Raw genomic sequence first — 115,343 nt, 5'->3', positions numbered from 1 at the left:
TAGACCGCCGAGGCGCCAAAACCGATCAGCACGGCGAAGTGATGCGGGTCACGGGCGGTCGCGGTTTCAACGAGGATGTTGGAATCGCAACGCAAGCCTTTTTCGGTCAGACGGTGGTGCACTGCACCGGTCGCCAGCGAGGCGTGGATCGGCAGTTTGCCCGGAGCGATATGGCGGTCACTCAGGACGATCTGGGTACGCCCGGCGCGCACGGCCTCTTCAGCCTGATCGGCAACGTTGCGGATCGCCGCTTCGAGTCCGAGGCTTTCGTCGTAGTTGAGGTCGATGATCGCCCGTTCGAAACCCGGACGGTCGAGGTTCATCAGCGAGCGCCACTTGGCCGGCGAGATCACTGGCGAGCTGAGGATCACGCGCGAGGCGTGTTCCGGCGACTCCTGGAAAATGTTGCGCTCGGCACCGAGGCAGATTTCCAGCGACATCACGATCGCTTCACGCAGCGGGTCGATCGGCGGGTTGGTCACCTGCGCGAACTGCTGGCGGAAATAGTCGTAAGGCGTGCGTACACGCTGGGACAGCACGGCCATCGGCGTGTCGTCGCCCATCGAGCCCACGGCTTCGTAACCTTGCTCGCCAAGCGGGCGCAGCACCTGATCACGCTCTTCGAACGTGACCTGATACATCTTCATGTACTGCTTGAGCTGGTCGACGTCGTAGAAAGCCGAACCGTGGTCGTTGTCTTCCATGGTCGCCTGAATGCGCAGGGCATTCTTGCGCAGCCATTGCTTGTACGGATGACGGGATTTCAGCCGGTTGTCGATCGCATCGGTGTCGAGGATCTGCCCGGTTTCGGTGTCCACGGCGAAGATCTGGCCCGGGCCGACGCGCCCCTTGGCGAGCACGTCTTCAGGCTGGTAGTTCCACACGCCGATTTCCGAGGCGAGAGTGATGAAACCGTTCTTGGTGGTGACCCAGCGCGCCGGGCGCAGACCGTTACGGTCGAGCAGGCACACCGCGTAGCGACCGTCGGTCATGACCACGCCGGCCGGGCCGTCCCACGGCTCCATGTGCATCGAGTTGTACTCGTAGAACGCACGCAGATCCGGGTCCATGGTTTCGACGTTCTGCCACGCAGGCGGAATGATCATCCGCACGCCACGGAACAGGTCGATGCCGCCGGTGACCATCAGTTCGAGCATGTTGTCCATGCTCGAGGAGTCGGAACCGACACGGTTGACCAGCGGGCCGAGTTCTTCCAGATCCATCAGATCGTTGGTGAACTTGGTCCGACGGGCCTGCGCCCAGTTGCGGTTACCGGTGATGGTGTTGATCTCGCCGTTGTGGGCGAGGAAGCGGAACGGCTGCGCCAGCGGCCATTTCGGCAGGGTGTTGGTGGAAAAACGCTGGTGGAACACGCAGATCGCAGTTTGCAGGCGCTCGTCACTCAGGTCCGGATAGAACGCGGCCAGGTCGGCCGGCATCATCAGGCCTTTATAGATGATGGTCTTGTGCGAAAAGCTGCAGATGTAGTGGTCAGTGTCAGCGGCGTTGGCCACCGACGAACGGCGACGGGCGCTGAACAGCTTCACCGCCATGTCCTGGTCGCTCAGGCCTTCTCCGCCGATGTAGACCTGCTCGATCTGCGGCAGGCGCTCAAGGGCCAGGCGGCCGAGGACGCTGGTGTCGATCGGCACTTTGCGCCAGCCGATCAGTTGCAGACCTTCGGCGAGGATCTCGCGGTTCATGTTCTCGCGAGCGGCTTCGGCCTTGGCCGGATCCTGATTGAAGAACACCATGCCCACTGCATATTGCTTGGGCATTTCGACACCGAAGCTCTCCTGGGCAATGGCTCGCAGGAAGGCGTCGGGTTTTTGAATCAGCAGACCGCAACCGTCACCGGTCTTGCCGTCGGCATTAATCCCACCGCGGTGGGTCATGCAGGTCAGGGCCTCGATGGCCGTTTGCAAAAGGGTATGACTGGGCTCGCCCTGCATATGAGCTATCAGGCCGAAACCGCAGTTATCCTTGAATTCATCTGGTTGGTACAGACCTGCTTTCATAGACACTTTCTCACCAGGCTGCCTCTGTTCGAGGCAAATTTCTTTTCAATTCAACCACTTGCGTTCCGCGCCGAACGTACGCCGGCTTAGCGGGGGCAAAAGGGTGGTCATTGTACACAGCGACACAGAGGCTCACAAATTTGACGACGAACTGTCGCAAATTCATGTCGCATTTGTGAAAGGTTTAAAGCGATCTGCTGTGCTAGTCAAAACTTTTTTAAATTCTGACCGCAACGACTCAAAAACTACTGTGACGCAGACACCACAAGGCACGCGACCTTTTCAGGAAGCGCGCACTCGTGGAGATTTTGAGGTGCCGGGAGAGGCGGCCTGGGTAAGGCCGCCGAATCTTCAGCGAGTTGTTGCCAGTTCCTGTTGGACGCTGGCGACAGTGCGAGGCCAAGGTTTACCAGCCTGAACCTTCGCTGGCAAGGCCTTGATGGCAGAAACGGCCGCATCACGATTGGCAAAGTTGCCATAGGTGATCACGTAAAGCGGCTTGCCGTTGAGGACTTTCTTGAAATAACGGTACTCGCCGCCCTGCTCCTTGACGAAGTTCTGCGCAGCGGTTTCCGAGCTGGTGCCGAGGATCTGCACGACATAGTTGCTGGTCGGCTGACCGGCGTACCAACTGCCACCGGCGGCTTTGGCAACCGTGACCGGCTTGTCGGCAGGCTTGGCCGGAGCAGGGGTCGGTTTCGCGGCGGGCGCTGGCGTGGCCGGAGCGGGCTTGACCGTGGCGATCTGCGTCGGTGCCGGGGTTGGTGCCGGTTTGGCGGCAGGGGTCGGAACCGGTGTCGGCGCAGGACCGGCCGGAACACCCGCAGGCGGTGCAGAGGTGGTTACGGTCGGCGGGGTATCGCTGGAGCCTTCCAGTGGCACGCCGTCGTCGCCTTCGGTGATGCCACCGGCGGCTTCAGCGAGCGGGCCGCGCATGACCGGCTGCGAGTTGCCGACCAGCGGCAGCGGCATCGGCTGGGTGTTGCCAGCGAACTCGACGGACGGGTTGGCGCCATTCGCGGCGCCCTGACCCAATGGCAGTTGCGCCTGTTCATTGGCCGGAGCACCGGTGGTCGGTGCCTTGCTGCGACCCGGCATCAGCCAGGCGGCGGCAACCGCGACCACAACGACGGCGGAAATCGCCAATACGTGTTTCTTCGGCATGTTGAACCCCATACTTGGACGCTTGACCGCGGAGCGGCTGGCAATCATGACTTCGATCAGCGCATCGCGAGCGACCTGGTTGATGTTGCCCGGCCAGCCCTCGGAGCTTTCGTGAATATCAGAGATCTGATCTGCGGTGAAAAGTTCGACACCCCGGCCCGCGCCTTCCAGCCGCTGGTCGAGATATTCGCGGGTCTCTTCTTCGGTGTACGGCTGCAATTCGATGACGTGGAAACACTCTTCTTCGAGCTGCAAAGCCTCGAGCTGAGCGATCAGCGACGACTCGCCGAACAGGAACACATGCGGGCGACCTTCCGGCGTGCCGGCACCCAGCGCCATCAACGCTTCCAGCGCAGATTCGTCGAGCTGCTCGGCATCGTCCACCAGCAGATAGACTTCCTGCCCGGTCAGACCCAGTTGCACCACCTGCTCGAGAATCGCGCCGACTTCGGCCTGAGCGACATCCAGCGCCTGCGCCACCTGGCGCAGCACGCCGGCCGCATCACCGGCGCCACGGGCGGAAACCACCACGCTTTGCACTGATTGTTTATTGGTGCTGGCCACCAGTGCCTGACGCAGCAGGGTCTTGCCGCTGCCCTGCGGACCGGTGACCACCAGCAGCAACTGGCTGTAACGCGCCAGATGATGCAGTTGACCCAGCACCGGTTTGCGCTGGGCCGGGAAGAATTTGAAGCCCGGTACCCGTGGCGCGAACGGGTCGTGACTTAACTGGAAATGGCCGAGAAACGCCTCGTCGGCATGCAAACTAGTCATCGGAATCGTTTTAACCTTTAAGCTGAGCCAGGGCGCGGTAATCCGCGCCCAGCGTGGCCTGTAGAACCTCTTTCGGATAATCGTCGGTCACTACCGCTTCGCCCATCCGGCGCAGCAGCACCAGGCGCAGACGACCGTCGATCACTTTTTTATCAATTGCCATGTGTTGGAGAAAATCGGCTTCGGTCATTTCTGTCGGCGGAATCACCGGCAGGCCGGCACGCAGGAACAGTCGAATGCCGCGATCACGCTCCTGCTCGCTGATCCAGCCCAGGCGCGCGGACATTTCCAGCGCCATCACGGTACCCGCCGCCACCGCCTCGCCATGCAGCCAGACACCATAGCCCATGTGGGTTTCGATGGCGTGGCCGAAGGTGTGCCCGAGGTTGAGCGTAGCGCGTACGCCGGTTTCCTTTTCATCGGCACCGACCACGGCAGCCTTGGCCGCGCAGGAACGCTCGATCGCGTAGGTCAGCGCGGTCTGGTCCAGCGCGCGCAGGGCGTCGACGTTTTCTTCCAGCCAGGTCAGGAACGGCTCGTCGCAGATCAGGCCGTACTTGATGACTTCCGCCAGGCCCGCCGACAACTCGCGCTGCGGCAGGGTTTTCAGCGATGCGGTATCGATCAGCACCACGTTCGGCTGATAGAACGCGCCGACCATGTTCTTGCCCAGCGGATGGTTGATGCCGGTCTTGCCGCCTACCGAGGAATCGACCTGCGACAACAGTGTGGTAGGAATCTGGATGAAATCGACACCGCGCTGATAACAGGCGGCAGCGAAACCGGCCATGTCGCCGATCACCCCGCCGCCCAACGCGATCACGGTGGTGCGGCGGTCATGACGGGCGGTCAGCAGGCCATCGAAAATCAGCTGCAGGGTTTCCCAGTTCTTGAAGGCTTCGCCGTCGGGCAACACCACCGAGATCACCGAGAACTGCGCAAGGCTGCGGGTCAGACGTTCGAGATAGAGCGGCGCGACGGTTTCGTTGGAGATGATTGCCACCTGCCGCCCGTGGATATGCGGCGCCAGCAGTTCCGGCTGATCCAACAGACCTTCGCCAATATGAATCGGGTAGCTGCGCTCGCCTAGATCGACCTTGAGTGTCTGCATGTGTCCCCACAGTGAAGATGGAAGCAGGCATCCTGCCCTGAAATTATTGGTGTTCTGCAGCCTGTAGCGGTATGACGCCGCTTGCCCGGCATCCGCCACACTCTCGGCGGGCGCTGACAGGACGCCGAGGATAGCGCATTTCGGCCGACGCTTTAACGGGGTGGCAACTGCGCGAGGCGGTCGAGAATGTCGAGCACCACCATGCGTGGCGGCCGCTCGTCGGTTTCCACTACCAGATCAGCGATTTCCCGATAAAGCGGATCACGGATCTCGAGCAGGTCACGCAGAGTTTTCGCCGGATCGGCGGTGCGCAGCAGCGGCCGATTGCGATCGCGGGAGGTGCGGCCGACCTGCTGTTCGACGGAGGCGTGCAGATACACCACGCGCCCGCCCTCATGCAGGGCCTTGCGATTGGCATCACGCATCACGGCGCCGCCTCCGGTCGCAAGTACCACGCCATCGAACGCGCACAGCTCGGCGATCATCGCCTGCTCACGGTCACGAAAGCCGGGCTCGCCTTCCTTGTCGAAGATCCATGGGATATTGGCACCCGTGCGCAGCTCAATTTCCTTGTCGGAATCCTTGAACGGCAGGCGCAGCTCTTTGGCCAGCAATCGGCCGATGGTGCTTTTGCCGGCACCCATCGGTCCTACAAGTATCAAATTTCGCACAGAATCAACGACTCACAGCAATCGCCTGGTTATTCATGATACGCGGAGTGAGAAATACCAGCAGCTCGGATTTTTTCTCCGAAACCACATCACGCCGGAAAAGGCGGCCAAGATACGGCACATCGCCAAGAAATGGCACCTTATCTACAACCTTGCTCTGAGTATTTGAAAAAACACCGCCGATTACGATGGTCTCGCCGTCATTCACCAGCACTTTGGCGTTGACCTCGTTTTTCTTGATCGGCGGCACATCCTGCACTTTGTTCAGGTAGTCGGGCTCATCCTTGGTGACCTTGACCTCCATGATGATGCGGTTGTCAGGCGTGATCTGCGGAGTGACTTCCAGCGACAGCGAAGCCTCCTTGAACGACACCGAGGTCGCGCCACTGGAACTGGCCTCCTGATACGGGATTTCGGTGCCTTTGAGGATCTTCGCGGTTTCCTTGTCCGAGGTGACCACCTTCGGCTGCGAGACGATCTCGCCGTTGCCGGTCTTTTCCATCGCCGTCAGTTCCAGGTCCAGCAACACGTTGTCGGTGATGAACGCGATACCGATCCCGGAGGTATTGTTGACCGTGCCCATGTCGACGAATGGCGAGTTGGTGCTGGTGCTGCCCGGCGTACCGATGGTGCTCGACGAACCGTTGACCCCGGAGGCGTTCCAGTTGCCCTTGTTCTGCACCGAGCCGCCCCAGCGCACGCCGAGGCTCTTGTCGTAATCGACGTTGGCCTCGACGATGCGCGCCTCGATCATCACCTGGCGCACCGGAATATCCAGCTGCGCGACGATCCGCCGTAGCTCGTCGAGGCGATCCTGGGTCTGGTAGGCAATAATGTTGTTGGTCCGCTCATCGACAGTAATCGAACCGCGCTCATCGACCTTGGCCTCGGCACTGGTCACCGACTGGAACAGTTTGGCAATGTCCGCAGCCTTGGCGTAATTGACTTGCAGCAGTTCGCGACGCAATGGCGCCAGTTCGGCGATCTGCTTCTGCGACTCCAGTTCCTGACGCTCGCGGGCGGCAATTTCATCGGCCGGCGCGACCAGCAGCACATTGCCGATCTTGCGTTTATCCAGACCTTTGGTTTTCAGCACCAGATCCAGCGCCTGATCCCACGGCACGTTCTGCAGGCGCAAGGTGATGCCGCCCTGCACCGTGTCGCTTGCCACGAGGTTGAGGTTGGTGAAGTCGGCGATCAGTTGCAGCACCGAGCGTACGTCGATGTCCTGAAAATTCAGCGACAACTTGTCGCCGACATAGGCCTGACGGTCGGCGTTGCGCTTTTGCAGGTCGTCGACACTCATCGGGCGAACGCTCACGGTGAGCTTGTTGTCGGTCTGGAACGTCGAATAGTCGAAGGTGCCGCTGGGCTCGACGCTGATCACGGTGCGATCGCCGGTGAGCGCTGCGTTGACGAACTGCACCGGTGTGGCGAAGTCTTTGACGTCGAGGCGCACGCGCAGCTTTTCCGGCAATTGCGTGCGAGCGAAGCTGAGGATGATCTTGCCGTCGTGCTCCTGGATATCCGGGGCGATGGTCGGGTCAGAGAGGTCGATGACCACGTTGCCCTCGCCTTCGGTGCCGCGCTGGAAATCAACGCCGCGAATCGCCCGGCCGCGCGGCGCTGCGGATCTGGCGGGCGCCGAAGTCGCCGTCGCAGCACGCGGTGCACCGGCGGCGGGGCGCGGCGCAGTCGTGGAGGCGCCCTGACCGACCACCACGAACAGATTATTGCCTTCGACCCGCGTGCTGTAAGGCGCCAATTGCGTCAGGCTGACGATCAGCCGCGTGCGATCCTTGGCTTCGGCCACCGTCGCCGTGCGCGCATTGCCGCTGCCCAGATCAAGATTCCTGTTGGCCAGCTGGCTGGTCACGCCCGGCAGATCCAGTGCAATACGCGCGGGCGACTCGGTCGTGTAGCCCTTGGGCTGGGGTGGCGGGCCGTCGAACGACAGCTTCAGTTCAACGCGGTCACCGGGCAGCGCGGCAACATCCAGCGCTTTCAGATTGGCCGCCATTACCATCGGTGACACCAGCGCTATCCATAGCGAAAAACCGAGGGTGGAGAAAATCCTGTTCATTGTTCGACTTCCACTATGAGTGCTCTTTCAAAGGAATGGTGCGGGGCCGCTCCAGCCAGGCGCCGGCGCCGTCGGGCACGATCTCGACGACATCGACCTGGGTGGCGCTGATGGCGACGATGCGACCATCGTTGCGGCCCAGGTAGTCGCCGACCTTCAGGCGGTGCACCCCGCCCGCGCCGCGCAGCAGCGCAAACGAGCCCGAGGCATTGGCAATCGTGCCGACCATTTCGAACTGCTCGATATTGAACCCTTCAAGGTATTGCTTGACCCGATTGGGGTCGGGTTTGACGTTGCGCGAGCCGTGCTTCTGCCCGGCGAGATCAACCCGTGCCTGCCGCGAAAACGGGCTGCGCAGGTTGGCGGCGCTGTAAGTGAATGTGGGGTAAGACCGGAATGTCGGCGTTGGTTCAATCCTGCCAGCGGGCCGCAAGCGCACTTCGTTGAGGTAAGCGTCGAGGTCGCTGAAGTCATCGCCGCCACCGCAGCCGCTCAATGCCAGCATCATGAGCAAGACGAAATAACGAATCGGGGTCATTTCTCCAGCCCCTTGTCGTTATAGCGGTACGTCCTGGCAAGAATGCTCATGCGCAGCTTCGTCCCGCCCTCGGGATTGGCCGGCGCCAGTTCGAAGTCGTGCAGGGTGACAATCCGCGGCAGCCCGGCGACGCCGCTGACGAAGGTCGCAAGATCGTGATAGGCGCCGGTCACGGTGATCTGGATCGGCAACTCGATGTAGAACGGCTGGGTCACTTCCGGCAGCAGTTTGATCTCTTCGAATTCCAGACCGCTGCCCAGTCCGGTGCGAGTGATGTCTTCGAGCAGGCCCGGCACTTCGGTGTCGCTGGGTAGCTGCCGCAGCAGCACGCCGAAGGTATTTTCCATCTCCTTCATCTGCTGGGTATAGAGCTCGAGGTTCGCGGACAGCCGCGCCTTGCTGGCGAACTGCTCCTTAAGGGTGGTTTCTTCTTCGCGCTTGAGGTCGAGCTGATTCTCCATGTCGCTGATGAAGAAGTAATAGCCAAGCGCGAGGATCAACACCATCACCAGCGCACCGCACAGGGTTTTCACCGCCGGCGGCCACGAGCCGATATTGCTGGTGTCGAGGTCGTTGAAATCGATATTGCGCAGGCCTTGCAGCCACTCGGAGGCCTTCATTGCTCGTCCTCCGGAACCTTGGGCTGGGTCTGCCGAACGGTCAGCTGGAAGACATTGGCCTGTTCGACCTGATCGGCGCTGGTGGCCTTGACTTCATTCAGGCTTGGCGCGTCGAACCAGTCGGACGCGTCGAGATTGCGCATCAGCTCGGAAACCCGGTTGTTCGACTCCGCCGCGCCACTGATGGACAGGGTCTTGCCGGCCATTTTCACATCGGTGAAATACACACCGTCCGGCAACGTACGCGCCAGTTGATCGAAGACGCGCCCGCTGATCTGCCGGTTGCCCTGCAGGTCCTGGATGATGCGCATGCGCTCGACCAGTTGCTGGCGGCGCGCCTTGAGTTCACTGATCTGCTTGATGCGTTCGTCGACCACGGCGATCTGTTTACCGATGTAATCGTTGCGCGCCATCTGTCGCTCAATGGCCGCGCTGATGATCTGATCGGCAATCAACACCGCACCGATCGAACCGGCCAGCACACCGATCAAGATCAGCAGAAAGCGTTTGCGTCGCTCTTCGCGGCGCTCCTCGCGCCAGGGGAGAAGGTTGATCCGCGCCATCAGTCGAAACTCCTGAGCGCGAGCCCGCAGGCAATCATCAAGGCCGGCGCGTCACTGGCCAGCGCACCGGCATTGACCTTGCTGCCCAGGGCCATGTCGGCAAACGGGTTGGCGACCTGCGTCGGCGTATTGAGGCGCTGTTCGATCAGGCGATCCAGGCCAGACACCGAAGCCGTGCCGCCGGCGAGCAGGATATGGTCGACGGCGTTGTACTGGCCGGAGGCGAAGAAGAACTGCAGCGAGCGCGATACCTGCTGCACCAGCGCCTCGCGAAATGGCTGCAGGACTTCGGTCACGTAATCGTCAGGCAGGCCGCCCTGCTTTTTCGCCAGGCCCGCCTGCTCGACAGTGAGGCCATAGCGGCGCTGGATCTCTTCGGTGAGCTGGCGTCCGCCGAACAATTGCTCGCGGGTATAGATGATCTTGCCGTTGTGCAGGACGCTGAGGGTGGTCATGGTCGCGCCGATGTCGACCACCGCCACCGTCAGAAGCTCCTGCGAAGCCGCCAGATGCGTCGCGAGCAGGCCGAACGAGCGCTCCAGCGCGTAGGCTTCGACATCCACCACCCGTGCAGTCAGGCCGGCGAGCGCCAGCGCCGCTTCACGCACCTCGACGTTTTCCTTGCGACAGGCGGCGAGCAGCACGTTGACCCGTTCCGGGTTGCGCGGCGAGACGCCCTGGACTTCGAAGTCAATGGCGACCTCGTCCAGCGGATAAGGAATGTATTGGTCGGCCTCGATCTTGAGCTGGTTCTCCAGTTCGTCGTCCGACAGCCCGGCGTCCATTTCGATGACCTTGGTGATCACCGCCGACCCGGCCACCGCCACCGCCACGCTCTTGACCCCGGTGCGTGCCTTGACCAGCAACCGGCTCAGCGCCTGGCCGACGCCCTCGAGCTCGGCGATGTTCTTTTCGACCACGGCGTTCGCCGGCAACGGCTCTACCGCGTAGGCCTCGACCCGGTAGCGCTCGCCCTGACGGCTCAGTTCCAGCAGCTTCACCGACGTGGAGCTGATGTCGATCCCCAGTAACGCATTGGTCTTTTTATTGAAGAGTCCCAGCACTACCAATTCCCTATGACTTTCCGTGAGTTACGGACTCTGTAATACGCATTGCGTTCCTTCACCCCGTCTTGACAGAAGCGCCAATGACGCCTCCGACGGAAAAGTGCTTATAATGCCCAGCGATTTTTTCCGCTTTTTTACTGCCCGCGCGGGTGGCTCTGTGTGTAACCGCAGCCCCGTGCCAAATTCATTCTTTGCCCTGGATGTCCAAAAGCCTTGATTCGTCTGCTGAAATTTTTCGGTTGGTCCATCGTCGCCGTTTTCTGCGGACTGCTCTTAGGTCTCAGCGGCGCCTTTCTTTACCTTAGTCCGGGTTTGCCGTCTGTGGAGGCGCTGAGAAGCATTCAGTTGCAGATTCCTCTGCGCGTCTACAGCAGCGACAACAAGTTGATCGCAGAATTTGGCGAAATGCGCCGCACACCGATCCGTTTCGCCGACATTCCGCCCAATTTCATCAATGCGTTACTAAGTGCTGAAGACGACAATTTTGCCAATCACTATGGCGTCGACCCGAGCAGCCTGATGCGCGCGGCGACGCAATTGGTCAAGAGCGGGCACATTCAGTCCGGCGGCAGCACCATCACCATGCAGGTGGCGAAGAACTTCTTCCTCACCAGCGAGCGCAGCTTCTCGCGCAAGACCACGGAAATTCTTCTGGCTCTACAGATCGAGCGACAACTGACCAAGGACGAGATCCTTGAGCTGTACGTCAACAAGATCTATCTGGGCAACCGCGCCTACGGCATCGAGGCGGCAGCGCAGGTGTATTACGGCAAATCGATTCGCGACGTCAGTCTGGCGCAGATGGCGATGATCGCCGGCCTGCCGAAAGCACCGTCGCGCTTCAACCCGCTGGCCAACCCGGCGCGCAGTAAAGAACGCCGCGACTGGATCCTCGGGCGCATGTACAAGCTGGGCAAGATCAGCGAAGCCGACTACACCGCGGCGGTCAACGAGCCGCTGAACGCCAGCTACCACGTGCCGACCCCGGAAGTGAACGCACCGTACATCGCCGAAATGGCCCGTGCCGAAATGGTCGGCCGTTATGGCAGCGACGCCTACACCGAAGGTTTCCGCGTCACCACCACGGTGCCGAGCAACCTGCAGGAAATGGCCAATACCGCGCTGCACGAAGGTTTGATGACCTACGACCAGCGGCACGGCTACCGTGGCCCCGAGTCGCGCCTGCCGGGCAAGACCCGCGAAGCCTGGGCCAGCGAACTGACCAAACAGCGCACCATCAGCAGCCTCGAACCCGCCATCGTCACTCAGGTCGATAAAACCGGCCTGCAAGTCCTGACCCGCACCGGTGAAGAGCACGTTGCCTGGGACACGATGAAATGGGCGCGACCGTTCCTCAATACCAACAGCATGGGCGCCAATCCACGTCAGCCTTCGGATGTCGCCCAGGTCGGTGATCTGATCCGCGTGCAGCGCCAGAAAGACAATTCGCTGAAATTCAGCCAGATACCGCAGGCCCAAGGCGCGCTGGTGTCGCTGGATCCGCAGAACGGCGCCATCCGTTCGCTGGTCGGCGGTTTTGCCTTCGAGCAGAGCAACTACAACCGTGCTCTGCAGGCCAAGCGTCAGCCGGGTTCGAGCTTCAAGCCGTTCGTCTACAGCGCCGCGCTGGATAACGGCTACACCGCCGCGAGCCTGGTCAACGATGCGCCGATCGTGTTCGTCGACGAGTACCTGGACAAGGTCTGGCGACCGAAGAACGACACCAATACCTTCCTCGGCCCGATCCGCCTGCGTGAAGCGCTGTACAAGTCGCGCAACCTGGTGTCGATCCGCCTGTTGCAGGCCATGGGCGTGGGCAAGACCATCGATTACATCACCCGCTTCGGCTTCAACAAGCAGGACCTGCCGCCGAACCTGTCGCTGGCACTCGGCACCGCGACGCTGACGCCGATGGAAATCGCCACTGGCTGGAGCACCTTTGCCAACGGCGGCTACAAGATCACCCCGTACATCATCGACAAGATCGAAAGCCGTAACGGCGACACGCTGTTCGTCGCCAACCCGCCGACGGTGCCACAGGGTGGTTCGGCGACCGACGGTATCGCTGCGCCAGCCACCGAATCGTTCACGGTCAATGCCGCACCGGTTGCCGGTGAAGCCCCGGGCAACCCGGCAGTGCCGCAAGCGCCAGCCGTGGCCGAGCGGATTGTCGATGGGCGTACCACTTACATCCTCAACAGCATGCTTCAGGATGTGATCAAACTCGGTACCGGCCGTCGCGCACTGGCCATGGGTCGCAGCGACATCGCCGGCAAGACCGGTACCACCAACGAATCGAAAGATGCCTGGTTCTCCGGCTACAACGCCGATTACGTGACCACGGTGTGGACCGGTTTCGACCAGCCGGAAAGCCTTGGCCGCCGCGAGTTCGGCGGCACCGTGGCGCTGCCGATCTGGATGAATTACATGTCCGCCGCGCTGAAAGACAAGCCGCCGCATGTCCAGCCTGAGCCGGAAGGCCTGCTCAGCCTGCGGGTGGATCCGGTGAGTGGCCGCGCGGCGACGCCGAGCACGCCGGGCGCCTACTTCGAACTGTTCAAGGCTGAAGACACGCCACCATCGGTGAATGAGCTGGGCAACGGCGCCGTGCCGGGCAGCCCGCTGCCGGCGGATGAACAGGCGCCGATCGATCTGTTCTGATCCAGCACCATTGAAAAGCCCCGCCTTTGTGAGAAGAGCGGGGCTTTTTATTGCCCGAAGATCAAGAGCCCCTCACCCCAGCCCTCTCCCGGAGGTAGAGGGAGCCGACCGAGGTGTCTGGCTTCATGCATCGACCTGCGCAACCGAGTCGATTGTGGATTCACAGCAAGACTTTCACGTCGGCGTCATTCATCAATATCCCCCATTCGGTCCCCTCTCCCTTTGGGAGAGGGCTAGGGTGAGGGCTGCTCCAGATATGGAATACAAAACCCCTAGCCACAAAAAAGCCCCGACTCATAACGAGCCGGGGCTTTCGCTTGAAGCGCTACAACGACTTAGCCGTTGAACACGTCATCCACGCTTTTCAGCGGGTAGTTCTTCGGATACGGCAGGGTAGCAACGCCGGTCTCGATCGCGGCCTTGGCCACGGCGTCGGAGATCAGGGTGATCAGGCGCTTGTCCATTGGCTTCGGAATGATGTACTCACGGCCGAATTCCAGTTTGATGCCGCCGTAGGCGTCGCAGACTTCCTGCGGTACTGGCAGTTTGGCCAGTTCGCGCAGGGCGTTGGCGGCGGCGACTTTCATTTCTTCGTTGATGCGCTTGGCGCGAACGTCCAGGGCACCACGGAAGATGAACGGGAAGCCCAGTACGTTGTTGACCTGGTTCGGGTAGTCCGAACGGCCGGTAGCCATGATCACGTCGCTACGGGTGGCGTGCGCCAGTTCCGGGGAGATTTCCGGATCCGGGTTCGAGCAGGCGAACACGATCGGGTTGGCCGCCATCGACAGCAGGCCTTCGGCGCTCAGCAGGTTCGGACCGGACAGACCGACGAACACGTCAGCGCCTGCCAGTGCGTCAGCCAGGGTGCGCTTCTCGGTAGCGTGGGCGAACACGGCTTTGTACTGGTTCAGGTCATCACGGCCGGAGTGGATCACGCCGGTACGGTCAACCATGAAGATGTTTTCGATGCGAGCGCCCATGCTCACCAGCAGTTTCATGCAGGAGATGGCGGCAGCGCCGGCGCCGAGGCAGACGATTTTCGCGTCCTGCAGGGTTTTGCCAGCGATTTCCAGGGCGTTGATCATGCCGGCAGCGGTAACGATCGCGGTGCCGTGCTGGTCATCGTGGAACACCGGAATATCGCACTGCTCGATCAGAGCACGTTCGATCTCAAAGCACTCAGGCGCCTTGATGTCTTCCAGGTTGATGCCACCGAAGGTGATGGAGATACGCTTGACGGTGTCGATGAAGGCTTGCGGGCTTTCAGAATCGACTTCGATGTCGAACACGTCGATGCCGGCGAAGCGCTTGAACAGCACGCCTTTGCCTTCCATGACTGGCTTGGAGGCCAATGGGCCGAGGTTGCCCAGGCCAAGAATCGCGGTGCCATCGGAAATGACTGCCACCAGGTTGCCCTTGCCGGTGTATTTGTAAGCCAGTTCAGGATCGCGAGCGATCTCGCGCACTGGTTCAGCTACGCCGGGGCTGTAGGCCAGCGACAGGTCGCGGGCGGTAGCAGTGGCCTTGGTGAGCTCGACACTCAGCTTCCCCGGACGAGGATTGGCGTGATATTCGAGAGCGGCAGTTTTCAGATCAGACATTTTGGCATTCCGCTTTTTTACTGTTGGACAGACTGGTCAGCGAGGATACGCGCCTCGCAAAGTCCCCACAAGACTGGGCAGTCACTGCTGTCAAGCGCCCTGCCCTACGACTTTGGGCCAAGAGCCACGGGGCACAAGGGCTGGACTGTTCACAATCAGCCGTAAAAATGTCTACAATTTTTCTTCAGCGCGGCACATTCAGCATCGAAGGATCGGTCAACGGCAGCAGCCAGCGCGGCTGACCTTTTTGCGATCCACCGCGCCGGGATCGGTCTATCACCCACCCGCGCGCCTCGATTTGCTTACTCTTCAGCGCCTGCAAGCGGGCACTGTCGAATTGTTCAAGCAAATTGGGTGCAACCCGCAATACAAGCGCGTCCTGCAACTCGATCCAGATTCCGCCGCTATTGCGCTGCACCTTGCTCACCCGACCGCTGACTATGGCGAAACCGGAACGCTGAATCTGTGGCGCTTTGAGCACCGGCGATTGCCGCCAGACGCCAAGTCCGGCTTGTCGTGCGCTGCGTTCGGCGGCCTGCTGGCAGGCGAGCAGATCGACGTTGGGCGCCACGGCAACCTGAAAGCCCAAGCCATCGGCAAGCATTTGCGCTTCGAGATTGGCACCGCTGACGCTGTAGACATGCGCAAGCGTACGCCCGTAATGGTCTTTGGCCTGCTTGCCGGGCCGCAGACCGACACGGCCGCCGCTGTCATCGACCAGCGCTTGCAGGCGTTTGCGCGCCGCCACGGCGAAGGGTTCGTCGCTGCGGCCCTGCTTGCCCAGCTCCGGCGTGTTGAGGCCGATCATGCGCACGCTGCGGCCGTCGCTCAGGCGCAGGGTGTCGCCATCGACCACCCGCTGCACGCTGACGCTGGTCAGCACCGCGGGGGTCGGACAAAAGGCCTGGGCGGCAGACAGCCAAATCGCAGACACAAAAAAGGCGCCCGCAAGGGACGCCTTTTTCATCAGTCTGGAGAAGTCGGGACGACCTTCCAAAATGATCAGCCTCAGGCTTTTTTGCCGACGCCGAAAGTAGCGAAACGGTCTGCGAACTTCTGCACACGGCCGCCGGTGTCCAGAGTCTTCTGCTTACCGGTGTAGAACGGGTGGCATTCGTTGCAAACGTCGATCGCCAGGGCTTTGCCGTAGGTCGAACGAGTTTCGAACTTGTTACCGCAGCTGCAGGTAACAGCAATTTCCGGGTAGTTCGGATGGATATCGGCTTTCATGGTGTCTTCCTCAGGCTAGCGTGCCGCCACCCAACACTATTGTTGAATACCGCACGTAATTAGGCCGCGGATTCTACCAGACCTTTTCAATCGCGCAAGCTGTCACCGAGACCGACCGTCTGCTAGGCTCCCGACCTTGAACGCATTCCCCTGTGGGAGCGAGCTTGCTCGCGAATGCGTTGTGTCAGTCAATGTTTAAGCGCCTGATACACCGCCTTCGCGAGCAAGCTCGCTCCCGCAATTGATCTGCGTTCAACCCTTCTTTTGCGTTTATAGAGATCCCCCCGCGTGCCCGACGCCATTCTGCGCCTTGCCCTGCCTTCGCCTTTGCGCCGCCTGTTCGATTACCGGGCGCCGGCCGGGGTGCGGCGCGAGCAATTGCAGCCGGGCATGCGCTTGCGGGTGCCATTCGGTCGGCGCGAGATGATCGGGATTCTGGTCGAGGTCACCGACACCAGCGAGGTGCCGGCAGAAAAACTCAAACCGGCGCTGGCCCTCCTCGACTCGACTTCGCCGCTGCCGCCAGCGCTGTTCAAGCTGTGCCTGTGGACGGCGCAGTATTACCAGCACAGCCTTGGCGACACCTTGAACTGGGCTTTGCCGGTGCTGCTGCGTCAGGGCGAGCTGGCCGAGGCTCGCCAGGAACGCTTCTGGTCGGTGGCCCCCGGCGCCAGCGTCGACGATCCTCGGGTTGCCCGTGCGCCACGCCAGCGCGAGGCGCTCACCACGCTGGCCCAGCATCCCCACGGCGTGGCCCATCAGTTGCTGAGCAAACTGATGCTGAGCAAGGACAGCCTCGACCTGCTGCTGGCCAAGGGTCTGGTGCAAGTCGAGATCCGCCGCCACGCCCCGGGCGTGCGCCATGAGCACTGGCTGGCGCAACCGGAGCTGCCGCTCAACAGCGAACAACGCGCAGCGTATGAAGCGATTCGCGCCGGCTTCGACAGCTACCACGCCTTTCTCCTGGCCGGGGTTACCGGCAGCGGCAAGACCGAAGTCTATCTGCAACTGATCCGCGAAACCCTCGAAGCCGGCAAACAGGCCTTGGTGCTGATCCCGGAGATCAACCTCGGCCCGCAGACCCTGGCGCGCTTCGAACAGCGCTTCAACGCGCGCATCGCCCTGCTGCACTCGGCGGTCAACGACCGCGAGCGTCTCGATGCCTGGCTCGCCGCCCGCGATGGCGAGGCCGATATTATTATCGGCACCCGTTCGGCGCTGTTCACGCCGATGAAAAATCCCGGGCTGATCATCATCGACGAAGAGCACGACGGTTCCTATAAACAGCAGGAAGGCCTGCGCTACCACGCCCGCGACCTGGCGCTGGTACGCGCACGGCAGGAAAACATCCCGATCGTGCTCGGTTCCGCCACGCCATCGCTGGAAAGTCTGCACAACGCCTACACCGGTCGCTATGGCCTGTTACGTCTGAACGAGCGCGCCGGTGGCGCAAAACAGCCGCGTTTCCTGCGGCTGGACGTGAAAAGCCGTCCGCTCGACAGCGGCATTTCCGGGCCGATGCAGCAAGCCATTGGCCAGACGCTCGCCAACGGCCAGCAGGTGCTGGTGTTTCTTAACCGGCGCGGCTTTGCCCCGACCCTGCTCTGTCACGATTGCGGCTGGATGTCGGAGTGCTCGCGCTGCGATGCGCGCATGACCGTGCACCAGCGCTACGGCGAGTTGCGCTGTCACCATTGCGGCAACGTCGAGCGCACGCCGCGCCAGTGTCCAAAGTGCAGCAAGGTCGATCTGCGTCCGGTCGGCGCTGGCACCGAACGTGCCGAAGAGCGTTTGGCGATTCTGTTCCCTGATTACCCGGTTTTGCGCGTCGATCGCGACAGCACCTCGCGCAAGGACGCGATGAATCAGCTGTTTGCGACGATTCAAAAGGGTCAGCCGTGCATTCTGGTGGGCACGCAGATGTTGGCCAAGGGGCACCATTTCCCCCGGGTGACGCTGGTGTCGATTCTGGATGCCGACGGCGGCCTGTTCTCCGGCGACTTCCGCGCCAGCGAGCGCATGGCGCAACTGATCGTCCAGGTCGCCGGGCGCGCCGGGCGTGCGGAGGAGCCTGGCAGGGTGATCATCCAGACCCACTTGGCCGACCATCCTTTATTGGTGCAACTGACCGAGCAGGGTTACTTCGCCTTCGCCGAACAAGCCTTGAGCGAACGCCGCGCCGCCGGGTTGCCGCCGTTTGCCCATCTGGCGCTGTTGCGCGCCGAAGCGCACAAGCCGGGGCAGGCGGAAGGCTTTCTCGATGAAGCGTGCAGCGAGGCCGAGCGCTTGCTGGGCGAATTGAATCTGAGCGGCATTGAGTTGCTCGGGCCGGTGCCGGCGCCGATGGAGCGCCGTGCCGGGCGTTATCGCGCGCAGCTGTTGTTGCAGGCGACCGCGCGGGCACCACTGCACCGCTTGCTGGCCAGCTGGATGCTGGTGCTGGAACAGATGCCCAGCGGGCGCGCGGTGCGCTGGTCGCTGGATGTTGATCCGGTGGATTTGTATTGAAGAGCTGAAAGAGCAAAAGATCGCAGCCTTCGGCAGCTCCTACAGATAAATGCCATTGCTGTGTAGGAGCCGCCGAAGGCTGCGATCTTTTGACTTTGATGTCACCACATATCCACATCCTGCCTGCTAAGGTTGGCAAGCCCGTCTTCGCAACGGATAATGCCCAGTTTTTCCACCCGCGCATCGATGCGCCCGCCGCGCTTGCGGTCGAAAGAGAAGACCATGAAAGACACCATTCGCCAGCTGATCCAGCAAGCCCTCACCCAACTCGTCAACGAAGGTGTGTTGCCTGAAGGCCTGACGCCGGCGATCCAGGTGGAGAACGCCCGCGACAAGACCCACGGCGACTTCGCCAGCAACATCGCCATGATGCTGGCCAAACCAGCCGGCATGAAGCCGCGCGACCTGGCGGAAAAAATCATCGCCGCACTGCCCGCCGACGAGAACGTCACCAAGGCCGAAATCGCCGGCCCGGGCTTCATCAATTTCTTCCAGAACACCCAGGCCCTCGCCGCGCGCCTCGACGCCGCACTGGCCGACGCCCATGTCGGCGTGCGCAAGGCAGGCCCGGCGCAGCGCACCGTGGTCGACCTGTCGGCGCCGAACCTGGCCAAAGAGATGCACGTCGGCCACTTGCGCTCGACCATCATCGGTGACGGCGTGGCCCGCGTACTGGAATTTCTCGGCGACGAAGTGATCCGCCAGAACCATGTTGGCGACTGGGGCACCCAGTTCGGCATGCTGATGGCGTACCTGCAGGAAAACCCGATCACCAGCGACGAGCTGTCCGATCTGGAAAACTTCTACCGCGCCGCCAAGCAGCGTTTCGACGAGTCCGAAGAATTCGCCGACCGCGCCCGTGGTCTGGTGGTCAAGTTGCAGGCCGGCGATGCCGAATGCCTGGCGCTGTGGACGAAGTTCAAGGACATCTCGCTGTCGCACTGCCAGAAGATCTACGAACTGCTCAACGTCAAGCTGACCATGGCCGACGTCATGGGCGAAAGCGCTTACAACGACGACCTGATCAATGTGGTCAACGACCTCAAGGCTGCCGGCATGCTGGTCGAGAGCAACGGCGCGCAGTGCGTGTTCCTCGACGAGTTCAAGAACGCCGATGGCGACCCGCTGCCGGTGATCATCGTCAAGGCCGACGGCGGCTACCTGTACGCCACCACTGACCTGGCGGCCGTGCGCTACCGCAGCGGCAAGCTCAAGGCTGATCGCGCGCTGTACTTCGTCGACCAGCGTCAGGCGCTGCACTTCCAGCAAGTGTTCGCCGTGGCGCGCAAGGCCGGTTTCGTCACCCATCCGATGGAAATGGAGCACATGGGTTTCGGCACCATGAACGGCGCCGATGGCCGTCCGTTCAAGACCCGTGACGGCGGCACCGTGAAGCTGATCGACCTGCTGACCGAAGCCCAGGAACGCGCTTACAGCCTGGTGAAAGAGAAGAACCCGACCCTGGCCGAAGACGAGTTGCGCAACATCGCCAAGGTGGTGGGCATCGGCGCGGTGAAATACGCCGACCTGTCCAAGCATCGAACCAGCGACTACAGCTTCAACTTCGACCTGATGCTCAACTTCGAAGGCAACACCGCGCCGTACCTGCTGTACGCCTACACCCGCGTGGCCGGCGTGTTCCGCAAACTGGGCAAGGATTTCAGCGAAGTCGACGGCCAGATCGTCCTTGAGGCGGCGCACGAGCAGGAGCTGGCGGCGAAGCTGGCGCAGTTCGGCGAAGTGCTGAACAACGTGGCTGAGAAAGGCACACCGCACATTCTCTGCACCTACCTGTACGACGTCGCCGGCCTGTTCTCCAGCTTCTACGAGAACTGCCCGATCCTCGCCGCCGACACCCCGGCGCAGATGCAGAGCCGTCTGCGTCTTGCCGCCCTGACCGGTCGCACCCTCAAGCAAGGCCTGGAGCTGTTGGGTCTGGAAACTCTGGAGCGTATGTAAGTTGGCCGCCAAGAAAAAACCTGCACCCAAACGCGGCGCCAGCCGCTATCAGGCCCCTGCGAAACAACCTATCCCGGGCTGGCTGTGGATGGCCATCGGCCTGACCGTCGGTGCGTTCATCGTGTTCCTGATGAAACTGGAACCGGGCAAGGGCAGCGACACGGTCAAGCGCGAGAAGGTCGAGCAACAGCAGAAAGCGTCGAAGATCGCCGAGGCCAACAAGACCCCGCCGAGCCCGACGCAACCGGTGAAGCCGAAGTACGACTTCTACACCCTGCTGCCGGAATCGGAAGTGATCGTGCCGCCGGACGCAGTGCCGGAGAAAACCCTGCCGACGCCGCAAGTGCCGGCGATCCCGACCACGCCGGTGACCCCGGCCGAAGCGGCGAAGATCGACACCGCGCGCGCCCAGGCAGCCCTGGCCGGCATCACACCGCCGCCAGCGCCCCCGGTGAGCAAGGCCGCGCCAGTGACCAAGTTCTTCCTCCAGGCCGGCTCGTTCCGCAAAGAGACAGATGCCGACAAGGTTCGCGCGCAGATCATTCTGCTCGGTCAGGCGGTAGCGGTTGAGTCCGGCACAGTGAAGGATGAAACCTGGTACCGCGTGCTGGTCGGCCCGTTCAGCAACCGCGAACAACTGACCACGGCGCAGAAACAACTGGCCGGCGCCGGCTTCAGCAACCTGTTGTTACAACAACGCCAGAGCCGCTGATTCGCCAGTAATACCGCGTCGTCCAAATTCGCGAGCAAGCTCGCTCCCACAGGAAATGCGCAGTACCTGTGGGAGCGAGCTTGCTCGCGAAGGCCATGTTGGCAACACCACATCTCTCTGATCAGTCCCCGCCGTTCGTCCCTGCGCTCCCTCCCCGGTTGAAATCCCCTCCAGCACCCCCATATGAATGGGCATAAGGCATTTTCGCCCCGCTGCGTGGAGACTCTTCCCTTGACCACCATCGTTTCAGTCCGCCGCCACGGCAAAGTCGTCATGGGCGGCGACGGCCAGGTTTCTCTCGGCAACACCGTGATGAAAGGCAACGCCAAAAAGGTGCGTCGCCTGTACCACGGCCAGGTCATCGCCGGTTTCGCCGGTGCCACTGCCGACGCCTTCACCCTGTTCGAGCGTTTCGAAGGCCAGCTCGAGAAGCATCAGGGCCACTTGGTGCGCGCTGCTGTCGAACTCGCCAAAGAATGGCGCACCGACCGCTCGCTGAGCCGCCTCGAAGCGATGCTCGCGGTCGCTAACAAGGACGCCTCTCTTATCATCACCGGCAACGGTGACGTGGTCGAACCCGAAGATGGCCTGATCGCCATGGGTTCCGGCGGCGCCTACGCGCAGGCCGCAGCCAGCGCCCTGCTGAAAAAGACCGATCTTTCGGCCCGCGAGATCGTCGAAACCGCCCTTGGCATCGCCGGCGACATCTGCGTATTCACCAACCACACCCAGACCATTGAGGAGCAGGATCTCGCTGAATAAGCCTGTTTCGGCCCATGTGCCACGGCTTGTTTCTGCTTGAGGACCGTCAATTATTATGTCCATGACTCCCCGCGAAATCGTCCACGAACTCAACCGCCATATCATCGGCCAGGACGATGCCAAGCGCGCCGTCGCGATTGCCCTGCGCAACCGCTGGCGCCGCATGCAGCTGCCTGAAGAGCTGCGCGTTGAGGTGACCCCGAAAAACATCCTGATGATCGGACCGACCGGTGTCGGTAAAACCGAGATCGCCCGTCGCCTGGCAAAACTGGCCAACGCGCCGTTCATCAAGGTCGAAGCGACCAAATTCACCGAAGTCGGTTATGTCGGCCGTGACGTCGAGTCGATCATTCGTGATCTGGCCGATGCTGCGATCAAGATGCTCCGCGAGCAGGAAATGACCCGCGTGCGCCACCGCGCCGAAGACGCCGCCGAGGATCGCATCCTCGACGCGTTGCTGCCGCCGGCACGCATGGGCTTCAGCAATGAAGAAGCGCCGAGCTCCGATTCCAATACGCGTCAGCTGTTCCGCAAGCGCCTGCGCGAAGGCCAGCTGGACGACAAGGAAATCGAAATCGAAGTCGCCGAAGTCTCCGGCATCGAGATCGCCACGCCGCCGGGCATGGAAGAGATGACCAACCAGCTGCAATCGCTGTTTGCCAACATGGGCAAGGGCAAGAAGAAGTCGCGCAAGCTCAAGGTCAAGGAAGCGCTGAAACTGGTCCGGGATGAAGAAGCCGGGCGCCTGGTCAACGAAGAAGAGCTGAAGGCCAAGGCGCTGGAAGCGGTCGAGCAGCACGGCATCGTCTTCATCGACGAAATCGACAAGGTCGCCAAGCGCGGCAATGTCGGCGGCGCCGATGTCTCCCGCGAGGGCGTACAGCGCGACCTGCTGCCGCTGATCGAAGGCTGCACCGTCAACACCAAACTGGGCATGGTCAAGACCGACCACATCCTGTTCATTGCTTCCGGCGCGTTCCACCTGAGCAAGCCGAGCGATCTGGTGCCGGAGCTGCAAGGTCGTCTGCCGATCCGCGTTGAACTCAAGGCGCTGAGCCCGGAAGACTTCGAGCGCATCCTCAGCGAACCGCACGCATCGCTCACCGAGCAGTACTGCGCGCTGCTGAAAACCGAAGGCCTGAACATCCAGTTCCAGCCAGAAGGCATCAAGCGTCTGGCGGAGATCGCCTGGCAGGTCAACGAGAAGACCGAGAACATCGGTGCCCGTCGTCTGCACACGCTGCTCGAGCGACTGCTCGAAGAGGTGTCGTTCAGCGCCGGCGACCTGGCCAGCGCCCACGATGACAAGGCGATCCTGATCGACGCCGACTACGTCAACAGCCACCTCGGCGAATTGGCGCAGAACGAAGATCTGTCCCGTTATATCCTGTAGGTCACTTCTCCCTGTAGGAGCTGCCGAAGGCTGCGATCTTTTGATCTTGATCCTGAAAAGCAAAATCAAAAGATCGCAGCCTTCGGCAGCTCCTACAGGGCTCATCACAGTCGGATGACCTGCAATGACTAATATTCCCACCGACATCAAACTGCACAAAGCCTCGAAAACCCTGACGCTCACTTATGCGTCCGGCGAGGAATTCACCCTGCCCGCCGAGTTTCTGCGTGTGCACTCGCCCTCCGCCGAGGTCCAGGGCCACGGCAAACCGATCCTGCAATTCGGCAAGCTCAACGTTGGTTTGAGCAAGCTGGAGCCGGCCGGCAACTACGCACTGAAACTGACCTTCGACGACGGTCACGACAGTGGCCTGTTCACCTGGGAATACCTCTACGAACTCGGCAAACGCCAGACTGAACTCTGGGACGATTATCTTGCCGAGCTGCGCGCGGCCGGAAAATCCCGCGATCCGAACGAGTCGTTCGTCAAGCTGATGCTCTAGCCCGTGGCTCTTGCTCTTTAGAGGGCATTTTCTAACTTCATCTGTTTGAATGCTCCGCTCACGCAGCCCAGGATGGGCCGCTTGCGAAAAAAATTAAACTCGGGTAACCAATGGAGCTGGCAAGTTCCCTGCAGTGCTCTACGACTGTAAAGCAGCCATGCAGAATCAACGGTCACCCCGAGCAGTAGTACCCGGCATTGGCTGTGGAAGCGACAGCGTGAAACCGGGTACTCGTCTCAGGACAATGGAGCGTCGTAGATGAGTGACAAGAATAACGATGACCTGAAGTACCAAGCCTCGGAAAACACCCTGGGGCTTAACCCCGTCGTCGGGCTGCGCGGAAAGGATCTGCTGGCCTCTGCTCGGATGGTGCTGAAACAGGCCATCAGACAACCTATTCACAGCGTCAGGCATGTGACCCATTTCGGCCTTGAGCTGAAGAACGTGCTGCTGGGTAAATCTGCGCTGCAACCGGCCGGTGATGACCGCCGTTTTGCCGACCCGGCGTGGAGCCAGAACCCGCTGTACAAGCGCTATCTGCAAACCTACCTGGCCTGGCGCAAGGAACTGCATGCCTGGATCGACGACAGCAGCCTGTCGCCGAAAGACATCGCTCGCGGCCACTTCGTCATCAACCTCATGACCGAAGCCATGGCGCCGACCAACACGGCGGCCAACCCGGCAGCAGTGAAACGCTTCTTCGAAACCGGCGGCAAGAGCCTGCTCGATGGCCTCTCGCATCTGGCCAAGGATCTGGTGCACAACGGCGGCATGCCGAGCCAGGTCAACATGGGCGCGTTCGAGGTCGGCAAGAGCCTCGGTGTCACCGAAGGCGCGGTGGTGTTTCGCAATGACGTGCTGGAGCTGATCCAGTACCGGCCGATCACCGAACAGGTCCACGAGCGTCCGCTGCTGGTAGTGCCGCCGCAGATCAACAAGTTCTACGTCTTCGATTTGAGCCCGGACAAGAGCCTGGCGCGCTTCTGCCTGCGCAACAACGTGCCGACCTTCATCGTCAGTTGGCGCAACCCGACCAAGGCCCAGCGCGAATGGGGTCTGTCGACCTACATCGAAGCGCTGAAAGAAGCCGTCGACGTGGTCACCGCGATCACCGGCAGCAAAGACGTCAACATGCTCGGTGCCTGCTCCGGCGGCATCACCTGCACCGCCCTGCTCGGCCACTACGCCGCGCTTGGCCAGAACAAGGTCAACGCCCTCACCCTGCTGGTCAGCGTGCTCGACACCACCCTGGACAGCGACGTCGCCCTGTTTGTCGATGAGCAGACCCTGGAGACCGCCAAGCGCCACTCCTATCAGGCCGGCGTGCTTGAAGGCAAAGACATGGCCAAGGTCTTCGCCTGGATGCGTCCCAACGACCTGATCTGGAATTACTGGGTCAACAACTATTTGCTCGGCAATGAGCCGCCAGTGTTCGACATCCTGTTCTGGAACAACGACACGACGCGCTTGCCCGCCGCGTTCCACGGCGACCTGATCGAGATGTTCAAAAACAACCCACTGATCCGCCCCAACGCACTGGAAGTGTGCGGCACGCCGATCGACCTCAAGCAGGTAACCGCCGACATTTTCTCGCTGGCCGGGACCAACGACCACATCACCCCGTGGAAGTCCTGCTACAAGTCGGCGCAGCTGTTCGGCGGAAAAGTTGAATTCGTGCTGTCGAGCAGCGGCCATATCCAGAGCATCCTCAACCCGCCGGGCAATCCGAAGTCGCGCTACATGACCGGCGAAGAAATGGCCGCGACCGCCGATGACTGGCAGGAAAACTCGACCAAGCACACCGATTCCTGGTGGCTGTACTGGCAGGCCTGGCTGGCCGAGCGCTCGGGCAACCTGAAAAAGGCCCCGGTAAAACTGGGCAACAAGGCGTATCCCGCGGGCGAGGCTTCGCCGGGCACTTACGTTCACGAACGGTAACTGATACCACCCGGCCGCTGTAGGAGCTGTCGAGTGAAACGAGGCTGCGATCTCTTGATGTCGTCGTCAAAGATCAAAAGATCGCAGCCTCGTTTCACTCGTCAGCTCCTACTGGATACGGGTGGACATGAAATCTACAGGGCCTCACGCATGCCGCAACCGTTCATATTCCGCACCGTCGATCTGGATGGCCAGACCCTTCGCACGGCGGTGCGTCCCGGCAAGCCTCATTTGACGCCTCTGCTGATTTTCAACGGCATCGGCGCCAACCTGGAGCTGGTGTTTCCGTTTGTCGCGGCGCTCGACCCGGATCTGGAAGTGATCGCCTTCGACGTGCCCGGGGTCGGCGGCTCTTCGACGCCGAACCGGCCGTATCGCTTCCCCGGCCTGGCCAGACTGACAGCGCGGATGCTCGATTATCTCGACTACGGCCAGGTCAATGTGATCGGCGTGTCGTGGGGCGGCGCCCTGGCGCAGCAGTTTGCCTACGACTATCCCGAGCGCTGCAAGAAACTGGTGCTGGCGGCCACCGCTGCCGGTGCGGTGATGGTGCCGGGCAAACCGAAAGTGCTGTGGATGATGGCCAGCCCGCGCCGCTACATTCAGCCGTCCCATGTGATTCGCATCGCGCCGATGATCTACGGCGGCTCGTTCCGCCGCGACCCGACGCTGGCTGCCAGCCATGCGGCGAAAGTGCGCTCGGCGGGCAAGCTCGGTTACTACTGGCAGCTGTTCGCCGGCCTCGGCTGGACCAGCATTCACTGGCTGCACAAGATCCATCAGCCGACGCTGGTGCTGGCCGGCGATGACGATCCGCTGATCCCGCTGATCAACATGCGCATGCTTGCCTGGCGCATTCCCAATGCGCAGCTGCACATCATCGATGACGGTCATCTGTTTCTGATCACCCGCGCCGAGGCGGTGGCGCCGATCATCATGAAGTTTCTCCAGGAAGAGCGTCTGCGCGCGGTCATGCACCCGCATCCGACGCCGCTGGGCGGCTGATGGCGGCGGCAGGCTTTATGCAGCACTTTTAAAATGAAGCGCGCGGCAGGACGCCGCGCAGGCAGCAACCGGCAACAGCGTCTATGGTGTTCTGGTTCGGTGAGTGTGTTTTTGCCCTGAAGACGAAGGAGTGTTGAGTCATGCGCGAAAAACCAGCGACGGGCGTGGTGCCCAGCCCCGCCGTGTTTATCAACGCCCAAAGTGCGATCGCCGGTCTGCGTGGCAGGGATCTGCTGTCGACACTGCGCAGCGTCGCCGCCCACGGCTTGCGCAATCCGTTGCACAGCGCCAGGCACGCGTTGACATTGGGCGGACAACTGGGCCGCGTTCTGCTCGGCGAAACCCTGCTTCCGACCAACCCGCAGGACAGCCGCTTCGCCGATCCGGCGTGGAGCCTCAACCCGTTTTACCGGCGCAGCCTGCAGGCGTATCTGGCCTGGCAGAAACAGGTCAAGAGCTGGATCGATGAAGGCGACATGAGCCCTGAAGATCGCGCCCGCGCGCACTTCGCTTTCACCCTGCTCAATGACGCCGTGGCGCCGTCCAACACCCTGCTCAACCCGCTGGCGGTCAAGGAGCTGTTCAACTCCGGCGGGCAGAGTCTGGTGCGCGGTCTCAGCCACCTGTTCGATGATCTGCTGCACAACGACGGCCTGCCGCGGCAAGTGACCAGGCAGGCGTTCGAGGTCGGCAAAACCGTGGCGACCACCACCGGATCGGTGGTGTTTCGCAACGAAATGTTCGAGTTGATCCAGTACAAATCGATGAGCGAAAAGCAGTACGCCAAGCCGTTGCTGGTGGTACCGCCGCAGATCAACAAGTACTACATCTTCGACCTGAGCCCGCAGAACAGCTTCGTCCAGTACGCCCTGAAAAACAGCCTGCAGACTTTCATGATCAGCTGGCGCAACCCCGATGTGCGCCATCGCGAGTGGGGCCTGTCGAGTTATGTCGAAGCGGTCGAAGAAGCGATGAACATCTGCCGGGCGATCACCGGCGCGCGAGAAGTGAACCTGATGGGCGCCTGCGCCGGTGGCCTGACCATCGCTGCCCTGCAAGGCCATCTGCAGGCCAAACGGCAATTGCGCCGGGTCGCCAGTGCGACGTATCTGGTCAGCCTTCTCGACAGCCAGATCGACACCCCGGCCACGCTGTTCGCCGACGAGCAGACACTGGAAGCGGCCAAGCGGCGCTCGTATCAGAGAGGCGTGCTCGACGGTCGCGACATGGCCAGGGTCTTCGCCTGGATGCGCCCCAACGATTTGATCTGGAGCTATTTCGTCAACAACTACCTGCTGGGCAAGGAGCCGCCAGCCTTCGACATCCTCTACTGGAACAACGACAACACGCGCCTGCCGGCGGCGCTGCATGGCGATCTGCTGGACTTCTTCAAGCACAACCCGCTGACCCACGCTGGCGGTCTCGAGGTGTGCGGCACGCCGATCGATCTGCAGAAGGTCAACGTCGACAGCTTCAGCGTCGCCGGCATGAACGACCACATCACGCCATGGGACGCGGTGTACCGCTCGACCCTGCTGCTCGGTGGCGAACGGCGTTTCGTGCTGTCCAACAGCGGCCACGTGCAGAGCATCCTCAACCCGCCGAGCAACCCGAAAGCTGCCTACGTCGAGAACGCCAGACTGAGCAGCGACCCGCGCGCCTGGTACTACGATGCCAAACACGTCGACGGCAGCTGGTGGCCACAGTGGATCGACTGGGTCGCGCAGCGTTCCGGCGCCCTGCACGAAACCCGCACCACCCTTGGCAGCCCGAACTATCCACCGATGGAAGCGGCACCGGGCACCTATGTGCATGTGCGCTGACGCTCAACCGAAATTTTCTAAGAAGACTGGATGAAAACCCGCGACCGGATTCTCGAATGTGCGCTGCAACTGTTCAACGAAAAGGGCGAGCCGAACGTTTCCACCATGGAGGTGGCCAACGAAATGGGGATCAGCCCCGGCAATCTCTACTACCACTTCCACGGCAAGGAACCGCTGATTCTCGGCCTGTTCGAACGCTTCCAGCATGAACTTGCACCCCTGCTCGACCCGCCACCGGAGGTGGAACTGGCGCCGGAGGATTACTGGCTGTTTCTGCACTTGATCGTCGAGCGGCTGGCGCAATACCGGTTCCTGTTCCAGGACCTGTCGAACCTCGCCGGACGCCTGCCGAAACTGGCCAAGGGCATTCGCAACCTGCTTAACGCGTTGAAGAGGACGCTGGCGTCGCTGCTGGCGCGGTTGAAGGCTGCCGGGCAACTGGTCAGCGATACCCAGGCGCTGGGGCAACTGGTGGAGCAGGTGACCATGACGTTGCTGTTCTCGCTCGATTACCAGCGGATCCTCGATCGTGAGGGTGAGGTTCGGTTGGTGGTGTATCAGATCATGATGCTGGTGGCGCCGCATTTGCTGCCGCCGGTGAAGGTGGCGACAGAGCGGATGGCCCTGCAATACCTTCAGGATCACGACTGACCCACAATCAAAAGATCGCAGCCTTCGGCAGCTCCTACAGGGGAACGCATTTCAAATGTAGGAGCTGCCGAAGGCTGCGATCTTTTGATCTTCAAAAAAAACGCCCGACCTTCACAGGCCGGGCGTATTTGATTTGCCCTGAAATCAGGACTGACTGGATGGCGTCGACGGAGTCGATGCTGCAGTCGGGGTAGCTGCTGCCGTGGGTGCCGCAGCGGAATTTGCCGCGTTGGCCGGAGCTGTTGGAGCCGTCGATGGTGCGGCGGCCGGTTTTGGCGCAGCGGCTTTCGGCGCGGCAGGTTTTTTTACTGCAGGCTTTTTCGCCGCAGCCGGCTTGGCCGCAGCCTTCGCAGCGGGTTTGGCGGCAGCGGTTTTCGCTGCTGGCTTGGCCGCTGGTTTCGCTGCAGCTTTAGCCGCAGGTTTTGCTGCTGCTTTGGTTGCCGGTTTCGCAGCGGTCTTGGCGGCAACCGGTTTGGCTGCCGCTTTGGTCGCAGGCTTGGCCGCTGCGGTTTTCGCGGCCGGCTTGGCCGCAGCTTTCGCAGCAGGTTTTGCCGCCGCTTTGGTCAGTGGCTTGGCTGCGGTTTTCGTCGCAGGTTTGGCCGCGGCAGTTTTGGTAGCCGGTTTCGCCGCCGCGGTTTTCGCCGCTACAGGCTGAGCCTTCAGACCGGTGAGTTTTTCGATCTGCCTGGTCAGCGTGTCGACCTTGGCGTTGAGTGCCTTGACCTCATTGCGGCTCGGCACACCCAGGCGCGAAATCGCGCTGTTCAGACGCTTGTCGAACGCGCCTTCGAGCTCGTCCCACTTGCCCAGTGCGCGGTCTTTCACGCCGCTGATGCGCGACTTCGCCGAAGAGGTCGAGTCCTCGACTTTCTTGCCGACCGCTGTCTTGGTGAGCTTCTCGGCTTTCTCGCCGTCTTTGACCAATGCATCGAAGAGTTTGCTGCCGTCAGTGTCGATCTTCGAGTACACGCCTAAACCAGCCAGCCAGATTTTGCGGGAGTAGTCTTCGACTTTCCCGATCCACGAGCTGCCTTCTTTATCGGTGTTCTTTTTGCCAGCCATCCCGTTCTCCTTAAGATTTTCGCGCGACGCGTTCGAGCAATGCCGTCAGCTCATCGAGCTTAGCAGAGAGTGCCTCAACGTCATGTTTAGACGGAATGCCGATCCGATTCAAGGCGCTGGCCACACGGTTGTCGAAGGCCTTCTCGACCTTGTCCAGCTGAACCTCAACGCGGCCCTTGAACGAGCTGACCTGAGTGGCCGCGTCATCGATCTCGGCGTTGGCCGCGAGGAGTTTTTCGCTGACAGCTTTTTTGCCTTTCTTTTCAACAGTTTGACCAGCGGCGACGAGCTCTTGAAAGTACTCGCTGCCCTCCTGGCCGACCTTGGTGTAGGCGCCCAGGCCTGCCAGCCAGATCTTGCGGGCATAGGATTTGACGTCACTCAGAGTGGAAGTCGGAGCGTCGATTTTTTTCTTCAAAATGACTTTGGCCATGGTGCACCTCACGCGCAGAAGGTTTGAGGAACTGCCGGACGAGTGTCGGGCTCAGGCACAAAGTAGGTAGAAAAATTAGAAAGGGCACCCTAACAACTGATGTGAAACGGTGGCGCCTGAATGAAAAGATCGCAGCCTTCGGCAGCTCCTACGGGGGTACGCATTCCCATGTAGGAGCTGCCGAAGGCTGCGATCTTTTGCTGTTCAGGCGAGGGCTTTGTCGAGGGCTTTTTCGATCTCGGCTTTGATCATGCCGCTCATGGCCGACATCATCAGGCCCAGCTCGACGTCGACCCTGATCGAATCGTCCGCCACGTGCACTTCACCTTTCACGCCCGAGCGCTTGAGGTTCAGGGTGTCGCCTGACCACTGCGGCTCCAGGCCATATTGTTCATTGAGTTTTTTGGCCAGCTTGTCGGCCTTCTCGCGGGCAGCTTCCTTGCCCAGGGTGTGGGCGCGCTCAACACTGATTTTGGCCATGGAATGACTCCTGATGATTGAATGGCTGACGTTGAATCTTGACCGCATCTGCGGCAAATCGTCCCTAAGGTTGCCCATCTTACCTTTAGCCATTCCAAGACAAAGCATGGCTTGGGGATTAGAATGTCGCGCATTCTCTTTTGGTGACAGCGATATGACTGATCAGCGCAAAGGCAGCGATGCCGAACCCACCACTCACTTCGGCTTCAAAAACGTTCCGGAAAGCCAGAAAGCGGAAAAAGTCGCTGAGGTTTTCCATTCCGTAGCCGCGAAATACGACCTGATGAACGACCTTCTGTCGGGCGGCATGCACCGCCTGTGGAAGCGTTTCGCGATCGAGCTTTCCGGCGTGCGCAGCGGCAACCGCGTGCTTGACATTGCCGGCGGCACCGGCGACCTGACCCGCAAGTTCTCGCACCTCGTCGGCCCGACCGGCCAAGTGGTGCTGGCCGACATCAACGAATCGATGCTCAAGGTCGGCCGTGATCGCCTGCTCGATCTGGGCGTTGCCGGCAACGTCGAATTCGTCCAGGCCGACGCGGAAAAACTGCCATTCCCGGACAACCACTTCGACTGCGTGACCATCGCCTTCGGCCTGCGCAACGTCACGCACAAAGAGGACGCGTTGCGTTCGATGCTGCGTGTGCTCAAGCCCGGCGGACGCCTGCTGGTGCTGGAATTCTCCAAGCCGACCAACGCGCTGATGTCTAAAGCCTACGACGCCTACTCGTTCGCTTTCATGCCGCTGATGGGCAAGCTGATCACCAATGACTCGGAAAGCTATCGCTACCTGGCCGAATCGATCCGCATGCACCCGAATCAGGAAACCCTGAAGTCGATGATGGTCGAGGCCGGTTTCGACCGCGTGACCTATCACAACATGACCGCAGGCATCGTCGCCCTGCACCGCGGCATCAAACCCTGATGTTGCTCACCGGGCTGCTCGCCAGCGTCGAACTCGGCCTCAACCGGGTGCTGCGTCTCGACAGCACGGCGCTGCCGCGCCTGGCGCATCTGACCGGCAAGGTGATTGCCGTCGATTGCCGCAGCCCGGCACTGCAACTGTTCATACTGCCCAGCGACGAAGGCCTGATGCTGGCTTCACAGTGGGCCGCGGATGTCGATTGCACGCTGCGCGCACCGGCCTCGAGCCTGGTGAAACTGGCTCTGAGCAAAGACAAGACCGCCGTGCTGCACGCACCCGAAGTCGAGCTCGATGGCGACAGCGGCGTGTTGCTGGAGCTGGCCGGCGTGCTGCAAGACCTTGAGCTGGACTGGGAGTACGAACTCTCGCGCTGGCTCGGCCCGGTCGCCACGCAGTTGCTCGGTGGTCATCTGCGCAGCCGCGCGCGCTGGTATCAACAAGGATTTGCCAGCCTCAACCAGAATCTCGCCGAATACCTCGCCGAAGAATCACGCACCCTTGTCGGGCAGCGCGAAGCCGAAGCGCGGTTCAGCGAACTGGACCGGATCAAACTTGATCTGGAACGACTCGAGGCGCGTTTCGAGCGCCTTTCCCGATCCCTCGACCCAAGCGATAACGCATGAAGCTGCTTGCCGTCCGCCGTCTGTTGCGCATCCAGCGCGTCGTGATCCGCTACCGCCTCGATGACCTGCTGTTCGATCTGCCGCTGCCCTGGTTTCTCCTGGCAGTACGCTTTCTGCTGCCGTGGCGCTGGCTACCGCGCAAGCCGCTGGAGCTCAATCGAGGCGCGCGCTTGCGTCTGGCGTTGCAGGATCTGGGGCCGATTTTCATCAAGTTCGGGCAGATTCTTTCGACCCGCCGCGACCTGTTGCCGGAAGACATCGCCGATGAGCTGATGCTGTTGCAGGACCGCGTGCCGCCGTTCGATTCGCAACTGTCAATCAAGCTGATCGAAGAACAGCTGGGCAAGAAAATCAGCGAAGTGTTCAGTCGCTTCGACGTTGAGCCGCTGGCCTCGGCCTCGGTGGCGCAGGTGCATGCGGCGCAGCTCAAAAGCGGCGAAGAAGTGGTGGTCAAGGTCATTCGCCCCGGCCTGAAACCGGTGATCGCGCAGGATCTGGCGTGGCTGTTCATCCTCGCGCGCGCCGCCGAGAAGTTCTCCGCTGACGCGCGCCTGCTGCACCCGGTCGACGTGGTGCAGGATTACGAAAAAACCATTTACGACGAACTCGACCTGTTGCGCGAGGCGGCCAACTCCAGCCAGTTGCGCCGCAACTTCGAGGGCTCGCAGCTGCTGTACGTGCCGCAAGTCTATTGGGACTGGTGCCGGCCGAAAGTGCTGGTCATGGAGCGCATCTACGGGATTCAGGTCACTGACCTGGCGACCCTCGCCGACCAGCGCACTGACATGAAAATGCTCGCCGAGCGCGGCGTGGAGATTTTCTTCACGCAGGTGTTCCGCGACAGTTTCTTCCACGCCGACATGCACCCGGGCAACATCTTCGTCAGCACGGTCAATCCGTGGAGCCCGCAATACATTGCGATCGACTGCGGCATCGTCGGCAGCCTGACCCCGGAAGACCAGGATTATCTGGCGCGCAACCTGTTCGCCTTCTTCAAGCGTGACTACCGCCGTGTCGCGCAGTTGCACATCGATTCGGGCTGGGTGCCGGCGGAAACCAAACTCAACGAATTCGAAGCGGCGATCCGTACGGTGTGCGAACCGATCTTCGAAAAACCGTTAAAAGATATTTCATTTGGCCAGGTGCTGATGCGCCTGTTCCAGACCGCGCGCCGCTTCAACATGGAAGTGCAGCCACAGCTGGTGCTGTTGCAGAAGACCCTGCTGAACATCGAAGGCCTTGGTCGTCAGCTGTATCCGGATCTGGATCTGTGGAACACCGCGCAGCCGTTTCTCGAGCGCTGGATGCGCGAACGCGTCAGCCCGAAAGCCTTGCTGGGCAACGTGCAGAGCCAGCTGGAGCAGATTCCGCACCTGTCGAACATGGCCCGCGATCTGCTCGAACGCATGTCGCAACCTCACGCCAAAGATCCACCGCCGCCGTGGCACAAACGCAAGGACGACTGGTTCCTGCGCCTGCTCGGCTGCGCGCATCTGGCCGGCGGCGCGACCCTCGCCGCCGGTGGCCCGCTGACCGATTGGGCGCACTGGCCCGCCGGAATCATGCTGGCGGTCGGTTTGTATCTGGTCGTTCGCCGATAGCACGATCGAGCTGCAAGTTATAAGCTGCGAGCTGCATGCATGGCGACACAGACACACCGCAACCTGCTTTTACTTGCAGCTTGAAGCTTGAAACTCGAAGCTGCTTTTCAGGAATCGAAGATGAAAAACTGGCTGGACGAGATCAAGTGGGACGCCGACGGCCTGGTGCCGGCGATTGCCCAGGATCACAAGACCGGGCGCGTATTGATGATGGCCTGGATGAACCGCGAAGCGCTGGAACTGACCGCCGCGGAGAATCGTGCAATCTACTGGTCACGTTCCCGTGGCAAGCTGTGGCGCAAGGGCGAGGAGTCCGGCCATGTGCAGACTCTGCATGAAATGCGTCTGGACTGTGACGCCGACGTGATCATCCTGATGGTTGAACAGATCGGCGACATCGCTTGCCACACCGGCCGGCAAAGCTGCTTTTACCGGGCCTTCGAAAACGGCGACTGGAAAACGGTCGACCCGGTTCTGAAAGACCCGCATGCCATCTACTCCGCAGGACACACACATGAGTGACACCCTGACCCGTCTGGCTGAAGTGCTCGAAGAGCGCAAAGGCGCAGCCGCCGACAGTTCGTATGTCGCCAGCCTGTATCACAAGGGGCTGAACAAGATTCTGGAGAAAGTCGGCGAAGAGTCGGTCGAAACCATTATTGCCGCCAAGGACGCCGCCATCAGCGGCGACTGCAGTGATGTGATCTACGAGACCGCCGACCTGTGGTTCCACAGCATGGTCATGCTCGCCCAACTGGGGCAGCATCCGCAGGCCGTGCTGGATGAACTGGACCGTCGCTTCGGCCTGTCCGGACACGTCGAGAAAGCCTCGCGTCCGTCCGCCTGAACAATTTTTAGAGAGGAATCGCCACATGGGCATTTTTGACTGGAAACACTGGGTCGTCATTCTGATTGTCGTGGTGCTGGTGTTCGGTACCAAGAAACTGAAAAACCTCGGCACCGACGTTGGCGAATCGATCAAGGGCTTTCGCAAAGCCATGAATGACGACGAAAAACCGACCGAGCCGAACGTGACCCCGCCAGCGCAGCCAGTGCCACCGGTGCAGCCGCAAACCACCGCTCAGGCCAACCCGCCGCACACCATCGACGTGCAGGCGCAGAAAGTCGAAGAGCCGATCCGCAAAGACGTGTGAGCACTGACTAATGTTTGGTATCAGCTTCTCTGAACTGCTGCTCGTCGGCCTCGTTGCCCTGCTGGTGCTCGGCCCCGAGCGTCTGCCGGGCGCTGCGCGCACCGCCGGTCTGTGGGTCGGCCGCCTGAAGCGCAGCTTCAACGCGATCAAACAGGAAGTTGAACGTGAAATCGGTGCCGACGAGATCCGTCGGCAACTGCACAACGAACATATTCTGTCGCTGGAGCAGGAGGCGCGGAAGATTTTCAATCCGAACCAGCAGGAGCCGACGCCGGTCGAGCATGTGGGCGAGCAGACGATTCACAGCGCTGCCGCTCCGACTGCACCTGCACCTGCACCTGCACCTGCACCGGTTGTAACACCGCCAGCACCGGCGCCGGTTGCCGCGGACACATCGGTTGAACACGTAGCTCCCACCGCCGCGCCGACTACACCTGCGCCTCACGACACCACTTTGCCGCCGCGAGCCCCATGAGCGATCTTCCGGAAAACGACCAGCACATGCCGCTGGTTTCGCACCTCACCGAGTTGCGCACCCGCCTGCTGCGTTGCGTGGCGGCGATCTTCATCATTTTTGCCGGGCTGTTCGCCTTCACCCAGCAGATCTACACCTTCGTCTCGACGCCGTTGCGCCAGTACCTGCCGGTCGGCGCGACAATGATCGCCACCGACGTGTCGTCACCATTCCTGACGCCGCTGAAGCTGACGATGATGGTCTCGCTGTTTCTCGCGATTCCGGTGATCCTGCACCAGATCTGGGGCTTTATCGCGCCAGGCCTGTACAAGCATGAAAAACGCGTCGCGGTACCGCTGCTGATCTCCAGCATCCTGCTGTTCTACATCGGCATGGCGTTCGCCTATTACTTCGTCTTTCCGCTGATCTTCAAGTTCTTCGCCGCCGCCACCCCGGCCGGCGTGGAAATGATGACCGACATCGCCAGCTACCTCGATTTCGTCATGACGCTGTTCTTCGCCTTCGGCGTGGCGTTCGAGATTCCGGTGGCCGTGGTGCTGCTGGTGTGGATCGGCGTGGTCGACGTCAAATACCTGAAGAAGATCCGCCCGTACGTGATCATCGGCTGCTTCGTGGTCGGCATGATCCTGACGCCGCCGGACATCTTCTCGCAGACCCTGCTGGCCGTGCCGATGTGGATGCTGTTCGAGATCGGCATCCTCTTCGGCGCGCTGGTCAGCAAGCGCGAACGCCCGGACGAAACCCCGGCCGACGACCACAACGACCAGCCGCCAGCGACCCAGGCATGAACCTGCTGCTGCTCGAAGAGGTCGATTTCATTGCGGCCGACCGCGTGGTCCTGCGCGATCGCCGCCTGACCCATATGCAGGAAGTCCATCGCTCGGAAGTGGGCGACAGCCTGCGTGTCGGGCGCATCAACGGGCTGATGGGTTCGGCCGAGTTGCTGCGTCTGGAAGCAGGCGAAGCAGAGTTGCGTGTCAGCCTTGATCAGCCACCGCCGGCCAAGTTGCCGCTGACCCTGGTGCTGGCCCTGCCCCGGCCGAAAATGCTTCGCCGCGTGTTCCAGACCGTCGCGACCATGGGCGTGGCCAAGGTGATTCTGGTCAACAGTTACCGCGTGGAGAAAAGCTTCTGGCAAACGCCATTTCTGGATCCGGAAGCGATTCGTGAGCAGTTGATCCTGGGGCTCGAACAGGCTCGCGATACGGTGCTGCCGGAGATCATCATCGAGAAGCGTTTCAAGCCTTTCGTCGAGGATCGACTGCCGGCAATCACCGAGGGCACCCTCGGCCTGGTCGGCCATCCCGGCAACTACCCCCCCTGCCCCCGCGCCCTCAGCGAACCGGTGACGTTGGCCATCGGTCCAGAGGGTGGCTGGGTTCCCTACGAAATCGACCTGCTGGCCAAGTCCGGCCTGCAACCGGTGCAACTGGGCGAGCGCATCCTGCGCGTCGAAACCGCCGTCACCGCCCTGCTCGCGCGCTTGTTCTAATCCCGACACCGATCCCTGTAGGAGCTGCCGAGTGCAACGAGGCTGCGATCTCTTGACCTTGCCTCTAGAAAAACAAGATCAAAGGATCGCAGCCTCGTTGCACTCGTCAGCTCCTACAAGCTCCTACCAGCTCCTACCAGCTCCTACGGGCGGACAAGTGGCGTTACAGATTGCCATCACCCAGCCGATACAGCCCCTATAAGTCCAATTTTAGTGGTCCGAAGGGAGTGGTCGCATGTACCGTTGGTTAGCCGAGAGTCTTGGAAACGTCAGCGTCAAACGCAAGCTGGGCATCGGTTTCGGCCTGGTGCTGTTACTGACGCTGTTGATCACTTTCACCGGTTGGACCGGCATGAGCGGCATCATCAGCCGCGGCGACAAGCTTGGCTTCATCTCAAGCCTCAATGAGCTGACCAAAGACCTGCGCCTGGCGCGCATGGACTACGACATGCGTCGCGGCGAACAAGGCCCGGGCGCGGTCAACGAATTCCTCAACAAGCTCGAAAGCGGTCTGCAATCGGCACGCGGCATGATCGAGCAGCCGTCTGATGTGGCGATGGTCGACCAGCAGTTGGCTGCCGTCGCCGAATACAAACGCGCCTTCGGCGAAATGACCCAGGCCACCGTGCAGCGTGAAGATGCGCGCAGCAAGCTAGGCGCCAACGCCGACAATGCTGTGGCCAGGGTCGGCGAAGTCGAAAGTGCACTGCTGCAGGGCGACAGCGTCGCGCAATACAACGCGGTGATCGAGCTGAGCAAATTGCTCCAGCAGGCTCGCTATCAGGTGCGCGGCTACACCTACAGCGGCAAGGCCGACGCCGAGCAACCGGCGCTGACCGCCATCGACAACGCGCTGAAAAACCTCGAAAGCCTGCCGACTCGCGTGCCGGAGCAGCACATCGCCAACCTGCAGCAGGCCACCGACTCGCTCAAGGCCTACCGCGCCGCCGTCGCCCAGTTCCGTGATTCGCAGGTCAAGAACACCGCCGCACTGGCGAACATGTCGGCTCAGGGCGAGATCCTGATGTCAGTCAGCAAGAAACTCACCGAATCGCAAACCGTGGTGCGCGACACTGACGCTGCCCACGCCAAGAACATGCTGTTGATCGCCACCGTGCTGGCGCTGGTGTTCGGTCTGCTGGCAGCGTGGATCATCACTCGGCAAATCATCATTCCGTTGACCCAGACCCTGAAAGTGGCCGAACGCGTGGCGGCCGGCGACCTGACTCACAATCTGGTCTCCCTGCGTCGCGACGAACTCGGCCAGTTGCAGCGCTCGATGCAAAGCATGACTCAAGGCCTGCGCGAATTGATCGGCGGGATCAGCGACGGCGTCACGCAGATCGCCAGCGCCGCTGAAGAACTCTCGGCTGTGACCGAGCAGACCAGCGCCGGGGTCAACAATCAAAAAGTCGAGACCGATCAGGTCGCCACCGCCATGAATGAAATGGCCGCCACCGTGCAGGAAGTCGCGCGCAACGCTGAAGAAGCTTCGGAAGCCGCTGTCGCTGCTGACCAACAGGCCCGCGAGGGTGACAAAGTGGTCGGCGAGGCCATCGCGCAGATCGAGCGTCTGGCGATCGAGGTCGGGCATTCCACCGAAGCCATGGGCGAGCTCAAGCGAGAAAGCGACAAGATCGGCAGCGTCCTCGACGTGATCAAGTCGGTTGCCCAACAAACCAACCTGTTGGCCCTCAACGCTGCCATCGAAGCGGCCCGTGCCGGTGAGGCCGGGCGTGGTTTTGCGGTGGTCGCCGACGAAGTACGCAGCCTCGCCCAGCGCACGCAGAAGTCCACTGAAGAGATCGAAGAGCTGATCGTCGGTCTGCAAAACGGTACTCAGCAGGTGGCGACCATCATGGACAACAGCCGCAGCCTCACCGACAGCAGCGTCGAACTGACCCGTCGCGCCGGTGGCTCACTGGAAAGCATCACCCGCACCGTCTCGGCGATCCAGGCGATGAACCAGCAGATCGCCGCAGCCGCCGAGCAGCAGAGCGCCGTGGCCGAAGAGATCAACCGCAGCGTGCTAAACGTGCGCGATGTGTCGGATCAGACCTCGGCGGCGAGTGAAGAGACTGCTGCATCCAGCGTTGAACTGGCGCGGCTGGGCACGCATCTGCAGATGCTGGTGGGCCGCTTCAAGGTTTGAGGTGATTCATCCACCTCGGTTCGCTTGAGACCGAGGTGATGCCATTCGCGAGCAGGCTCGCTCCCACATTGGATCGCGTCCGCTTGGACAACTCGGTCAACTGTGGGAGCGAGCCTGCTCGCGAATGCGATAGGTCAGGCGCTGAAATTACAGCACTTGGCGCAAAAAGGCCTGAGCCCGCGGATCCTTCGGTGCATCGAAGAACGCCGCCGGCGCTGCATCTTCGAGCAACTTGCCGTGATCGAAGAACAACACCCGATCCGCTACTTCCCGAGCGAAGCCCATCTCATGGGTAACACAGACCATGGTCATGCCTTCCACGGCCAGGTTCTTCATCACGTCGAGCACTTCGCCGACCATTTCCGGATCGAGCGCCGAGGTCGGCTCATCGAACAACATCACCTTCGGCTCCATCGCCAACGCCCGGGCAATCGCCACGCGCTGTTGCTGACCGCCGGACAGGCGTGACGGAAATTCGTTGGCCTTCTGTGCAATGCCGACCTTTTTCAGCAATTCCATCGCCTTGGCTTCGCGCTCTTTCTTGCCGCGCTTGCGCACGACTTTCTGCGCCAGACAGAGGTTTTCCAGCACCGTCATGTGCGGGAACAGGTTGAAATGCTGGAAAACCATGCCGACTTCGCGGCGGTAGGCGTTGACGTCAGTTTTCGCGTCGGCCAGTTGCAGGCCATCGATGCTCACCGAACCGGAATCAAATTCCTCCAGACCATTGAGGCAGCGCAGGAAGGTCGACTTGCCGGAACCGGACGGGCCGATCACCACCAGTACTTCGCCTTTGGCCACCGAGGTGCTGACGTTATCCACCGCGCGCACAACCTGCCCACGGGTGTCGAAGACTTTTACCAGATCGCGGACTTCAATCACTTTGCGCGAGCCTCCGCTCAAGCCGGCTGGCGATTTTCGACAGCGGCAGGTTGATCAACAGGTACAGGCCGGCAACGCAGAACAGGATCTCGAACGGCGAAAACGAGGTGGTGATGACTTCCCGGCCGCTTTTCAGCAGCTCGGTGATGGCGATCACCGACACCAGCGACGTGTCCTTGACCAGACTGATGAACTGCCCGGCCAGCGGCGGCAGCACGCGCTTGAACGCCTGCGGCAGGACCACGTGGCGCATCGACTGGCCGGCGCTCAGACCGAGCGAGCGCGCGGCTTCGTTCTGGCCACGGGCGATCGATTGCACGCCGGAACGGATGATCTCCGCCACGTAGGCGCCGGTGAACAGCGACAACGCAGCGATCCCGGCGAACTCACGGGACAGGTTCATCACCGTGCCGATGAAAAAGTAGAAAATAAAAATCTGCACCAGCAGCGGTGTGCCACGAACCAGTTCGACGTAGATGGTCGAGAGATCGCGCAGGGTCGGGTTACTCGACAGCCGGCACAGGCCGGTGACCAGACCGATAAGCAAGCCGAGCACGCCAGACACCAGCGACAGCCACAACGTCGTCCACAATCCCCACAACAGCGGTCCTGCCGCCCAATGCCGGGTCACGCCGACGACATCGCCTTCAGCCACATCGTCGCCCTGAGCGAATTGCAGGCTGTTTTCGTCGACGGTCAGCCGCTGCTCGTCACCGGCATCGTTGCGCAGCGTGACCTCGGCACTGCTGCCCTTGCGCACCAGCTCGGTGACGGTGGAAATATCCGCGGCGCGCTGGGTTTCTTCTGCCTGGTAGGCGAAGTACTGCGGCACGCGATTCCAGCGCCATTCGTAGGACATCAGCGACGTCGCGTAATACAACGCGCCCGCCAGGCCGACCAGCACCAGCACGGTGAGGACGTGCCAGGGCCATTGGGCTTTTTTCTGTTTCATTGCAGGTTCCGGATTCTGGGTCGCTCTGGAGGGCCTCTTCGCGAGCAGGCTCGCTCCCACATTGGAACGCATTCCAAAGTGGGAGCGAGCTTGCTCGCGAATGGGGCGACTCGGTCTGGCAGACCGGGCTTATTCCATGTCCTTGAGCCACTCGGTGCTCTTGAACCACTTGTCATGGATGCGATCGTAGGTGCCGTCTTCGTGGATCTGGTGCAGGAAGTTGTTGATGAAGTTGAGGCTGTCGAAGTCGCCCTTCTTCAGGCCAAAGGCCAGCGGCTCGTAGGTGAACGGCTTGTCGAGGAACACCAGTTTGCCGGCGCCGACCTTGTTCAGCGCAACGACGTTGTACGGCGCATCGTAGATGAAGGCGTCAGCCTTGCCGTTGACCACGTCGAGCACGGCTTCCTGCTCGTTGTCGTAGCCGTGGTACTTGGCTTTGGAGATCAGCTTCTTGGCGACCATTTCGCCCGTGGTGCCGAGTTTGGAGGTGATGCGGTAGTCAGCCGTGTTCAGGTCTTTGTAGGACTTTATGGTGCCTTCAAGCTCCTTGCGGATCAGCAGGGTCTGGCCGACGACGATGAACGGATCGCTGAAGTTCAGGCGCAGATTGCGCTCCTGGGTCAGGGTCATACCGCTGCCGATCATGTCGAACTTGTCGGTCATCAGCGCCGGGATGATGCCGTCGTAACCGGTCGAGACCAGCTCGAGCTTGACGCCCATGGCCTTGGTCATGGCTTTGAGGATATCGACTTCGAAACCGATGATTTCGCCGCGTTTGTTGGTCATCTCGAACGGCATGTAGGTCGGGTCCATGCCGACTTTCAGCGAGCCGCGCTTTACCGCTTCATCGATAGCGCCGGCCTGCGCCGCATTGACTGCAACCAGTGCCGTGACGCCGACCAGCAGCATCGACAGATACTTCTTCATCTTCAAGTCCCCAAAACCATTGCGTGTGCGGCGCGAAAACGACAGAGACGGGCAAGAAAGCCCGGGCGCGCCAATTCGGGGACGGATGCTAACGCACTCGTTCATTAGCACAAGGCTTTTTGCCGGCAATTGTTGTGATGGGTCAGGCCGTACAAGCAAAGATCGCAGCCTTCGGCAGCTCCTACACAGGATCGATGTACACCCTGTAGGAGCTGCCGAAGGCTGCGATCTTTAAAAAAAAGCCCCGCATTCGCGGGGCAATTTCATCAGGCCGGTTGAGTCTGCAGACTCACCGGTCGCAACGGCAGCAACGGCGCATGCGGATCGGCTTTCACCGAGGCGCGCCAGGCGTCCAGCCACTCGGCGAGACCTTCGGCCCAGACCTGCTCATGCAGGCGTGCCAGTGCAACAGGGTCGCTGAGCAGTTGCAGGCGATCATGGTTGTTCAGCCCGGACGGGCCGACCTTGATCGCGTGACGCACACGCTCCTGACGCAGCCACTCGATCGGCTCGGCCTGACCGTGACGCGAGGTCGCCAGCGAGCACGCCAGGGCGTTCTGCTGCGGGTCGACCACGGCGCGGACGAAGCCGTCGTTGAGGGCGTGATAACGGTTCTCGTGGGTGTACTGATCGGTTGCCAGCAAGGCCTGCGGCGGATTGTATTCCTCAGGAATGAGGAACAGGCTCTCGTCACGGGACTTCAGGCCCAGACCGACGCGGCTGGAGATCACCGACACCGGGATCGACAGCATCAGCGAACCGACGATCGGCACCAGCCACCAGAGGAAGCTCGGGTTCAGCCAGATCACCAGCAGCGCCCAGAAGAAGCCCAGCAATGTCTGCGGGCCGTGGCGCTTGACCGCTTCGCTCCACGGCGTCGAGTCGTCGTCACGCTGCGGCGAATTCCAGGTCGCGGCCCAGCCGAGGAACGCGGCGAGGACGAAGCGGGTGTGGAAAATCATCCGCACCGGCGCCAGCAGCATGGAGAACAGCATCTCCAAGAGCATCGACAGGGTCACCTTGAACTTGCCGCCGAACTCTTTCGCGCCCTTGGCCCAGATCAGGATGATGCTCAACAGCTTCGGCAGGAATAGCAGCACGATGGTCGTCGAGAACAGCGCGATGGCCTTGTCCGGGTGCCATTGAGGCCACAGCGGATAAAGCTGGCGCGGTTCAAGGAAGTATTGCGGCTCCATCAGCGTGTTCACCGCCAGCAGCGCAGTCGACAACACGAGGAAGAAGAACCACAACGGCGCCGACAGGTAGGACATCACGCCGGTCAGGAACACCGCGCGGTGCACCGGGTGCATGCCCTTGACCAGGAACAGCCGGAAGTTCATCAGGTTGCCGTGGCACCAGCGACGGTCACGCTTGAGTTCATCGAGCAGGTTCGGCGGCAGTTCTTCGTAGCTGCCCGGCAGGTCGTAGGCAATCCACACGCCCCAACCGGCACGGCGCATCAACGCAGCTTCAACGAAGTCGTGAGACAGAATCGCACCGGAGAACGCGCCCTTGCCCGGCAACGGCGCCAGGGCGCAGTGGTCGATGAACGGCTTCATGCGAATGATCGCGTTGTGACCCCAATAGTGGGATTCACCCAACTGCCAGAAGTGCAGGCCGGCAGTGAACAACGGGCCATACACACGGGTAGCGAACTGCTGCATACGCGCATACAGGGTGTCCATGCCCGACGCACGCGGCGCGGTCTGGATGATCCCGGCGTCCGGCGTGGCTTCCATCAGGCGCACCAGACTGGTCAGGCACTCGCCGCTCATCACCGAGTCGGCGTCGAGCACGACCATGTACTTGTAGTCACCGCCCCAACGACGGCAGAAGTCGTCAAGGTTGCCGCTCTTGCGCTTCACACGACGGCGACGGCGGCGATAGAAGATCTTGCCGAAGCCCTTGGCTTCGCGGCAGACGTCAAGCCAGGCCTGCTGCTCGGCGACGCAGATATCGGTGTCGTTACTGTCGCTGAGGACGAAGAAGTCGAAGCGATCCAGATCACCGGTCGCGGCGACCGACTCGAACGTCGCGCGTAGACCGGCGAATACACGCGGCACGTCTTCGTTGCAGATCGGCATCACCAGCGCAGTACGCGCATCTTTCGGAATCGGCTCGTTACCGGCGCTTTTCCCGGAAATACGGTATTTATCGTGACCGGTGAGCAACTCGAGGAAGCCCATCAGCGCGGTCCAGAAACCGGCGGACACCCAGCAGAAGAGAATCCCGAACAGAATCAGGATGCTGGTTTGCAGCGCGTACGGCAGCACTTGCGTGGCGGTTTGCAGCAGCGGTTGATGCAGGACTTCATCGAGATCGACGAACGACCAGCCCTGGTACGGCATGATGCCCTTCATGTACCAGCCGGCGACGATGGTCTGGCCGAGCATCAGCAGCAACAGAATGTAGCGACGGATCGAGCCCACGGTGCGCCAGCGCGCGGCCGGCAGGACATTGGCATCCTTCGGCGGTTGCGGCGGGTTGGTGCGCCCGGTCATACGGCGCCAGCCACGCACCAGAATGTTGGTGCGCCACGGCTCCGGCACGACCTTGGTACGGCGGATCGGCGGGGTCGCCTTGAGGCTGACCCGACCACTGGCGTCGAGCACCAGCATTTCCGCTTCGGCCAGTTCTTCGGCAGTGCTCAGGGTCAGGCGCTTGCCCACCGAAGCCTGGGCGGCTTCGGCAGGGGCGTCGAATGTCGAGGACGACAGGCGTTCATGCAGCTCGCTGAACGACTGGCAACCCGCGAGTTCCGCGCGTTGCTCGTCGGTCATCGGCAGATGCGCCAGATACTCGGACAGAGTCTCTGGCTGTACGTGTGAGTTACTCATCGGCAGGCAACTGATAGCTCCAGGTCTCGGTCAGGACTTCTTCAGTCGGCGCCGATTCCGGTGTGGCTGGGGCCGCGTCGGCAGCGACTGGCTGCTTGGCGTCTTTGTTGGCCTTGTCCTTGGCATCGGCTGCCGGCTTGGCTTCAGCCTGTTTGGCTTCGGCGGCCTTGGCTTCCTTGTCGAGTTTCTCCTGTTGCTTGGCGGCAACCTTGTCAGCCTTGGCGACCGACGAATTGGAGGCCGGTACCGATTTGGCCAGATCCGCGGTGACCACTGGCTGAACCAGTGCGGCGCGCATCTCGGTCGCCTTGCTGGCGTCCTTGATCTTCATCCGCAGGGTCAAGCGCCAGCCCTTGGTTTCCGGGTTGTAGCGCACGCTGTTCTCGACCAGTTCAGCGTTGTCGCCGACGCTGACCTGACTGCGCACGTCGGCGTCCGGCGTCAGGGCCGCCAGCGACGGGCCTTCGAAGTCGACCAGATAGGCAACGCTGCCATCCGGCTGACGGATCAGGTTCGATTGCTTGACGTCACCGGTCGAACGCAGGGTCTGCGCCACCCAGGCGCTGTCCGGCGCGTGGATCGCTGCTTCGTCCATGGTCCAGTGCATGCGATAGGCGAAGTCCAGCGGCTGGCCTGGCTCAGGCATTTTTTCCGGGCTCCAGAACGCAACGATGTTGTCGTTGGTTTCGTCAGCGGTCGGAATCTCTACCAGATCGACGGTGCCCTTGCCCCACTCGCCCTTCGGCTCGATCCAGGCGCTTGGGCGCTTGTCGTAGCGATCGTCGAGGTCTTCGTAGTGGCTGAAGTCGCGGCCACGCTGCAGCAGGCCGAAACCACGCGGGTTCTCGACGCTGAAGTTGCTCACGGCCAGATGTTTAGGGTTGTTCAGCGGACGCCAGATCCACTCGCCGTTGCCGGCATGGATCGACAGACCGCTGGAGTCGTGCAGTTCACGACGGTAGTTGAGGACTTTCGACGGCTGGTTGGCGCCGAACAGGAACATGCTGGTCAGCGGCGCGATGCCCAGTTTGCCGACCTTGTCACGCAGGAACATCTGCGCCTTGACGTCGACGATGGTGTCGCTGCCCGGACGCAGGATCAGACGATAGGCACCGGTGGCACGCGGCGAATCGAGCAGGGCGAAGATCACCAGATGCTTGTCACCGGGCTTGGGCTGCTGAATCCAGAACTCGCGGAAACGCGGGAATTCTTCACCCGACGGCAGCGCGGTATCGATCGCCAGACCACGGGCCGACAGACCATAGGTGTGACCCTTGCCGACGACGCGGAAGTAACTCGCGCCGAGCATGGTCATGATCTCGTCTTGCTTGTCGGCCTTGTTGATCGGGTACAGCACACGGAAACCGGCATAGCCCAGTTGTTCGGTGGCTTTCGGATCGAATTTCAGATCGCCGAAATCGAAGCGGCTCGGATCGTATTTGATCTCCGAGACGGTGTTCGCAGTGATTTCGTTGATTTTCACCGGTGTATCGAAGTGCATACCCTGGTGATAGAAGGAGAGTTTGAACGGCGTCTTCTGATCGGCCCACTCAGCCTTTTCGGTGAGGAAGCGGATCTTCTGGTAGTCCGCGAACTTCATTTCGCGGAATTCGTTCGGCAGGTTGCTGCGCGGGGCTTCGAACTTCTGCCCGGCCAGCTCTTTGGCCTTGGCCGATACGTCGTCAAGATTGAACGCCCAAAGCTGACCGGCGCTGAGCAGGCACAGGAGCGCCGAACCCGCTACCAGAGCACTTCGCATGCGTTTGGCAGACATTTTTGCTGCATTACAGGGACTAACAATCACGAGCAACCCTCGCCGAAAACAGATCAATAAACCAACGGCCAGCTATCTTTATGCCAGGTTGGCGAGCATTGTTCCGACTCCGCCGGGGCAAAATGATTCCCCAATCGGATCCAGACAAGTCTCTACCTAAGTCAAAACGGATCAACGAATGTCGATCCCCGCAGCGCGCGATTATCTAGTAGCCCGGATGACAACGCATCAGGGGTAACAAAGTATTTATCGCGAAAACAGCCTAAAAACAGGCGAAACGTCCGAAAAAGATGTTTCAGGCACCGTCAGGTCTGTAACAAAAAGGTAACCGGGCCATCGTTGACCAGGTGCACCTGCATATCGGCGCCGAATCTACCTGATGCCACAGTGCCATGCACCTGTTTCGCCTGGCTCAATAAATAGTCGAACAATTCCTCACCCAGTGCCGGCGGTGCGGCCGTAGAGAAGCTCGGGCGCAGGCCACTTTTGGTGTCGGCGGCGAGGGTGAACTGCGAGACCAGCAGCAACCCGCCACCCACATCCGCCAAGGACAGATTCATCTTGCCTTCGGCGTCACTGAATACCCGATAGTTAAGCAGCTTATGCAGAAGTTTGTCGGCGCTGGCACGCGTGTCGTCGGGTTCTACCGCCACCAGCACGAGCAAACCCTGATCGACCGCGCCGACCACCTCGCCGGCGACCTCAACCCGCGCACCGCGTACGCGCTGCAACAGCGCCTTCATGCTTCTTCGAGCGGCAGGTCGAGCAGGCGCTGGGCCATTTTGCTCGCAGCGCGCACCAGTGCATCGGTGATACCCGGCTCAGACGCGGCATGACCGGCGTCACGGATCACCTGCAATTCGCTGTTCGGCCAGGCCTGGTGCAACTCCCAGGCATTGTCGAGCGGGCAGATCACGTCATAGCGACCGTGAATGATCACGCCGGGGAGATGGGCGATCTTGCCCATGTCGCGGATCAACTGGTTGGGCTCAAGGAAGGCATTGTTGGTGAAGTAATGGCATTCGATCCGCGCGATCGACAGCGCGCGCTGCGGCTCGGAGAAGCGATCGACCACCAGCGGATTCGGGCGCAGGGTCGCGGTGCGCCCTTCCCAGGTCGACCACGCCTTCGCCGCATGCATCTGGGCGATCTGGTCGTTGCCGATCAGGCGTTTGTGGAAAGCGTTGAGCAGGTCGTCGCGCTCGTCCAGCGGGATCGGCGCGATGTAGTCCTGCCAGTAATCGGGAAACAGACGGCTGGCGCCGGCCTGGTAGAACCATTCGATTTCCTGCGGACGGCAGAGAAAGATCCCGCGCAGAATCAGACCATGCACCCGCTCCGGGTGGGTTTGCGCGTAGGCCAGTGCCAGGGTCGAGCCCCATGAGCCGCCAAACAGCACCCATTTCTCGATGCCCAGATGTTTGCGGATGCGCTCGAGATCCTCGACCAGATCCCAGGTGGTGTTGTTTTCCAGGCTGGCATGCGGCGTGGAGCGACCGCAGCCGCGCTGGTCGAAGGTGACGATGCGATACAGATTCGGATCGAAATAGCGCCGGCTCTGGGCGTCGCAACCGGCGCCGGGGCCACCGTGGATGAACACCACCGGCAAACCCTCCGGCGAGCCGCTTTCATCGACGTACAGCGTATGGGTGTCATCGACAGCCAGATCGTGCCGGGCGTGGGGTTTGATCTGCGGAAACAAAGTCTGCATTGCGCGCTCCGTAAGGGGTCGAGGTCATCCCTGGGGGGACTCGTATTATTCTGCCGTTGGGCATCATAAACCCGATTTGCGTCAATGAGCATGCTCGCTCGTTGACGCAATTTATCTGCTGCATGCAACCCTTGTGGGAGCGAGCTTGCTCGCGAAAACGGCAGACCAGTCGAATTTGATGTCGACTGACACGACGCCTTCGCGAGCAAGCTCGCTCCCACAGGGGATGGTGGTGTTATTTGCAGTAATGTTTTTCACCCCAAGCGAGCAGTCCCTGCAGCAATTCCCGGAGCACCACCCGCGTCGGTTCGGCCAGGTCGGCGCGGTAGCGGAACGGCTCGAACTCTTCCATGTAGGTGGACTGGCACAATTCCAGCTGCACCGCGTGGATGTCCTGCGCCGGGTCGCCGTACTGGCGGGTGATGTGCCCGCCCTTGAAGCGACCGTTGAGCACATGAGTGAACTGCTCGTGCCCGGCGCAGATCGTTTCCAGCTGCGTAGCGAGTTGCGGATCACAACTGGCGCCATTGAACGTGCCGAGGTTGAAGTCCGGCAGCTTGCCGTCGAACAGGTGCGGGATGATCGAGCGGATCGAGTGCGCATCGAACAACAGCGCGTAACCGAATTCGGCTTTCAGTCGCGCCAGTTCCTCCTGCAAGGTGCGGTGATACGGCGTCCAGATCTGCTCCAGATAAGTCGCGCGTTCCTCTTTCGACGGCTCCTGCCCCTCCTCAAACAACGGAATGCCGTCGAACAACGTCGCCGGATACAACCCGGTGGTCGCCCCGGCATACAAAGGCTTGTCGTCGGACGGCCGGTTGAGGTCGATGACGAAACGCGAATACTCGGCAGCCAGGGTGCTGGCGCCCAGTTCCTCGGCAAAATCGTAGAGCTGCGGGATATGCCAGTCGGTGTCCGGCAAACTCTTCGCGGCGGGGATCAACCCGGCTTCGACCGCCGGGGTCAGACGCACGCCGGCGTGGGGCATGCTGATCAGCAGCGGCACGCGGCCTTGTTTGAAATTCAGAACCTTGTCCACAACCGTTCTCCTACAGATTCGATTCGACGCCGTGACGCACGACGCGCTTGTCCAGATCGCCCCCGAGCCAATAGGCCAGATCCGCCGGACGCTCGATTTCCCACGCCACGAAATCAGCGACCTTGCCGACCTCCAGCGAGCCGTGGGTATCGGCCATGCCCAACGCCTGCGCGGCATGAAGGGTCGCCCCGGCCAGGGCTTCTTCCGGAGTCATGCGAAAACAGGTGCAGGCCATGTTCAGCATCAAGCGCAACGACAGCGCTGGCGAGGTGCCGGGGTTGAGGTCACTGGCGATGGCGATCTTCACCTTGTGTTTGCGCAGCGCATCCATTGGCGGTAATTGAGTTTCACGCAGAAAATAGAACGCGCCCGGCAGCAGCACCGCGACAGTGTCGGATGCAGCCATGGCGATGGCATCGTCCTCGTCCATGAATTCCAGATGATCGGCGGACAAGGCTTTGTAGCGCGCGGCGAGGCTTGAGCCGTGCAGCGAGGACAACTGCTCGGCGTGCAGCTTCACCGGCAGTCCGAGTTGTTGCGCGGCGACGAAGACCCGCTCGACCTGCTCCGGCGAGAATGCCAGGTATTCGCAGAACGCATCCACGGCGTCGACCAGACCTTCGGCGGCAAGGGCCGGGAGCATCTGCTCGCACACCAGATCGATGTATTCGTCGGCGCGATCTTTGTACTCCGGCGGCAACGCGTGCGCCGCCAGGCAAGTGCTGCGCACGCTGATCGGCAGCTCTTCGGCCAGGCGCCGGATGACCCGCAGAAGCTTGCGCTCGTTGGCCAGATCGAGGCCGTAGCCGGATTTCATTTCCACCGTGGTCACGCCATCGCGCATCAGGCTTTTCAAGCGCTTGGCGGCGCTGACGAACAGCTCGTCTTCAGTGGCTTCGCGCGTGGCGCGCACGGTGCTGGCGATGCCGCCGCCCTGCGCGGCGATCTCGGCGTAGCTGACGCCTTGCAGACGCTGCTCGAACTCGCCGCTGCGGTTGCCGCCGAACACGGTGTGGGTGTGGCAGTCGATCAGCCCGGGCGTGACCCACGCACCCTGCAAATCATTGACCGCCGGGTATTCACCGGTCGGCAGTTGGGCGCGCGGGCCGATCCACTCGATCAGCGTGCCGGACGTCACGATCGCGGCATCCTCGATGATCGAATAGGCGCCGTTGGCCATGGTTGCGACGTGGCAGTGTTGCCAGAGGGTTTTCACTGTTGGCCTCCGTTTGGGTTGGTATGGTGAGCAGCCTCAAAAGCCCCTCACCCTAGCCCTCTCCCAGAGGGAGAGGGGACTGACCGTGTTGTTCTGTCGAGATATGCCGACCTGAATTTCTCAGCCGAACTCCCGTTGCGAAAACAATGAAGATCGGCTCCCTTCCCCCTCTCCCCCTTGGGGGAGAGGGCTGGGGTGAGGGGGATCGATTTCACTAACAATAAAATCTCCCCGTAAAGCGCTTACAAACTAGGCAACAACTGCCCAGCAACAAGCTCGGTCAAACACCGCGAAGCCAGCAATTCAGTCGCCGCATTGATGTCCGGCGCAAAGAATCGGTCCTTTTCATAAAACGGCACTTCCCTGCGCAGGATCGCCCGCGCCTGTTCCAGCTTCGGCGAGGTCTTCAGACCGTTACGCAGATCCAGGCCCTGCACCGCCGCCAGCCATTCCACGGCGAGAATCCCGCGAGTGTTCTCGGCCATTTCCCACAGGCGTTTGCCGGCAGCTGGGGCCATCGACACGTGGTCTTCCTGGTTGGCCGACGTCGGCAGGCTGTCCACCGAATGCGGATGGGACAACGCCTTGTTTTCACTGGCCAGCGCCGCAGCGGTGACCTGGGCGATCATGAAACCGGAGTTCACCCCGCCATTGGCGACGAGGAACGGCGGCAGTTGCGACATGTGCTTGTCCATCATCAGCGAGATGCGCCGCTCGCTCAGCGAGCCGATTTCGGCGATGGCCAGAGCCAGGTTGTCAGCGGCCATGGCCACCGGTTCGGCGTGAAAGTTACCGCCGGAAATCACATCGCCTTCAGCGGCGAATACCAGCGGATTATCCGACACCGCGTTGGCTTCCACAGCCAGCACTTCAGCGGCCTGCCGGAACTGGGTCAGGCAGGCGCCCATGACTTGCGGCTGGCAGCGCAGCGAATACGGGTCCTGAACCTTGTCGCAGTTCTGATGCGAGGCGGAGACTTCGCTGCGCTCACCGAGCAGATCACGATAAGCCGCCGCAGCGTCGATCTGACCTTTCTGCCCACGTGCGGCGTGAATGCGCGCGTCGAACGGCGAGCGCGAACCGAGCACAGCTTCAACGGTGAGACTGCCCAGCGCCAAGGCACCGGCGAACAGGTCTTCGCCTTCGAACAAACCGCGCAGGGCAAACGCCGTGGAAACCTGGGTACCGTTGAGCAGCGCCAGACCTTCTTTAGCCGCTAACGTCAGCGGCGCCAGGCCGGCGACTTTCAGCGCTTCGGTGGCTTCAAGCCATTCGCCCTTGTAGCGGGCCTTGCCCTCGCCCAGCAGCACCAGCGACATGTGCGCCAACGGCGCCAGATCGCCCGACGCACCGACCGAACCTTTCAGCGGAATGTGCGGATAGACCTCGGCATTGATCAGCGCGATCAGCGCATCGATCACCTGCCGACGGATGCCGGAAAAACCACGGCTGAGACTGTTGACCTTGAGCACCATGATCAGTCGCACAAGGTCATCGCTGATCGGCTGGCCGACGCCGGCCGCGTGCGAGAGCACCAGCGAACGCTGCAGGTTCTCCAGGTCTTCGCTGGCGATGCGCGTCGAGGCCAGCAGGCCGAAACCGGTGTTGATGCCGTAGGCGGTGCGGTTCTCCGCAAGAATTTGTTCGACGCAGGCGACGCTGGCCTCGATCTGCGCGCTGGCGCTGTTGTCGAGGGTCAACGTGACGGGATGCTGGTAGACGTCACGCAGTTGGGCCAGGCTCAGTTGGCCGGGGATCAGGTTCAGCGCAGTCATTAAAATGCTCCTGTTAGGCATTGTTATTAACTACCAGTCGCTCCGGAGCATTCCGTTATCCGTCGCCTCTCGTCTTGTGAACGATCCGCGCCTTGGCACGCTGGTATGGGTAGTGGTCAGTGCAAATCCGGTAGAACGTTCTGCGGCAGATTCGGGTCTTTCAAGACGCTTGCAGCGGCAGCGATGTCCGGCGCCAGCCAGCGATCCTGATCGTAGGCGGGGACCGTTTCGCGCAGCAGTTTCCACGCGCGGTCAGTGCCCACGCCAAAGCGCTGTTCCTTGAGGAATTCAAACGCCTGCGCCGCCAGCAGGTATTCAATCGCGAGGATCTGCGTGCAGTTTTCCAGCGCGCGATGCAGCTTCAGCGCGGCGTTGGTGCCCATGCTCAGGTGATCTTCCTGCAGGCCCGAGGTGATGTAGTTGTCGAGTACCGCCGGTTGCGCCAACTGGCGGTTTTCCGCACACAGCGAGGCGGCGACGTATTGCACGATCATCATCCCCGAGTTGACCCCGGGATTGGCCACCAGAAATGCCGGCAGACCGCTGACGTGCGGATTGACCAAACGGTCCAGACGACGCTCGGCAATCGAGCCGATTTCGGCCATGGCAATCGCCAGCAAATCGGCGGCCATCGCCACCGATTGACCGTGCGGGTTGGCCTGCGACATCACCCGGAAATCGTCTGGGGTGCCGAGCAGCAGCGGATTGTCGGTGCAGCCGTTGAGCTCGGCTTCGACCTGTTTGATTGCGTGCTCCAGTTGATCACGCGCGGCGCCGTGCACCTGCGGGATCGACCGGATGCTCAGCGCGTCCTGAGTGCGAATGCCTTTGCTTGCGGCGATCACTTCGCTGCCATCGAGCAAGGCGCGCAGGTTGTTGCCGACCTGCTGCATGCCCGGATGCGGCTTGAGCGCGATGATCTCGGCATCGAAGGCATCGATCTGGCCGCGCTGGGCTTCGAAACTCATCGCACCGATGACATCGGCCCATTGCAGCAGTCGCGTGGCATCGGCAATCGCCAGACAGCTGAGGCCGGTCATGCACGGCGTGCCGTTGACCAGACACAAACCGTCCTTCGCGCCCAATTGCACAGGCTGCAGGCCCTGTTCGGCCAGCGCCTGTTGCGCCGACATGATCTGCCCGCGATAGCTGACATTACCAACGCCGAGCAGCGCGATACCGACGTGCGCCATGTGCGTCAGATAACCCACCGAACCCTGCGACGGCACTTGCGGAGTGATGCCGCGATTGAGCAGCGCCAGCAGCCCTTCGACCACACGCCGGTGCAGGCCGGACTTGCCGTGGCTGTAGTTGTGGATCGCGGCGCAGATGATCGCGCGAGTCTGCTCATCATTTAGGACCGGGCCGACACCGCAGGCATGGCTGAGCAAGGTGTTGCGCGAGAGCTGGCTGAGCTGTTCGTCTTGCAGCGAAACATTGGACAGACCGCCCAGACCAGTATTGACGCCATAGGCGCGCTCGCCGCTGGCGACGATGCGCTGGACGATCGCCTGAGCGTTGTCGATGCGCGCCCAGGTGTCGCTGGACAGTTCCAGCGGCGCGCCGTGACGGGCAACGGCGACCACGTCCTGCCAACGCAGAGGCGCGCCGGTGATGATGATTTTTTCAGCCTGGGACATCTAAAACCTCAACCGTAATATTGATGCAGCTCTGCCGGCCCCTTCGCGAGCAAGCTCGCTCCCACATTGGAATGCGGTCTCCTGTGGGAGCGAGCTCGCTCGCGAAGGGGCCGGCCGCATCACCGCAAGTTTGTTAAACCACCGCCGCCCGCCGCTGCACAAACCGGTCGACATACTCATCGGCCGGTGAATGCAGGATTTCCCGTGGCGTACCCACCTGAATCAACCGTCCGTCCTTGAGAATCGCGATGCGGTTGCCGATGCGCACGGCTTCGTCGAGGTCGTGTGTGATGAAGACGATGGTCTTGTGCAGGGTCTTTTGCAGCTCCAGCAACTGGTCCTGCATCTCGGCGCGGATCAGCGGATCCAGCGCACTGAACGCTTCGTCCATGAGAATGATGTCAGTGTCCGCCGCCAACGCCCGGGCCAGGCCAACGCGCTGACGCATGCCGCCGGAGAGCTGGTGCGGGTATTTGTTTTCGTAGCCTTTGAGACCGACGGTGTTGATCCAGTGCAGCGCGCGTTCGGCGCAGACCTGCTTGCTTTCACCACGGACTTTCAGGCCATAGGCGACGTTGTCGAGCACGGTCTTGTGCGGCAGCAGGCCGAAGCTCTGGAACACCATGCTGATCTTGTGTCGACGAAATTCGCGCAGGGCGTCCATGTCGTACTGCAGGATGTCCTCGCCATCCACCAGGATCGCGCCGCTGGTGGGGTCGATCAGACGATTGAAGTGGCGCACCAGGGTGGATTTGCCCGAGCCGGACAGGCCCATGATCACAAAAATTTCGCCGGTGCCGATGCTCAGTGACAGGTCGTTCACGCCAACCACGCAACCGGTTTCGCTCAGCACCTGATCCTTGCTCTTGCCCTGGCCGACCATGGCCAGTGCGTCCTTGGCGCGGTTGCCGAAAATCTTGAAGACGTTTTTGACTTCGATCTTGCTCACGCTTGCGTTGCTCATTTGCTCACCTCGTGGCGTGGCCGACCGTACGCTTGAGTGATGCGGTCGATGACCACAGCGAGAATCACGATCGCCAGCCCGGCTTCGAGACCACGACCGACGTTGAGGGTCTGAATGCCCACCAGCACGTCTTCACCGAGGCCACGGGCGCCGATCATCGAAGCGATGACCACCATCGACAGGGCCATCATCGTGGTCTGGTTGATCCCGGCCATGATGCTCGGCAGCGCCAGCGGCAGTTGCACGCCGAACAGTTGCTGCCAGCGGTTGGCGCCGAAGGCATTAATCGCTTCCATCACTTCACCATCGACCTGGCGAATACCCAGGTCGGTCAGGCGAATCAGCGGTGGCGCGGCGTAGATCACCGTGGCGAAAATCGCCGGCACCTTGCCCAGGCCGAAGAGCATCAGCACCGGGATCAGGTACACGAAACTCGGCATGGTCTGCATGATGTCGAGCAGCGGCATCAGCACCGAACGCAGGCGATTGCTGCGCGCCGAGAGAATCCCCAGCGGGATGCCGATCAGCACCGAAATGATGGTCGCGACCATCATCAGCGCGAGGGTCTGCATGAGCTTGTCCCAGAGGCCGACCGCGCCCACCAGAAACAACAAGCCGACAATCACTGCGGTGGTTACCACTTTACGCGTGGCGTGCCAGGCGATTACGCCGACGATCGCCAGCATCAGCCACCACGGCGCAGCACGCAGCAGACCTTCAAGGCTGACGATGGCCCATAGCAGCGTGTCGGAGATGTGGCGGAACACGTCGCCGTAATTGGTCACCAGCGAATCGACCCAACCGTTGACCCAGTCGGCGATGGAAAAAGTAAAGCTTTCGGGAAACATAAGGGACTCTCAATCAAGGGGTTGCGATCAAGCGTCCGGCTGCCGTGGCTGGCAGCCGGGGAAACCTGACCTACAAGGCCGCGTCGATTTTCTTGGCTGCGTCGTCGCTCACCCATGCGTGCCAGACTTCAGGATGTTCCTTGAGGAAGATTTTCGCCAGTTTTGCCGACTCGATACGTTCCTTGGCCATGCGTCCCAGGTTCTGGTTGAGCAGGTCGATCGGCAGGTTGACCTTCTCCAGCACGGCGACCAGTTCCGGGGCTTCGTCGTGGAAGGTTTTCGACAGGCCGACCTTGATGGTCACGCGCTTGTCGACGCCCGGTTTCTCTTCGAGTTTGACCGCATCGATCTGCCCCATCAGCGGCGTCGGCGACCAGTAGTAAAAGAGGATGGGCTCGCCGCGCTTGTAGCTCGACAGCACTGCCGCATCCAGCGCAGGGCCGGTGCCCGGGCGGAAGTTGGTGTAGCTGTTTTCCAGACCGTAGCTCTTGAGCATTTCGCTGTTGTCGAGTTCGCAGGTCCAGCCGGCCGGGCAGTTATAGAAGCGGCCCTTGGACGGCTCTTCGGCGTCCTTGAACACGGCTGCGTATTTACCCAGGTCGGCGATGTTTTTCAGGTCCGGGGCTTTCGGCTCCAGCTTGCGCTTGGCATCGCCTTCGATGACGTAACGCGGCACGTACCAGCCTTCGACCGCGCCCACCACCGGTGCACCGACACCGACGACCTTGCCGGCCTTCTCGGCCTTGTTCCAGACCTCGCTGCGGCCGACCCACTCTTCGGCAAACACTTGAATATCGTTGCTGCTCAGGGCGTTTTCCATGGTGATGGAATTGCCCGGCAGGCTGTCGGTCTTGCAGCCGTAACCTTTCTCCAGCACCACTTGCAGCACGTCGGTCAGGAGCATGCCGCTTTCCCAGTTCAGCCCGGCGAATTTCACCGGTTTGCCCGATTCGCACCAGCCGGCGGCTTGCGTCGCACCGGCACTGGCCAACAGGCCCATGGACAGCAATGTGGTCAGCAGGGTCTTGTTCGATTTCATTGTCGTGACGCTCCTAATCATGAATGGGCTTACGGCAGTTCAAGAGGCATCCAGCCTGGTCCACGTCCAGATCAGGCCTGCGCCGCAGCGCGACCGGTTCCGCTGGTTTTTGCTTGTACGACGCTGTTCTGCTCGACCGGCAGAATCAGCTGATCGGGCACTGCGCTGTGCCATTTTTTCGCGCAGAAGTAATAGACGGCGGCCGGCAGCACCAGGCCGATGATCCAGGAAATGTCCACATCACCCAGGGCCGCCACCAACGGCCCGGTGTAGAACTTGGTCGATATGAACGGCAGCTGTACCAGTACGCCGAACACATAGACGCTGATGCCGAGCAGATTCCAGCGGCCGTAGCGCCCGTTCGGATCGGCCAGCGCCGGCACGTCGTAGCGCTCGCGAGTGATGCAGTAGTAGTCGACCAGATTGATCGCGCTCCACGGGGTGAAGAAGGCGAGCAGAAACAGGATGAACGACTTGAACGCACCGAGGAACGAGTGCTGTCCGAGCAGGGCAATCAGCGTCGCCGCGCCGACGATGAACAGCACGAACACCAGGCGCTGCATACGGGTCACCGTCAGGTGTCCTTTGAAGCCACTGATGATGGTCGCGATGCACATGAAACTGCCGTAGGAGTTCAGCGTCGAAATGGTCACCTTGCCGAACGCGATGCTGAAATACAGCAGCGCGGCGGTGGCGCCGGTACCGCCGAGGCCGACGATGTAGGCAACTTCATGGCCTGCGAATTGACCGTTGGCCGAAGCGGCAGCAAACACGCCGAGGATCATCGCCACCTGCGCGCCGATCACCGAGCCTGCGCCAGCGGCGAAAAAGGTTTTCACCGACGAAGTAGCGCTCGGCAAGTAGCGCGAGTAGTCCGCGACATACGGGCCGAAAGCGATCTGCCAGGACGCGGCCAGCGACACCGCGAGGAGAAAGCTGCTCCAGCTGAAATGACGGATTTGCAGGAGTGCACCGACGTCGGTCTGGCTCATCAGCCGCCAGAACAGAAACACGAAAGCGATCACGCCAATGACACTGGCGACGCGGCCGATCCAGTGAATCACCCGATAGCCGAGCACCGTGACCAGCACGATGACAGTGGCGAAAATCAGGATGCCAACACTGTCGCTGACACCGAACAACTGACCCAGCGCCTGCCCTGAGAGCACCGTCCCGGTGGCGGTGAAGCCGAGGTACATCAGGCACACCAGCACGATCGGAATCGCCGCGCCATAAACGCCGAATTGCACACGACTGGAGATCATCTGCGGCAAGCCCAGTTTGGGCCCTTGCGCGGCATGCAGCGCCATCACGCCACCGCCGAGCAACTGACCGATCAACAGACCGATCAACGACCAGAACACATCACCGCCGAGCACCACGGCCAAGGCCCCGGTGACGATGGCGGTGATCTGCAGGTTGGCGCCCATCCACAGGGTGAACTGGCTGAACAGACGACCGTGTCTTTCCGCTTCCGGGATGTAGTCGATCGAACGCCTTTCGATCAACGGAGTACTGCCTGCACGTTCGTTGTTAACCGCCATGGTTCAACCTCTGTGGATTGTTATGCGTTGCGAGTGGGTTGATCTCTGTAGGAGCTGCCGAAGGCTGCGATCTTTTGCTCTTCGGCGTCGGTGAGGACGCCAAAAGATCGCAGCCTGCGGCAGCTCCTACAGGGGTTCAGCGTTTATTTGCCAGTAATCATCGGCAGATTCAGCCCCTGCTCTTTCGCGCAGTCGATTGCAATCTGGTAACCGGCATCCGCATGGCGCATGACGCCGGTGGCCGGGTCGTTGTGCAGCACGCGGGCGATGCGCTCGGCGGCCTCATCGGTACCGTCGCAGACGATCACCATCCCCGAATGCTGCGAGAAGCCCATGCCGACACCGCCGCCATGGTGCAGGGATACCCAGGTCGCGCCGCTCGCAGTGTTCAGTAGCGCGTTGAGCAGTGGCCAGTCGGAGACGGCGTCGGAACCGTCCTGCATCGATTCGGTTTCGCGGTTGGGACTGGCGACCGAGCCGGAGTCGAGGTGGTCGCGACCGATCACCACCGGTGCCGACAGCTCACCGCTACGGACCATTTCGTTGAAGGCCAGACCGAGCTTGGCGCGCAGGCCCAGGCCGACCCAGCAGATACGCGCCGGCAGACCCTGGAAGCTGATGCGCTCACGGGCCATGTCCAGCCAGTTGTGCAGATGCGCGTCGTCCGGGATCAGCTCTTTGACCTTGGCGTCGGTTTTGTAGATGTCCTGCGGATCACCCGACAGCGCCGCCCACCGGAACGGGCCGATGCCACGGCAGAACAGCGGACGGATGTAGGCCGGCACGAAACCCGGGAAATCGAAGGCATTTTCGACGCCTTCTTCCTGGGCCATCTGACGGATGTTGTTGCCGTAGTCGAAGGTCGGAATGCCTTGCTTCTGGAATTCCAGCATCGCCTTGACGTGCACGGCCATGGATTGTTTGGCGGCTTTGATCACAGCAGCCGGTTCGGTCTTGGCGCGGGCGCGGTATTCGTCCCAGCTCCAGCCGGCCGGCAGGTAACCGTTGAGCGGGTCGTGGGCGCTGGTCTGGTCAGTGACCATGTCCGGGCGCACGCCGCGCTTGACCAGTTCAGGAAGGATTTCTGCGGCGTTACCCAGCAGGGCGATAGAGATCGCTTTGCCTTCTTGGGTGTATTTGTCGATGCGCGCCAGGGCGTCGTCGAGATCCTTGGCTTGCTCGTCGACGTAACGGCTTTTCAGGCGGAAATCGATGCTGACCTGCTGGCATTCGATGTTCAGCGAGCACGCGCCGGCGAGGGTGGCAGCCAGCGGTTGCGCGCCGCCCATGCCACCGAGACCAGCGGTCAACACCCAGCGACCCTTGAGGTCAGCGTTGTAATGCTGGCGACCGGCTTCGACGAAGGTTTCGTAGGTGCCCTGAACGATGCCTTGGCTGCCGATGTAGATCCAGCTGCCGGCAGTCATCTGGCCGTACATGGCCAGGCCTTTGGCGTCGAGTTCGTTGAAGTGTTCCCAGCTCGCCCAGTGCGGCACGAGGTTGGAGTTGGCGATCAGCACGCGCGGCGCGTTGCTATGAGTCTTGAACACGCCGACCGGCTTGCCCGACTGCACCAGCAGGGTTTCGTCGTCGTTCAGGTGGGTCAGGCTCTCGACGATCTTGTCGTAGCACTCCCAGTTCCGCGCGGCGCGGCCGATGCCACCGTAGACCACCAGTTCTTTCGGGTTCTCGGCAACTTCCGGGTCGAGGTTGTTCATCAACATGCGCAGCGGCGCTTCGGTCAGCCAGCTCTTGGCGGTCAGCGTGTTGCCGCGGGCGGCGCGAATCTGCACGTCACGAAACTTGTTGCTGTTCTGGGTATTGTCAGTCACGAAAAAGACTCCTCAGCGATCAATTCAAACCAACCCTGGCATTGGGCAGTAGCCTGCGCGCGTCAATGCACGACAAGCGAATCAGTGGACGCTGCGGAGAGTCTCGGGCGACTCATACGCATACGTCTTTACTTGTACATACAAGCATATGCAATCAAGCGGCCAACTTGCTGTAGACATGTTCAGGGAAAATCGCGCATGAGGCTGGAGGGCGCCTGGAACAAGGGTTCTGGCGTGAATGAAATTTTTCAGAGGTGTATTTGAGGAAGGTGGGTTTGGCTGCGTGAATCGGATTTTGCGCCACGCTGGGGCGATCGGTAACAAGTTGGTGCGAGGTTTGGGAACATCCATAAGCAAAAGATCGCAGCCTTCGGCAGCTCCCACGGGGTGTACTTCAATCCCACCGTAGGAGCTGCCGAAGGCTGCGATCTTTTGGATTTTCGAATCAGCGCGCAGTCAGTTCAATCACACAGCAGTCCGCATCGATGCAGACTTCAATAAGTCCGGAATTACCGTCCAGTTGCAGGCAATCATGTCGCCCCAACTGAGACCCGCTTGCCCCAACCTGCACTTGCAGCAAGTCACTGACACTGAACACCAGCACTGTCGATGCCGAACTGAAGAACCGCTGCTCGCCGGCCAACCACTGCAAACGCGCATTGTAACGTTGCGGCGAGTAAATCAGATTGAAGTCGCGAATCGCACCGCCGAGCAACGTGCAGGACACCTGACTTTCGCCGCTGAAAGCAAACGGGTCCAAGGGTAACAGTGGGCGGGTATCGTCACCGTCGACGCACAGGGTCATGCCATCCCCCTGTAACACGGTGATGACTCGCTGATAGCCAGCGAACGTCGAAAAACCGCCCGACTCGGCGATGTCGGCAATCGACAGACGCCAGCCGAAACCGTCCAGGCCAGCACCCGCATCGCGAGTGATTTCCTCGGTGCTGCCGCCGCCGTTTTTCCACGGCATGCGCGGGTAGCCCTCAGCGCGTAGAACTTTTACCTGGCTCATTTGTGAAAGCGACCCTCCAGACGATGACGCGAACCGGGATGAATCAAACGCGCCGCCGTCACCGGCTGACGCCCCGACCAGGTGCGCCGACGAATCAACAAGCAGGGCTCGCCCTTCTCAATCTGCAGCAACTTGCATTCGGACGGCTCGGCGAGTATCGCTTCGACCACGTGCTCGCCTTCGGTCAGCGGCGCGACCTGGTTGAGATAGGCATAAGGTGTTTGCAGGGTGAAATCCTGCTTGAGGTATTCCGGGGCAACCAGGGCGTTGACGAAACGGTCTTCGATTTGCACCGGAATGTCGTTTTCGTAGTGCACGATCAGCGAGTGGAAGACTTTCTGCCCTTCGCGCATGTCCAGTGCCAGCGCGCGCTCGGAACCGGCGGCCTCTTCTTCGAGGGTGATGACCTGGCAGGTATGGCGATGGCCGCGCGAGGCGATTTCGTCGGCAATGTTGTGCACTTCGAACAGCGCGGACTGGCTCTTCGGTTCGGCGACAAAGGTGCCGACGCCTTGCATGCGCACCAGCAGGCCGTCAGCAGTCATCTCGCGCAGGGCGCGATTGATGGTCATGCGGCTGAAGCCGAGCTGGCTGACCAGCTCGCTTTCGGACGGTACGCGGTAGTGCGGCGGCCAGTTACCGCTGTCGATCTGCTGGGTGATCATCTGTTTGACGCGGGCGTACAAGGGCGCCGGACTGTCGCCCATGTTCGCGGCCAACGGAGAGACTGGAGGCGGAGTCGGCACGGTTGATCCCTGTTCATTGGATGAAAGTGACTAGCTTGCCGGAGTTTACCGGGCAGGCAAACGTCTGTATATGTATATACAAATTACACACAATGGGGTGCCGAACGATGTCCGCCTTCTTTGCCGAACGCGCACTGCTGCCTAACGGATGGGCCAACAATGTACGTCTCGAGGTCAGCGCCGATGGCCTGCTGACCCGAATCCAGGCCGATTCCACCGCAGACGGTGCCGAGCGGCTGAACGGGCCTTTGCTGCCGGGGATGCCCAATCTGCACTCCCATGCCTTCCAGCGTGCGATGGCTGGATTGGCCGAAGTGGCCGGCAATCCTAACGACAGTTTCTGGACCTGGCGCGATCTGATGTATCGCCTCGTCGGAAAAATCAGCCCGGATCAGCTCGGCATCATTGCCCGCCAGCTGTACATCGAAATGCTCAAGTCCGGTTACACCTCGGTCGCCGAATTTCATTACGTGCACCACGACAGCAACGGCCAGCCCTATGCCGATCCGGCCGAACTGGCCTTGCGCATCAGTCAGGCCGCGAGCGAAAGCGGAATCGGTCTGACCCTGCTGCCGGTGCTCTACAGCCATTCCGGATTCGGTGGCCAGATGCCTAACGATGGCCAGCGGCGATTTATCAACAGCACTGAGAACTATTTGAAGCTGCAATCGCGTCTGCAGCCCTTACTGGCACAGCAAAAGGCGCAATCGCTGGGCCTGTGTTTTCACTCGCTGCGTGCGGTCACGCCACAGCAGATCAGCGAAGTATTGGCCGCCAGCGACAAACAATGCCCGGTGCATATCCACATCGCCGAACAGCAGAAAGAAGTCGATGACTGCCTGAGCTGGAGCGGTCGCCGTCCGTTGCAATGGCTGTATGAAAACACCGAGGTCGATCAGCGCTGGTGTCTGGTCCACGCCACCCACGCCAATCCCGAGGAAGTCACGCTGATGGCCAACAGTCGCGCGATCGCCGGGCTGTGTCTGACTACTGAAGCGAATCTGGGCGACGGGATTTTCCCGGCGGTGGATTTTCTCGCTCAGGGCGGGCGCATGGGTATTGGCTCCGACAGCCATGTGTCGCTGAGCGTGGTGGAAGAATTGCGTTGGCTGGAATACGGCCAGCGTCTGCGCGATCAGCGGCGCAACCGCTTGTATGGCGCCGACCAGCCGATGGTCGGTCGCACATTGTATGACGCGGCGCTAGACGGCGGCGCGCAGGCGCTGGGGCAGCCGATCGGCGCGCTGGAGGTGGGCAAGCGTGCGGACTGGGTCGTCCTCGATGGCAACGATCCGTATCTGGCGACAGCGTCGGGGGACGGGATTCTCAATCGCTGGTTGTTCGCCGGCGGCGATCGGCAAGTGCGCGATGTGCTGGTGAATGGTCAGTGGGTGGTGCGCGATGGACGGCATGCCGGCGAAGAGCAAAGCGCGCGAGCGTTCACCCAGGTACTGCGTGATCTTTTAGGGTAAGAAAAGCAAAAGATCGCAGCCTTCGGCAGCTCCTACAAAAACGCATTCTCATGTAGGAGCTGCCGAAGGCTGCGATCTTTTCGCTCTTAATTAGAGGTCTTGGCCATCTGCCGATCCGACGCGCGCCAGATCAGTCGCGTAGTGTCGTAACCCTGCTGACGGGCCTTGCTCAGCAATTCTTCGCGCACTACGCCGTTGACAGTCGGCGTGCGTGACAGCAGCCACAGATACTTGCGACTTGGATCGCCGACAATCGCGGTCTTGTAATCGCCGCTGACGTACAACACCCAATACTCGCCCTTCGCCACACCCGGCACCAGGCGCGAGAACCAGTTATCGAATTCGACCCAGAGCTTATCGGTCTTGCCGGGCACCTGGGGATAAGCCGTGCCCTTGGCTTCTTCCCACTGCCAGTCCGGCGTCAGGCAACGGTTGAGCACGCCGACGTTACCGTCAGGCTTGAGGCTGTAGTGGGCTTCGGATTGCGCGCAATGGCGCTGAAAGTACATCGGCAAGCGTGCCAGTTCATACCAGGTGCCCTGATAACGCTTGAGATTGACGCTGTCGACGGTCTTCGGCGCCAGCGGGTCGACGCCGGAAGTGGCGCAGCCGGCCAGTACCAGGCCAGCAAAAAGGATCAGCAATAACCGCTTCATTTTTTTCTCCGTGGGCGCGAAGCCCCGGTTTACTTCAGGCCTTGGCCGGAAAACATCAGCACTTTGTCACCGGCGTATTGCACGCTGATAAAGCTGTTCTTGTCGCCCCAGGTGCAGCTGGACATACCGAGCGCGCCCGAGCAATCGGTGGGCTTGCCGAGAAGGCTTTCCACTTCGGACTTGGCCATGCCGGCCGAGAGCTTCGAGTAGTTTTCCTGATTGACCTTGCTGCATGCGGCCAACAGCACGCAAAACGACAGCAGGGCGATAGATCGCAGCGACATGGTGAAACTCCTGGAACGAGGGGGGATGGCATGGTGCCAACCAGAAGCTTAGAAGAGCAAAGTGTCATCTGGTTCCGTGACCGGATGCCTATTTATCAGGCCGCCCGTCCGGCTTTTGCCGGTAAATCAAAAACTTTGTGAAGCTGTCGAGCATTTCGTCGACTTTCCCCGCAAGCGCCTAATCTTTGGCGCGCCGCGGTCGAAATAAGAGCAGCGCAACGCTGCCGACTATGGCAAATTGCCGCCCTTTCCTGACCAGCCCCTTCGCGGTAGCTCATTAGATGACCAGAAACATGAAATTCAGCCATAAGATCCTGCTGGCTGCTGCCCTCGTGGTGGCCGTTGCGTTCGCCTGTTTCATCTTCTTCAACGACTATCGCCAGCGTCAGGCATTGAGCAGCAGCACCGAAGCGACCATGCAGGAGCTGGGCAGCCTGACCACCAGCAACATCCAGACCTGGCTGGAAAGCCGCATTCAACTGCTGCAATCGCTGTCACAGCAGGTCGCCGTCGACGGCAACGCGCCCGCCAGCCTCAAGCGCATCATCGACCTGCCCGCCTACACCGGCAATTTCCAGCTCAGCTACTTCGGTGGCGCTGACGGCGTGATGTTTTCCGTGCCCGCCGGCAACCGCGCGCCGGACTATGACCCGCGTGCTCGCGGCTGGTACAAAGCGGCGAACAGCGCGCAACAGACTATCGTCACCGAACCGTACATCGCCGCTTCGTCGGGCAAACTGGTGATCACCGTGGCCACCCCGGTGCAGCGTCAAGGCCAGATGCTTGGCGTCGCCGGTGCCGACATCGACCTGACCAGTGTCAGCGCGATCATCAACTCGCTGAATTTCGGCGGCCACGGGCACGCGTTCATCGTCAGTGCCGAAGGCAAGATCCTGATTCACCCGGACAGCAAACTGGTGCTCAAGTCCCTCGCCGAGGCTTATCCGAACGGTGCACCACAAGTAAGCCCGGGCCTGAAAGAAGTCGAGTTCGACGGCAAGACCCAGTTGATTTCCTTCACCCGCGTCAACGGCGTACCGTCGGCCGACTGGTACGTGGCGCTGGTGCTCGACAAAGCCACCGCGTTCTCGATGCTCAGTGAATTCCGCACCTCGGCACTGATCGCCATGGTCATCGCCGTGCTGATCATCATCGGCCTGCTCGGCATGCTGATTCGCGTGCTGATGCAGCCGCTACTGACCATGGGCCGTGCAATGCACGACATCGCTGAAGGCGAAGGCGACCTGACCAGACGTCTGGTGATCCACGGCAACGATGAATTCGGCGCACTGGGCACTTCGTTCAACCGCTTCGTCGAACGTATCCACACTTCGATCCGCGAAGTGTCTTCGGCCACCGGCCAGGTCAACGAGGTCGCCCTGCGCGTCGTCGCCGCCTCGAACTCGTCGATGTACAACTCCGACCAGCAGGCCAGCCGCACCAACAGCGTCGCCGCCGCGATCAATGAGCTTGGCGCCGCCGCCCAGGAAATCGCCCAGAACGCCGCCCTCGCCTCGCAGCATTCCAGCGATGCGCGCAGCCTCGCGGTCGACGGCCAGCAGGTGGTGGATAAAACCATTCAAGCCATGCAGCAACTGTCGGCGAAAATCAGCGACTCCTGCGGCAACATCGAAACCCTGAACAGCAACACGGTGAACATCGGCCAGATTCTCGAGGTGATCACCAGCATTTCCCAGCAGACCAACCTGCTCGCACTCAACGCCGCCATCGAAGCTGCGCGTGCCGGTGAAGCCGGACGCGGTTTCGCCGTGGTCGCCGACGAGGTGCGTAATCTCGCGCATCGCACTCAGGATTCGGCGCAGCAAGTGCAGAAGATGATCGAAGAACTGCAGGTCGGCGCACGCCAGGCAGTGACCATCATGACCGAGAGCCAGCGCGAGAGCGAAAGCAGCGTCGGCATCGCCAACCAGGCCGGCGAGCGCCTGGGCAGCGTGACCCAGCGTATTGGCGAGATTGACGGGATGAACCAGTCGGTGGCGACCGCGACTGAAGAGCAGACCGCCGTGGTCGAATCGATCAATGTCGATATCAACGAGATCAACACGCTGAATCAGGAAGGCGTGGAGAACTTGCAGGCGACGTTGCGTGCGTGTTCGGATCTTGAGCAGCAGGCGGCACGTCTCAAGCAACTGGTTGGTAGCTTCCGTATATAAAGATCAAAAGATCGCAGCCTTCGGCAGCTCCTACAGAATGAACGCTTTACTCATGTAGGAGCTGCCGAAGGCTGCGATCTTTTCTGCGGTCAGAACCGCGACCCGGGCTTCGAAAGAAATACCAACTCCTCAGCCGTAGACTCCCGCCCCAACACCGCATTGCGGTGCGGAAATCTTCCAAACTGCGCAATCACTTTCCGATGCCGCTCGGCATAATCCAGGTTGTCGGCAAACACCGCCCGCTCCGCCTCCGGCTGTTCAGCCACCAGCGCCATGAAGCGCGATACGGCTTCGTTCTGCACCGCGAGGTTTTCGCAGTGTTCGAACACCAGATAAATGAACACGCGCTGAATCGGCTTCAACTGCCGATCAAAATCTGCCGCAACGCCTTGCGCGACAAGCTTCTGCGCACGTAAATCGCCGGAAAATGCTTTGGGGGTGTCGCGATAGATCATGCGCGGCAGTTGATCGAGCAGCAGCACTACTGCCAGCCAACCTTCGGGACGTTGCGTCCACTCGGTCAATTCGCCGGCCAGGGCCTGATCGACAAAGACCCCGAAACGCGTCTGCGCTTCGAGGTCCTGGCTGTTTCGCTTACCGAACCACAACTTGCCCTTGTCAGCCGATATCTCGTCCGGTGATTCGGCGTGTCCGAACCACCAGTCAAGCAACGGCTGCCAGGGCGCGTGCATGGTTTATTCCTTGTGGTAGGCCGTGGCGCGGGCGACTTCTTCTTTCGAACCGAGGAACACGGCGACGCGCTGGTGCAGGCCTTCCGGCTGGATGTCGAGAATACGCTGGTGACCATCGGTGGACGCGCCGCCGGCTTGTTCGACGAGGAACGACATCGGGTTGGCTTCGTACATCAGGCGCAGCTTGCCCGGCTTGGATGGCTCGCGGCTGTCGCGCGGATACATGAACAGACCGCCACGGGTCAGGATACGGTGCACGTCGGCAACCATCGCCGCGACCCAGCGCATGTTGTAGTTCTTCTTCAACGGGCCTTCTTCACCGGCCAGCAATTCACCGACGTAGCGCTGCACCGGGGCTTCCCAGTGACGCTGGTTGGACATGTTGATGGCGAATTCCTGGGTGGTTTCCGGAATGGTGATGTCTTCGTGAGTCAGGACGAAGCTGCCCATTTCACGATCCAGGGTGAAGCCTTTGACGCCGTCGCCCAAGGTCAGCACCAGCATGGTCTGCGGGCCGTAGATCGCGTAGCCGGCGGCCACTTGCTGGGTGCCTGGCTGCAGGAAAGCTTTTTCGTTCAGCGGCTCGTTCTGGCTGAGGTATTCGTTCGGGCAACGCAATACCGAGAAGATCGTGCCGACCGGGGCATTGATGTCGATGTTCGACGAGCCGTCCAGTGGGTCGAATACCAGCAGATAGGCGCCCTTCGGGTATTTGCCCGGGATCTGGTAGGCATTGTCCATTTCTTCGGACGCCATGCCGGCCAGGTGACCGCCCCATTCGTTGGCTTCAAGGAGGATTTCGTTCGACAGCACGTCGAGCTTCTTCTGCACTTCGCCTTGTACGTTCTCGGTGCCCATGCTGCCCAGAACACCACCCAGGGCGCCTTTGGATACGGCGTGGCTGATCTCCTTGCAGGCACGCGCCACCACTTCGATCAAAAAGCGCAGATCGGCAGGAGTGTTGTTGCTGCGGGTCTGCTCAATCAAATAGCGACTCAAGGTAACGCGGGACATGGACGGCTCCGGTGGAATGGGGGGCTGAAAACCCGCGCAGTTTACAGGGAGTCTGAAAACCTAGCGAGCGAAGACGCCGGCTAACGTGCGCCTGGGTGTATTTGCCTGTATGAGACGTGATTGTCGGTGGAGAGTTCAGGTGTCGGATTGAGCGTAGTTCGGTTCGGCATGAGCGATTGAGATTTTCAGTGTCTGCCCGGACGCTTTCGCGAGCAGGCTCGCTCCCACAATGGAATGCATTTCAACTGTGGGAGCGAGCCTGCTCGCGAATGGCGCGTAGCGCCGCCATGCTCAGGTGCTGGTCGGGGGCTTGCGCAACAGGCTGAACGCCATCGCTGCGAGAAACACCACACTGAGCAACAACACCGCCCACAAGCCGAGCTTCTTCCAGTTGGTCCCGGCCACCGCCGCCGTCGTCGCCGTCGAGGTTTGCGTGGCCAGCGCTTCGCCCTGCACCGTTGCCTTGCCCAGTGTGGCCAGCATCTGTGGTTTGAAATCCGGAATAAGCGTTGCCAGCGGCAGGTTCGCCGCTTTCACATGCGGATTGCCCAGCGCCAGACTGTACGGCCCCTCGCCCCGAGCGAGGAAAATCACCTGCGTGGCGCGCACCGCATATTTCAGGTCCGGCGCCTGCTCACCCAGACCGCCGCCGCGCTCATCCACCGTCAGCTTGAGATGCTGCACGGTCTGCCCGGACAGCGCGATTTCGTTCTGCACCACGTCCTGATTGTTCTGAGTCAGGCGATATAGCAAGCCACTGTTCATTGCTTGCCACGGCAAGTTGCTGTCGCGCCGGCCAGCTAGCGCGACCGGCGCCAGGCTGTTCGGCTGTTTCAGCTCCACCTGCACCCGTTCCACATTCAGCCCCATCGGCAGCTGCCAGATGTATTCCCCGGATTTGCTGCTGGTGCCGGCCACGCTCGGCGACCAGACCAAGGGCAGCGGCAAGTTGCGCGGGTCGCTGCTTTTCAGTTGCGCCGAGGTCAGGATCGGCGCCGAACCCGGCGACTCCCACAGCAGGCGCACATAACGCGCGGTTTGCCCCGGCAAGGTCACTTCGTGCTGTTCGATGCGCTCATCGGAAAAGGTCAGCCGTGCCACTTGGCCTTCGCCCCAGGACTGCCAGTGCTGCAGATCGTCGCTGGCTTCGATGGTGAAACGCTGGAAACCGTCGCGCTCGCTGGTCCAGTCGAGGATCAGTTGCTGCAACGGTGCCTTGATCGCGCTGGCATCGAGAAGCCAGCCGCGCAGGACTTCTTCGCCCGCCTCCAGTTGCGAGGACGGTTGCACCTCGACCAAGGTGCCGTTGGTGGTCGACTGCACGCGCACATTCGGCGCACGCTCGCTGGCGTCGGCGGCGTTGTACAGTGGGAACCACTTCACCTCGTGCAGCTTGCCGTCGTCGCGGGTCTGCGCCGACTCGCGAGCCAAGGCGTAAGCCTGCGCTTCGCCGGCAGCGTTGAATACGCGCAGGTCGCTGAGATCGGTCTGGCGCGCCTGCAATTGCGCGCTCAGCGGCAGGTCGAGGCGATACCACGGGCCGTTGCCGCTCACCGACAATGGCACCTGCGTAGCGAAGTCCGCCGGTTTTTCCTGAGCGCCGGCCAGCATCACCACGCCCAGCGCCAACCACCCCAGATTCAGCATGCGACTCAAGATGCAACTCCTTCGGTTTCCGGCGCGGGTTTGTCCGCCGCCGGTTCAGCCTCGACGCGTTTCGGTGGCAGTGGCGCAAAGTACCCCACCACCAGCAGCAACACGCCGACGCCGATAAACGAGACGATCCGGGCGAGGCCGCCACGGTTGCTCAGTTCGACAAAAATCAGTTTGGCCACCACCAGCGCAATCAGCGCCGCGCCAATCAGCCAGACTTCGCGGCGATGGCGCAGATGTCCGCCGATCATCAGCCCCAGCGCCATCAGCGTCCAGACGATCGACAGACCGGCCTGCACCAGCATCGAAGCGAGCAGTTGATCCAGCTCGAACGGAATGCCGGCCCAGTGATGCGCAGCGCGAGTGACCAGCGCGGTACAGAAAGCGAACAGCGAGACCCCGGCGATCAGTTGCGTGGCGTGGTCCGCGTAATCCTGGCGGACCGACAACTGCGTAACGGCGCTGCGCGACCAGACATAAACCCCGAACAACGCAAACAGCAGACCCAGCTCCAATGGGTTGAGCAGCGGCACGTAAGGCAACGGTTCGGGATTGCCATCGCTGACGCCATTGGCCAGCCAGAACCACGCCAGCATCAGCACGGCCAGCGGTGCCGCCGCATACAAGCGGTACTCGCGGGTGAACGCGGCGACCGGCCACGGCCAGTCGCGCGGTGCCGCCATCAGCAACAGGTAAACGCTCGGCAGAATCGCCCAGCCCAGCCAGCGCCACGCGTTGTAGTGCTCGGACATCAGCAGCAGGCCGTAACGCAACTCCAGCGCCAGCACGCCGATCAGCAGCCAGCAACCGAGAACATGGGCCGCGCTCAACGCGCGCGCCGGCAGCATCGACGCCAAGCGGCGCAGACTGAAGAAATGCACCGCGAACAGCGCTGGCCAGGCCAGCCAGCCGAAGTCGGCGGCCGGGTGATAACGTCCATGCCACGCGCCGAGCAGAATCAGCGCCGCCGCCGGAATCAGCAAGGTGCAGAGCAAACCCAGCGCCGGCCATTTCAGGCGCAATGCCAACAGCGTCCACAGCGCCACACTGATCGCAGCGACTAGCAGCAACAATGTGCCTTGCAAGTCTGGCGAGGCGAAACGCAGGATTTCGCTGACCCACGCCAGCGTCCACCAGCCGGCGCCCCAGACCAGCAGCACTTGCGACAAGCGCTGCAAACTCAAGGCATCAAACGCCGAGGCATGGTCGCCCAGTTGCAAGCGCCACGCGCCGGCCATTGCCGCCAGCCCCAGTACCAACGGCGTCCAGAATCCGCCATGGGCCAACGGTTTCAGCCCTTCGCTGGACAGCGGCCCGAGCAACTCGGGGCCGGCGAGCAAAAACGCGGCGCCACCGATCACCTGCAACAGCAACCCGAAGACGAAACTCAGACGCTGTTGCAGATACAGGCTCAGCCAGATGATCAGCAAACCGCTGGCCGCCCACACCGCACTCGCGGTTTGCCAAGGCAATACGAACAACACCGCCAGATTGATCAGCACCAGCCCGGCCAGCAGCACCACCGACAAGCCACGCAGCAGGCGCACATCGCCGCGCACCATTTCATCCCGCGCCGCCAGCAGCATGCCGCCGATCAAGGCCAGACCGATCAGGGACGCACTGAGCAAACCGCTCCAGCCAGCGCTGAACACTGCCGCCGAATCTTCGCCGGCGCTTTGCAGGCGCAACAGGAACAACGCGCCGCCCAGCAACTGCACGGCGAACGCGGTAAACAGGAATGTGCGCGATTGAATCCGCAGCCCGACAAATAATGTCGCCAACCCGGCCAAGGCCCAACTGATCGCCGTGCCCTGGATGAACAGGAACAACGGTGCCAGCAGATAAAGGAACGTCAGGCCCAGACACGCCAGCAGCGGAAGACCTTGGCGCTCCCACGGCAAACTCTGCTCCGGCGTGGCTTGGCGCAATTGATGGAAGCTGAACAGCAACGCAATCCCGAGCATCAGCGCGCCCAGCGGTGCGCCGTCGAGCAGGCTGCTCTCGCCGGGCTGCAATTGACCGAGAAAGGCCAACGCCGAACCCAGTTGCAGCAACAGCGCAAAAGCCCGAGCGAACGGTCGATGCTGACGCAACCCCAGCCAGAAAATCCCTGCGCCCTCCACGGCCCACGCCGCAGAAGCCCAGCGTGCATCGAGCCCCAGCGGAATCGCCAGGCTGGCAAAAATCACCCCCAGGGCCAGACAGGTTTCACCGAGCAGTATCGCCCGCCCGCCCATCAGCACTCTGGCCAGCGTCATATAGATCATGCCCAGCGCCAACGCGCTGAAGGCCGCGGCAAATTCGAGGTGCTGGACCAGAGCGAACTGCAAACCGAAGCCAATGATCGGCGGACCGAACAGCATCGTGCCGTCGACATAGTCGCCCTTGCGCGCCGACCATTGCAGCAGCGCCCCGCGATCAGCGTCCGCTGGGGCATCCGGCATCTCGCGCAATTTGCGCCGGGCGAACAGCAGGCCGATGGCGAGGTACATGAGGAAAAACAAAATCAGAAACGGCTCGGTGCTCCACAGCAGTTCCGGAGTGTATGAACGCAGGCCCCAGGCGAAACCGATGCCGAAGGTGCCGACAAAGCCGATCAGGTTGAGCAGGCGCCAGGCCTTGAACCAGGCGATGGCGAGAATGCCGGCATTGAGCAAGGCGAAATAACTGAACAGCGCGACGTGATTGCCTTCGCCGGTAGACGTCAGAATCGGCGCGGCGAAACCGCCGAGTGCCGCCGCTGCCGCCAGCCCCAGCGCATCCTGAGTGATCGCCAGAATCGCCGAGAACACCGTCACCGCGACCAGCAGGCCGAGTGCAGCAGACGGATCGAGCAACGGATGCAGACGCATCGCCGCAAACGCCGTCAGGTACAACACCGCGATCCCGGTGCCTTGCAGCATCAACGCATAGTGGCTGTTGCGCCGGCGCAGCCACCAACCCAGCGCCAGCAGGGCCAATGCCGCTGCCGCGACACCGGCGTAACGCAACTCGATCGGCACCACCATGCCTTCGGTGGCGTAACGCAGCAAAAACGCCAGACCGAAAAACAGCAGCACCACACCGACGCGCAGCACGGTGTTGCCGCCGAACAGCCAGTTGCGCGCAGCGCTGATGCCGCGCTCGACCAGGTTAGGGCCACGGGGTTCGGCAGGTTTTCGGGGTGGTGCAACAGGCGCCGGTTCGGCGCGCCAGACATCGGCCGGTAGCGGCTGAGTGGTTTCGCGGGCAGCGGCGGAGATCGGTTCGAGTTCAGGGGGCAGCTCCCAGATCAGCTCAGGGGGCGGGGCGGCCTGCTCAGCCACGTCGAAGGGTTCGGCGACCGGCTCGACTTCAGGTGGCGGTGTTGGCGCATGCGAGGGCGAGCCCTCCAGCACAAACAGCCGCTGAGCCACGCCCTGCAAGGCTTCCCGCACCTGTTCGAGTTGGCGCTGCTGCTCCGCCGCCTGCGCGCCAAGGCGTGCAATGCGTAGCGTCTGGCCGATGACCAGCCCCAGCAGCGCCCCCAACAGCGCGCCACTGAATGACTCGTCAAACAGTCCACCGAGCACCAGCCCGATCAACATGAACATCCATTGCATGGTCGATATCCCTAAGCAGCCCCGAGGCGAGGCGAGTCCGGCGATGGCTTCAGTCTAGGCACAAACCGTGTGGGAGCGAGCCTGCTCGCGAAGGCGGATTGTCAGCCAACATTTCTGTTTAAGTCGACGATCGCTTCGCGAGCAGGCTCGCTCCCACAGGGTACGGCGGTGATTGATGCCTTGTAACCGGCGCTCAGTATATCGATCCGGCCCAACAAACGTCGGGCCCTGCGCAGATTTGTCGGGGAAAGTTACTCCAAAGCTTTCCAGATATCCGTGGCGTATTCGCGAATCGTCCGGTCCGAGGAGAACCAGCCCATCCGCGAGGTGTTGAGCACCGCCGAACGCCACCAGTTCTGCGAGTCATGCCAGTGCGCATCTACACGCTTCTGCGCTTCCCAATAGGAGTCGAAGTCGGCGCAGACCAGGAAGCGGTCATAGTCGATCAACGAGTCGATCAGCCCGGTGTAACGCGAGGTGTCATCCGGCGAGAACACACCGCTGCGAATCGCTTGCAGCACATCGTTCAAACGATGGGACGCGGCGATGTCGGGCACGGCGCTGAACTCGTGGTTCTGCTTGCGCGCTTCAACCTGTTGCGCACTGAGGCCGAAAATGAACATGTGCTCGGCACCGATGCGCTCACACATTTCCACGTTGGCACCGTCGAGGGTGCCGATGGTCAGCGCGCCGTTGAGGCCGAACTTCATGTTACTGGTGCCCGAGGCCTCGAAACCGGCGGTGGAAATCTGCTCGGACAAGTCCGCCGCCGGGATGATGCTCTCGGCGAGGCTGACGTTGTAGTTGGGCAGGAACACCACTTTCAGCAGCCCGCGCACAGTCGGGTCGTTATTCACCACCCGGGCGATATCGTTGGTCAGTTTGATGATCAATTTGGCCTGGTGATAACTCGCCGCCGCTTTACCGGCAAAGATCTTCACTCGTGGCACCCAGTCGACTTCCGGCTCGGCACGAATCGCCTGGTACAACGCCACGGTGTGCAGCAGGTTGAGCAACTGGCGTTTGTATTCGTGGATCCGTTTGACCTGCACATCGAACATGGCCGCCGGATTGACTGCAATCCCCAGGCGTTCGTGAATCAGATAGGCCAGCGCCTTCTTGCTGTGCAAACGCTGCTCGGCGAACGCTTTGCGGAACGCGGTTTTCTCGGCGAACGGTTCAAGTTCGAGCAGGCGCTCTTCGGGATGGTCGAGCACATCCGGGCCGAGAGCGTCGATCAGCATCGAGGTCAGTTCCGGGTTGGCCTGATACAGCCACCGGCGGAAGGTGATGCCGTTGGTTTTGTTGTTGATCCGCTCCGGATAGAGCTTGTGCAGTTCGGCGAATACGGTTTTGCGCATCAGCTGCGTATGCAGACCGGACACGCCGTTGACACTGTGCGAACCAAGGAACGCGAGGTTGCCCATGCGCACCCGGCGGCCATTGTCTTCTTCGATCAGCGACACCGCGCGCAGCACGTCGAAATCGTGGATGCCCTTGGCCCGCAGCGAGTCGATGTGCTGGGCGTTGATCAGATAAATGATCTGCATGTGCCGAGGCAGCATGCGCTCCATCAGCCCGACCGGCCAGGTTTCCAGCGCTTCCGGCAGCAGCGTGTGGTTGGTGTACGACAGCGTGTCGACGGTGACTTGCCATGCTGCGTCCCACGCCACGTCGTAAACGTCGACCAGTTGGCGCATCAGTTCGGCCACCGCGATCGACGGGTGAGTGTCGTTGAGCTGGATCGCCGCGTGGTCACCAAGGGTCAGCACCGAGGTGTGCATGTTGCGGTGACGGCGCAGCAGATCCTGCAGCGAGGCGGCGACGAAGAAATATTCCTGACGCAGACGCAGCTCTTGCCCGGCTTCGGTGCTGTCTGCCGGGTAGAGGACGCGAGAGATACTCTCGGCGCGGGCCACTTCCGCCACGGCGCCCAAGTGGTCACCGGCGTTGAAGCGCTCCAGGTGCAGATCTTCCATGGCGCGGGCACGCCACAGGCGCAGGGTGTTGACGCTCGCCCCGCGCCAGCCGACCACCGGCGTGTCGTAGGCAATCGCGCGCACGGTTTCCGCCGGCGACCAGACCTGACGGGTTTTGCCATTGGCATCGGTGACGGTTTCGACACTGCCGCCGAAGCCGATCGGGTACACCACTTCCGGCCGTTCGAATTCCCACGGGTTGCCGAAATCCAGCCAGTGTTCGGTCTGTTCCTGTTGCCAGCCATCGACAATCGCCTGACGGAACAAGCCGTGTTCATAACGAATACCATAGCCATGGCCGGCGATGCCGAGGGTCGACATGCTCTCCATGAAGCACGCCGCGAGCCGACCGAGGCCGCCGTTGCCGAGCGCCGCGTCGGGCTCCAGCAGGCGGATGCGCTCCAGATCGACGCCCAGTTCGGTCAGCGCTTCACGGGCGACGTCGAGCAGGCCGAGGTTGCTCAGGCTGTCGTAGAGCAAACGGCCGATGAGAAATTCCAGCGAGAGGTAATAAACCCGCTTCTGGCCTTTGCGATAGATCTGTCGGGTGTGGTCCATCCAGTGTTCGACCATGTGATCACGCGCAGCCAGGGCGATGGCTTCGAACCAGTCATGGTCGAAGGCGTGATCGGGGTCTTTGCCCACGGCGTAGGTGAGTTTGGTCAGGACGGCGTCGCGGAACGCGGCCACCTCTGCTTCGCGAACTAGTGGTTCTTGAGTCATCAACAGGACCTCGAGCGAGCGGGAATTTTCTGAGCCTAGACGGTCTGACCGGCGGTAACGGCTCTGGTTCGGCAGTATTTGCGCGGACTGTGCGCTAGTGCGACATAACCTTGGCGGATGGGCCAATGAATGCAGGGGCCGTGCCGTCCTGTCGGGCAAAATGCGGCCGCTGCAAAAATATCCGGCGAAAGGTTGTTCAAAATTCCACCGCTCCCGGTATGATCGCGCGCCCTGATGCATACACGCCTGGTAACTCCCGATGATGAAGCCCAACCTGATCGCCGCCGCCGAGATTGATCGTCTCGATACGTGGGCCAAATATTCGGCACCGATGTGCGGCTCGTGCATGTCCAGCTGCTGCACCCTGCCGGTCGAAGTGAAGATCAAGGATCTGGTGCGCATCGGCGTGGTCGACGAGTTCGAACTGGGCGATCCGCCGAAGAACATCGCCAAGCGCCTGCAAAAGGAAGGTCTGGTCGAACGCTTCAATCAGAAGTCGGGGATCTTCACCCTGCAGCGCATGAGCAACAACGACTGCTATTACCTCGATCGTAAAAGCCGCCTGTGCACCATTTATGACAAGCGCCCGGACACCTGCCGCAACCACCCGAAAATCGGCCCACGGCCGGGGTATTGCGCGTACAAGCCGAAGGAAGTCGAGCGGGTGCAGAATTCCCGAGCGATTGAGAAATTCTGAAGATCAAAAGATCGCAGCCTTCGGCAGCTCCTACATGGCAATGCGTATCCGTGTAGGAGCTGCCGAAGGCTGCGATCTTTTTTTGCCTTGAATCCCGGACAAACAAAAACGCCCCCGGTCTCGCGACCGGGGGCGTTTTCTATTCCAGGGCTGAATTACGCCTTGGCTTTCTTGGCAGCGCGGGTACGCTCGCTTTCGTCGAGGATCTTCTTGCGAAGACGGATCGACTTAGGCGTGACTTCGCACAGCTCGTCTTCCTGGATGTATTCCAGAGCCTGTTCCAGAGTGAAACGAACAGGTGGAACCAGAGCGATGGTTTCGTCTTTACCCGAAGCACGCATGTTGTCGAGCTTCTTGCCTTTGGTCGGGTTTACACCCAGGTCGTTGTCACGGCTGTTCTGACCAACGATCTGACCGTTGTAGATCTCCTGGCCGTGTTCTACGAACAGCTTGCCGCGAGCCTGCAGGGTTTCCAGCGAGTAGGTCAGAGCCTTGCCGGTTTCAACCGAAACCAGAACGCCGTTCTGACGGCCGGACATGTGGCCCGACTTCACTGGAGCGTAACGGTCGAAGATCGAGGTCAGGATGCCAGCACCGTTGGTCAGGGTCAGGAACTGGTTACGGAAACCGATCAGACCGCGAGCAGGGATGTTGTATTCCAGACGAACACGGCCCTTGCCATCCGGCACCATGTTGCTCAGGTCGCCCTTACGCAGACCCATCTCTTCCATGACCTTGCCCTGGGATTCTTCAGGGATGTCGATGGTCACGTTTTCGAACGGTTCCTGCTTCACGCCGTCAACTTCACGGATGATCACTTCAGGGCGGCCCAGGGCCAGCTCGAAGCCTTCGCGACGCATGGTTTCGATCAGTACCGAGAGGTGCAGCTCACCACGGCCGGAAACCTTGAACTTGTCAGCCGAGTCGCCTTCTTCAACGCGCAGTGCAACGTTGTACAGCAGCTCTTTGTCCAGACGATCCTTGATGTTACGGGAAGTCACGAACTTGCCTTCTTTACCGCAGAATGGCGAGTCGTTTACCTGGAAGGTCATGGAAACGGTTGGCTCGTCAACGGTCAGCGGCTTCATCGCCTCGACGGTGTTGATATCGCACAGAGTGTCGGAGATGAACAGCTCGTCGAAGCCGCTGATGCAGACGATGTCGCCAGCTGCTGCTTCGTCAACGTCAATGCGGTGCAGACCGTGGTGACCCATCAGCTTCAGGATACGACCGTTGCGGCGCTTGCCGTCGGCGCTGATAGCGACAACCGGGGTGTTCGGCTTGACGCGACCGCGAGCGATACGGCCAACACCGATAACACCCAGGAAGCTGTTGTAGTCCAGAGCGGAGATCTGCATCTGGAACGGACCGTCACGGTCAACGGCCGGAGGCGGAACGTGGTCGACTACCGCCTGGTACAGCGGAGTCATGTCTTCCGCCATGGCGGTGTGGTCCAGACCGGCAATGCCGTTCAGAGCCGAAGCGTAAACAACCTGGAAGTCCAGTTGTTCTTCGGTAGCACCTAGGTTGTCGAACAGGTCGAAGATCTGGTCCAGAACCCAGTCCGGACGTGCGCCTGGACGGTCAACCTTGTTGATCACCACGATTGGACGCAGGCCGGCTTCGAAAGCCTTCTTGGTCACGAAGCGGGTTTGCGGCATAGGGCCGTCTTGAGCGTCAACCAGCAGCAGAACGGAGTCGACCATCGACATTACGCGTTCAACTTCGCCGCCGAAGTCGGCGTGGCCCGGGGTGTCCACGATGTTGATGTGGTAGCCGTTCCAGTTGATGGCGGTGTTCTTCGCCAGAATGGTAATACCGCGCTCTTTTTCCTGGTCGTTGGAGTCCATCACGCGCTCGTCGTTGAGCTCGTTGCGCTCCAGGGTGCCGGATTGACGCAGGAGTTTGTCTACCAGGGTGGTTTTACCGTGGTCAACGTGGGCGATGATGGCGATGTTGCGTAGATTTTCGATCACTTGTGTATCTCGATCAGAGGATTCGGTTTGCTGACAAGTCATGGCAGCGATTAGCAGTAGTGTCCGGCATGGCCGTTACAGCTTGACGGCGGTGTCGGGGGGCCGGTGACGCAGGCCACAGGCAAACAGCCCCGGGCACTTAGCTCGGTCGATAAACGCGCACATTGGCATGCCCCTCACTGAGCAAATGGTGGGCATGCAGGCGACTCATCACGCCTTTGTCGCAATACAGCAGGTACTGGCGAGTAGGGTCCAGTTCCTTGAAACGTGCGTTCACTGCATAGAACGGCATCGTCTGTACCTCTATGCCGGCGAGTTCCAGCGGGTCATCCTCGGCGGCATCCGGGTGGCGGATGTCGATCACGATCTGACCGGCCAGCGCTTCGCTGACTTCTTCAATCTGCAAATCCTGGCCCAATTCGTCGATCACCCGATCGATCGGCACCAGTTTGGCGTTGGCGAGCGCACGCTCGAGTACCGCCATGTCGAATTCTTTCTCTTCGTGCTCAACCCGGCCACGCTTGGCGGCGGTCTTGGGGTTGACCGAAATCACGCCGCAGTATTCCGGCATGTGCCGGGCGAAATCGGCGGTGCCTATCTCGTTGGCCGTATCGATGATGTCCTGCTTGTGCGCGACGATCAGCGGCCGCAGCACCAGCTTGTCGGTCACGCAGTCGATCACCGACAGGTTCGGCAGCGTCTGGCTCGACACCTGGGAGATCGCTTCACCGGTGACCAACGCATCGATGTGCAAGCGTTCGGCGATCTCGGACGAGGCGCGCAACATCATACGCTTCAAAACCACGCCCATATGACTGTTATCGACTTTGCCGAGAATTTCGCCCAGCACTTCCTCGAACGGCACACTGACAAATAGCACGCGTTGCGAGCTGCCGTACTTCTTCCAGATGAAATGCGCGACTTCCATTACGCCCAATTCGTGGGCACGCCCGCCGAGATTGAAGAAGCAGAAATGCGCCATCAGGCCGCGGCGCATGATCTGGTAAGCCGCCACGGTCGAATCGAAGCCGCCGGACATCAATACCAGCGTCTGCTCCAGCGCACCCAGGGGGTAGCCGCCGATGCCGTTGTGCTGGCTATGAATCACGAACAACCGTTTGTCGCGAACTTCGATACGAACTTCGATTTCCGGCGCTTTCAGGTCGATTCCGGCTGCACCGCACTCACGACGCAGCTTGCTGCCGACGTATTTTTCCACGTCCATCGAGCTGAAGGCATGCTTGCCTGCGCGCTTGCAGCGCACCGAGAAAAACTTCCCGGCCAGCGCATCGCCGTAGTGCTGTTTGCACTTTTCGGTGATGTCGTCGAAGTCGCCCAGCGGGTACTCGTCGATCTGCAGAAAGTGCGCGATGCCCGGCATGCAGGTCAGGCGCTCGCCCATCTCTTTCAAGGCTCTGGCGTCGGTGACGCGGGTTTCCAGCTCGAGGTTGTCCCACACGCCGTTCACCACCACGGCCGGGTCCAGGTCACGGAGCACGGTGCGGATGTTCTTGGCCAACTGGCGGATGAATTTCGTCCGTACAGGTCGGCTTTTGATGGTGATCTCGGGGAAGACTTTTACGATAAGTTTCATGAAAACAGCGCGCGAACGGCCAGCCGAAAAAGGGGGGCGCGGATTATAGCGGAAATTGCTCAAGGTTTAACCAGTTAATGTGCAGAAGGTTTTACACGCACCAAAACAGGTCATTTCTGAATTCAAACGCAACATTACGGGGCGAGATTTCTCGATTCACTACCTCGCGCACCTTAATAAGCGTGAATTTGGGGCAAAAAACCCATGCTGGGGCACTGGCATGCAATTTGCTCCCTTGTGAGGCAGGTTGCCTTGGCAGAGTATTCGCGCCGGCATCACCATTATTAAGGGCATCCACTACCCGCCCTAATTCACCCGGAGGACACTATGTCGAAGTCGGTTCAACTCATCAAAGATCATGACGTCAAGTGGATTGATCTGCGCTTCACGGACACCAAAGGCACTCAGCACCACGTGACCATGCCGGCTCGCGATGCGCTGGATGACGACTTCTTCGAAGTCGGCAAGATGTTCGACGGTTCCTCCATCTCCGGCTGGAAAGGCATCGAAGCCTCCGACATGATCCTGATGCCGGTCGACGAAACGGCCGTACTCGATCCGTTCACCGAAGACCCAACCCTGATTCTGGTGTGCGACATCATCGAGCCTTCGAGCATGCAAGGCTACGACCGCGATCCACGTGCGATCGCCAAGCGTGCCGAAGAGCACCTGAAAGCCACCGGTATCGGTGACACTGTATTCGCCGGTCCAGAGCCAGAATTCTTCATCTTCGACTCGGTTAAATTCAAGTCGGACATCTCCGGCTCGATGTTCAAGATCTACTCCGAGCAAGGTTCGTGGATGTCCGACCAGGACATCGAAGGCGGCAACAAGGGTCACCGTCCAGGCGTGAAAGGCGGCTACTTCCCGGTTCCACCGTTCGACCACGACCACGAAATCCGTACCGCCATGTGCAACGCACTGGAAGAAATGGGTCAGTCGGTTGAAGTTCACCACCACGAAGTGGCAACTGCCGGCCAGAACGAAATCGGCGTCAAGTTCAACACCCTGGTGAAGAAAGCTGACGAAGTTCAGACCCTGAAATACGTTGTGCACAACGTGGCCGACGCTTACGGCCGGACCGCGACCTTCATGCCGAAGCCACTCTACGGCGACAACGGTTCGGGCATGCACGTGCACATGTCGATCTGGAAAGACGGCAAGAACACCTTCGCAGGCGAAGGCTATGCCGGCCTGTCCGATACCGCTCTGTACTTCATCGGCGGCATCATCAAGCACGGTAAGGCCCTGAACGGCTTCACCAACCCGGCGACCAACTCCTACAAGCGTCTGGTGCCAGGCTTCGAAGCTCCGGTAATGCTGGCCTACTCGGCGCGTAACCGTTCCGCTTCGATCCGTATTCCTTACGTGTCGAGCCCGAAAGCCCGCCGTATCGAAGCACGCTTCCCGGATCCGGCTGCCAACCCGTACCTGGCTTTCGCAGCACTGCTGATGGCCGGTCTGGACGGTATCCAGAACAAGATCCACCCAGGCGATGCCGCCGACAAGAACCTGTACGACCTGCCGCCTGAAGAGGCGAAAGAGATTCCACAGGTTTGCGGCAGCCTGAAAGAAGCCTTGGAAGAGCTGGACAAGGGCCGTGCGTTCCTGACCAAGGGCGGCGTGTTCTCCGACGACTTCATCGACGCTTACATCGCGCTGAAATCGGAAGAAGAAATCAAGGTTCGCACCTTCGTACACCCACTGGAATATGAGCTGTACTACAGCTGCTGATCCGGTAGCGCTGCGTAAAGTGGCGTGACAGAAAGAGGCCTCCTTCGGGAGGCCTTTTTTATTGCGCGTAATTTCTGGGGCGACGCATTTCTCCTGTGGGAGCGAGCCTGCTCGCGAAAGCGGTGGGTCATTGAAGATGATGGTGACTGATGCGGCGCCTTCGCGAGCAGGCTCGCTCCCACAGGGGATTTGTGGTGATTGAATAATTTTTGGATGCGTCGCCAGTTGGGCCAACCGCCGCACCTGTCCTATGCTGCTACCCACAGTTTCCAACCCCGGTCGATTTCATGGGTCGCACGTTTCTCTACATTCTGCTGCTGATCGCTCTGCCCGCCGTGGCGCAGATCTACAAGTACACCGATGCGAACGGCAACACCGCGTACAGCAATCAGCCGCCGGACGGCGTGCCGGCGCAACCGGTCGAGTTGCCGCCACTCAATCGAGTCGAGCCGCAACCACCGAGCGCGCCGCAATCATCCAGCGCCGAAGCACCGCAATCGCCGCACAACGCCTATGAAATCCTCGAACTCGCGGGCCTGCCCACTGACGGGGCCCTGCGCGCCAACAACGGCACCTTCACGGTCAATGTCCTGATCAAGCCGCGCCTGCAACCGCCCCATCAACTGAGACTGGTGCTGGACGATGAGCCCTATGGCCAGCCGAGCAACGTGCCGGTTCTGCAACTGGTCAACGTCGATCGCGGCGAGCATCGCCTGGCCGTGCAGGTGATCAACGGTCAGACCGTCATCCAGCAGAGCCCGCCCGCCGTGCTCAACGTGCAACGGGTGCACAAACCATGATTCGCCGCGGGCTGCTGCTGATCCTGGCGCTGATGGCGCTGCCCGCTACGGCTGAGGTCTTCACCTATATCGACGCACAGGGCAACCGCGTCTACACCGACCAGCCGCGCGCCAACGCCAAGCGAGTGCCGATCGCGACGAGCAATCGCATGGCTGTCCCTGCCAACAGCGCCGCGCCGATCACCACGGCGAAAAAATCCGTCGAACCAGCGCCCTTCCGTTACGACATGCTGCGCATCCTGATCCCGGAGCCCGACGCGACCCTGCGCAGCAGCGCCGGCGAGCTGATCGTCAGCGTCACCAGCGAGCCCGGCCTGCAGAGCGGCCATCGTTATCGCCTGTTGCTCGATGGCCAGGCCACTGGCGAGCCCGGCGTCAGTCCGGTATTTGCGCTGAACAATATCGATCGCGGCAGCCACAGCCTTTCCATCGAGATACTCGACGCCGCCGGGCGTACCGTGGAGCGCACCGCCAATCAGCCGTTCCACATGCTGCGCATTTCCCTGGCGCAGAAACGTCAGGTCAAACCCTGTGTCGCCGACGACTATGGCGTACGTCCGGAATGCCCGCTCAAGGACAAACCTGAAGAACCGAAAAATCCGTTTCTGCGCTTCTTCTAGCCCGCGCAAGTCATGCGCACCCTATTGGTGCACTAAACTGCATCTCGCCCACAGTCCAACCCATTTTGGTTCGAAACTTCCCGTTTGAGCTGGCGTCGTGCCATACAAACGCGCGTCAAACGCCTGTTTCAGGGCTTGAACGCTTCTTTTCGGAGCCTTGGTTTGGTTTTTGCATTTTCCCGATATCAGCGCTTTGTTCTTGCGCACGCCTTGCTCCAAAAGGGGTCCAGATGACCATAAGCGACGCTATCCACCGTTTGCTGCTCGACAACCTGACCACGGCGACCATCCTGCTCGACGCCGAACTGCGCCTCGAGTACATGAACCCGGCGGCGGAGATGCTGCTGGCCGTCAGCGGGCAGCGCAGCCATGGCCAGTTCATCAGCGAGCTGTTCACCGAATCCCCCGAGGCGCTCAATTCCCTGCGCCAGGCGGTCGAGCAGGCGCATCCCTTCACCAAACGCGAAGCGATGCTCACCGCCCTCACCGGCCAGACCCTGACTGTGGATTACGCGGTCACACCGATCCTCAGCAACGGCGCGACCCTGCTACTGCTTGAAGTCCACCCGCGCGATCGCCTGCTGCGGATTACCAAGGAAGAGGCGCAGCTGTCCAAACAGGAAACCAGCAAAATGCTGGTGCGCGGCCTCGCCCACGAGATCAAGAATCCCCTCGGTGGCATTCGCGGTGCGGCACAGTTGCTGGCACGCGAGCTGCCGGAAGAAAGCCTGCGCGACTACACCAACGTGATCATCGAAGAGGCCGATCGCCTGCGCAATCTGGTCGATCGCATGCTCGGCTCGAACAAACTGCCGTCGCTGGCGATGTGCAACGTTCACGAAGTCCTCGAACGCGTCTGCCAATTGGTCGAAGCCGAAAGCCAGGGCTGCATCACTCTGGTGCGTGATTACGATCCAAGCATTCCCGACGTGTTGATCGACCGCGAGCAAATGATCCAGGCGGTGTTGAACATCGTGCGCAACGCGATGCAGGCGATCAGTAGCCAGAACGAGCTGCGCCTTGGCCGCATCAGCCTGCGCACCCGCGCCATGCGCCAGTTCACCATCGGCCACATCCGCCATCGTCTGGTGACCAAGATCGAGATCATCGACAACGGCCCGGGCATCCCGGCGGAACTGCAGGAAACCATTTTCTTTCCGATGGTCAGCGGTCGCCCGGACGGTACCGGGCTGGGCCTGGCCATTACCCAGAACATCATCAGTCAGCACCAGGGCCTGATCGAGTGTGAGAGCCATCCAGGCCACACCACGTTCTCGATCTTCCTGCCACTGGAACAAGGAGCCACATCGACATGAGCCGTAGTGAAACCGTGTGGATCGTCGATGACGACCGTTCTATCCGTTGGGTTCTGGAAAAGGCCTTGCAGCAGGAAGGCATGACCACCCAAAGCTTCGACAGCGCCGATGGCGTGATGAGTCGTCTGGCCCGGCAGCAGCCGGACGTGATCATTTCCGACATCCGCATGCCCGGTGCCAGTGGCCTGGATCTGCTGGCGCGGATTCGCGAACAGCACCCACGGCTGCCGGTCATCATCATGACCGCTCACTCCGATCTGGACAGCGCTGTCGCCTCCTATCAGGGCGGCGCATTCGAGTATCTGCCCAAGCCGTTCGACGTCGATGAAGCGGTGTCGCTGGTCAAGCGCGCCAATCAACATGCGCAGGAACAGCAAGGCCTGGAAGTGGTGCCGGCGCTGACCCGCACCCCGGAAATCATCGGCGAAGCGCCGGCGATGCAGGAAGTGTTTCGCGCCATCGGCCGCCTGAGCCACTCCAACATCACCGTACTGATCAACGGCGAATCCGGCACCGGTAAGGAATTGGTTGCCCACGCTCTGCACCGCCACAGCCCGCGCGCGGCCTCGCCGTTCATCGCGTTGAACATGGCGGCGATTCCCAAGGATCTGATGGAATCGGAGCTGTTCGGCCACGAGAAAGGCGCGTTCACCGGCGCGGCAAATTTGCGTCGCGGTCGCTTTGAACAGGCCGACGGCGGCACGCTGTTCCTCGATGAGATCGGCGACATGCCGGCGGACACCCAGACCCGTCTGTTGCGGGTGCTGGCCGATGGCGAGTTCTATCGCGTTGGCGGGCATGTGCCGGTCAAGGTCGATGTACGCATCATCGCCGCCACCCACCAGAATCTGGAAACGCTGGTCCACGCCGGCAAATTCCGTGAAGACTTGTTCCACCGCCTCAACGTGATCCGTATTCACATTCCGCGCCTGTCGGATCGTCGTGAAGACATCCCGACCCTGGCCCGGCACTTCCTCAGCCGCGCCGCGCAGGAACTGGCGGTCGAGCCGAAGGTGCTGAAAAGCGAGACCGAGGAATACCTGAAAAACCTGCCGTGGCCGGGCAACGTCCGCCAGCTGGAGAACACTTGCCGCTGGATCACCGTCATGGCCTCCGGCCGCGAGGTGCACATCAGCGACCTGCCGCCTGAGCTGCTCAACTTACCGCAAGACTCGGCGCCAGTGACTAACTGGGAACAGGCCCTGCGCCAGTGGGCCGATCAGGCTTTGGCTCGAGGCCAATCGAGCCTGCTCGACAGCGCGGTGCCTGCGTTCGAGCGAATCATGATCGAGACGGCGTTGAAGCACACCGCCGGGCGCCGTCGTGATGCTGCCGTTTTGTTGGGTTGGGGGCGTAATACCCTGACGCGCAAGATCAAGGAATTGGGGATGAAGGTTGATGGTGGGGATGATGATGAGGGGGATGAAGGTTAACGCTTAAGGATTGTCGTGTACTCAGGATCGATCCCCCTCTCCCCCAGGGGAGAGGGGGCGGATCTCGGGTGGTTTCGAGGCCTGAGTTCGGCTCGGTATCTCAGGTCGGCGTAACTGACCGGGCAACTCGGTCAGTCCCCTCTCCCTCTGGGAGAGGGCTAGAGTGAGGGCTACCGTGCACCGCATCAATGCACGATGACCTGCGATCGCGCACAGCCGTATCGCCACAATCACTCCTGAAAACACTGAAGAACCCTTTATTCAAAAACGCGAAAGCCCGAAGTACCGGGGCTTTCGCGCCTCTCAGGCGCTTTTTTGTTTCAGCACATTAAAACCTGGCACGGCGCCTGCAATACCTTCTACAGGTGATTCGATTCACCACCCGTTTCGGGGACCTTGGTACAGGCAGGCCGGGGATTCCCCTCTTTACACCGGGCTCATACCGCAACGCGACGAGCCCACCCTTTTGGGATCCTTGGTACAGGCAGGCCGGGGGTTCCCTCTTTACACCGGACCACCGCTCAAGCGAGGTCCACCCCGTTTTGGGAACCCTGATACAGGCAGGTCAGGGATTCCCGCTTTTATTGCTTTGGCCATGCGTTCATTCAAGCTTCGGCCGCTTGGGCAAATGGTGCAGAGGGTCGTTTTGACGGCCCGGATCACTGGCCCGCAATTCCTCCTCCAGCCTTTCCAGCATTCTTCCGGGACTGGTCTCGTTAATCGCAATTGCGTCCAACCGAGCCCGTTCGCTGAGAGCTGCCTTATCGTAACTTTCCAGAAACGCCCAGACTCGACGCTGCAACAGCTGACGCTCGACTTGAAACTCGGGCGTGCGGCTCAGCATACGAATCGGCCGATTCAAAGGCCTGTCCAAAGCTGCGACTTGCCTATCCCAAAGCGCCAGTTTTCCAGGGATCTGCTCTTGCGGCACATTGCGCAACCATAGATAGGCCCGAGGATCGATACTCGCCTCACCCAGCCAGAGATCGCTCCCTGTTTTGCGCCGAGCACGAATCAAGCGCCGCAAGGAAGCGGGATCGGTGATGGGATTTCCGCCAAGATTGAATCCGGCCCTGAGTTCCAGGAACTCGGGGATCGACTCGATACGATTGCCAGCGACATTCAGAACTTCGCCGGGAACAGTCGAAGAGATGCCGTCGGGGAAGCGACTGATGCCTGTGCCGGACAAATCAAGTTGCTGCAACACGCTCATCCCTTCAAGCGAGGGCACATCCGACAATGGATTAGCGCCAAGTCTCAAAACTTGCAGTTGTGGTGTTCCATTGTCAGAACCAAGCCCGACGGGCAGTTGCCTTATGCCGGTATCAGTCAGATCCAGTATCCGCAGTTGCGGCATTCCGCTAATGCGAGGGGCAGCTCTCATAAGAGGGTTCCGATGCAGATCGAGCACTTGCAAGCGTGACAGTCCGGAAACTTCATTCACCAGGGCATTAAAATCTACCGTTCCCTGAACGTTATTGATTTTCAAAACCTGCAACCCTGGCATGCCGAGCAATGAGAAACCAGGCTCGATAATGCAGTCTTGCAGATTCATCTCTCGTAAACGGGGCCGCTTCGCCAGATGCTCAATGATGCCCGGCTCAAGCCTGAATCTTGAATAATGAATGGTCCTGAACAAACCAGAACCGCGACCCAACCGCATCAAGCTGGCCGTTTTGAAAGTCTCGATTTCGGGAAATTGCGAAAGGAATATTTCCGGGTTCATTTGCGCATCGCCTCTCAGGGTTAGAGAGGCAACTGAACTGAATTGCGCGGAAAGAGTTTGGTTGCTCGGCCAAAGTGACAGATCGACATCCAAATTGAAGCCACGGAATCGGCCATCATGATAAACCCGCTCATCAGCTGTACCCTGCCATTTGAACAATCGGCGCAGCTCAGCCGCCATTGCTCCTCGTCCAGATATTGTTTCGACATCGGAACCTTTCGAAGCATCTGCCCAGGCAAGGAGTTCGCGCTCCAGTTGAGGGTATCCAAGCTCTATCCGCTTGAGCTCCGCCTCGGCTGCTTCGCTGTCAGCGAAGCGGGAGATAAAGTCATCTGCGTGTTGATCAGTCGCATCGGGCAGGTATTTTCTGACCTGCTCTCGACTGGTTGAGACTGAAACCTCGCGCAGGCGCCACAGACCGCTGCCTGTATCGCGCAGCAGCACCGGGCCAGATGGTGACAACTCACTGGGCAATCTGGCCCGGAAGAGTCTCGTTTCCGAATCGATTGCCACAAGCACGATGCGACCATCGGACAGCTCGGCATAGGTGCGTTGCCTGAATACGCGCAGACCTGCGCTGTTGGCTTGTGGAAGTGACGCCACCGCACTGACGTAATGGTCTAACGACGGTAGAGACTTCGGCGACCGAGCATCTACCTGAGCCGCATGCACCACGACGGCTGGCGAGGGGTGCGGAGCGTCCACCACGGCGGCACGCAACGGAGGATTACCCGGAGCGCTACTTGAATCGAAGCCTGTTTGTCGCAATGGGCCGGGAAGCGAAGTATCCACATCTGTCGAGCGAGTCGGGCTGATCGGTAAATCCACGTGGGTACCGCCACGGCGCGGTGGTTTTACTGGCATGGTTTTTCATCCTTGAAGAATTCGCCCCCGCATGTGTGCAAAGGAGCTTGTGTACGGCATCCTGCCGTTTGAGCGTAAGCGCAGACGATAGCGCAGGATTGCCGTGGACTGGATCGGAAAGGTCGACGGCAGCAGTGGGAAATGCGACAAAGGAACGTGGGAGGGAACGAGACGTTGAGGTCACGGCTCTTGTAACCGAACCTCCAACCGCCAGCGGTCATCGACTTCGCTGCCGGCCCAATCGCCCTGCAACGGCCGCGCAGCGAGCACGGTCAGCAACAACCCGCCGTCACTCTTGCGCGTGCGCCAGTTCACGTCCCTGCCGTTGAGCTTGAGCTGACCTTTCTGCGGCCGACCTTCGGCCTGAAACAGCAGCGCGATGGTGCCGTCGATGATCTCGCCGTGCAGCTTCGGCTCGTTGTTGAACCACACCACCAGGCCACCATCAGTGACCTCGACCCGCTCCAGCACGCTCGGGTCCGGCGTGGTCAGACGGCCGATCATCAAGCCGATCATCAAGCCGACGATCGCCAGCGAACCGATGACTCGCGGGAATAGTTTCGAACGGTTGTCCACAGGCGGCGTAGAATGCCGCTCATCTTTACCTTCGGAGCCGTGCATGTTTCACGTCATCCTTTTTCAACCAGAAATTCCGCCGAATACCGGCAACGTTATCAGGCTGTGCGCCAACAGTGGCTGCCACCTGCATTTGATCGAGCCGCTGGGGTTCGAGATGGACGACAAGCGCCTGCGCCGCGCCGGTCTCGACTACCACGAATATGCCACGTTGCAGCGTCACGCTGACCTGGCCAGCTGCCTGGAAAGTCTGGGCAACCCGCGCGTATTCGCCTTCACCACCAAGGGTTCGCGGCCGTTCCATGATGCCGCGTTCGTGCCCGGCGATGCGTTTCTGTTCGGCCCGGAAAGCCGTGGTCTGCCGGCGGACGTGCTCGACGCCCTGCCCGCCGAACAGCGTCTGCGCCTGCCGATGCGTGAAGGCTGTCGCAGCCTGAACCTGTCCAACACCGTGGCGGTCGCCGTGTACGAAGCGTGGCGGCAGAACGACTTCAAGTAACGCAACAAAACAAATGTGGGAGCGAGCCTGCTCGCGATTACGGAGTGTCAGTCAACATTGAAGTGTCTGACAGACCGCTTTCGCGAGCAGGCTCGCTCCCACATGGGGTGTTGCTCAACCGTCTTACTGAACGGTCGGGGTCTCGCCACTTTCCTGCATGCGCTGCAGCTCTTGGGCGTACAGGGCGTCGAAGTTCACCGGGGCCAGCATCAGCGCCGGGAACGAGCCACGGGTGACCAGGCTGTCGAGGGTTTCGCGGGCATACGGGAACAGGATGTTCGGGCAGAACGCACCGAGAGTGTGGCTCATCGAAGCCGCATCCAGGTTCTTGATCAGGAAGATACCGGCCTGCTGCACTTCGGCAATGAACGCAACTTCTTCACCGTTCTTCACGGTCACCGACAGGGTCAGCACGACTTCGTAGAAATCGCCTTCCAGCGCTTTCTGGCGAGTGTTCAGGTCCAGACCGACGGCCGGATCCCACTGCTGGCGGAAGATCGCCGGGCTTTTCGGGGCTTCGAAGGACAGGTCGCGTACGTAGATGCGCTGCAAGGAGAATTGCGGTGCGGTTTCTTCTTCGCTGGCTGCAGTGTTCTGTTGATCAGTCATCTCAGATCCTTATCGATCTTGGGTCTTTAGGGAGTGCTGTACGTGGGTGCAGCCGTTCAGCCCTTGAGCAATGCGTCGAGTTTGCCGGCGCGCTCCAGGGCATATAAATCATCACAACCGCCGATGTGTTTGCTGCCGATCCAGATCTGCGGCACGGAGGTACGTCCGGCTTTCTGGGTCATTTCGGCACGCAGCTGCGGCTTGCCATCGACCTTGATCTCTTTGAAGGCCACGCCTTTGCTGGCGAGCAGATGCTTGGCGCGCGAGCAGTAAGGGCAGTAATCGCTGGAGTAGACGATGACTTCGTTCATGTCATTTCACCAACGGCAGGTTGTCGCCTTTCCAGCTGGAAATCCCGCCGGACAGCTTGGCGGCGGTGAAGCCGGATTTCATCAGCTCGCGGGCGTGGGTGCCGGCGGTCTGACCGAGGGCATCGACCAGAATGATGGTCTTGGCCTTGTGTTTTTCCAGCTCGCCGACGCGGGCAGCCAGTTTGTCTTGCGGGATGTTCACCGCGCCGACGATGTGGCCAGCGGCGTAATCCTTGGCCGGACGGATGTCCACCACCACGCCTGCATCTTTATTGACCAGTGCGGTCAGCTCGCCGGTGCTCAGGCTTTTACCGCCGCCCTGCATCGTGTGCGCCAGCAACAGAGCCAGCAGTACGACGAAGATACCGACAAGAATGTAGTGGTTAGTGGCAAATTCAATCAGGTGAGCAACCATCGAAGGAGGTTCCAGGGCGTTAAAATGTCGGCCAGTATACACAGCCACTATGGTCGGCCAAACCCCGTCCGGCGGTGACGCGGTCGGAACTTCGCTTTAAACTCCAACTCCGTTTTCCATCGCCCTCTTCTTTATCAGCCACGAGTGGATTCCATGACGACTACGCCCAAACCTTTGGTCCTGATGATTCTCGACGGCTTCGGTCACAGCGACAGCCCCGAATCCAATGCCGTGTTCGCGGCAAAGAAACCTGTGCTGGATCGTCTGTGGGCCACCGTGCCGAACGGCTTGATCTCGGGCAGCGGCATGGACGTCGGTCTGCCGGACGGCCAGATGGGCAACTCCGAAGTCGGCCACATGAACCTCGGCGCCGGGCGTGTGGTGTATCAGGACTTCACCCGTGTGACCAAAGCGATCCGCGACGGCGAATTCTTCGACAATCCGACCATCTGCGCCGCTGTGGATAAAGCCGTGGCCGCCGGCAAAGCCGTGCATTTCATGGGCCTGCTGTCCGATGGCGGCGTGCACAGTCATCAGGATCACCTGATCGCCATGGCCGAACTGGCCTTCAAGCGCGGCGCGGAAAAAATCTACCTGCACGCCTTCCTCGACGGCCGCGACACCCCGCCGAAAAGCGCTGCTTCGTCGATCGAACTGCTCGACGCGACTTTCCAGGCACTCGGCAAGGGCCGTATCGCCAGCATCATCGGCCGTTACTTCGCCATGGACCGTGACAACCGCTGGGACCGTGTCGCTCAGGCCTACAACCTGATCGTCGACGGCAACGGCGAATTCAATGCCGCCACCGCTCAGGAAGGCCTTGAAGCCGCCTACGCCCGTGGCGAAAGCGACGAGTTCGTCAAAGCCACGTCCATCGGCGAGCCGGTAAAAGTCGAAGACGGCGATGCGGTGGTGTTCATGAACTTCCGTGCCGACCGCGCCCGCGAGCTGACCCGGGTGTTCGTCGAAGACGATTTCAAGGAATTCGAACGCGCCCGTCAGCCGAAGCTGGCCGGTTTCGTCATGCTCACCCAGTACGCCGCCAGCATTCCGGCACCGTCGGCCTTCGCTGCCGGCAGCCTGGAAAACGTTCTCGGCGATTACCTGGCGAAAAACGGCAAGACCCAACTGCGCATCGCTGAAACCGAGAAGTACGCGCACGTGACCTTCTTCTTCTCCGGCGGTCGTGAAGAACCGTTCCCGGGCGAAGAGCGCATCCTGATTCCGTCGCCGAAAGTCGCTACCTACGATTTGCAGCCGGAAATGAGCGCGCCGGAAGTCACCGACCGCATCGTCGACGCTATCGAAAACCAGCGTTACGACGTGATTATCGTCAACTACGCCAATGGCGACATGGTCGGCCACAGCGGTGTGTTCGACGCCGCGGTGAAAGCGGTCGAGTGCCTGGACACCTGCGTCGGTCGCATCGTTGAAGCGCTGGAAAAAGTCGGCGGCGAAGCCTTGATCACTGCCGACCACGGCAACGTCGAAAAAATGGCCGATGAAGAAACCCACCAAGCGCACACCGCGCACACCACCGAGCCGGTGCCGTTCATCTATGTTGGCAAACGCAACCTGAAGGTGCGCGAAGGCGGCGTGCTGGCGGACGTGGCACCGACCATGCTGATGCTGCTGGGTCTGGAAAAACCGGCGGAGATGACCGGGACTTCGATCCTGGTCTGAGCCGAATCCAGAAAACACCGCAAAACCCTTGTAGGAGTGAGCCTGCTCGCGATAGCCATCTGACAGTCAACTAACCTGTTGAATGTGAGAAAGCCATCGCGAGCAGGCTCACTCCTACATTGGTATGTAGTGTTTTTCTGTCCAGTTATCACACAGCCCCAATTGGGCGTTTTTTTTGCAGCCTCGGGCGGGCATACTAGGCCGTCCCTTACCCTGGTGCCGCCCGCCCCTATGCTTCGCGTCCTGATCGCCCTTGCTCTGACCTGTCTGCTCCAGCCGGCCTTCGCCGACGAGCGCGCGCAAACCCAACAGCAGTTGGAGGCCACGCGTCAGGATATCGCCGAGTTGAAGAAGCTCCTGGGCAAGCTGCAGGAAGAAAAATCCGGCGTGCAGAAAGAGCTCAAGGGCACTGAAACCGAGATGGGCAAGCTGCAGAAGCAGGTCGACGCGCTGCAGAAAGAACTGCAGAAGAGCGAATCCGAGCTGCAACGGCTCGATGCAGAGAAAAAAAAACTCCAGAGCGCGCGCACTGAACAGCAGCGACTGATCGCCATTCAGGCCCGCGCGGCCTATCAGAACGGTCGCCAGGAATACCTCAAGCTGCTGCTCAACCAGCAGAACCCAGAGAAATTCGCCCGCACCCTTACCTATTACGACTACCTGAGCCAGGCACGCCTGGAGCAGTTGAAGAACTTCAACGAAACCCTGCGCCAACTGGCCAATGTCGAAAAAGACATCGGCCTGCAGCAAGCGCAATTGCTGGTACAGAAAAGCGACCTCGACACGCAGCGCGAAGCACTCGAGAAAGTCCGCAAGGAGCGCCAGCAGGTTCTCGCCAGACTCAATGACGACGTGAAGGCCCGCGACCAGAAACTGGCCGCCCGCGAGCAGGATCAGGCAGACCTGTCTAAAGTCCTTAAAACCATTGAAGAAACCCTGGCCCGCCAGGCTCGTGAGGCAGAAGAGGCGCGGCAAAAAGCGCTGATCGCCCAGCAGGAAGCAGAAAAAAAGCGTTTGCGTGAGGCGCAGGCTGAAAACAGCGACGCCCCACGAAAACCCGTCAGATCAAGCCCCGGCGCGCTGGTCTCGAGCAGCGGCGAAACGTTTGGCGGGCCTTTTGCTGCAACCCGGGGAAAACTTCCGTGGCCGGTTGATGGTCGATTACTCGCGCGCTTCGGTGAAAGCCGTGGCGATGACGCCCGCACCAAGTGGGATGGCGTGATGATCAGCGCCTCCGCCGGCAGTCAGGTGCACGCCGTACACGGCGGGCGCGTGGTGTTTGCCGATTGGCTGCGCGGTGCCGGGCTGCTGGTGATTCTCGATCACGGCAACGGTTTTCTGAGTCTTTACGGCCACAACCAGACGCTGCTCAAGTCGGCGGGTGATGTGGTCAAGGCTGGCGAGTCGATTTCCACTGTCGGTAACAGTGGTGGTCAGGACACGCCGGCGCTGTATTTCGCAATTCGTCAGCAGGGTCACCCGAGTGATCCGGCGCAATGGTGTCGTGCGCAAGGATAAGCGCACCACCTAATTCAGGAGTTCGTTCGACATGCTGCATTTGTCCCGCCTTACCTCGCTGGCCCTGACGATCGCCCTGGTGATCGGCGCGCCTCTGGCGTTCGCCGCGCAACCGGCCCCGACTGTCGCTCCGGCAGGCACTACTGCGACCGCCAAGGCGCCGTTGCCGCTGGAAGAGCTGCGCACCTTCGCCGAGGTCATGGACCGGATCAAAGCCGCGTACGTCGAGCCTGTGGACGACAAGACCCTGCTGGAAAACGCGATCAAGGGCATGCTGAGCAACCTCGATCCGCATTCGGCCTACCTTGGCCCGGAAGATTTTACCGAGCTGCAGGAAAGCACCAGCGGTGAATTCGGCGGTCTGGGCATCGAAGTCGGCGCCGAAGACGGCTTCATCAAGGTCGTCTCGCCAATCGATGACACCCCGGCGTCGAAGGCTGGCATCCAGGCCGGCGACTTCATCGTCAAGATCAACGGCCAGCCAACCCGTGGCCAGACCATGACCGAAGCCGTCGACAAGATGCGTGGCAAGATCGGCCAGAAAATCACCCTGACCCTGGTTCGCGATGGCGGCACGCCGTTCGACGTGACCCTGGCCCGTGCAGTGATTCAGGTGAAAAGCGTCAAGGCACAGCTGCTGGAATCGGGCTACGGCTATATCCGCATCACCCAGTTCCAGGTCAAGACCGGCGAAGAAGTCTCCAGGGCCCTGGCCAAGCTGCGCAAGGACAACGGCAAGAAGCTCAATGGCATCATTCTCGACCTGCGCAACAACCCGGGTGGCGTGCTGCAATCGGCGGTGGAAGTGGTCGACCATTTCATCACCAAAGGCCTGATCGTCTACACCAAGGGCCGTATCGCCAATTCCGAGTTGCGCTTCTCCGCCACCGGCAAGGACGAAAGCGAAGCGGTGCCGATGGTCGTGCTGATCAACGGTGGCAGTGCCTCGGCCTCGGAAATCGTCGCCGGCGCCCTGCAGGATCAGAAACGCGCCGTGGTCATGGGCACCACCAGTTTCGGCAAGGGCTCGGTGCAGACCGTGCTGCCGCTGAACAACGATCGCGCACTGAAGATCACTACCGCGCTGTACTTCACGCCGAATGGCCGCTCGATTCAGGCCCAGGGCATCGTGCCGGACATCGAAGTGCGCCGCGCGAAGATCACCAATGAAGCCGACAGTGAGTACTTCAAGGAAGCGGACCTGCAAGGCCACTTGGGCAACGGCAACGGCGGCGCCGACAAGCCAAGTGGTTCGGCCGGCAAGGCCAAAGCGATGCCACAGGATGACGATTACCAGTTGGCCCAGGCCCTGAGCCTGCTCAAAGGGCTGAGCATCACGTCCGGCCGTTGAGGATGTCTCTGCGTTTCGTCTTCGTTCTGTTGTGCTGTCTGGCGGGTGCTGCTCATGCAGAGCCCGTCAGCTCTGCGCCGCACAGAGCCTACCTGACACTGATCATCGACGACCTGGGGCAGAACCTGCCCCGGGATCGTCGCGTGCTCGCCCTGCCCGGCCCGGTCACGGCGGCGATCATGCCCGATACCCCGCACGCTACCGACTTTGCCCGCGAAGCCCATCGCGCCGGCAAGATCGTCATCCTGCACATGCCAATGGACCCGGCCACCGGGCCGTATGCCTGGCACCCCGAACTGCCCATCGAAGAACTGCAGAAACGCCTGAATGCTGCGTTCGAAAAAGTCCCTTTCACCGCTGGCATCAATAACCACATGGGCAGTCGCATGACCGCGCAGCCTGCGGCGATGGCGTGGTTGATGGCTGAGTTGCAGCGTCGGCACAAGTTCTTCGTCGACAGCCGCACCAGCGCCCAAACGGTCGCTGCGCAGCAGGCGCAGAAAATCGACCTGGCCAGCGTTTCGCGGGACGTATTTCTTGATGATGAGCGCACCGAAGCGGCGATTGCCACCCAGCTACAGACCGCGATCGCCTTGGCCCACAAACAGGGCTCAGCGGTGATGATCGGCCATCCGTATCCGCAGACCCTGGCGGTGCTGGAGCGCGAGTTGCCGAAGCTGAAAGCGCAGGGCATCGATTGGATCGATATCAGGCAGATGATCAGCGTACGCAGCAACCGCGCCATGGCTGGCCATGGCAAAGACGGCGTCTATCGGTAACACGCGGTTACGTTGCCATACATGGTTACCACCGAACGCCCGGCCCCGTTCCGGATAGTGAGACCTGCTACAGGTCGCGGCTCCTTCGAGCCGCTTTCAACTATCAGGAGTGCCCATGACAAACAACACCCCGATCATCCCGCCCATTGGCCGGACTGAACCGATCAGAATCGACAACTTGTTGATCAACTTCACCACAGAGTTTCTGCGGATCTGGGATACCAACGGTATATCGGCCAAACCTGCGGCCTTCTGGCGCCCGACTCCGGCACCCGACGCGCTGCCCGGTTATTTCCCCTTGGGCGATGTCATCACCACCGGCCTGGGCAACATCAACGGCGAACGAGTGGTGGCAGTGGCTTGCGAAGCAGACATTGCCAGCACTGATCCCGGCAAGGGCAAGGCACTGCGGCGTCCCGATGATTACGAGCTGGTCTGGAAGGATACCGGGTCCGGTTCAAGAAGAGATCTGTCGATCTGGCGACCGCTGCCTCCCGCGGGCTATGTGGCGCTGGGGTCAGTGTGCTCGAATGATCATGAAAAACCGTCGCTCAACGCGGTCCGCTGCGTTCGCGCTGATCTGGTGATCGGGTCGAATACCAGCGACCTGATCTGGGACGACAAGGGCAGCAAAGCACGACAGCGTGTCAGTACCTGGAGCGCCGTTCCTCGAGTCGCCTTACCTGGCGAAGTCAACTTGGCATCGGGCAGTTTCTTCGCTTTGAGTGACTACACCAGACCGGCGAGTTTCCCGGTCTACTGCTTGCGCCTGCAGATTGCACTGCAGACCTACTCACGCCCATCGCCACCGGTGCTGTGCGGGGAAACACCGAAACCCGTAGACCCAGCGGGCGATGCGACTTACACCGCCTGTCTCCCGTGGTTCACCATCAACGATCCGCGTTATACCGCCACTGAACAGTTGCGTCACTCGCCCTTCTATTTGTTACAACGCAAGGATCAGTACGTGCTCGTCGGTCATGCACGCAACAGTGGAGACGTCAGCCAGATATTCAAATGGACAGCGCGCCGCGCCCAGCGGACCGGCGGCTTGCGAACATTCACCCAGACTACCTCGGTCGAATTCGGCGCCCAATGGCAAAACTATCAGAACAACGCGCTGATGTTTTCGGCACGACTGGGCCATGATTTCACCCAATGCGAACTACATTCGAACGAATGGCTCAATGCAGCGGTAATCGAAGTGGTTGCGGTCGTGGATAAAAACAGGTCCGTGGCAGCTTATCTGACGCAGAGCGACTACAGATTGGTGCGCGCAGACGGCACGCCAGTGATGGAGGGCTTCAGCTATACCGATGGCAGTAGTTTGCACATCAGCCAGTACGCACCGCCGGAGCCTGGAATCGTCGCCGTGGCAGAGCCGAACCCGGTCGAAGAGCGCACCGCTCAGCCGTCTCTGACCGAGGACGATACCAGCATCACGCTGCCAGAGCCGGATCGGTCAGGCGCTACAGATAGCGCGCCATGATTTCATCGACTACGCCTTCTTTGCGCAGTTGATCCAGCGCCGTCTGAAGCTTGTTGACCACTTCATCGGAAACGTCCTTGTTCAGCGCCAGGTACAACTCGGCGCTGTTGAAGCGCAGCACGGTCTTCAGGCCGGTCACACCATCCTGCCGCGCCAGATAACGCCCGGCAGGATCCCCCGTCGCCCACAGATCGATCTGGCCGTTGACCAGTTTCTTCGCATTGTCCTGATCGCGCAGCACCACCACCGGTTTGAGGCCTTGCTTGGTCAGCGTCTCGGCAATCGCGTCGCCCTTGTAGGCGCCGATCCTGTATTTGCGCGCATCATTGAGGGTTTCGAGGGCGATCTTGCTGTCTGCCTTGGCCAGCAGGATCCAGTCATCGGGACCGATCGGGCCGACCCATTTGAACAGTTTTTCGCGATCGGGCAGGCGCGCCATGACGAAGGCCCCGTAACCGGGATTTTCCAGGGCGAGCTTGTAGACACGTTCCCAGGGGAAACGCAGGGTCAGGCTGTAAGTGAGGCCGGCGCGCTGGAACATCTCGCGAACGATGTCGGTGGCAATGCCGTTGATGTTGTCGCCCTGGGCGAAATTCTTGCCGTTCTTCGCCATGTTGTACGGCGGGAAGTTTTCGGTGAGCAGCACCAGATCGGTGTCGGGGCTGTTTTGCGCCCGGGCATTGTTGATGAGCAACAATGAGGCGCTGGCGAGAACAACAAGCAGGCGTTTGATCATGTCGGGCTACCGGAATCCATGGCGTGCCCAAGAGTGCCTTGGGCGCGCCATGCTGTCCACTGGCCTGTACGCTTTAGCGCATGACGATGCCGCGATGCGCCATGTAAGCCTTGGCTTCCTGCACGGTGTATTCGCCGAAGTGAAAAATGCTCGCCGCCAGCACCGCGCTGGCGTGACCTTCGAGAATGCCGTCGGCCAGATGCTGCAGGTTGCCGACGCCGCCAGAGGCAATGACCGGAATGCCCAGCGCATCGCTGATCGCGCGGGTCACGCCGAGGTCGAAACCGTTTTTCATGCCGTCCTGATCCATGCTGGTCAGCAGGATCTCGCCAGCACCGAGGCCTTCCATTTTCTTCGCCCACTCGACTGCGTCGAGGCCGGTCGGCTTGCGCCCGCCGTGGGTGAAGATCTCCCAACGCGGCGTTTCGCCGGGGCCGGAGACTTTCTTGGCGTCGATCGCAACGACGATGCACTGCGAGCCGAAATGCTGCGCGGCTTCGCCGACAAATTCCGGGTTGAACACGGCAGCGGTGTTGATCGAGACCTTGTCCGCGCCAGCATTGAGCAGATTGCGGATGTCCTGCACGGTGCGCACGCCACCACCAACGGTCAGCGGGATGAACACCTGACTGGCCATGCGCTCGACGGTATGCAGCGTGGTGTCGCGGCCATCGACGCTGGCGGTGATGTCGAGGAAGGTAATCTCGTCGGCGCCCTGCTCGTCGTAGCGACGGGCGATTTCCACCGGGTCACCGGCGTCACGGATGTTCTCGAACTTCACGCCCTTGACGACCCGGCCGTTGTCCACGTCCAGGCAAGGGATAATGCGTTTGGCCAGCGCCATGGGTCATTCCTCAGCCTTGGTACGAATCGCAGAATGCTTGCGCTTCGGCGACATCGAGAGTGCCTTCGTAGATCGCCCGGCCGGTAATCGCGCCGATGATGCCCGGCGCCTTGGCGTCGAGCAGCGATTTGATGTCACCGAGGTTATGGATGCCGCCGGAAGCGATTACCGGGATCCTGGTGGCAGCAGCCAGCGCAGCGGTGAACGGTACGTTGCAGCCCTGCATCATGCCGTCTTTGGCGATGTCGGTATAAACGATCGACGAGACGCCGTCGGCTTCAAATTGCTTGGCCAGATCGATGACCTGCACGGTGCTGATTTCCGCCCAGCCGTCGGTGGCGACGAAACCGTCTTTGGCGTCGAGGCCGACAATGATCTTGCCCGGAAAGGCGCGGCAGGCTTCAGCGACGAACGCCGGATCCTTAACGGCTTTGGTACCGATGATCACGTAGCTCACGCCGGCCTTGACGTAGTGCTCGATGGTTTCCAGCGAGCGGATGCCGCCACCGATCTGGATCGGCAGGGTCGGGTAACGCTTGGCGATCGCCGTGACCACTTCGCCGTTGACCGGCTGACCTTCGAAGGCGCCATTCAGGTCGACCAGATGCAAGCGGCGGCAACCGCCCTCCACCCACTTGGCAGCCATGCTCACCGGGTCATCGGAGAACACCGTGGAATCTTCCATGCGGCCCTGGCGCAGACGTACGCAGGCACCGTCCTTGAGATCGATAGCGGGAATAATCAGCATCTGGCAAACCTTAAAATTGGAATGTTCAGCTTGGCTCGGGAATCAGTTTTTCTCGAGCGCCCACAGGTCGCTTTCGATGCTTTCAAACCGCTCCTTGAGGTGGGTCTGCATATCGAAAATCGCCCTGTTGTAATAGTGCGGAGCAATTTCGCGGGTAAACAGCTCAAGAATTTCCGCCGCTTCGAACGAACCCAGGTCCAACTCGAAGCGGTCTTCCATGAACCGCTGAATCTTGCGATTGGCCTCGCTCTCCTGCTCGGGAGTGAGGGTCAGGATCGGCGGTTTGGACTTCTTGCCAGCCATTTACCAGCGACCGTCCCATGCGGCGAAATTCTGCAGCAATTGCAGGCCATGGGTATGGCTTTTCTCCGGGTGGAACTGCACGGCGAAACGCGAGCCATCGGCCAGCGCGGCAGCGAAATCGACACCGTAATGACCGCTGCCCACCACCTGCCGCGCATTGGCCGCGGCGATGTAATAGCTGTGCACGAAGTAGAAACGCGCCAGGTCCGGAATGTCATGCCACAGCGGGTGACTGATGTTCTGCTTCACCTCGTTCCAGCCCATGTGCGGGACTTTAAGGTGCTCGCCGTCTTCGTGCAGATCCTTGCCGAAGAACTTCACCGCGCCCGGAAACAGACCAATGCAGTCAACGCCGTCGTTCTCTTCGCTGCTGTCGAGCAAGGCTTGCATGCCGACGCAGATGCCGAGGAACGGGCGATCCTGGCTGACTTCACGGACCAGCGAATCGAAGCCGAGGCGACGGATCTCCGCCATGCAATCGCGAATCGCGCCAACACCCGGGAATACCACACGGTCGGCTTCGCGAATCACGTTCGCGTCGCTGGTGATCAGCACCTTGCCGGCGCCAACGTGCTCAAGCGCTTTGGCCACCGAGTGCAGGTTGCCCATGCCGTAGTCGATAACTGCAACCGTCTGCATTACAAAACGCCTTTGGTCGATGGCATTTGCCCGGCCATGCGCTCGTCCAGCTCGACGGCCATGCGCAGGGCGCGGCCGAAAGCCTTGAACACGGTTTCGATCTGGTGGTGAGTGTTGGTGCCGCGCAGGTTGTCGATGTGCACGCTGACCAGCGCGTGGTTGACGAAGCCCTGGAAGAATTCCTGGAACAGGTCAACGTCGAAACCACCGACGGTGGCGCGGGTGTACGGCACGTGCATCTGCAGGCCCGGGCGACCGGAGAAATCGATCACCACGCGCGACAGCGCTTCATCGAGCGGCACGTAGGCATGGCCGTAGCGACGGATGCCTTTCTTGTCGCCGATGGCTTTGGCGAAGGCCTGGCCGAGGGTGATACCGACGTCTTCCACCGTATGGTGGTCGTCGATATGCAGATCGCCCTTGCATTCGATATCCAGATCGATCAACCCGTGACGGGCGATCTGATCCAGCATGTGCTCAAGAAAAGGAACGCCGATATCGAATCGGGCCTTTCCGGTGCCATCAAGGTTGATCGAGGCTTTGATCTGGGTTTCCAGAGTGTCGCGCTCGACAGACGCCTTACGTTCGGCCATCACCAGCTCCGCAAAATCATTGGGCGAAAAAGGCAGCCATTATAGGCACGCGGGGCGTAAACAGAAACACGAGAGGTGATATGGCTGACGGATAGAACGCCCGGCTGTCGCGGGTAGACATGTCCATACAAGCCATTACAGGCACTGCAAAAACAAATGTGGGAGCGAGCCTGCTCGCGAATGCGGTGGGTCAGCCAACACTTATGTCGACTGACATTCCGTCTTCGCGAGCAGGCTCGCTCCCACAGGGGTACTGCGTTTACCAATTACTTAGTGAAACAGTACCGCCGTTTTCTGCAGGGTCACCCACACACCCCACGCCAACGGAATACCCACCACCAGCCAGGCAGCGATGGCCAGCGGCTTGCTGCCCGGTGCGGCTTTCCACTCCAGAACGGTGCTGGCATCGGCACCCTTGTCGTGGCCCAGCGCCTGTTCGGCAGCCAGTTCGGCGTCGGTCATGAAGTACTTGTCGGCCACCGGGCGCACCATCAGGTTGCACAGGAAGCCCAGCACCAAGAGGCCTGCGAGGATGTACAGGGTGATGTCGTAGGCAGCTGCGCGTTCCACGCCGATGCTCAACTGATATTCACGCAGGTAGTTCACCAGCACCGGACCGAGCACACCGGCAGCGGCCCAGGCAGTCAGCAGACGACCGTGGATCGCACCGACCATCTGCGTACCGAACAGGTCGGCCAGATAGGCCGGCACCGTGGCGAAACCACCGCCGTACATCGACAGGATGATGCAGAACGCCGCCACGAACAGCGCAACGTTGCCCAAGTGACCGAGGTTCGGAATCAGCGCGTACAGGGCAAAACCCAAGGCAAAGAACACGAAATAGGTGTTTTTGCGGCCCAGGTAGTCCGAGAACGAGGCCCAGAAGAAGCGGCCACCGATGTTGAACAGGCTCAGCAGGCCGGTGAAGCCCGCTGCGATCGCCGCGATCGAAGCCAGTTGGCCGGCGTCGAGTTGACCGAACGGCACATCAACGCCCAGCAGCTTGCCGCCGAACACTTCCTGCAACAGTGGCGAAGCCATGCCGAGGATGCCGATACCCGCCGACACGTTCAGGCACAGCACCAGCCAGACCAGACGGAACTGCGGAGTTTTCCACGCTACGTTCACGTGAACGTGACGGTTGGTGATCATCGCGTTCGAAGCTTTCTTCGCCGGTGCAGTCCAGCCTTCAGGCTTCCAGCCGGTTGGCGGCACGCGGTAGGACAATGCGCCACCGATCATGAACACGAAGTAGATGGCCGCCATGGCCACGAAACTCTGCCATACGCCCACGCCTTCTGGCGAAGCGAAGTGGCTCATCAGCGCAGTCGCCAACGGCGCACCGACCATCGCGCCGCCACCGAAGCCCATGATCGCCATGCCGGTTGCCATGCCGCGCTTGTCCGGGAACCACTTGATCAGGGTCGACACCGGCGAGATATAGCCCAGGCCCAGACCGATACCGCCGATCACGCCGGAACCGATCCACATCAGCCAGATCTGGTGGGTATAGATACCCAGCGCGGAAATCAGCAGACCGCCGCACCAGCACAGCGCCGACACCACGCCCGCTTTACGAGGACCGGCGTGTTCCAGCCAGCCGCCCCAGATCGCTGCCGAGCAGCCGAGGAAGATGAAGAACAGCGTGTAGATCCAGCCGAGCATGGAGATCGGCCAGTCGCAGTTCGACGAAAATACCTGTGCGATGAAGCTCATGTCCGGTGCACAAGCTACCGGCGCGGTAACGCCCAGTGCCTTGGACAGCGGCAACCAGAACACCGAGAAGCCGTAGGCCATGCCGATGCACAGGTGAATGGCCAAAGCGGCCGGTGGAACCAGCCAGCGGTTGAAACCGGGCTTGGCGATGATGCGTTCCTTGGACAGGAACGCAGGCTGGTCGGCTTTGAGGCCGTCCGCCGTGATGCTCGTGCTCATTGTGTATCCCCCAATTTTTAGTATGGTTCGCCAGCCACTGCTCACCCTCGGCCTTATGCACGCAGGCATGACCGTTTTTTCAGGTGAAGCTCCTTGAAGGCGCGACATTAAGTCGCAGACGGGCGGACGAACTGGCGAAGGTTACCATTCTCAGGTGACAGAAAAACCAAACTGATATCACCTTTTTTCTGTCAGCTGTGTTCGCCCCCTGTAGGAGCTGCGGAACGCTGCGATCTTTTGATCTTTTTGAAAATGCCAAAATCAAAAGATCGCAGCGTTCCGCAGCTCCTACAGACGGCATTTCAACGGGGTTAGCATGCGGGGCGTTGTTCAGGTGCCTGACGACAGATATGTACATCTGGTGCTTGTCCCATTTATGCGTGCGAAAAGTTACCCGTCGTCGTTGCGTGGCTGAACGGCCGGTGAACCAAGCGCAGAAAATGGCGTCGCAAACGGGGGCCGAATTGCGCCTGCTCGCTCCCGCCGGGCATCCTCAAGCGCAGGCACCGGTGGCGAAGTTGCAGGTGCCGTTGCCGACCCTCGGCAGATGACGCCACACCGAACCGGGTGCTTGCAGCGCTATACTCCCGGCCAAATGACGAATTCGACTAACTACAAGGACTCGCCCATGAAAGCGTTCGGCAAAATCCTGGGTCTGGTACTTCTCGGGCTGTTGCTGATCATTGTGGCGGCAGGTTTTGCCCTGACCCACCTCTTCGATCCCAACGACTACAAAGACGAGATCCGCCAGATAGCCCGCGACAAGGCCCACATCGAGCTGACGCTCAATGGCGACATCGGCTGGAGCCTGTTCCCGTGGCTCGGCCTGGAACTGCACGAAGCCAGCGTCGCCACTTTGGCCAAGCCTGCCGAACCGTTTGCCGACTTGCAGATGCTCGGCCTGTCCGTGCGCGTGCTGCCGCTGTTGCGCCGCGAAGTGCAGATGAGCGACGTGCGCGTCGAAGGCCTCAACCTGCGCCTGAACCGTGACAAGAACGGCCACGGCAACTGGGAAGACATCGGCAAGGTGCCAGTGGCGCCAGGCTCGACTCCACCCGCTACGCCGGGCGCGACCGCCAGCGAGCCAACCGTCGCCGTGGAAAAACCGGCGCAACCGATTCGCCTCGACATCGACAGCCTGACCGTGAACAACGCTCGCGTTGAATACAACGATGAGCTGACCGGCAAGCAGTTCAGCGCCGAAAGCATTCAACTGAGCACCGGTCCGGTGCACGATTCGACCAATATCCCGGTGAAGGCCACCGCGTTCCTCGGCACCAACCAACCGGTGCTGCGCGTGCGCACCGAGCTCAACGGCGAGCTGCGCTTCGAGCGCGCCCTGCAACGCTACAAGTTCGAAGACTTGAAGCTGACCGGCGAACTCGCTGGCGATCCGCTGCAAGGCAAAACCATGACTTTCTCTGCCCAGGGCCAGTTGCTGCTGGATAAAGCAGCGAACGTCGCCGAATGGACCGGCATCAAGATTTCCGCCAACCAGTTGCGCGCCTTGGGCGAACTGAAAGCCAATGACCTCGACAAGACGCCACAGATCAGCGGCGGCATTTCCATTGCCCAGTTCGATCTGGCGAAATTCGTCGACAGCATCGGCCAGACACTGCCGGCGATGGGCGAAGGCAGCCTGAGCAAGGTCGAGCTGGTCAGCCGCGTTGCTGCCACCCCGACCAGTCTGTCGTTCGACAACATCAACCTGAAACTCGATGACAGCAGCTTCAGCGGCCGCATTGCCATCGAGGACTTCGCCAAACAGTCGCTGCGCGCAATCCTCAAGGCCGACACGTTCAACGTCGACCGTTACCTGCCACCGAAATCGGCCCAGGCCAACAGCGCCACGCAAACCCGTCAGGCCGAAGTCGCCAGCACCGAGGCCGGCGCCGTCGCAGGCACCACGCCGCTGCCGGACAAACCGAGCAAAACCGCCTGGAGCACTGAGCGCCTGCTGCCGGTCGAGCGCCTGGCCAAACTCGACGTGGACGCCGACCTGACTTTCGGCCAACTGACCCTCGACAAACTGCCAATCCAGAACGCTGCGCTCAAAGCCACCGGCCAGGGCGGCCTGCTGACGCTGGCAAACCTGAGCGGCGAGCTGTACAACGGCGGTTTCGTCGCCAACGGCACGCTCGACGTGCGCCCAAGCGCGCCGGTACTGAACCTGCAGACCCGCCTCAATCGCGTCCCGGCGGAAAAAATCATCGAAAGCCAGGGCAAGAACCCGCCGGTCAAAGGCCTGGTGACGCTCACCAGCAATCTAACCGGCAGCGGCAATAGCCAACAGGCGTTGATCGATACGCTCAACGGCAACGCCAGTTTCGTCATCAACAACGGCGTGCTGCTCAACGCCAATCTTGAACAGCAATTGTGCAAAGGCATCGCCACCCTCAACCGCAAAACCCTGAGCGGCGAGCCTCGGGGCAAGGACACGCCGTTCGAGGAGCTGAAAGGCAATCTGACCGTACGCAATGGCGTCGCCAGCAACCCGGACCTGAAAGTGCGCATTCCCGGCATGACCGTCAACGGTGACGGCGATATCGATCTGCGCGTGCTCGGCATGGATTACCGCGTCGGCATCATTGTCGAAGGCGACACCAGCGCCATGCCCGACCCGGCCTGTCAGGTCGGCGAGAAGTTCGTCGGCATCGAGTGGCCGCTGCGCTGCCGTGGCCCGCTGGAACTGGGCGCCAAGGCCTGCCGCGTCGACAATGACCGTCTCGGTCAGGTCGCCAGCAAAATGGCTGGGAACAAGCTCAGCGAAAAGATCGACGAGAAACTGGGCGACAAAGTCAGTCCGGAACTGAAAAACGCATTGAAGGGGCTGTTCAAGCGATGACAGCGGAGCAGTTTTCCACGGCGGTGCTGGAATGGTTCGACCGCCATGGCCGCCACGATTTGCCGTGGCAACAGGACATCAACCCGTACCGGGTGTGGGTGTCCGAGATCATGTTGCAGCAGACACAGGTCAGCACTGTGCTCAATTACTTCGAGCGTTTCATGGCGGCACTGCCAACAGTCGAAGCGCTGGCCGAAGCGCCGGAAGACGAGGTGCTGCACCTCTGGACCGGGCTGGGTTACTACACCCGCGCGCGCAATCTGCAGAAGACCGCGAAGATCGTTGTCAGCCAGTACGGCGGCGAGTTTCCGCGTGACGTGGAGAAGCTCACCGAGTTGCCGGGGATCGGTCTGTCCACGGCCGGCGCGATTGCCAGCATCAGCATGGGCCTGCGCGCGCCGATCCTCGACGGCAACGTCAAACGCGTGCTGGCGCGCTTCACGGCGCAAGAGGGCTACCCCGGCGAACCGAAGGTGGCCAGACAGCTGTGGGCCAACGCCGAGCGCTTCACCCCGCACGATCGGGTCAACGCCTACACCCAGGCGATGATGGATCTTGGCGCCACACTCTGCACGCGCAGCAAGCCAAGTTGCCTGCTGTGTCCGCTCAAGCGTGGCTGTGAAGCGCACATGCTCGGTCTGGAAACCCGCTACCCGATTCCCAAGCCACGCAAGGCCATCCCGCAGAAACGCACGCTGATGCCGATGCTCGCCAACGGCGAAGGCGCAATTCTGCTTTACCGCCGCCCGTCGACGGGCCTGTGGGGCGGTCTGTGGAGCCTGCCGGAACTGGATGATCTCGAAGACCTGCAGCATCTGGCCGATCAGCACTCACTGACCATGGGCCAACAGCAGGCGCTGCCGAGCCTGGTTCACACGTTCAGCCATTTCCAGTTGTCCATCGAGCCGTGGCTGGTTCAGGTGCAGGAAGCCATCCATCACGTGGCCGAGGCCGACTGGCTCTGGTATAACCTCGCCACCCCGCCGCGCCTGGGCCTTGCTGCCCCGGTCAAGACCTTGCTCGAACGCGCGGCCGCCGTCTTGAATGCAGGAGAGTCGCCATGACCCGCACCGTAATGTGCCGCAAGTACAAAGAAGAACTGCCCGCGCTGGAACGCGCCCCTTTCCCGGGTGCCAAGGGCCAGGATATTTTCGACCACGTCTCGGCCAAGGCCTGGGCCGACTGGCAGAAACACCAGACCCTGCTGATCAACGAAAAGCGTCTGAACATGATGAACGCCGAAGATCGCAAATACCTGCAGGGCGAAATGGACAAGTACTTCTCCGGCGAGGAATACGCCAAGGCCGAAGGCTATGTGCCGCCAGCCGAATAACCCGCATATTTCGTAAGCGACGGAATTAATTTAAGAAATTTTCAAAAAGTCGTTGACGTAAATTCGAAAAACCCTTTTAATGCGCCCCGTTGCCCAGATAGCTCAGTCGGTAGAGCAGGGGATTGAAAATCCCCGTGTCGGCGGTTCGATTCCGTCTCTGGGCACCAAATACCGAAAACCCTGAATCGCAAGATTCAGGGTTTTTTTATGCCCGGAGTTTGTCGGGCATTGTTTACTCCCTTACGGAAGAGGGTCATCACTCGATGAATCAGAAACGAACCCGAGTCCCCCTGCCCCATCCGCCGCTGCATCAGGAAAGCCTGATGTCCAGAGGGCTGGCGGTCATGATCAGCCTGTTTCTGATCGGTACCGGCGCGCTGTTGGGTTACTCCGCCATCGACGGCGTTATCCACGACACAATCACCACCGCCACTCGCGGTGGGCCGGCCAAGGTCTATACCCTCGCCGGGCAGCCGGGCGCGTATTGGTTTCATATCGCGTTTCAAGGACTCTTCGGCATATTGCTGCTGGCTGCCGGTCTGGCGTGGCGCAGACTAACGAGTATCGACAAGCCAGCGACCAGAACCCAGCTCAGATATCGTTCGCGCTAGCGGTTGTCGAAAGACGTAGGAAATGGACTACAGACTTCGCCCGGCTACGTCCTTGTCCTCGGCAACGTCCTGCAACGCCAACCTCTTCTTCCTGCGTATTTCACCGTCTCTCCCGACATACTCAAACGGCGAGAATTGGCATGCTTTTGCGTCTGTTCACAATGACGCGGAAGACCCGATGAGCCAGCTTAAACCTGCTGACACGCAAGACCCGAAAATCGATTCACTGCTGGGCGAACTGGGCGAGCTGATTCGCCAGGCGCGCAAACAAGCCCTCATCGATCACCTGCAAAGCTTTCTGCTTGAACTGGGCAAAGGCTTTTCCTTTGTCGCCCGGCAGCAACGCATCAGCACTGACGGCGTTGACCTCTTCATCGATCTGGTGTTCTACAACTACCTGCTCAAGTGCTTCGTGATCATCGACCTGAAACGCGGCAAGCTCAGCGCCCGAGATGTCGGGCAAATGGACAGGTATGTGCGCATGTACGACGAGCTCAAGCGCAGCGAGGGTGACAAGCCAACCGTCGGCATCATTCTCAGCGCGGAAAGCAATGACTCGGTGGCGCGCTATTCCATGCTCAAAGGCAATGAGCAACTGTTCGCCAGCAGCTACAAGACAATACTGCCAAGCGAAGAAGAGTTACGTGCTGAACTCAACCGCGAACAGAAGTTGATCGAAGAACGCATGCTTACTCAATCCACTGAATGAACAGGCTGGATTGTCCTTGATTGGCGCGGCGACTATGGTTGAAACCTAGCCGCCGAGGTCAAACGCCATGAGCAGTCACCCCACATTCGAGCTGGAAGACGCTGAGTTGAGCCAACCAGTTTTGACTGCAACTGAAGGCACGCCCTTCAAGGACACTGCCAAGGACGGCTATACACTCGGCGGATTCACCTGGCGCCACGCCTCGCCCGATCCACAGCGCCCGGTGGTCATCATCAACGCCGCCACGTCCGTGCGCTGTCGCCACTACTCACGGTTCGCGACCTATCTGTTCACCAATGGCTGCGACGTGATTACCTACGACTACCGAGGCATCGGTGAATCACGCCGCGAATCGATCAAAGGGCTGCGCGCCTCGTGGACCGACTGGGGCGCGCTGGATTTCGAAGCGATGCTCAAACGTGCGCAACGGGAATTTCCCGGCCAGCCAATCGATGTGGTCGGCCACAGCTTCGGCGGCTGCGCGGCGGGCTTGGCCGAGTCGGGCAGTCTGATCCGACGGCTGGTCACCGTCGGAGCGCAGTTCGCTTACTGGCGTGATTACGCGCCTGAACAGCGTTGGCGGATGTTCGGCAAGTGGCATGTGCTGATGCCCCTGATGACACTGTTCTGCGGTTACTTCCCCGGCAAGCGTCTTGGCTGGCTGGAAGACACGCCAACGGGTGTTGTGCTCGACTGGAGCCCGCCTGCCGCACGCTACGAAGATCGCCCAAGCGGTCGTGCACTGATGAAAAAGGCGGGGGCCCTGCCCTTCGCCAACGTCCGCGCGCAGGTCTTGGCCATCAGCCTCGGCGACGATCCTTACGGCACCATTCCGGCGATCGAACGCCTGCTCGACTACTTCCGCAACGCAGCAAAAACCCATCTGCGCATCGAGCCGCAGGACATCGGCGAACGACAAGTCGGACATTTCGCCTTTTTTCGCAGCGCATACCAAGCCACACTATGGCCCATCGCTCTGACCTGGCTGCAAACCGGCGCACTGGCCGCCGATACACCCGGCCGACAAGTGCCACGCAGCTGAGCCCCTCTCAACGCACGACGGAACACATCATGGCCTCCGCCAACAAGCAGCAAAAACGCGCCACCCGGGCCAAAGCCAAGGCCAAGCAGAACCGCACCAAACGCGCCGAAGCGCCGGTCGAGCTCGACCCGAACGATGATCGCATCGATTTCGAATCGGTGGACCTCACCGACCTGTTCAAGAAAATGATCGACGCCGAGAAGATCAGCCAACAGGCCATGTGCACCGCGTTCCTTGAAGATCCGCTGCTGGAACTGGTCTATGAGCAGGAAGGTGAGGAAGGCGCGATGGATTTCATCCTCGCCGCGCTGATCGAGTATCGCCAGTGGTCGCAGGAAACCGATGAGGCTGGCGCGCTGGCGTGGATCGAATCCCCGGCCTTTCAGGCTGACTATGTAGCGGCATCCGACGCGATTGCTGCGCAAACCCAACAGAAGAACTGAGCTCCCATGGCATCCCTGAACAAGCAACAGAAACGCGCCAAACGCGCCAAGGCCAAAGCCAAGCAGATCCGTATGGTCGGGCGCAAACCGCTGGATCAGGACGAAGACCTCGGCCACCTCGCCGAGCCGATCCCGGAATACACCCTGGCGATGTTCAGCAAAATGCGCGACGCTGAAGCCGTCAGCCGCAACGAAATGCTGCTGACGCTGCTGCGCGAACTGGCCTTTATCATCGTCGACCATCCTGAACTGCTCGATATGGAAAACGCCGACAACGAAGGCATGGCCGCCACCCACCTGGCCGCCGACATGCTCATCGACTACCGCATGTGGGCCGACGGCATGACCATCGAACAAGCCCAGGCCTGGCTGAGCGAGCCGCAGTTCATCACTGATTTCGGGGTGGCGCTGGATGCTTATGGGAAGTCGGTAGAGACCCAGGAAGACAAGAGCGAATAAACCCTGCTCACAAACAAAAACGGCCGCTAGTCATCCCTGACAGCGGCCGTTTTGCATTACACGTTGCGGATCAGTTCAACACCACCGCACCGCGTTTTTCCAGCTTGCGCCGGCGCGACACCAGCAGGCCGGCAGCCACCACCATCAGGCTCAGCAGGCCGGTGGCGAGGATTTCCACGCGGTGGGCTTCCTGGAACAGCATGATGGTCAGCGCGGCGACGATGAAGATGATCACCGCCCACGTCAGCCCCGGGAACAGCCACATGCTGAAGACGATTTTCTCGCCACGGGCCATGCGCTGTTTACGCATACGCAGTTGCGAGAACGCGATCACCAGATACACCAGCAGGGCGATGGCGCCGGAGCTGGCCAGGAGGAATTCGAACACCGCGGCCGGAGCGACGTAGTTCGCGAAGGTGCAGAGGAATGCTGCGCCGGTCGACAACATCACCGCCCAGTAAGGCGTGCCGCTTTTGTTGGTGCGGGTCGACATGGCTGGGGCGTCGCCGCGCTTGCCGAGAGAGAACAGCATGCGCGACGAGGTGTACAGCGCCGAGTTCAGGCAACTGGTCACCGCGACCAGTACGACGATATCGACGATCATCTTGGCGTTGGGAATGCCCATGCGCTCAAGCACGGTCTGGTAGGAACCGAGGTTTGCCAGTGTAGGATCGTTCCATGGCACCAGTGCCACGACGATGAAGATCGACACCAGATAGAACAAGCCGATCCGCCAGATCACCGAGTTGGTCGCCTTGGAAATCTGCTTGCCCGGGTCTTTTGATTCCGCCGCCGCGATGGTGACGATCTCGGTGCCCATGAAGGAGAACATGGTGGTCAGGATCGCACCCAGCACAGCGCCCATACCATTGGGCAGGAAGCCACCGCTGTCGAACAGATGCGATACGCCGCTGACCTGACTGGTAGGCAGAAAGCCGAAAATCGCCGCGAGGCCGAGGCCGATAAAGCCGATGATCGCCATCACTTTGATCAGGGCGAACCAGAACTCGAACTCGCCGTAGTTCTTCACGCTGAACAGGTTGGTCACGGTCAGCAGCATGGTGATGACCAGCGCGAAGGCCCAGATGTCCACACCGGGAAACCACGCATGCAGGATGGTCGCGGCGGCGTTGGCTTCCAGCGGAATCACCAGCACCCAGAACCACCAGTACAACCAGCCAATGGTAAAACCGGCCCAGTGACCGATCGCGCGGTCGGCGTAAGTCGAGAACGAACCGGTGTCCGGCGAAGCCACGGCCATTTCGCCGAGCATGCGCATCACCAGCACCACCAAGGTACCGGCAGCGGCATAGGCCAGCAGCACGGCCGGGCCGGCGGCAGCAATGGCATGACCGGAGCCGACGAACAGACCGGCGCCGATCACACCGGCGATCGACAACATGGTCACATGACGCGGTTTGAGCCCCTGTTCGAGGCCATTGGAGCTTGGGGTACTGCTCATAGAGACTACCTTTGCAAGGAAAGCGAGTGCATCCGGCGCGTCTGAAAATTCCTTCTCGTAAAAAGAATCCAACGGCCTGTTCCTTATTTCGCACGCAATATTTGCGCCAAAATGTTTCAAGTCCTTGAGGGCCGGGGGCTCTGGCATCCGATGCAAGTGCTTGAGTTTACTGGCTATTCGCCAGAACGTTACCCTGCGACTCACTTTCAAGACGAATCCACGCACCAGAAACACACAGAAAAAGTCTGCGTCGCACAGAAAAAGGGCGAATAAGGAACGTTCGGCCGGATAGCGCTTCCAACACCCCGCCAAAGCTGGCAACATCGCGCCTTTTTTTACGCGACACCCACGGGTTTGCATCATCAAACACCCGTTCGGTTGTTGATGGGGCGACAGTCTGCTGTGCCGATGCGACAACCCGCCACATGCCACCCGTTTACCGCTCGTAGCGCTGTTGGCTGCCATAGAAACGCTATGCTAGCTTGGCCGCCTCGCCAGGAAGGCCCGCCAACAGCAGGAGCGCAACATATATGAGGAACGCACATGGCTGAGGCCACGCCCGCGCTGGAAATCCGCAACTTGCACAAACGCTACGGACAGCTTGAGGTGCTCAAAGGCATCTCGCTGACCGCCCGCGACGGCGACGTGATCTCGATCCTCGGCTCTTCCGGTTCCGGCAAGTCCACGTTCCTGCGTTGCATCAACCTGCTGGAAAATCCTCATCAGGGCCAGATCCTGGTGGCCGGTGAAGAACTCAAACTCAAAGCCGCCAAGAACGGCGAGCTGGTTGCCGCCGACGGCAAACAGATCAATCGCCTGCGCTCGGAGATTGGTTTTGTATTTCAAAACTTTAATCTGTGGCCGCACATGAGCGTGCTCGACAACATCATCGAAGCCCCGCGCCGCGTGCTCGGCCAGAGCAAGGCCGAGGCCATCGAAGTCGCCGAAGCCCTGCTGGCCAAGGTCGGCATCGCCGACAAGCGCCACGCCTACCCGGCGCAATTGTCCGGTGGCCAGCAACAACGCGCAGCGATCGCCCGCACACTGGCGATGCAACCGAAGGTTATCCTGTTCGACGAGCCCACCTCCGCCCTTGACCCGGAAATGGTTCAGGAAGTACTTAGTGTCATCCGCGCATTGGCCGAAGAAGGCCGCACCATGCTGCTCGTGACTCACGAAATGGGCTTCGCCCGTCAGGTCTCCAGCGAAGTGGTGTTCCTTCATCAGGGCCTTATAGAAGAGCAAGGATCGCCACAGCAGGTGTTCGACAACCCGCTTTCGGCGCGCTGCAAACAATTCATGTCCAGCAACCGCTAACGGAGCAACATGCATGCAGAATTTCAAGAAGGTCTTTCTGGCCGCAGCCGTCACCCTCGCGTTCAGCGCCGGTGCCATGGCTGAAACCCTGAAGATGGGCATCGAAGCGGCCTACCCGCCGTTCAACAACAAAGACGCCAGCGGTCAGGTGGTCGGCTTCGACAAGGAAATCGGCGACGCCCTGTGCGCGAAGATGAAAGCCGAATGTTCCGTCGTCACTTCCGATTGGGACGGCATCATTCCAGCCCTGAACGCGAAGAAGTTCGACTTCCTGATCTCCTCGCTGTCGATCACCGAAGAGCGCAAAGCCGCGGTGGATTTCACTGACCCGTACTACTCGAACAAACTGCAGTTCATCGCGCCGAAAAATGTCGATTTCAAAACCGACAAGGACTCGCTCAAGGGCAAGACCATCGGCACCCAGCGCGCGACGCTGGCCGGCACCTGGCTGGAAGACACCTACGGTGATGACATCAAGGTCAGCCTCTACGACACCCAGGAAAACGCCTACCTCGACCTGACCTCCGGTCGTGTCGATGCGATCCTCGCCGACAAGTACGCCAACTACGACTGGCTGAAAACCGACGCCGGCAAGAACTATGAGTTCAAGG

100 protein-coding genes, 1 tRNA gene and 3 pseudogenes (2 of these 104 only partly in view) are annotated in these 115,343 nt (G+C 60.8%); 48 read left to right on the top strand and 56 right to left on the bottom strand.

The genetic code is table 11. The features are described 5' to 3' along the window. The 9 genes from gltB to AC0Z4S_RS04970 all read right to left on the bottom strand — a co-directional run. Nucleotides 1–2,018 carry the start of a glutamate synthase large subunit gene (gltB, locus tag AC0Z4S_RS05010; RefSeq protein ID WP_150638042.1) on the bottom strand. Its footprint begins 2,428 nt before the window's first position, so only the first 2,018 of its 4,446 coding nucleotides appear in the window; its start codon is at nt 2,016–2,018; the stop codon falls past the left edge of the window. A 351-nt stretch (nt 2,019–2,369) separates the two neighbouring features. After that, the gene (locus AC0Z4S_RS05005) at nt 2,370–3,956 is read right to left on the bottom strand and encodes an AAA family ATPase (protein ID WP_485622268.1); all 1,587 of its coding nucleotides are present in this window, start codon (nt 3,954–3,956) and stop codon (nt 2,370–2,372) included. Between the two features lie 10 nt (nt 3,957–3,966). Further along, complete coding sequence (gene aroB, locus AC0Z4S_RS05000; protein WP_485622267.1) at nt 3,967–5,067, bottom strand: 3-dehydroquinate synthase; 1,101 nt, start codon at nt 5,065–5,067, stop codon at nt 3,967–3,969. Between the two features lie 152 nt (nt 5,068–5,219). After that, nucleotides 5,220–5,738: a shikimate kinase AroK gene (gene aroK, locus AC0Z4S_RS04995; protein ID WP_024011270.1), complete on the bottom strand. Its 519-nt coding sequence runs from the start codon at nt 5,736–5,738 to the stop codon at nt 5,220–5,222. Between the two features lie 4 nt (nt 5,739–5,742). Next, a complete protein-coding gene (locus AC0Z4S_RS04990) occupies nt 5,743–7,821 on the bottom strand; it encodes a type IV pilus secretin PilQ (protein ID WP_485622265.1) in 2,079 nt (692 codons plus the stop codon). Between the two features lie 13 nt (nt 7,822–7,834). Further along, nucleotides 7,835–8,359 carry a pilus assembly protein PilP gene (locus AC0Z4S_RS04985; RefSeq protein ID WP_253498231.1) on the bottom strand — a complete coding sequence of 175 codons (525 nt, stop codon included), beginning with the start codon at nt 8,357–8,359 and terminating at the stop codon, nt 7,835–7,837. Further along, the gene (gene pilO / locus AC0Z4S_RS04980; RefSeq protein WP_485622264.1) at nt 8,356–8,979 is read right to left on the bottom strand and encodes a type 4a pilus biogenesis protein PilO; all 624 of its coding nucleotides are present in this window, start codon (nt 8,977–8,979) and stop codon (nt 8,356–8,358) included. Before pilO ends, AC0Z4S_RS04985 begins: the two co-directional genes overlap by 4 nt. Then, entirely contained in the window at nt 8,976–9,542 is a 567-nt protein-coding gene (locus tag AC0Z4S_RS04975) for a PilN domain-containing protein (protein ID WP_253498228.1), read from the bottom strand. The genes pilO and AC0Z4S_RS04975 overlap by 4 nt, the downstream gene beginning before the upstream one ends. After that, a complete protein-coding gene (locus AC0Z4S_RS04970; RefSeq protein WP_471880017.1) occupies nt 9,542–10,606 on the bottom strand; it encodes a pilus assembly protein PilM in 1,065 nt (354 codons plus the stop codon). Before AC0Z4S_RS04970 ends, AC0Z4S_RS04975 begins: the two co-directional genes overlap by 1 nt. 219 nt (nt 10,607–10,825) lie before the next feature. Here AC0Z4S_RS04970 and AC0Z4S_RS04965 point away from each other — a divergent pair, with 219 nt between their 5' ends. After that, complete coding sequence (locus tag AC0Z4S_RS04965) at nt 10,826–13,270, top strand: penicillin-binding protein 1A (RefSeq protein ID WP_485622436.1); 2,445 nt, start codon at nt 10,826–10,828, stop codon at nt 13,268–13,270. Nucleotides 13,271–13,605: 335 nt separating this feature from the next. Here the strand turns inward: AC0Z4S_RS04965 and AC0Z4S_RS04960 are convergent, their stop codons facing one another. The 3 genes from AC0Z4S_RS04960 to rpmE all read right to left on the bottom strand — a co-directional run bounded on the left by AC0Z4S_RS04960 (nt 13,606) and on the right by rpmE (nt 16,104). Next, nucleotides 13,606–14,874 (bottom strand): malic enzyme-like NAD(P)-binding protein, encoded by a 1,269-nt coding sequence (locus AC0Z4S_RS04960; protein ID WP_064363273.1) that lies wholly within the window; start codon nt 14,872–14,874, stop codon nt 13,606–13,608. A 184-nt stretch (nt 14,875–15,058) separates the two neighbouring features. Then, complete coding sequence (locus AC0Z4S_RS04955; RefSeq protein ID WP_485622263.1) at nt 15,059–15,841, bottom strand: thermonuclease family protein; 783 nt, start codon at nt 15,839–15,841, stop codon at nt 15,059–15,061. A 41-nt stretch (nt 15,842–15,882) separates the two neighbouring features. After that, nucleotides 15,883–16,104 (bottom strand): 50S ribosomal protein L31, encoded by a 222-nt coding sequence (rpmE, locus tag AC0Z4S_RS04950; protein WP_041477565.1) that lies wholly within the window; start codon nt 16,102–16,104, stop codon nt 15,883–15,885. A gap of 288 nt (nt 16,105–16,392) precedes the next feature. Between rpmE and AC0Z4S_RS04945 the strand changes: the two genes are divergently transcribed. Then, a complete protein-coding gene (locus AC0Z4S_RS04945) occupies nt 16,393–18,612 on the top strand; it encodes a primosomal protein N' (protein ID WP_485622261.1) in 2,220 nt (739 codons plus the stop codon). Between the two features lie 101 nt (nt 18,613–18,713). Here AC0Z4S_RS04945 and AC0Z4S_RS04940 read toward each other — a convergent pair whose 3' ends face one another. Beyond that, nucleotides 18,714–18,836: a hypothetical protein gene (locus AC0Z4S_RS04940; protein ID WP_016772057.1), complete on the bottom strand. Its 123-nt coding sequence runs from the start codon at nt 18,834–18,836 to the stop codon at nt 18,714–18,716. Between AC0Z4S_RS04940 and argS the strand changes: the two genes are divergently transcribed. The 9 genes from argS to AC0Z4S_RS04895 all read left to right on the top strand — a co-directional run bounded on the left by argS (nt 18,835) and on the right by AC0Z4S_RS04895 (nt 29,357). Then, nucleotides 18,835–20,571, top strand: a complete 1,737-nt coding sequence (argS, locus tag AC0Z4S_RS04935) for an arginine--tRNA ligase (protein WP_485622260.1) — start codon at nt 18,835–18,837, stop codon at nt 20,569–20,571. The two genes, AC0Z4S_RS04940 and argS, sit on opposite strands and share 2 nt — an antisense overlap. A gap of 1 nt (nt 20,572) precedes the next feature. After that, nucleotides 20,573–21,283: an SPOR domain-containing protein gene (locus tag AC0Z4S_RS04930; protein ID WP_016772059.1), complete on the top strand. Its 711-nt coding sequence runs from the start codon at nt 20,573–20,575 to the stop codon at nt 21,281–21,283. Between the two features lie 231 nt (nt 21,284–21,514). Continuing rightward, a complete protein-coding gene (gene hslV, locus AC0Z4S_RS04925) occupies nt 21,515–22,045 on the top strand; it encodes an ATP-dependent protease subunit HslV (RefSeq protein ID WP_003186641.1) in 531 nt (176 codons plus the stop codon). A 55-nt stretch (nt 22,046–22,100) separates the two neighbouring features. Next, the gene (hslU, locus tag AC0Z4S_RS04920; protein ID WP_016772060.1) at nt 22,101–23,438 is read left to right on the top strand and encodes an ATP-dependent protease ATPase subunit HslU; all 1,338 of its coding nucleotides are present in this window, start codon (nt 22,101–22,103) and stop codon (nt 23,436–23,438) included. Nucleotides 23,439–23,562: 124 nt separating this feature from the next. Continuing rightward, nucleotides 23,563–23,940, top strand: a complete 378-nt coding sequence (locus tag AC0Z4S_RS04915; RefSeq protein WP_042608687.1) for a gamma-butyrobetaine hydroxylase family protein — start codon at nt 23,563–23,565, stop codon at nt 23,938–23,940. Between the two features lie 258 nt (nt 23,941–24,198). Then, complete coding sequence (phaC, locus tag AC0Z4S_RS04910) at nt 24,199–25,878, top strand: class II poly(R)-hydroxyalkanoic acid synthase (RefSeq protein WP_485622259.1); 1,680 nt, start codon at nt 24,199–24,201, stop codon at nt 25,876–25,878. A 150-nt stretch (nt 25,879–26,028) separates the two neighbouring features. After that, nucleotides 26,029–26,883 carry a poly(3-hydroxyalkanoate) depolymerase gene (gene phaZ / locus AC0Z4S_RS04905; protein ID WP_485622258.1) on the top strand — a complete coding sequence of 285 codons (855 nt, stop codon included), beginning with the start codon at nt 26,029–26,031 and terminating at the stop codon, nt 26,881–26,883. A gap of 140 nt (nt 26,884–27,023) precedes the next feature. Then, nucleotides 27,024–28,706: a class II poly(R)-hydroxyalkanoic acid synthase gene (phaC, locus tag AC0Z4S_RS04900; protein WP_485622257.1), complete on the top strand. Its 1,683-nt coding sequence runs from the start codon at nt 27,024–27,026 to the stop codon at nt 28,704–28,706. A gap of 30 nt (nt 28,707–28,736) precedes the next feature. After that, complete coding sequence (locus tag AC0Z4S_RS04895; RefSeq protein WP_485622256.1) at nt 28,737–29,357, top strand: TetR/AcrR family transcriptional regulator; 621 nt, start codon at nt 28,737–28,739, stop codon at nt 29,355–29,357. 144 nt (nt 29,358–29,501) lie between these two features. Here AC0Z4S_RS04895 and AC0Z4S_RS04890 read toward each other — a convergent pair whose 3' ends face one another. The 3 genes from AC0Z4S_RS04890 to AC0Z4S_RS04880 all read right to left on the bottom strand — a co-directional run bounded on the left by AC0Z4S_RS04890 (nt 29,502) and on the right by AC0Z4S_RS04880 (nt 31,332). Beyond that, nucleotides 29,502–30,419: a phasin family protein gene (locus AC0Z4S_RS04890; RefSeq protein ID WP_485622255.1), complete on the bottom strand. Its 918-nt coding sequence runs from the start codon at nt 30,417–30,419 to the stop codon at nt 29,502–29,504. Nucleotides 30,420–30,429: 10 nt separating this feature from the next. After that, nucleotides 30,430–30,852, bottom strand: a complete 423-nt coding sequence (locus AC0Z4S_RS04885; protein ID WP_016772067.1) for a phasin family protein — start codon at nt 30,850–30,852, stop codon at nt 30,430–30,432. A gap of 204 nt (nt 30,853–31,056) precedes the next feature. Beyond that, a complete protein-coding gene (locus AC0Z4S_RS04880; RefSeq protein WP_056787308.1) occupies nt 31,057–31,332 on the bottom strand; it encodes a polyhydroxyalkanoic acid system family protein in 276 nt (91 codons plus the stop codon). A gap of 154 nt (nt 31,333–31,486) precedes the next feature. Here AC0Z4S_RS04880 and ubiE point away from each other — a divergent pair, with 154 nt between their 5' ends. The 11 genes and pseudogenes from ubiE (at nt 31,487) to AC0Z4S_RS04825 (ending at nt 39,754) form a co-directional block, all read left to right on the top strand. Next, nucleotides 31,487–32,257 carry a bifunctional demethylmenaquinone methyltransferase/2-methoxy-6-polyprenyl-1,4-benzoquinol methylase UbiE gene (gene ubiE / locus AC0Z4S_RS04875; RefSeq protein WP_039756654.1) on the top strand — a complete coding sequence of 257 codons (771 nt, stop codon included), beginning with the start codon at nt 31,487–31,489 and terminating at the stop codon, nt 32,255–32,257. Beyond that, nucleotides 32,257–32,880, top strand: coding sequence for a ubiquinone biosynthesis accessory factor UbiJ (locus tag AC0Z4S_RS04870; protein ID WP_016772070.1), 624 nt, complete (start codon nt 32,257–32,259; stop codon nt 32,878–32,880). Before ubiE ends, AC0Z4S_RS04870 begins: the two co-directional genes overlap by 1 nt. Further along, nucleotides 32,877–34,481 carry a ubiquinone biosynthesis regulatory protein kinase UbiB gene (ubiB, locus tag AC0Z4S_RS04865; protein WP_485622254.1) on the top strand — a complete coding sequence of 535 codons (1,605 nt, stop codon included), beginning with the start codon at nt 32,877–32,879 and terminating at the stop codon, nt 34,479–34,481. Before AC0Z4S_RS04870 ends, ubiB begins: the two co-directional genes overlap by 4 nt. Nucleotides 34,482–34,601: 120 nt before the next feature. Next, nucleotides 34,602–35,003, top strand: a complete 402-nt coding sequence (hisI, locus tag AC0Z4S_RS04860; protein ID WP_462003639.1) for a phosphoribosyl-AMP cyclohydrolase — start codon at nt 34,602–34,604, stop codon at nt 35,001–35,003. Continuing rightward, nucleotides 34,996–35,328, top strand: a complete 333-nt coding sequence (locus AC0Z4S_RS04855; protein ID WP_007909355.1) for a phosphoribosyl-ATP diphosphatase — start codon at nt 34,996–34,998, stop codon at nt 35,326–35,328. Before hisI ends, AC0Z4S_RS04855 begins: the two co-directional genes overlap by 8 nt. Before the next feature lie 25 nt (nt 35,329–35,353). Beyond that, on the top strand, nt 35,354–35,635 hold the full coding sequence (locus AC0Z4S_RS04850; RefSeq protein WP_039756649.1) for a twin-arginine translocase TatA/TatE family subunit: 282 nt from the start codon (nt 35,354–35,356) through the stop codon (nt 35,633–35,635). Nucleotides 35,636–35,645: 10 nt separating this feature from the next. Next, nucleotides 35,646–36,110 (top strand): Sec-independent protein translocase protein TatB, encoded by a 465-nt coding sequence (tatB, locus tag AC0Z4S_RS04845; protein WP_485622253.1) that lies wholly within the window; start codon nt 35,646–35,648, stop codon nt 36,108–36,110. After that, nucleotides 36,107–36,898, top strand: a complete 792-nt coding sequence (gene tatC, locus AC0Z4S_RS04840; RefSeq protein ID WP_016772075.1) for a twin-arginine translocase subunit TatC — start codon at nt 36,107–36,109, stop codon at nt 36,896–36,898. The genes tatB and tatC overlap by 4 nt, the downstream gene beginning before the upstream one ends. Then, nucleotides 36,895–37,602: a 16S rRNA (uracil(1498)-N(3))-methyltransferase gene (locus AC0Z4S_RS04835; RefSeq protein ID WP_485622252.1), complete on the top strand. Its 708-nt coding sequence runs from the start codon at nt 36,895–36,897 to the stop codon at nt 37,600–37,602. Before tatC ends, AC0Z4S_RS04835 begins: the two co-directional genes overlap by 4 nt. 235 nt (nt 37,603–37,837) lie before the next feature. Further along, a pseudogene (locus tag AC0Z4S_RS04830) lies at nt 37,838–38,899 on the top strand (methyl-accepting chemotaxis protein); the annotation flags it as partial. Next, the gene (locus AC0Z4S_RS04825; protein WP_370695128.1) at nt 38,882–39,754 is read left to right on the top strand and encodes a methyl-accepting chemotaxis protein; all 873 of its coding nucleotides are present in this window, start codon (nt 38,882–38,884) and stop codon (nt 39,752–39,754) included. The pseudogene AC0Z4S_RS04830 and the gene AC0Z4S_RS04825, both read left to right, overlap by 18 nt. A gap of 147 nt (nt 39,755–39,901) precedes the next feature. Here the strand turns inward: AC0Z4S_RS04825 and AC0Z4S_RS04820 are convergent, their stop codons facing one another. The 18 genes from AC0Z4S_RS04820 to hutC form a co-directional block, all read right to left on the bottom strand. Then, a complete protein-coding gene (locus AC0Z4S_RS04820; RefSeq protein WP_485622250.1) occupies nt 39,902–40,636 on the bottom strand; it encodes an amino acid ABC transporter ATP-binding protein in 735 nt (244 codons plus the stop codon). Next, complete coding sequence (locus tag AC0Z4S_RS04815; RefSeq protein ID WP_253498174.1) at nt 40,629–41,588, bottom strand: amino acid ABC transporter permease; 960 nt, start codon at nt 41,586–41,588, stop codon at nt 40,629–40,631. The genes AC0Z4S_RS04820 and AC0Z4S_RS04815 overlap by 8 nt, the downstream gene beginning before the upstream one ends. Before the next feature lie 129 nt (nt 41,589–41,717). Next, nucleotides 41,718–42,515 carry a transporter substrate-binding domain-containing protein gene (locus AC0Z4S_RS04810; protein ID WP_471878268.1) on the bottom strand — a complete coding sequence of 266 codons (798 nt, stop codon included), beginning with the start codon at nt 42,513–42,515 and terminating at the stop codon, nt 41,718–41,720. Between the two features lie 266 nt (nt 42,516–42,781). Beyond that, nucleotides 42,782–45,352: a glucans biosynthesis glucosyltransferase MdoH gene (mdoH, locus tag AC0Z4S_RS04805; RefSeq protein WP_485622249.1), complete on the bottom strand. Its 2,571-nt coding sequence runs from the start codon at nt 45,350–45,352 to the stop codon at nt 42,782–42,784. Beyond that, the gene (locus AC0Z4S_RS04800; protein ID WP_161806073.1) at nt 45,345–47,126 is read right to left on the bottom strand and encodes a glucan biosynthesis protein G; all 1,782 of its coding nucleotides are present in this window, start codon (nt 47,124–47,126) and stop codon (nt 45,345–45,347) included. The genes mdoH and AC0Z4S_RS04800 overlap by 8 nt, the downstream gene beginning before the upstream one ends. A 305-nt stretch (nt 47,127–47,431) precedes the next feature. Beyond that, nucleotides 47,432–47,869, bottom strand: a complete 438-nt coding sequence (dtd, locus tag AC0Z4S_RS04795; RefSeq protein ID WP_485622247.1) for a D-aminoacyl-tRNA deacylase — start codon at nt 47,867–47,869, stop codon at nt 47,432–47,434. Next, complete coding sequence (gene pip, locus AC0Z4S_RS04790) at nt 47,866–48,837, bottom strand: prolyl aminopeptidase (RefSeq protein ID WP_024011249.1); 972 nt, start codon at nt 48,835–48,837, stop codon at nt 47,866–47,868. Before pip ends, dtd begins: the two co-directional genes overlap by 4 nt. A gap of 235 nt (nt 48,838–49,072) precedes the next feature. Continuing rightward, nucleotides 49,073–49,876, bottom strand: coding sequence for an N-formylglutamate deformylase (hutG, locus tag AC0Z4S_RS04785; protein ID WP_485622246.1), 804 nt, complete (start codon nt 49,874–49,876; stop codon nt 49,073–49,075). A 10-nt stretch (nt 49,877–49,886) separates the two neighbouring features. Beyond that, nucleotides 49,887–51,092, bottom strand: coding sequence for an imidazolonepropionase (gene hutI / locus AC0Z4S_RS04780; RefSeq protein ID WP_485622245.1), 1,206 nt, complete (start codon nt 51,090–51,092; stop codon nt 49,887–49,889). A gap of 242 nt (nt 51,093–51,334) precedes the next feature. Beyond that, complete coding sequence (gene hutH / locus AC0Z4S_RS04775; protein ID WP_485622244.1) at nt 51,335–52,867, bottom strand: histidine ammonia-lyase; 1,533 nt, start codon at nt 52,865–52,867, stop codon at nt 51,335–51,337. Nucleotides 52,868–52,983: 116 nt separating this feature from the next. Next, nucleotides 52,984–54,507, bottom strand: coding sequence for a histidine ammonia-lyase (gene hutH / locus AC0Z4S_RS04770; RefSeq protein WP_485622243.1), 1,524 nt, complete (start codon nt 54,505–54,507; stop codon nt 52,984–52,986). Between the two features lie 133 nt (nt 54,508–54,640). Beyond that, nucleotides 54,641–55,471: a quaternary amine ABC transporter ATP-binding protein gene (locus AC0Z4S_RS04765; RefSeq protein WP_253498150.1), complete on the bottom strand. Its 831-nt coding sequence runs from the start codon at nt 55,469–55,471 to the stop codon at nt 54,641–54,643. Then, nucleotides 55,468–56,319 (bottom strand): ABC transporter permease, encoded by an 852-nt coding sequence (locus AC0Z4S_RS04760; RefSeq protein WP_016772087.1) that lies wholly within the window; start codon nt 56,317–56,319, stop codon nt 55,468–55,470. Before AC0Z4S_RS04760 ends, AC0Z4S_RS04765 begins: the two co-directional genes overlap by 4 nt. Before the next feature lie 70 nt (nt 56,320–56,389). Further along, a complete protein-coding gene (locus AC0Z4S_RS04755; protein ID WP_485622242.1) occupies nt 56,390–57,358 on the bottom strand; it encodes an ABC transporter substrate-binding protein in 969 nt (322 codons plus the stop codon). A gap of 71 nt (nt 57,359–57,429) precedes the next feature. Next, complete coding sequence (locus tag AC0Z4S_RS04750) at nt 57,430–58,902, bottom strand: purine-cytosine permease family protein (RefSeq protein WP_485622241.1); 1,473 nt, start codon at nt 58,900–58,902, stop codon at nt 57,430–57,432. A gap of 143 nt (nt 58,903–59,045) precedes the next feature. Beyond that, nucleotides 59,046–60,734 carry a urocanate hydratase gene (gene hutU, locus AC0Z4S_RS04745; protein ID WP_485622240.1) on the bottom strand — a complete coding sequence of 563 codons (1,689 nt, stop codon included), beginning with the start codon at nt 60,732–60,734 and terminating at the stop codon, nt 59,046–59,048. A 445-nt stretch (nt 60,735–61,179) separates the two neighbouring features. Further along, the gene (locus tag AC0Z4S_RS04740; protein ID WP_485622239.1) at nt 61,180–61,749 is read right to left on the bottom strand and encodes a HutD/Ves family protein; all 570 of its coding nucleotides are present in this window, start codon (nt 61,747–61,749) and stop codon (nt 61,180–61,182) included. Next, the gene (gene hutC, locus AC0Z4S_RS04735) at nt 61,746–62,456 is read right to left on the bottom strand and encodes a histidine utilization transcriptional repressor HutC (RefSeq protein WP_162803449.1); all 711 of its coding nucleotides are present in this window, start codon (nt 62,454–62,456) and stop codon (nt 61,746–61,748) included. Before hutC ends, AC0Z4S_RS04740 begins: the two co-directional genes overlap by 4 nt. Nucleotides 62,457–62,602: 146 nt before the next feature. Between hutC and AC0Z4S_RS04730 the strand changes: the two genes are divergently transcribed. Further along, nucleotides 62,603–63,967: a formimidoylglutamate deiminase gene (locus tag AC0Z4S_RS04730; RefSeq protein WP_485622238.1), complete on the top strand. Its 1,365-nt coding sequence runs from the start codon at nt 62,603–62,605 to the stop codon at nt 63,965–63,967. Nucleotides 63,968–64,053: 86 nt separating this feature from the next. Here AC0Z4S_RS04730 and AC0Z4S_RS04725 read toward each other — a convergent pair whose 3' ends face one another. Both AC0Z4S_RS04725 and AC0Z4S_RS04720 read right to left on the bottom strand, forming a co-directional pair. Next, nucleotides 64,054–64,623 (bottom strand): lipocalin family protein, encoded by a 570-nt coding sequence (locus tag AC0Z4S_RS04725; protein WP_253498136.1) that lies wholly within the window; start codon nt 64,621–64,623, stop codon nt 64,054–64,056. Between the two features lie 29 nt (nt 64,624–64,652). Next, on the bottom strand, nt 64,653–64,907 hold the full coding sequence (locus tag AC0Z4S_RS04720; RefSeq protein ID WP_253498133.1) for an outer membrane protein assembly factor BamE: 255 nt from the start codon (nt 64,905–64,907) through the stop codon (nt 64,653–64,655). Between the two features lie 281 nt (nt 64,908–65,188). Here AC0Z4S_RS04720 and AC0Z4S_RS04715 point away from each other — a divergent pair, with 281 nt between their 5' ends. Further along, nucleotides 65,189–67,081: a methyl-accepting chemotaxis protein gene (locus tag AC0Z4S_RS04715; protein WP_485622237.1), complete on the top strand. Its 1,893-nt coding sequence runs from the start codon at nt 65,189–65,191 to the stop codon at nt 67,079–67,081. A gap of 89 nt (nt 67,082–67,170) precedes the next feature. On the opposite strand, the gene AC0Z4S_RS04710 is transcribed toward AC0Z4S_RS04715, so the two are convergent. The 5 genes from AC0Z4S_RS04710 to AC0Z4S_RS04690 all read right to left on the bottom strand — a co-directional run bounded on the left by AC0Z4S_RS04710 (nt 67,171) and on the right by AC0Z4S_RS04690 (nt 76,723). Beyond that, on the bottom strand, nt 67,171–67,773 hold the full coding sequence (locus AC0Z4S_RS04710; RefSeq protein ID WP_485622236.1) for a DUF924 family protein: 603 nt from the start codon (nt 67,771–67,773) through the stop codon (nt 67,171–67,173). Between the two features lie 3 nt (nt 67,774–67,776). Then, nucleotides 67,777–68,787 carry a class 1 fructose-bisphosphatase gene (locus AC0Z4S_RS04705; protein ID WP_039756611.1) on the bottom strand — a complete coding sequence of 337 codons (1,011 nt, stop codon included), beginning with the start codon at nt 68,785–68,787 and terminating at the stop codon, nt 67,777–67,779. Between the two features lie 291 nt (nt 68,788–69,078). Continuing rightward, complete coding sequence (locus tag AC0Z4S_RS04700) at nt 69,079–70,443, bottom strand: DUF3999 domain-containing protein (protein ID WP_485622235.1); 1,365 nt, start codon at nt 70,441–70,443, stop codon at nt 69,079–69,081. After that, nucleotides 70,440–74,021, bottom strand: coding sequence for a DUF2339 domain-containing protein (locus AC0Z4S_RS04695; RefSeq protein ID WP_485622234.1), 3,582 nt, complete (start codon nt 74,019–74,021; stop codon nt 70,440–70,442). Before AC0Z4S_RS04695 ends, AC0Z4S_RS04700 begins: the two co-directional genes overlap by 4 nt. Nucleotides 74,022–74,272: 251 nt before the next feature. Continuing rightward, a complete protein-coding gene (locus AC0Z4S_RS04690) occupies nt 74,273–76,723 on the bottom strand; it encodes a glycogen/starch/alpha-glucan phosphorylase (protein WP_253498114.1) in 2,451 nt (816 codons plus the stop codon). Between the two features lie 259 nt (nt 76,724–76,982). Here AC0Z4S_RS04690 and AC0Z4S_RS04685 point away from each other — a divergent pair, with 259 nt between their 5' ends. Next, complete coding sequence (locus AC0Z4S_RS04685; protein ID WP_042608652.1) at nt 76,983–77,420, top strand: YkgJ family cysteine cluster protein; 438 nt, start codon at nt 76,983–76,985, stop codon at nt 77,418–77,420. A gap of 155 nt (nt 77,421–77,575) precedes the next feature. Here the strand turns inward: AC0Z4S_RS04685 and typA are convergent, their stop codons facing one another. Continuing rightward, on the bottom strand, nt 77,576–79,396 hold the full coding sequence (gene typA / locus AC0Z4S_RS04680; protein ID WP_016772102.1) for a translational GTPase TypA: 1,821 nt from the start codon (nt 79,394–79,396) through the stop codon (nt 77,576–77,578). Between the two features lie 139 nt (nt 79,397–79,535). Continuing rightward, nucleotides 79,536–80,990, bottom strand: a complete 1,455-nt coding sequence (gene thiI, locus AC0Z4S_RS04675; protein WP_485622233.1) for a tRNA uracil 4-sulfurtransferase ThiI — start codon at nt 80,988–80,990, stop codon at nt 79,536–79,538. A gap of 327 nt (nt 80,991–81,317) precedes the next feature. Here thiI and glnA point away from each other — a divergent pair, with 327 nt between their 5' ends. The 5 genes from glnA to ntrC all read left to right on the top strand — a co-directional run bounded on the left by glnA (nt 81,318) and on the right by ntrC (nt 86,893). Further along, nucleotides 81,318–82,724: a type I glutamate--ammonia ligase gene (gene glnA / locus AC0Z4S_RS04670; RefSeq protein WP_016772104.1), complete on the top strand. Its 1,407-nt coding sequence runs from the start codon at nt 81,318–81,320 to the stop codon at nt 82,722–82,724. Nucleotides 82,725–83,011: 287 nt separating this feature from the next. Next, nucleotides 83,012–83,524: a DUF4124 domain-containing protein gene (locus AC0Z4S_RS04665; protein ID WP_485622232.1), complete on the top strand. Its 513-nt coding sequence runs from the start codon at nt 83,012–83,014 to the stop codon at nt 83,522–83,524. After that, on the top strand, nt 83,521–84,144 hold the full coding sequence (locus AC0Z4S_RS04660) for a DUF4124 domain-containing protein (protein ID WP_485622231.1): 624 nt from the start codon (nt 83,521–83,523) through the stop codon (nt 84,142–84,144). The genes AC0Z4S_RS04665 and AC0Z4S_RS04660 overlap by 4 nt, the downstream gene beginning before the upstream one ends. A gap of 230 nt (nt 84,145–84,374) precedes the next feature. Further along, entirely contained in the window at nt 84,375–85,460 is a 1,086-nt protein-coding gene (glnL, locus tag AC0Z4S_RS04655; protein ID WP_039756599.1) for a nitrogen regulation protein NR(II), read from the top strand. Further along, entirely contained in the window at nt 85,457–86,893 is a 1,437-nt protein-coding gene (ntrC, locus tag AC0Z4S_RS04650) for a nitrogen regulation protein NR(I) (protein WP_485622230.1), read from the top strand. Before glnL ends, ntrC begins: the two co-directional genes overlap by 4 nt. A 601-nt stretch (nt 86,894–87,494) precedes the next feature. On the opposite strand, the gene AC0Z4S_RS04645 is transcribed toward ntrC, so the two are convergent. Then, nucleotides 87,495–89,483 carry a leucine-rich repeat domain-containing protein gene (locus AC0Z4S_RS04645; RefSeq protein ID WP_485622229.1) on the bottom strand — a complete coding sequence of 663 codons (1,989 nt, stop codon included), beginning with the start codon at nt 89,481–89,483 and terminating at the stop codon, nt 87,495–87,497. Between the two features lie 180 nt (nt 89,484–89,663). Beyond that, nucleotides 89,664–90,104, bottom strand: a complete 441-nt coding sequence (locus AC0Z4S_RS04640; protein ID WP_485622228.1) for a hypothetical protein — start codon at nt 90,102–90,104, stop codon at nt 89,664–89,666. On the opposite strand from AC0Z4S_RS04640, the gene AC0Z4S_RS04635 reads away from it, so the two are divergent. Further along, nucleotides 90,103–90,558, top strand: coding sequence for a tRNA (cytidine(34)-2'-O)-methyltransferase (locus AC0Z4S_RS04635; RefSeq protein WP_016772113.1), 456 nt, complete (start codon nt 90,103–90,105; stop codon nt 90,556–90,558). The genes AC0Z4S_RS04640 and AC0Z4S_RS04635 overlap by 2 nt on opposite strands. 123 nt (nt 90,559–90,681) lie before the next feature. On the opposite strand, the gene secB is transcribed toward AC0Z4S_RS04635, so the two are convergent. From secB to AC0Z4S_RS04620, 3 genes are read right to left on the bottom strand one after another with little or no spacing between them, the layout of a single operon-like run. Then, nucleotides 90,682–91,167 carry a protein-export chaperone SecB gene (gene secB, locus AC0Z4S_RS04630; RefSeq protein ID WP_016772114.1) on the bottom strand — a complete coding sequence of 162 codons (486 nt, stop codon included), beginning with the start codon at nt 91,165–91,167 and terminating at the stop codon, nt 90,682–90,684. A gap of 56 nt (nt 91,168–91,223) precedes the next feature. After that, the gene (grxC, locus tag AC0Z4S_RS04625) at nt 91,224–91,478 is read right to left on the bottom strand and encodes a glutaredoxin 3 (RefSeq protein ID WP_485622226.1); all 255 of its coding nucleotides are present in this window, start codon (nt 91,476–91,478) and stop codon (nt 91,224–91,226) included. Between the two features lies 1 nt (nt 91,479). After that, nucleotides 91,480–91,893, bottom strand: a complete 414-nt coding sequence (locus tag AC0Z4S_RS04620; RefSeq protein WP_016772116.1) for a rhodanese-like domain-containing protein — start codon at nt 91,891–91,893, stop codon at nt 91,480–91,482. 153 nt (nt 91,894–92,046) lie between these two features. On the opposite strand from AC0Z4S_RS04620, the gene gpmI reads away from it, so the two are divergent. The 5 genes from gpmI to AC0Z4S_RS04595 all read left to right on the top strand — a co-directional run bounded on the left by gpmI (nt 92,047) and on the right by AC0Z4S_RS04595 (nt 98,713). Beyond that, entirely contained in the window at nt 92,047–93,576 is a 1,530-nt protein-coding gene (gene gpmI, locus AC0Z4S_RS04615; RefSeq protein ID WP_485622225.1) for a 2,3-bisphosphoglycerate-independent phosphoglycerate mutase, read from the top strand. A 231-nt stretch (nt 93,577–93,807) separates the two neighbouring features. Next, nucleotides 93,808–95,094 carry a murein hydrolase activator EnvC family protein gene (locus AC0Z4S_RS04610; RefSeq protein WP_076565155.1) on the top strand — a complete coding sequence of 429 codons (1,287 nt, stop codon included), beginning with the start codon at nt 93,808–93,810 and terminating at the stop codon, nt 95,092–95,094. Between the two features lie 31 nt (nt 95,095–95,125). After that, nucleotides 95,126–96,445 (top strand): S41 family peptidase, encoded by a 1,320-nt coding sequence (locus AC0Z4S_RS04605; RefSeq protein WP_485622224.1) that lies wholly within the window; start codon nt 95,126–95,128, stop codon nt 96,443–96,445. 2 nt (nt 96,446–96,447) lie between these two features. Then, entirely contained in the window at nt 96,448–97,224 is a 777-nt protein-coding gene (locus AC0Z4S_RS04600) for a divergent polysaccharide deacetylase family protein (protein ID WP_485622223.1), read from the top strand. Between the two features lie 115 nt (nt 97,225–97,339). Further along, nucleotides 97,340–98,713 carry a Vps62-related protein gene (locus AC0Z4S_RS04595; protein WP_485622222.1) on the top strand — a complete coding sequence of 458 codons (1,374 nt, stop codon included), beginning with the start codon at nt 97,340–97,342 and terminating at the stop codon, nt 98,711–98,713. Here AC0Z4S_RS04595 and AC0Z4S_RS04590 read toward each other — a convergent pair. The 7 genes from AC0Z4S_RS04590 to AC0Z4S_RS04560 all read right to left on the bottom strand — a co-directional run bounded on the left by AC0Z4S_RS04590 (nt 98,694) and on the right by AC0Z4S_RS04560 (nt 104,511). Further along, the gene (locus AC0Z4S_RS04590) at nt 98,694–99,449 is read right to left on the bottom strand and encodes a substrate-binding periplasmic protein (RefSeq protein WP_485622221.1); all 756 of its coding nucleotides are present in this window, start codon (nt 99,447–99,449) and stop codon (nt 98,694–98,696) included. The two genes, AC0Z4S_RS04595 and AC0Z4S_RS04590, sit on opposite strands and share 20 nt — an antisense overlap. A 73-nt stretch (nt 99,450–99,522) precedes the next feature. Continuing rightward, entirely contained in the window at nt 99,523–100,293 is a 771-nt protein-coding gene (hisF, locus tag AC0Z4S_RS04585; protein ID WP_007897430.1) for an imidazole glycerol phosphate synthase subunit HisF, read from the bottom strand. Between the two features lie 10 nt (nt 100,294–100,303). Then, complete coding sequence (gene hisA / locus AC0Z4S_RS04580) at nt 100,304–101,041, bottom strand: 1-(5-phosphoribosyl)-5-[(5-phosphoribosylamino)methylideneamino]imidazole-4-carboxamide isomerase (protein ID WP_056787231.1); 738 nt, start codon at nt 101,039–101,041, stop codon at nt 100,304–100,306. A 42-nt stretch (nt 101,042–101,083) separates the two neighbouring features. After that, a complete protein-coding gene (locus AC0Z4S_RS04575) occupies nt 101,084–101,344 on the bottom strand; it encodes a DUF2164 domain-containing protein (protein WP_485622219.1) in 261 nt (86 codons plus the stop codon). After that, on the bottom strand, nt 101,345–101,983 hold the full coding sequence (gene hisH, locus AC0Z4S_RS04570) for an imidazole glycerol phosphate synthase subunit HisH (protein ID WP_186548441.1): 639 nt from the start codon (nt 101,981–101,983) through the stop codon (nt 101,345–101,347). Further along, a complete protein-coding gene (hisB, locus tag AC0Z4S_RS04565; protein WP_016772125.1) occupies nt 101,983–102,576 on the bottom strand; it encodes an imidazoleglycerol-phosphate dehydratase HisB in 594 nt (197 codons plus the stop codon). Before hisB ends, hisH begins: the two co-directional genes overlap by 1 nt. Nucleotides 102,577–102,846: 270 nt before the next feature. Then, nucleotides 102,847–104,511, bottom strand: coding sequence for an OFA family MFS transporter (locus tag AC0Z4S_RS04560; protein ID WP_253498073.1), 1,665 nt, complete (start codon nt 104,509–104,511; stop codon nt 102,847–102,849). Between the two features lie 356 nt (nt 104,512–104,867). Between AC0Z4S_RS04560 and AC0Z4S_RS04555 the strand changes: the two are divergent. The 10 genes and pseudogenes from AC0Z4S_RS04555 to AC0Z4S_RS04510 all read left to right on the top strand — a co-directional run. Then, nucleotides 104,868–105,062: pseudogene (locus tag AC0Z4S_RS04555) on the top strand (acetyl-CoA sensor PanZ family protein); the annotation flags it as partial. Nucleotides 105,063–105,139: 77 nt separating this feature from the next. Beyond that, nucleotides 105,140–107,356: an AsmA family protein gene (locus AC0Z4S_RS04550; protein ID WP_485622218.1), complete on the top strand. Its 2,217-nt coding sequence runs from the start codon at nt 105,140–105,142 to the stop codon at nt 107,354–107,356. Continuing rightward, entirely contained in the window at nt 107,353–108,420 is a 1,068-nt protein-coding gene (gene mutY, locus AC0Z4S_RS04545) for an A/G-specific adenine glycosylase (protein WP_485622217.1), read from the top strand. The genes AC0Z4S_RS04550 and mutY overlap by 4 nt, the downstream gene beginning before the upstream one ends. After that, complete coding sequence (locus AC0Z4S_RS04540; RefSeq protein ID WP_016772129.1) at nt 108,417–108,689, top strand: oxidative damage protection protein; 273 nt, start codon at nt 108,417–108,419, stop codon at nt 108,687–108,689. Before mutY ends, AC0Z4S_RS04540 begins: the two co-directional genes overlap by 4 nt. 91 nt (nt 108,690–108,780) lie before the next feature. Further along, a tRNA-Phe gene (locus AC0Z4S_RS04535) sits at nt 108,781–108,856 on the top strand. A 156-nt stretch (nt 108,857–109,012) separates the two neighbouring features. Further along, on the top strand, nt 109,013–109,300 hold the full coding sequence (locus AC0Z4S_RS04530) for a hypothetical protein (protein ID WP_485622216.1): 288 nt from the start codon (nt 109,013–109,015) through the stop codon (nt 109,298–109,300). A gap of 265 nt (nt 109,301–109,565) precedes the next feature. Next, nucleotides 109,566–110,009 (top strand): annotated as a pseudogene (locus AC0Z4S_RS04525) (PDDEXK nuclease domain-containing protein); the annotation flags it as partial. 67 nt (nt 110,010–110,076) lie between these two features. Further along, nucleotides 110,077–111,051: an alpha/beta hydrolase family protein gene (locus AC0Z4S_RS04520; protein WP_485622215.1), complete on the top strand. Its 975-nt coding sequence runs from the start codon at nt 110,077–110,079 to the stop codon at nt 111,049–111,051. Nucleotides 111,052–111,080: 29 nt separating this feature from the next. After that, nucleotides 111,081–111,494: a hypothetical protein gene (locus AC0Z4S_RS04515; RefSeq protein ID WP_227973464.1), complete on the top strand. Its 414-nt coding sequence runs from the start codon at nt 111,081–111,083 to the stop codon at nt 111,492–111,494. Nucleotides 111,495–111,500: 6 nt separating this feature from the next. Further along, complete coding sequence (locus tag AC0Z4S_RS04510) at nt 111,501–111,953, top strand: hypothetical protein (protein WP_041477513.1); 453 nt, start codon at nt 111,501–111,503, stop codon at nt 111,951–111,953. Between the two features lie 70 nt (nt 111,954–112,023). On the opposite strand, the gene gabP is transcribed toward AC0Z4S_RS04510, so the two are convergent. Beyond that, on the bottom strand, nt 112,024–113,415 hold the full coding sequence (gabP, locus tag AC0Z4S_RS04505) for a GABA permease (protein WP_485622214.1): 1,392 nt from the start codon (nt 113,413–113,415) through the stop codon (nt 112,024–112,026). Between the two features lie 543 nt (nt 113,416–113,958). Here gabP and AC0Z4S_RS04500 point away from each other — a divergent pair. Together AC0Z4S_RS04500 and AC0Z4S_RS04495 are read left to right on the top strand one after the other, a co-directional pair. Continuing rightward, nucleotides 113,959–114,732 (top strand): ABC transporter ATP-binding protein, encoded by a 774-nt coding sequence (locus tag AC0Z4S_RS04500; RefSeq protein ID WP_064363370.1) that lies wholly within the window; start codon nt 113,959–113,961, stop codon nt 114,730–114,732. A gap of 13 nt (nt 114,733–114,745) precedes the next feature. Continuing rightward, a protein-coding gene (locus AC0Z4S_RS04495) for an ABC transporter substrate-binding protein (RefSeq protein ID WP_485622212.1) crosses the window boundary here: on the top strand, nt 114,746–115,343 show its 5' portion. The gene runs 155 nt beyond the window's last position; the window shows 598 of its 753 coding nt (coding positions 1–598); it begins with the start codon at nt 114,746–114,748; the stop codon falls past the right edge of the window.

Source organism: Pseudomonas sp. 1L-B-1-E-C1 (assembly GCF_057291835.1).
This window is presented reverse-complemented; position numbering and strand designations above follow the sequence as displayed.

Coding starts and splice junctions, on each gene's coding strand:
- AC0Z4S_RS04685 (WP_042608652.1), top strand. CDS start 76,983: ATGATGAAGCCCAACCTGATCGCCGCCGCCGAGATTGATCGTCTCGAT.
- argS (WP_485622260.1), top strand. CDS start 18,835: ATGAAAGACACCATTCGCCAGCTGATCCAGCAAGCCCTCACCCAACTC.
- AC0Z4S_RS04915 (WP_042608687.1), top strand. CDS start 23,563: ATGACTAATATTCCCACCGACATCAAACTGCACAAAGCCTCGAAAACC.
- glnL (WP_039756599.1), top strand. CDS start 84,375: ATGACCATAAGCGACGCTATCCACCGTTTGCTGCTCGACAACCTGACC.
- aroB (WP_485622267.1), bottom strand. CDS start 5,067: ATGCAGACACTCAAGGTCGATCTAGGCGAGCGCAGCTACCCGATTCAT.
- phaZ (WP_485622258.1), top strand. CDS start 26,029: ATGCCGCAACCGTTCATATTCCGCACCGTCGATCTGGATGGCCAGACC.
- AC0Z4S_RS04500 (WP_064363370.1), top strand. CDS start 113,959: ATGGCTGAGGCCACGCCCGCGCTGGAAATCCGCAACTTGCACAAACGC.
- AC0Z4S_RS04590 (WP_485622221.1), bottom strand. CDS start 99,449: ATGATCAAACGCCTGCTTGTTGTTCTCGCCAGCGCCTCATTGTTGCTC.
- AC0Z4S_RS04760 (WP_016772087.1), bottom strand. CDS start 56,319: ATGTTTCCCGAAAGCTTTACTTTTTCCATCGCCGACTGGGTCAACGGT.
- AC0Z4S_RS04750 (WP_485622241.1), bottom strand. CDS start 58,902: ATGGCGGTTAACAACGAACGTGCAGGCAGTACTCCGTTGATCGAAAGG.
- AC0Z4S_RS04575 (WP_485622219.1), bottom strand. CDS start 101,344: ATGGCTGGCAAGAAGTCCAAACCGCCGATCCTGACCCTCACTCCCGAG.
- AC0Z4S_RS04705 (WP_039756611.1), bottom strand. CDS start 68,787: ATGTCCCGCGTTACCTTGAGTCGCTATTTGATTGAGCAGACCCGCAGC.
- mdoH (WP_485622249.1), bottom strand. CDS start 45,352: ATGAGTAACTCACACGTACAGCCAGAGACTCTGTCCGAGTATCTGGCG.
- ubiE (WP_039756654.1), top strand. CDS start 31,487: ATGACTGATCAGCGCAAAGGCAGCGATGCCGAACCCACCACTCACTTC.
- AC0Z4S_RS04690 (WP_253498114.1), bottom strand. CDS start 76,723: ATGACTCAAGAACCACTAGTTCGCGAAGCAGAGGTGGCCGCGTTCCGC.
- hisA (WP_056787231.1), bottom strand. CDS start 101,041: ATGCTGATTATTCCCGCTATCGATCTCAAGGACGGTGCCTGCGTACGT.
- gpmI (WP_485622225.1), top strand. CDS start 92,047: ATGACGACTACGCCCAAACCTTTGGTCCTGATGATTCTCGACGGCTTC.
- hisB (WP_016772125.1), bottom strand. CDS start 102,576: ATGGCCGAACGTAAGGCGTCTGTCGAGCGCGACACTCTGGAAACCCAG.
- AC0Z4S_RS04955 (WP_485622263.1), bottom strand. CDS start 15,841: ATGAAAAAGGCGTCCCTTGCGGGCGCCTTTTTTGTGTCTGCGATTTGG.
- grxC (WP_485622226.1), bottom strand. CDS start 91,478: ATGAACGAAGTCATCGTCTACTCCAGCGATTACTGCCCTTACTGCTCG.
- AC0Z4S_RS04880 (WP_056787308.1), bottom strand. CDS start 31,332: ATGGCCAAAATCAGTGTTGAGCGCGCCCACACCCTGGGCAAGGAAGCT.
- AC0Z4S_RS04990 (WP_485622265.1), bottom strand. CDS start 7,821: ATGAACAGGATTTTCTCCACCCTCGGTTTTTCGCTATGGATAGCGCTG.
- AC0Z4S_RS04720 (WP_253498133.1), bottom strand. CDS start 64,907: ATGTCGCTGCGATCTATCGCCCTGCTGTCGTTTTGCGTGCTGTTGGCC.
- AC0Z4S_RS04985 (WP_253498231.1), bottom strand. CDS start 8,359: ATGACCCCGATTCGTTATTTCGTCTTGCTCATGATGCTGGCATTGAGC.
- glnA (WP_016772104.1), top strand. CDS start 81,318: ATGTCGAAGTCGGTTCAACTCATCAAAGATCATGACGTCAAGTGGATT.
- AC0Z4S_RS05005 (WP_485622268.1), bottom strand. CDS start 3,956: ATGACTAGTTTGCATGCCGACGAGGCGTTTCTCGGCCATTTCCAGTTA.
- AC0Z4S_RS04510 (WP_041477513.1), top strand. CDS start 111,501: ATGGCATCCCTGAACAAGCAACAGAAACGCGCCAAACGCGCCAAGGCC.
- AC0Z4S_RS04640 (WP_485622228.1), bottom strand. CDS start 90,104: ATGCACGGCTCCGAAGGTAAAGATGAGCGGCATTCTACGCCGCCTGTG.
- AC0Z4S_RS04660 (WP_485622231.1), top strand. CDS start 83,521: ATGATTCGCCGCGGGCTGCTGCTGATCCTGGCGCTGATGGCGCTGCCC.
- AC0Z4S_RS04960 (WP_064363273.1), bottom strand. CDS start 14,874: ATGTCTGATCTGAAAACTGCCGCTCTCGAATATCACGCCAATCCTCGT.
- AC0Z4S_RS04635 (WP_016772113.1), top strand. CDS start 90,103: ATGTTTCACGTCATCCTTTTTCAACCAGAAATTCCGCCGAATACCGGC.
- gabP (WP_485622214.1), bottom strand. CDS start 113,415: ATGAGCAGTACCCCAAGCTCCAATGGCCTCGAACAGGGGCTCAAACCG.
- AC0Z4S_RS04940 (WP_016772057.1), bottom strand. CDS start 18,836: ATGGTCTTCTCTTTCGACCGCAAGCGCGGCGGGCGCATCGATGCGCGG.
- rpmE (WP_041477565.1), bottom strand. CDS start 16,104: ATGAAAGCCGATATCCATCCGAACTACCCGGAAATTGCTGTTACCTGC.
- tatC (WP_016772075.1), top strand. CDS start 36,107: ATGAGCGATCTTCCGGAAAACGACCAGCACATGCCGCTGGTTTCGCAC.
- phaC (WP_485622257.1), top strand. CDS start 27,024: ATGCGCGAAAAACCAGCGACGGGCGTGGTGCCCAGCCCCGCCGTGTTT.
- AC0Z4S_RS04825 (WP_370695128.1), top strand. CDS start 38,882: ATGCAAAGCATGACTCAAGGCCTGCGCGAATTGATCGGCGGGATCAGC.
- thiI (WP_485622233.1), bottom strand. CDS start 80,990: ATGAAACTTATCGTAAAAGTCTTCCCCGAGATCACCATCAAAAGCCGA.
- AC0Z4S_RS04890 (WP_485622255.1), bottom strand. CDS start 30,419: ATGGCTGGCAAAAAGAACACCGATAAAGAAGGCAGCTCGTGGATCGGG.
- AC0Z4S_RS04810 (WP_471878268.1), bottom strand. CDS start 42,515: ATGAAGAAGTATCTGTCGATGCTGCTGGTCGGCGTCACGGCACTGGTT.
- AC0Z4S_RS04740 (WP_485622239.1), bottom strand. CDS start 61,749: ATGAGCCAGGTAAAAGTTCTACGCGCTGAGGGCTACCCGCGCATGCCG.
- AC0Z4S_RS04695 (WP_485622234.1), bottom strand. CDS start 74,021: ATGCAATGGATGTTCATGTTGATCGGGCTGGTGCTCGGTGGACTGTTT.
- AC0Z4S_RS04975 (WP_253498228.1), bottom strand. CDS start 9,542: ATGGCGCGGATCAACCTTCTCCCCTGGCGCGAGGAGCGCCGCGAAGAG.
- AC0Z4S_RS04665 (WP_485622232.1), top strand. CDS start 83,012: ATGGGTCGCACGTTTCTCTACATTCTGCTGCTGATCGCTCTGCCCGCC.
- AC0Z4S_RS04620 (WP_016772116.1), bottom strand. CDS start 91,893: ATGGTTGCTCACCTGATTGAATTTGCCACTAACCACTACATTCTTGTC.
- hutH (WP_485622244.1), bottom strand. CDS start 52,867: ATGACTGCGCTGAACCTGATCCCCGGCCAACTGAGCCTGGCCCAACTG.
- AC0Z4S_RS04605 (WP_485622224.1), top strand. CDS start 95,126: ATGCTGCATTTGTCCCGCCTTACCTCGCTGGCCCTGACGATCGCCCTG.
- hutC (WP_162803449.1), bottom strand. CDS start 62,456: ATGGGCGACAGTCCGGCGCCCTTGTACGCCCGCGTCAAACAGATGATC.
- AC0Z4S_RS04530 (WP_485622216.1), top strand. CDS start 109,013: ATGTCCAGAGGGCTGGCGGTCATGATCAGCCTGTTTCTGATCGGTACC.
- AC0Z4S_RS04850 (WP_039756649.1), top strand. CDS start 35,354: ATGGGCATTTTTGACTGGAAACACTGGGTCGTCATTCTGATTGTCGTG.
- AC0Z4S_RS04800 (WP_161806073.1), bottom strand. CDS start 47,126: ATGTCTGCCAAACGCATGCGAAGTGCTCTGGTAGCGGGTTCGGCGCTC.
- pilO (WP_485622264.1), bottom strand. CDS start 8,979: ATGAAGGCCTCCGAGTGGCTGCAAGGCCTGCGCAATATCGATTTCAAC.
- AC0Z4S_RS04725 (WP_253498136.1), bottom strand. CDS start 64,623: ATGAAGCGGTTATTGCTGATCCTTTTTGCTGGCCTGGTACTGGCCGGC.
- AC0Z4S_RS04715 (WP_485622237.1), top strand. CDS start 65,189: ATGACCAGAAACATGAAATTCAGCCATAAGATCCTGCTGGCTGCTGCC.
- AC0Z4S_RS04515 (WP_227973464.1), top strand. CDS start 111,081: ATGGCCTCCGCCAACAAGCAGCAAAAACGCGCCACCCGGGCCAAAGCC.
- AC0Z4S_RS04730 (WP_485622238.1), top strand. CDS start 62,603: ATGTCCGCCTTCTTTGCCGAACGCGCACTGCTGCCTAACGGATGGGCC.
- AC0Z4S_RS04560 (WP_253498073.1), bottom strand. CDS start 104,511: ATGAGCACGAGCATCACGGCGGACGGCCTCAAAGCCGACCAGCCTGCG.
- AC0Z4S_RS04870 (WP_016772070.1), top strand. CDS start 32,257: ATGTTGCTCACCGGGCTGCTCGCCAGCGTCGAACTCGGCCTCAACCGG.
- AC0Z4S_RS04835 (WP_485622252.1), top strand. CDS start 36,895: ATGAACCTGCTGCTGCTCGAAGAGGTCGATTTCATTGCGGCCGACCGC.
- dtd (WP_485622247.1), bottom strand. CDS start 47,869: ATGAAGGCGCTGTTGCAGCGCGTACGCGGTGCGCGGGTTGAGGTCGCC.
- hutH (WP_485622243.1), bottom strand. CDS start 54,507: ATGTCCCAGGCTGAAAAAATCATCATCACCGGCGCGCCTCTGCGTTGG.
- AC0Z4S_RS04520 (WP_485622215.1), top strand. CDS start 110,077: ATGAGCAGTCACCCCACATTCGAGCTGGAAGACGCTGAGTTGAGCCAA.
- hisF (WP_007897430.1), bottom strand. CDS start 100,293: ATGGCGCTGGCCAAACGCATTATCCCTTGCCTGGACGTGGACAACGGC.
- AC0Z4S_RS04815 (WP_253498174.1), bottom strand. CDS start 41,588: ATGAAACAGAAAAAAGCCCAATGGCCCTGGCACGTCCTCACCGTGCTG.
- AC0Z4S_RS04710 (WP_485622236.1), bottom strand. CDS start 67,773: ATGCACGCGCCCTGGCAGCCGTTGCTTGACTGGTGGTTCGGACACGCC.
- AC0Z4S_RS04540 (WP_016772129.1), top strand. CDS start 108,417: ATGACCCGCACCGTAATGTGCCGCAAGTACAAAGAAGAACTGCCCGCG.
- AC0Z4S_RS04610 (WP_076565155.1), top strand. CDS start 93,808: ATGCTTCGCGTCCTGATCGCCCTTGCTCTGACCTGTCTGCTCCAGCCG.
- hisI (WP_462003639.1), top strand. CDS start 34,602: ATGAAAAACTGGCTGGACGAGATCAAGTGGGACGCCGACGGCCTGGTG.
- pip (WP_024011249.1), bottom strand. CDS start 48,837: ATGCAGACTTTGTTTCCGCAGATCAAACCCCACGCCCGGCACGATCTG.
- mutY (WP_485622217.1), top strand. CDS start 107,353: ATGACAGCGGAGCAGTTTTCCACGGCGGTGCTGGAATGGTTCGACCGC.
- AC0Z4S_RS04600 (WP_485622223.1), top strand. CDS start 96,448: ATGTCTCTGCGTTTCGTCTTCGTTCTGTTGTGCTGTCTGGCGGGTGCT.
- AC0Z4S_RS04855 (WP_007909355.1), top strand. CDS start 34,996: ATGAGTGACACCCTGACCCGTCTGGCTGAAGTGCTCGAAGAGCGCAAA.
- AC0Z4S_RS04885 (WP_016772067.1), bottom strand. CDS start 30,852: ATGGCCAAAGTCATTTTGAAGAAAAAAATCGACGCTCCGACTTCCACT.
- ntrC (WP_485622230.1), top strand. CDS start 85,457: ATGAGCCGTAGTGAAACCGTGTGGATCGTCGATGACGACCGTTCTATC.
- AC0Z4S_RS04645 (WP_485622229.1), bottom strand. CDS start 89,483: ATGCCAGTAAAACCACCGCGCCGTGGCGGTACCCACGTGGATTTACCG.
- ubiB (WP_485622254.1), top strand. CDS start 32,877: ATGAAGCTGCTTGCCGTCCGCCGTCTGTTGCGCATCCAGCGCGTCGTG.
- AC0Z4S_RS04765 (WP_253498150.1), bottom strand. CDS start 55,471: ATGAGCAACGCAAGCGTGAGCAAGATCGAAGTCAAAAACGTCTTCAAG.
- secB (WP_016772114.1), bottom strand. CDS start 91,167: ATGACTGATCAACAGAACACTGCAGCCAGCGAAGAAGAAACCGCACCG.
- tatB (WP_485622253.1), top strand. CDS start 35,646: ATGTTTGGTATCAGCTTCTCTGAACTGCTGCTCGTCGGCCTCGTTGCC.
- AC0Z4S_RS04895 (WP_485622256.1), top strand. CDS start 28,737: ATGAAAACCCGCGACCGGATTCTCGAATGTGCGCTGCAACTGTTCAAC.
- AC0Z4S_RS04595 (WP_485622222.1), top strand. CDS start 97,340: ATGACAAACAACACCCCGATCATCCCGCCCATTGGCCGGACTGAACCG.
- hisH (WP_186548441.1), bottom strand. CDS start 101,983: ATGCAGACGGTTGCAGTTATCGACTACGGCATGGGCAACCTGCACTCG.
- hslU (WP_016772060.1), top strand. CDS start 22,101: ATGTCCATGACTCCCCGCGAAATCGTCCACGAACTCAACCGCCATATC.
- phaC (WP_485622259.1), top strand. CDS start 24,199: ATGAGTGACAAGAATAACGATGACCTGAAGTACCAAGCCTCGGAAAAC.
- AC0Z4S_RS04550 (WP_485622218.1), top strand. CDS start 105,140: ATGAAAGCGTTCGGCAAAATCCTGGGTCTGGTACTTCTCGGGCTGTTG.
- AC0Z4S_RS04755 (WP_485622242.1), bottom strand. CDS start 57,358: ATGAAATCGAACAAGACCCTGCTGACCACATTGCTGTCCATGGGCCTG.